The sequence below is a fragment of the Verrucomicrobiia bacterium genome (assembly GCA_019694135.1).
In the GTDB taxonomy this organism is placed as follows: domain Bacteria; phylum Verrucomicrobiota; class Verrucomicrobiia; order JADLBR01; family JAIBCM01; genus JAIBCM01.
This window is the reverse complement of the sequence record JAIBCM010000001.1, coordinates 285,842-401,184: the sequence shown is the minus strand read 5'-3', so window position 1 is coordinate 401,184 and position 115,343 is coordinate 285,842. Positions and strand designations below refer to the sequence as shown.

Genomic DNA, 115,343 nt, shown 5'->3' with positions numbered 1-115,343 from the left:
TGGATTTTTGTTTTGGGTAAGTTAAATGTGAATGGATCAAGGCAATCGGAATTGAAAACTTATTTGCCCCATGAGTTTGATATTGCGTTGAGGCGATTGTTTGGTGTGGAGGAAAAGGTGGAGTGGTCTTTACCTTGTCTCACGGGAAAATTAAAAGGTGTGGGAGGTCATGTCAGAGGTTATTTGGTGAAGACAAGCGCTAGAAATCGGATTTATTTTGTGGGGAAAAAGTCGTTTCGTGTGATTACGTCTTTGGTGACGTCGGATGTTTTCAAAGTGGAAAATCGGGAGGGATTTCTTTACGATGAACTGGTTTTTTACCAAGAAACAGCTGGGGTTTTTGGTAAGTTTCGTTTTTCGAAAAAGCATCAAGTTTCGGTAAAACAGGTTTGTCAGCAATTAGAACAGGATGTTGCTCCAACGCCTGTCGTTGCTTCTTCTTCATCGCTGCAACAGGTTTCTTAAAATTTTTTGCCCGCGAATGAAGCGAAAAATTTATGGATTTACTTTTTTTGTAAGATTTTTGCCATGTCTTTGGCAAAATAGGTGAAGATCATATCGGCGCCAGCACGTTTGATGGCAAGAAGAGATTCGTGACGCGTTTTTTCTAAATCGAGCCAGCCTTGTTGGGCGGCAGCGTGAAGTTGGGCATATTCGCCGGAAACTTGATAGGCGGCGATGGGTAAAAAAGTTTTTTCGCGCAATTTAGCGATGAGATCGAGGTAGGGGCCTGCGGGTTTGACCATGAGGATATCGGCACCTTCTTGTTCGTCGAGTTCTCCTTCAAGCAGAGCTTCGCGGGTGTTGGCAGGGTTGAGTTGATAGGTGCGTTTATCGAGTGAGGCGGTGCCAGCAGCCTGTTTGCTGCCGACGGCGTCGCGAAAGGGACCGTAGAAAGCGGAGGCGAATTTAATGGAGTAGGCGAGGATGCCGGTTTTGAAAAACCCTTTTTGATCGAGAGCTTGGCGAATGGCTTGGACGCGACCGTCCATCATGTCGGATGGCGCTACGAAATCGACACCGGCTTCGGCTTGTAAAACAGCCATTTTAGTAAGTTTTTCAACGGTTATGTCGTTATCGACGTCTTGGCCATCGGCCTCGAGAACGCCATCGTGACCGTGATTGGTGTAGGGATCAAGAGCGACGTCTGTAATGATGAGGAGTTGAGGTAATTCTTTTTTTATTTTTCGAACGGTTTTTAAAAGCAGTCCTTCGGGATCCAATGCTTTCGAGCCTTGTGGATCTTTTTGTGTGAGGGGTAGGCAGGGGAAAAGGGCGACGGCACGAATGCCGAGTTGGTGGAGAGAAGCGCATTCTTTGATCAGGTCATCGGGATTGAAACGGAAAACGTCTGGCATGGAAGTTACGGGTTCGGGTTTTTCGATTTCTTTAACAAAAAGTGGAGCGATGAAATCTTCAACGCGTAGGTGAGTTTCTTGAATAATGTCGCGAACTGAGGCGTGGTGGCGAAGGCGTCGCGGGCGACGGAATGAGTTGAAGATTGTGTTGGTCATAGCAATTAGGCTAAAGAGGTAGCAAAATGAGGACGATCGTTGAATTAAAAAAATCGGGCACGCATCGTTATTTGATGGGGCATCCGTGGATTTATGCGAGTGAGGTGGCGCGAGTTAAGGGGGAATTGTTGCCTCGTGAGAGTGTGGTGGTGAAGGACGGCTGGGGGCGTTTGGTGGGGAGTGGGCTGTTGAGTCCGCAATCAGAAATTCGGGTGCGACTGTTTTCGCGCAAAGAAATGGTTTTTGATGAGGCGTTGTTGCAAGCGCGCTTGGAGGTGGCGGTTAAGCGTCGAGGCGCTTGCGAGTGTTGTCGCGTGGTGTGGTCAGAGGCGGATGGGTTGCCGGGTTTGGTAGTGGATCGTTATGGGGAGGTAGTGGTTTTTCAAATTTTGCACGCTGCGATGGAAGCGTGGCGAGAGGAGATTGTGAAATGTTTGGCAAACGTTTTACAGCCGCAGGTTTTAATTGAGCGAAGTGATGCTTCGGTTAGGGAAAAAGAGGGTTTGAAACGGCGTGTGGAGGTGGTGAAGGGAAGTTATCGCGGAACCAGTTGTCATCAAGTCGGTGAGGTGAAGTTGGAGTTGGATTTGTTAAAAGGGCAGAAGACGGGAGCTTATTTGGATCAGGTGGAAAATTATAGGAAGGTGGCAAGGGTGGCGAATGGGCGTCGAGTTTTGGATTGTTTTTCGAATGTGGGCGGATTTGGGTTGCATTGCGCATGGGCGGGTGCGAAATCGGTAGAGGCGGTGGATTCTTCTGCAGAAGCGGTGCACGAAGGAAAAAAGAATAGTGAATTAAATAGGGTTGTTCTTGGGTGGCATGAGGCGAATGTTTTCGATTGGTTGCGGCAGGCGGTGGCCGGGAAGCGGCGTTATGATTTGATTATTTTGGATCCGCCGTCTTTTACACGAACGCGTGGGCGTATTGCTGAGGCGATGAAAGGTTATAAAGAAATTCATGTGCGCGCTTTTCAGCTTTTGGAGGTGGGAGGGTATTTGGCGACTTATTGTTGTTCGCATCATGTTTCTTTGGAGGGGTTTGAGGCGATGATTCGAGAAGCGGCTGGTGATGTGAAGCGCAGTGTGTTAATTAAGGAAAGACATTTTCAAGGATCGGATCATCCTGTATTGTTGGGAATGCCGGAAACGGAATATTTGAAAGGAGTTGTGCTTGAAACGATTTAGTTATTGGGTGTTGAGTTTATTTTTTGCTCTGTTTGCTGTTGTAGGGCAAGCGAAGGGTTTGATTAAAGCTGTGGATGCGGATGGAAGGACATGGGTGCTGAATCAACCGGGTCGAGTGATGGTGGTGATCGGAAATAATGCAAGGACGGCGGACGAAGCAAGAAAATGTGGTAAGACTTTAGACTGTTTTCAGGGAAGAAAAGATTTTCGTTGTTTGGTGCTAGTGGATTTGCGAGGAAGTATGGCGAATTGGTCGAAGGGGTATACCATTCGTCGGATGCAACGGGATTTGGATCAGGAGGCGGAACGGGTAAGGCCCTTTTATTTGAAGAATACGAATCAAGGAGATCCGCGCGATGAGATCGGGGCAGTGGCGGATTTTAGGGGAGAAGTTTGTGAGGAGTTGGGATGGCCTCCGAATCAGCGGGAGTTGCGGGTTATTATTTTTGGAAAGGACGGGAAGATTGCGAAACGTTTTGAGCCGGTGACGACTTATAAGGCGGTTCGCGAAGAGACGGAAGAGTTGTTGAAGGAAAAGTAGGGATTTAGGAGAGGTTGTTATGAAAGTGTTTGTGACGGGAGGTGCGGGTTATATTGGGAGTGTTTGTGTGGAGCATCTTTTGGATGAAGGGCATGAGGTATGCGTTTGGGATAATTTATCGGAGGGACATCGCGAAGCGGTAGATTCTCGAGCGAAATGGGTTGAGGGTGATTTGGGAGATCGTGAGGCGTTGAAGAAAACGGTTAAGGAGTTTGGTCCTCATGCGATTATGCATTTTGCGGCAAGCGCTTTGGTAGGGGAATCGATGGTGAATCCTTCGAAATATTTTCGTAATAATGTGGCGAATGGGTTAAATTTGTTGGATGCGGCAGTGGCTGGAGATGTTTCGCTTTTTATTTTTTCTTCGACTTGTGCGACGTATGGATTGCCAGAAAAAATTCCGATGGATGAGCGGACACCGCAACGACCGATTAATCCTTATGGGCAATCGAAGTTGATGTTTGAGCAAGTTTTGCAGTGGTATGAAAAAATTCATGGGTTGAAGCATGTGAATTTGCGTTATTTCAATGCGGCGGGTGCGAGTGAAAAGTTTGGGGAGGATCATCGGGTGGAGACGCATTTGATTCCGAATATTTTAAAGGTGGCTTTGGAGCAGAAGGAGTGTGTGGAGGTATTTGGAGATAAGCATCTCACGCCGGATGGAACGTGCATTCGGGATTATATTCATGTGCGAGATTTGGCGCGGGCTCATGGGTTAGCGTTGCAACGCAAGGAAAGTGCAAGTTATAATGTGGGCACGGGTGAAGGGTATTCGGTGTTGCAGTTGATTGATATTGCGCGGCGGGTGACGGGTCATGCGATTCCGACGGTAGTGAAGGAGGCGCGAGCTGGGGATCCGCCGCGATTGGTAGCTTCAGCGCAGCGTTTGATGAAGGAGTTGGGTTGGAAGCCGGAGTTTGTAAAACCGCAAGCGATTGTGGAATCGGCTTGGAAATGGCATCAGGCACATCCTAACGGCTATTGAATTTCAAAAATTTAATATTAGGTGCTATTGATTTTTCAAGGATGTTGATGAATATTGCTGATGGTTGGAAAAGATGGAATTGTCCCTGTCGGTAGGTAGTCAATATAAAATGGAAATGAAAAAAAATCTTTTTACTCATAAAGCTTTTATTGGAACAGGTTTATTAGGTTCAATTTCGTTATTAAATGCAGCTCAGGTTGTTAAGGAAAATTTTCCGAGGTCGTGGGAGTTGACGAATCCTACAAATCCGAGCGGATATTTGAGATATGTGCTTTTTCAAGGAATGGATGGTTTTAGTTTTACGGGTAGAGCAGTGTCGGGCGCCGGAGATTTTAATGGGGATGGCTTCGATGATATTATGATTAGCGCGCCAACTGCGATTGTGAATGGCAAGAGTCAGGCGGGTCGGGTGCATGTGGTGTTTGGTGGTGAAAATGTTACGAGTAAAAAATTATCTTCTACTTCAAATGGGGAGACGAGTTTTGTAGTGGATGGTCTGAATGGGTTGGATTTTTTAGGTACTCATCTTGCTTGCGCGGGCGATGTCAATGGAGACGGGCTAGATGATATTATTATTGGAGCGCCAGGTGCGGATCCTAATGGCAAGTCTTCAGCGGGACAATGTTATGTGATTTTTGGAAGTCGAGAGTCGATTGCGCAAAATTTTGATTTGAATTTATTGAACGGGAAAAATGGGTTTAAGATTAATGGTATTTTGAGTAACGATAGCGCTGCGCGCGTAGCGGGGGTCGGAGATTTTAATGGAGACGGGTTTGATGATATTATCATTGGGTCAAGAACGGCTAAGATGGCTGCAGGTCAGGCTTACGTTATTTTTGGGAAAGCAAGCTTTGGTTCCAGTATAGAGTTAAGCAGTTTAAATGGTGAAAATGGGTTTAAGATGGAGGGGCTTAATACGGGAGATAATTTTGGCTATTCAGTTAATAGCGCTGGGGATGTAAATGGGGACGGGCTGGATGATATTGTGGTAGGAGCAGCTTATGCTTTGGGTCAGCAAGGAGTAAGTTATGTGGTTTTTGGTCAGCCTGATTCGATAGGAGCCACTTTTTCTTTAAATGCTTTAAATGGGGGAAATGGTTTCAAAATTGATGGCGATATTGCTGGGGTGAGGTTGGGAGATTCAGTCAGTAGCGCTGGAGATATGAATGGGGATGGGTTGGATGATATGATTATTGGGGCGCCTCGTGCGAATGTGAATGATGGTTTTGCAACGGGCAAAAGCATTTTTATTTATGGAAGAGAAACTTTTCCGAGTGTTTTTAAAATAAGTAATTTAATGCAAACGGATGGTTTTAAACTTTATGGTTTTAAACCAGGAGGTTATTCGGGTACAACAGTGAGTCGAGCGGGTGATATTGATGGGGATGGTTTGAGTGATTTTGTCGTGGGTGCGCCAGGGGTGGATCTCAATGGAAAAACGAATGTAGGTCAGGTGTATGTAGTGTATGGAAGTAAAAAGGAATTTCCGAGTGTTCAGGAATTGGGCAGTTTAGATGGCAAGGACGGATTTACCATCAATGGCTATCAACAGGACGATGGTATTGGGGCCATGGTGAATATTGCGGGCGATTTTAATGGGGATGGAGTGGAAGATTTTATTTTTGGTGCGCCCAGTGCTGGGATAGATGGCAAATTAAATGTTGGCGAAGCGTATGTCATATATGGTCGGGATAGAAGCCCGGAAGGTGATTTTACAGAAAATTATACCCCGGATTTGGTGGTGCGTAAGGGCAAGAGGGCTTTAGGATTTATTCCTTTGATTTTGGTAGATAATGACGCTTCGGTAAAATCGGAGTTAGAATTGGGTGAGATCCCGGATCTTATTGCTTCTGATAAATTGACGAAAAAAGTAAAGGTGTTAAGCGTACTGGATTTTAATGATGGAGGGGTAAGCGATGTATTGGTCAAAACCTCTAAAGATCAGTTGAAGCTTTATCTTTTAGATAATGAGGGTTCACCTATAATGCCGACTATTGTTGGGGAGGTAAATTATAATATTCCCAAACATTATCGTTATGTTGCATCGGGACCGTTAGTTGGGAGGGATGATCGAAAGGATCTTTTGATTCGAAAAAAGAGAGATTATTTTATTGTGGCGAATGAGAAAAGAAACCTTTTTGCTGCCGGCCTTATTCCTATGAATGGCAAAATCGAGGGTAAAATTTTGTCGATACAGAAGGGTAAAATAATTGTCTCGAAAGGAAGAAAGATAGGCGAGCAAATTTTGGATGGCACAACGCTTAGGCCCAGAAAAGAGTTAGGAGTTTTAGCGAAGGGCCAAAAACCGGTCATGATGTTGGATATAAATCGTGATGGTGAAATGGATATTATTACCTTGGGTAAGAAGAGAAGTGTGGGTTTTGTTTCGGAGAATTTAAGCGCTCCACCAAAAAATATTGTTACTTTACCCAAGAAAACAAAACTCTTTGCTCCAAAATAAAATAATTTTTCTTTGGATTTACGAAAGAATTCAGGTAAATATTTTTTCTTAAATACTTAAATTCGTGAAAAACTTTATTTTTAAAAGATTTAAATTTTATTCGGTAGCTGGTTTTTTTTTATTCGGCATTTTGTCGTTTTGTCAGGCTCAAGTGGCTACGGGTTTGGATGTTTTAATTGCGCAAAATTTTGAGATGTTGCGTGGAAAGCGAGTTGGCTTGATCACTAATCAAACTGGCAAAAGCCGTGGTGGACGCACCACGGTGGAAGCGTTTTGGCATTGTCCTCATTTGAAGTTGAAAGCTTTGTTTGCGCCAGAGCATGGCATTGATGGCAAAGCGCCTGCGGGTAATTATGTGTCAACTCGACGTGATGCGCGAACAGGTTTGCCGATTTATTCGTTGTATGGTCCGACGCGTAAGCCGACTCCGTCGATGTTACAAGGGTTGGATGTTTTAGTGTTTGATATTCAAGATATCGGATGTCGGAGTTACACTTACATTAGCACGATGGGGTTGGCGATGCAGGCTGCGGCTGCAGCTGGAATTGAGTTTTTAGTTTTGGATCGGCCCAACCCTTTAGGTGGTAATCGTGTGGAGGGTCCAATGTTAAATCCCAGTGTGCGTTCGTTTGTGGGACAGTATGAAGTTCCTTATGTTTATGGAATGACGTGTGGAGAGTTGGCGCGATGGATTAATCGTTCTGCATGGATGGGAAAGCCGTGTCGATTGAAGGTGATGCCGATGCGCGGGTGGCGTCGTGATATGCGATGGCAGGAAACGGGGTTGCAATGGGTGCCGACTTCGCCGAATGTGCCTAAGGCGATTACGGCTTTGCATTATGTAGCGACTGGGTGGTTAGGCGAAGTGGGCACGATGGATAATGGCGTGGGAAGTGATGCACCGTTTGCGCGTGCGGGTGCGGGTTGGTTGAAAGCGGATCGCTATGCGGATGCGATGAATCGTTTGCATTTAAAAGGGGTTTATTTTAAGCCCGTTGTGTATCGCATCACGCAAGGAACATGGCGTGGTGAAAAGTTGGAAGGAATTGAATTGAATTATCGCGATTTAGATGAAGTAAATTTGACGGAGATCGCGCCTTATTTGATGGCGGTAGCGCAAAAGATGTCGGGTCGCAATTTATTCCAACGTGTTAAAACAGATAAATTGTTGATGTTTGATAAGGTGACGGGGGGGGCAGTAGTTCGACAATGGCTGTCTTCGGGACGGTATGTTTCTTCTTTAGTAACATCTTGGGAGCCAGCGGTCGAGCGCTTTCGGAATTCGCGGCGATCTTTGTTGCTTTATCCTTAATTTTATTTTTTGTTAAGGGGCGATTATGTTTCAAATTATTTTTAATGATATGAGCGCTGCCGAGATGGCGAAGTTGCCGAAGGAGCTGCAGTTGGAGGTGTTAAGTGAATTTCATGTTTTGCCGGAAGATTTTCAAAATCAGCAGGGAGAAAAATTTGGCGTTTTGGAAAGAGAAGGAAAAATTTATTACCGGTTTCGTGCTAAGGAATATCGAATTTATTTTCAAAAGGAAGGCAGTCAAATTATTGTTCAACGCGTGTTGCATCGTAACACGCTGAAGGATTTTTTGTTTCGTTCCAAGTTGCCGGTGGGTGAAGATGAGACGTTGCAGCAAGATCCTAATTTTTGGCGCTTGTTGGATGAGGTGAATAAAAAGGAATAATTTTTTTTCCAGAATTTGTTGGGAGTTGAGATGGAAAGCCATTTGACACAAGTGGAAAACTCTTTTAGTAATAAATTTATTCCGGGGTCGGTAGCTCAGTGGTAGAGCAGTAGACTTTTAATCTATTGGTCGAGGGTTCAATCCCCTCCCGACCCACGATTTCAAAAATGGTAAAGGTAAAAAACTTTTACATGATAAAGTTTCCGTAAAACGCATTGCTTCATGCATTTTTTTTGTTATTTTAAAGTAAATTTATGGTAGTAGCACGACCGAGTTTGCGATGGTGGGAAAAAATGTATTTGCCCTCGATTTTGGGAGGGTTAAAGATTACGTCGCGTTATTTTTTCTTAACGTTTTTGAGTTTGATAAGGAATAAGCCGGAAAAACGGGTGACGATGTTTTACCCGGAGGAAAAACCGGTGATTCCACCGGGATATCGGGGGGCGCCGACCTTGATCAAGGATGAAGAAGGACGCGAAAAGTGTGTGGCGTGTCAATTGTGCGAGTTTATTTGTCCGCCTCGAGCGATTCGTATTACGCCTAAGGAAATTCCTTTAGAAAATCCTTATGCTAAAATTGAAAAAGCGCCGCGCGAGTTTGAGATTGATATGATTCGTTGCATTTATTGCGGGATGTGTGAAGAGGTTTGCCCGGAGGAAGCGATCTTTTTGAGGAAGGATTACGCGATCACAGGGTTGTCTCGTGAGGAGATGGTGCATCGCAAGGAAAAACTTTATGAATTGGGAAGTGTGATGCCGCGACCGATTAAAAAGTGGAAGAATAAATAGTTGCAAGTTTTCACTTTTTTCACTTAGGTATTAGTTTTTCAGCAATTATGGAACTTGGCCTTTCGGAAATTTTATTTTGGGTTTTTAGTGCTTTGGCAGTTGCTGCGGCTTTCATGGTGATGATGAATCGCAATCCGGTAGCTTCAGCGCTTTGTTTGGTGTTAACGATGGTGTTTGTGGCGGCTTTGATGATTTTGTTAGGTGCTTTCTTTTTGGGCACAATTCAGATTTTGGTTTATGCCGGGGCGGTGATGGTTTTGTTTTTGTTTATTATTATGTTGCTGAATTTAAAGGCAGAAGCGGCGCGTCGTTTGTCTATTTTTTTTGTGTTGGGCGGGTTAGCGGTTTGTGGGGTGATTGGGATGGTGGTGTGGAAAGTGGTTCAGCAGGAAAATTTTTTGGTGTCTCAAACTCGGATTATTTCCGAAACGAAATTAAGTGATGTGAAAGTGTTGGGGAAATTGTTGTTTTCCGAGTATTTGCTTCCGTTTCAGTTAACGGGTGTTTTGTTGTTGGTTGCGATGGTGGGCGTTATTTTGTTGTGCGGTAAAGAACAACCCTCTGAAACTTCTAAAAATGAAGGAGTTTCATGATTACGTTATCGCATTATTTGTGGGTGAGTGGTTTGCTTTTTCTAATTGGTTTGGGCGGCGTTATTTTGCGGAGGAATATTATTGTTATCTATATGGGGTTGGAACTTATGTTGACGGCGGGAAATTTGGCGATGGTGGCTTTTTCTCAATTTCGTGGAGGGATTGAGGGGCAATTGTTGGTCTTTTTTGTGATTACTGTGGCGGCTGCGGAAGTGGCGGTGGGGCTGGCGATTATTGTGGCGATGTTTCGTTTGAAACAAACTGCGCGGGTTGAGGATTTGAGGGAGTTGAAATTTTAACGATTCATGAAAAAGGAAAAATGACATGGTGATGCCGTCACAGTTTTGGTGGTTGATTTTAGGTGTGCCTTTGTTTGCTGCGCTTTTAGTTGCCGCGGTGGTTTATCCTTTTCGTAAAGTGAGTGCGGCATTATCTTTAGGTTCTGCGTTGCTCTGTTTTGGAGTAAGTGTGTGGGGTATTGTGTCGAAATCAATGGCTCCCTCTTCTTTCAGTTGGCTGCAAGCGGGCAGTTTTGCGATTTCTTTCGGTTTTACGTTAGATGGATTAGCCCAAGTGATGCTGTTGGTGGTGACGGGAGTGGGATTTTTAATTCATCTTTTTTCTTTAAGTTACATGCGTGGGGAAAAGGGGTGGAGCCGCTATTTTGGGTGTTTGTCGCTTTTTATGTTTTCGATGACGGGCATTGTGGTGTCGAATAATTTGTTGATGATTTTTATTTTTTGGGAGTTGGTGGGAGTTTCTTCTTATGCGCTGATTGGTTTTTGGTTCGAGCGCGATAGCGCAGCGGCAGCGGCCAATAAGGCATTTATTGTGAATCGTATTGGCGATTTTGGTTTTCTTTTGGGGATTTTGGGTGTGTGGACTTTGCTAGGGTCTTTAAATTTTGGGGAGTTAAAAAATGGGGTGGCGCTTGGTCAGCTTAATGGAGTGAATCAAACGCTGTTTACTTTGTCGATTCTGGGTCTTTTTTGTGGTGTGATGGGAAAGTCGGCTCAAATTCCTTTGCACGTTTGGTTGCCGGATGCGATGGAGGGTCCGACACCGGTTTCGGCTTTGATTCATGCGGCGACGATGGTGGCGGCGGGTGTTTATTTTTTATGTCGCATTTTCTTTCTATTGGAGCTTGCTCCGATTGCTTTGCAAGTGGTGGCTGCGATTGGCGGTATAACTTCTTTGTTTGCGGCGATTATTGCGACGCAACAAAATGATATTAAACGCATTCTCGCTTATTCGACTCTTTCGCAATTGGGTTTGATGGTAATGGCAGTGGGAGTCGCGGCTCCAGGTGCGGCGATGTTTCATTTGACGACGCATGCGTTTTTTAAGGCATTACTTTTTTTGGGCGCTGGAAGCGTGATTCATGCATTACATCATGAACAAAGCATTTGGCAAATGGGCGGCTTGAATCGGCGAATGCCACTCACAGCGCTTTGTTTTACGATTGGTATGTTGGCGTTGGTGGGATGCCCCGGGTTGAGCGGATTTTTTAGTAAAGAAACAATTCTTGCTGCTGCTTGGGCAAAAAATCCTGTTTGGTTTTGGGTAGGGTTGTTGACGACGTTTTTGACGGCTTTTTATATGATGCGATTATTGGTGGTGGCTTTTTGGGGTGAGGAAAAATCGCGATCGGCAAAAGAAGCGCATGAATCGTCGTGGATTATGTTGGTGCCTTTATTTTTGTTGGCCATTTTATCAGTGGTGGCGGGTTGGGGCCATGTGTTGGCGGATCACATCGGTTTTCCACAAAATCATGAAGGAACGGGTGGTTCTTTTGTGATGGGAGCTTCGATTACGGTTTTTGTGTTAGGGCTGGGGTTGGCTGGGTTGAGTTATCGCAATCGTTCGAAAGAAATTTGGCATTGGCCGTTAGTGGAAAAGGCGTTTGGAGTGGATGGGATTTATCAGAAAGTTTTTGTGAGAGGTCACGATGTTTTGTCTTGCGTTTGGAGCGGGATTGACCGTTTTTTGATTCAAGGGATTGTTGTGCGCGGTGGCGCGTGGACGGTGGCGGGCATGGGTCATGTGTGTCGAGCGATGCAATCGGGAAGTTTGCAGGGTTATGTTTTCTTATTTGGTGTGGGATTAGCTATTATTTTGTGGTGGTTGTGGAAAGGATAATATGATTTCTCCCTTGTTTCTTTTGTTAGTGCTGCCGATTCTTGGTTTGGTTGCTATTATTTTTCGTGCTCCAGCGCGTTTGACGACTTTGTTGGTGTGTGTGGCAAATGTTTTAGTGGTGGCGGTCAGTGGATTGCAGGAATTTTTTAAAGCACATTCTTTTGAAGGTTTATCGAATCATTTTTTGTGGGAACAATCGATTCCCTGGGGAAATTTGCCGGGGTTAGGTGAAGTCAGTTTTAAAGTCGGGGTGGATGGCATTAGTTTTCCTTTGGTGATATTGACTGTGGTGGTGGCGCTGGCTGCGGTGTTGGTAACACCGCCTCGAGTGGAGCGGGAGCGTTTGTTTTATGGTAATTTATTGTTGGTGATTTTGGGTGCGTTGGGCGCTTTTGTTTCGTTGGATCTTTTCTTTTTATATGTTTTTCATGAAGTGGCGTTGATTCCAACTTTTTTGCTGATTGGAATGTGGGGACATGGGCCGCGGCGAGTGTTTGTGAGTTATCAAACCACGATTTATCTTTTGGCGGGTAGTTTGGCGATTTTAATTGGTTTTTTGATTTTGTTAAATGCAATGCCGGCAGCACATCGCACTACGGATTTAGTGGTTTTGCGTGAGTGGTTTTTGAATCAACCCTTGAGCCGTAGCACGCAGGTTCAATTGTATGCGTGGTTGTTAATTGGTTTTGGTATTTTGGTGGGTCTGTTTCCTTTTCATGGTTGGGCGCCACCGGCCTATGCTGCATCACCGACGGGGCTTGCGATGTTGCATGCGGGTGTGTTGAAAAAATTTGGAATTTATGCTTTATTACGAATTGTCTTGCCGCTTTTTCCTTTAGCGCCTCGCGATTTTGTTTTTGGAGAAAATTTAGTTTCTCTTTTGATTGTCGGAAATTTATTGGTAATCGGCTGGGTGACGATCGCGCAACGTCGTTTGGATCAAATGTTGGGTTTTTCAAGTGTGATGCATATGGGTTATTTATTTTTAGGACTTTTTGCGGCGAGTCAGTTGAGTTTATCAGGCGTTGTTTTGTTGATGGTAGGGCATGGGTTAAGTGTGAGTGGTTTGTTTGCTATTAATGGTGTGTTGCGAGAAAAGGTGAATGAAAGTGATATGAATCGATTAGGCGGCTTGGCTAAGTATTTCCCTTTTTTCAGTTTTGCTTTTGTGATTTTTGCTTTGGCGTCGATTGGGTTACCAGGTCTTGCCAATTTTCCTGGAGAAATTTTAATCTTTTTCGGGAGTTGGAAGCGTTATCCTTTAGTGACGATTGCGGCATTATTTGGAGTGGTCATTTCTTCCATTTATTTGTTGCGAGCGGTCAAACAAGTTTTCTTTGGATCGGCTGCGCATGAAGGAGTCAGGAAGGAAGTTTTTATTTCTACAAAGGTTGGAGTTTTGATTCTTTTAGTGAGTGTTTTGGGTTGGGGATTACTGCCGGGATTGTCGAGTCAAAAAGCGAATGCCAGCTTGTCTCATTGGCTCGGAATCGATGCGCTTAAGGTTGCTATGAAAAAGGAGAGGGAATTTTAATGGAAACGAGCGCTCTGATGTGGTGGCAAGTGCCAGAGGTGAGTTGGTTGGCATTCGGCTGTTTTTTGTTGTTAATACAAGTTTTTTCCCATGAAGCGACTGCCTTTAAAAGAATCGGGCTTTTGACGATCCTGGGTTATGCTTTATTTTTAGCGGTTAGTTTTTTTTGGCCAGCGAGTTGGTTGGGAGTGGCTTTGAAGGGCCGTTATGTTTGGGATGGAGTGGCTATTTTCTTTAAGCGCTTATTTTTAGGTTGTGGTTTTTTTGTAGCCTTGATGGCAAGGAGGGGTGAGAGTAAGTCGATTGCGCAGCGGAGTGAATTTTTTATTTTGACTTGGTTTGCGATTGGAGGAATGGGTTTTTTGGCTTCGGTGCAGGATTTAGCGACACTTTTTGTAGCCTTGGAATTGGTGACGGTGACTTTTTATATTTTAGTCAGTTTTTATCGCGTGAATCGTTTTTCTGTTGAAGCCGGTGTAAAATATTTAGTTTTAGGCGCGCTTGCTAGTGGATGTTTAGTTTATGGCATTGTTTATTTATTTGGGAACACGGGAGGGCTGCGCTTTTCTCAAATTGCTTCGGTTATCAATACACAACCTTTGAATTTGGGTTTAGGTTTGGGTGTGTTGTTGTTATTGGTGGGCGTTGCGTTTAAAGTGGGCTTGGTTCCTTTTCATTGGTGGATTCCGGATGTTTATCAAGGAGCTCCTACGCCTGTGACGGCTTTTTTATCGGTGGGTTCCAAGTCTGCGGGCATTGTGGTGTTGTGGCGACTTTTAATAGGGCCTTTGGAAAGTTTAGTTTTTGTTTTAACGCCAGTTTTGGTTTGGGTGGCGGCACTTTCGATTTTGTTTGGCGCTTTGGGAGCGTTGGCTCAACACGATGTGAAGCGGTTGATGGGTTATTCGAGTATTAGTCATGCGGGATTTTTGTTGATGGGCTTTATCGCTTATGGGTTTCAACCTTCTGCGGCAGTTTTATTTTATTTGGGAGTTTATGCTGTTGCAACTTTGGGAATTTTTATGGTGATCAGTTTGTTAAGCGAGTCGTTAGGAGGAACGCATTTGTCTTGTTTTTATGGTTTGGGGCAACGCCATTTTGGGTTTGCCTTGGCGTTGGTGGTGGGAATGGTTTCGTTGGCAGGAATTCCGCCTTTGGCCGGTTTCTGGGGGAAGTGGATGGTGTTTTGGTCGGCGTGGCAAACGGGTTATCATTTTTTAGTTTTCGTGGGCGCTTTCGGAGCGGTGGTGTCGATTTATTATTATTTGGCTTTGGTAAAAAGTTTGTTTTTCGAAAAAGCGACGCAAGATATGCCGATTGTGCGTTTGGGATTTTGTAGTCATGTGGCGATTTATGTTTTGATGTTGGCGAGTTTGGCGTTGGGCATTTTTCCGGGCATGCTTTCGCATGCGGTGCAGTTAGCTTTGGCTCATTAATTTTTTTTCGAGAACCGCAAAATACTTGCTATGAAGGGTATTGCTGGTTATGAGTTAGATCACTAATTCATGAGTGAAGATTTGGTTCAAAAACGACAAAATGTTACTTTGGTGGATCATCCTTTAATTCGCGTGAAGCTGACGCAGTTGCGCGATAAGGAAACTTCCCCCATGGAGTTTCGCGCGATTTTGCAACAATTGGCGGGGTTAATGTTGTTTGAAGTAACGCGAAGTTTGGAAACAAAATCTGTGATGGTGGAAACACCGTTGATGATGGAGGCGCAAGGGCATACGATTGGTAAGCCGATTGTGATTGTGCCTATTTTGCGAGCGGGTTTGGGTTTGGTGGATGGGATGTTGTGGATGTTGCCAGAGGCCAAAATAGGTCACATAGGCATGTATCGCAATGAGGCGACGCTTCAGCCACAGCATTATTATGCAAAATTGCCGGAGTTGAAAGGGGCAACGGTTTTGTTGTTGGATCCGATGTTGGCGACGGGCAGTAGTTCGGTGGCTGCGGTAAGTGAGTTGAAACAACATGGCGCGGAGGCGATTATTTTTGTTTGTTTGTTGAGTTGCAAGCCGGGCATTAATCGATTGCAAATGGCGCATCCTGAAATTCCGATTTATACCACCGCGATTGATGATGGATTGAATGATAAGGGTTATATTTATCCTGGGCTAGGAGATGCCGGAGATCGTTATTTTGGAACGATTTAATGAGTGGACTCTTTATTGGCCTCAAAAGAAGTGCCGCATCCGCAGCTTTGTTTTGCATTGGGATTTTGAATTTTGAATCCTGCGCCAGTCAGCCCATCAATATAATCTACTGTTGCGCCGCGCAGATATTTTAAACTAAAAGGATCGAGATAAATCTGGCTTCCTTCTTTTTCAATGACTTGATCTTCTGGTTTTTTTTCATCGAGCGCCATACCATATTGTAAACCGGAACAGCCGCCCGCCTCTACATAAATGCGAAGGCCTTTTCCGGGATGTTCGCTGGTTAAAGAACGAATCTGATCCGCTGCAGCAGTGGTGAGAAGAAGAGGCGCTTCAGTCATAGAATAAAGATAACTTTCTATAGAGGTGGTGTCAATGAAGGGATATTTATCAGAATGGCGATTATCGCGTCAAAGTCACCGCGACCCAGCGACAGTTGGGCAGGATAAATTTTTTTAAAGTTAGGGTTATCGATAGAATAGGAAAACGTTTTTGCAACTCGTTAGCTAATTGGTTCGCAAAGGTTTCGATAAGTAGAAATGTGTTTTTATCGGCAAATTGTTGAATGGTCTGAGCGACTAATGCATAGTCCACAGTTTCGGCAATTTGATCGTTTTGCGGAGTGGGAATAGAAAAGTTGAGGGTGATAAGCAATTTTTGGTGTGTTGCCCGTTCTTCTTCTGGGACTCCGATATGGGTCCAAATTTCCAGGTCTTCCAGGGTGATAGTGAGGGTTGAAGCCATATTTTTTAAGAAAAATGAAGATAAATGAAAAAAATGTTTGTCAAATCAATAAGTTTCTCTTATCTTTTTAATATGGTTAAGTGGCTCGCATCAACTCTTTTTCTTTTAACCTTAACTCTCGGTTATGCGGACATTCAAGCACCGCCTCGTCCAGGGCCGACTTATAAATTTGGATTAGGTGTTGCCAAAGTGGCTTTTAGCAGTGTTTATATCATTGATTCCATTTATGACCGCGTTCAATACGATAGTCTGACTTCGGCTCACACAGTGGGTGTTGCTGAAGGTGTAAGCAAAACGATTTTTTCTACGGGTTATGGCTTAGCAGAAATGGCGACTTTTTATAAAAAACCTTACGGGCCGATTAATCCTCGCTACGGTATACCACCTGCAGATTTGAAAAATAATTTTTATTAATTTTTTCATGGTAGTCTCCTTTAACCCTGTCCGGAAACCCACCGGATAGGGTTTTTTTATTTATTTTTTTTAAATGGACACCTCTTTGCCTATAGCCGTTCTTATACCGGCATATTTAGCGGAAAATTCCATTGCTGAAATCGTGAAACAAAGCCTTATTTGGACTTCGGAAGTGTGGGTGGGTGATGATGGTTCTAGCGATCAAACTTTTTTTTGTGCCAAAGAAGCAGGAGCTCGAGTCATTCGATTTGAAAAAAATCGGGGTAAAGGAGCGATGTTGCGCGCTTTGTTTGATGAGGTGAAAACGAATGGGAAAAATATCGATGCTGTAATAACCCTTGATGCCGACGGACAGCATGATCCGCGCTGGATTCCTAATTTTTGGGAACAACACTTGAAATGGCCTGGAACGCTTTTAATTGGTAATCGCAAAGGTTCCATGCCCTGGATGCGCTATGGAGCGAATCGTTTATCCAGCTTAACCCTTAGCGCTCTTTGTGGCCAATGGGTTCCAGACAGTCAGTGTGGCATGCGGTTGATTCCTATGGAAATATTGGAGAAAGTAGAAAAAACGGTGACGCCCCGTTTTGTGATGGAAACGGAATTTTTGTGGAAAGCTATCAAGCAAGGTTTTAGCGTGCGTTCGGTTCCCATAACGACGCATTATCATGAAAATTGGAGCAGCCATTTTCAAAGTTTGCGTGATAGTTGGGAGATTGCGAATTATCTGGTTCGACAGCTATCCATGCGGCTTATTAACCATTAGATTTCCTAATCATTAGATGTTCTCAAAAGAAACTTTTCTTATTCAATCAGACAAGTCGTTGACGGAGAGCCAAAAACGCGATATCTATAATAATAAGCCAATGCAAAAGTTAAAGGCCAAGGATGAGCCGCCGCTATCGCCCAATGGGCGAAAGCAATCCGCTTCTCTTGATTCTCTTCCCTCTTTGCACGGTTCCGTAGCGCGTCGGGATCATGGACCTTGGTTAGAAGAACTTTATGAGCGATGGAAATATGATCCCCACTCGCTAGACGATTCGTGGCGCTCTTTTTTTGAAGGTTTTGAATTAGGCACGCAAACCAAACCTGCTAAGGGACAAACTGTTTCCCGCACAAGCCGCTCGACTCCTTCGGCTACGGGAGATCAGTTGCAAAAGCAGATTCGCATTTTTTATTTAATTTTCGCTTATCGCACACTTGGCCATTACATTGCGAATTTGGATCCACTCGGATTTAACAAAACCGACATGCCGGAATTGGCCTTGGAAGAGTTCGATTTTACCGAGGCCGATTTAGATGAAGAGTTTGATGTGGGAACCTTGGCTGATGGTGGCAGAAAAACGTTGCGAGAAATTATCACCATTCTTCGGGAAACTTATTGCGGCAATATTGGCGTGGAATACATGCACATTCAAAATTTCGAAATTCGCCGCTGGTTGCGAGACCGTTTTGAATCCACAAAACTCAATGCGCACTATGCTTCGGAAAAAAAGAAAAGAACGTTGCGTTTGTTACTTTCTGCGGAACGATTTGAAAAATATTTGCACACGAAATTTGTTGGGCAAAAACGGTTTTCTCTTGAGGGCGGTGAGACTTTGATCCCCATGTTGGACGCGATTGTGGAAGCGTGTCCGGAACGAGGCGTGACTCAAATTGTAATGGGGATGGCGCATCGCGGGCGTCTCAATGTTTTAGCGAATGTTTTGGGTAAAGATTATCAATTTCTCTTTAACGAATTTGCAGAAAATTATATTCCGCAAAGCATCGCCGGTTCGGGCGACGTGAAATATCATTTGGGCTACGAAGGCAGTCAAACTACAACGACGGGACAACGCATCGGAATCAGTCTTGCGCCCAACCCTAGCCATTTGGAACTGGTGAATCCCATTGTGGAAGGAAAAGCGCGCGCCTGGCAGCGTTTGCTTAACGATATCGAAGAACGTCGCAAAGTGTTGCCCATTTTAATTCATGGTGATGCGGCTTTTATTGGGCAAGGTATTGTTTCAGAAACGTTGAACATGTCACAACTTCCTGGTTACAAAACCGGGGGCACGATTCATATTGTTGTGAATAACCAAATCGGATTTACCACAACACCGCAAGATGCTCGCTCCAGCACTTATTGCACTTCGCACGCGAAAGGATTAGGCATTCCGGTTTTCCATGTTAATGGTGATGATCCGCTTGCTGCCGTTTTTGTGACCGAGTTGGCATTTGAATTTCGCCAAAAATTCCAGCGAGATGTTGTTATTGACCTATTTTGCTATCGCCGCTTGGGGCATAATGAAGGTGATGAACCAAGTTTTACCCAACCCACCGTATATCGCGCTTTGGGTAAACATCCTTTGATTGGAGAAACGTTTCAAAAACAGTTAATCGAATCAGGCGACATTACAGAATCGGAGATCGAAGATTTTAGGAAAAAATTTGAAGAGCATTTAGACTTTTCTTTAAATCAATCTCGCGCAACCGCACAAACCTTTACGCCCGCGATTCGTCCGCCATTGAGCTGTCCTCAAATTTTAGAACCAGTCGAAACGAAAGTCGCGCCAGATATTGTGCAGCGCGTTGGAAAAGCCATCACTCAAGGACCCTCAAATTTAAAGCTTAACACAAAAATTCAACATTTTCTTCGGCATCGACGCGAGATGGTCGAAGGAAAAATTCCTTTGGATTGGAGCATGGCGGAAGCGCTGGCGTTTGGCACTTTGCTCGATCAACAAATTCCCATTCGACTTTCCGGTCAGGATAGTCGTCGCGGCACCTTTAGCCAGCGCCATAGCGTTTTGTATGATATCGAAACTCGCGAGCGCTACATTCCTTTGAGAAATATTACTTCTCACCAAGCCACCATGTGCGTCTATAACAGTCCACTTTCCGAAGCGGCAGTTTTGGGTTTTGACTTTGGCTACTCATTGGATTATCCCAACCTTTTAGTTTTGTGGGAGGCGCAATTTGGCGATTTTGTCAATGGCGCACAATCGGTGATTGATCAATATATTGTTAGTTCCGAAACCAAATGGGGGGTGACTTCCAACATCGTGCTTTTACTGCCGCACGGTTATCATGGCCAGGGCCCCGAACATTCTAGCGCGCGTTTGGAACGCTTCTTGCAAGCCTGCGCGGAAGATAACATCATCGTAGCTTACTGTTCCACGCCGGCTAATTACTATCATGTTTTGCGCAGGCAAGCTTTAAGAAAAATTCGCAAACCGCTCGTTTTGATGACGCCAAAAGGATTATTGCGCGATAAACGTTGCGTTTCGCCTTTAGCAGAACTTTCCAGCAGCCAATTTCAAGAAATCTATCCCGATCATCCTGCCACCAACACCATTCAGAAAGTGATTTTATGCACTGGAAAAGTTTATTTTGACCTGGCCGATTTTCGACAGAAACATCAGATTCAAAACACCGCGCTCATCCGTTTGGAGCAACTTTATCCCCTGCACGAACAAAAACTCCTCGATGCGCTATCAGCCTATCAAAATATCGAAAAAATCGTATGGTGTCAGGAAGAGCCGGAAAATATGGGGGCATGGAGTTTTATCGAACCGCGCTTAAGAAAACTTCTCAAACGCGAAATTGACTATGCAGGTCGCGCTCCCGCGGCTAGCCCTTCAACCGGATCCCACGCGATTCATGATTTGGAACAGGAAGCCTTGATTCATCGGGCATTTCATGGCTAACTTGGGGTTATGGCCATTGATGTCAAAGTTCCTTCGGTTGGCGAATCCATTACCACAGGTGTGCTTGGGGAATGGCATAAAAAAGCTGGCGACTACGTCAAAAGCGGCGAGCTTTTAGTCGAAATCGAAACCGACAAAGTTACCTTTGAATTAAATGCCGATGTTGCAGGTGTTTTAAAACCTTTAGCAGAAACCGGTGCGACCGTGGAAGTGGGGCAAGTAATTGCCACAATCGATGAAAAAGCGGAAGAAAAAGTTGAGAAAAAAACTTCGCCTGAAAAGAAACCTGTTGCGCAAGAAAGAAAACTCGAAGAAAAAGAGAAAAAAACAGAAGAAAAACCGGTGTCCACTCCTTCAACACTTGGTCGTGAAGAAACCAAAATTTTAGCCCCATCCGCTCGTTATTTGGCTGCGGAAGTTGGTTTGAAACCGGAAACACTGCAGGGCACAGGAAAAGGTGGGCGCATTTTAAAAGAAGATGTTTTGCGCGCAATCGACGAGCAAAAAACGGGTAAAAAAGTCGCTGCGCCCATTGGGTCATCTCAGGCTGCCAACGGCGCCATAAAAACTTCTAGAACCACACGCAAGCCAATGAGTCCCTTGCGACAAAAAATTGCCGAACGACTCGTTTCCGCACAACAAGAAGCTGCCATTTTAACGACTTTTAATGAAGCCGACATGTCGAACATCATGAACTTGCGACAGCGCTATCAAGACCGGTTCGTGGCAAAACATGGCGTGAAACTCGGATTCATGTCATTTTTTGTGAAAGCAGTCGTCCACGCTTTACAAGAAGTTCCGCAAATCAACGCACAAATCGATGACAACGAAATTGTGCAAAACCATTTTTACGATATTGGCGTTGCGATTTCTACCGAGCGCGGACTCTTTGTGCCAGTCATTCGAGACGCCGATCAATTATCATTTGCTCAAATTGAACAAGCTATAATCGACTACTCCCAAAAAGCAAAATCAGGAAAAATAACATTGCCCGACTTGGAGGGAGGCGTTTTTACCATCACTAATGGCGGCGTGTTTGGTTCCCTACTTTCCACACCAATTTTAAATCCTCCGCAAAGCGGCATCTTAGGCATGCACACCATTCAAGAGCGGCCCGTCGCAGTCAATGGCCATGTGGAAATTCGGCCCATGATGTATTTAGCGCTTTCTTACGATCATCGCTTAGTTGATGGCAAAGAAGCCGTCACATTCCTCGTCAAAATAAAAGAGTTCGTAGAAAATCCTGTTGTTGCCCTCATGCAACTTTAATCCGCTCAAGTTTCAGCAAGCAATTATCAGAGGTCAACGTTTAGCAACTAGCTAATTTTAGCATTCAGACTTACCCATCCGTGAACTTCCAGCTTGTCTGAAACTACCAAGAATCAGTTGCCTTAGTAATTCTATGCGTTGTATGTTGAGAGTCGACCTCGTAACTATAATTAAATATTTTTTAGCCATCTAAAATTTATTGTTATTTAGAGCTAGGTATTGGCGCAGCATTTGTTCTGGACTCTTTCGCCATTTCTTCTTCAAATGCTTGCTGATAGGTTCGTGGGTCAATTCTTATGCCGTATCTTTTAGCTAATTCTTCGGCACTTATAATTGTTGCAGCTCCTACAAAATCTGAAGGATAAGGTTCAATTCTACGTTCTTTTCTAAAACGATTAATAGATTCACGAACACTGTCAGATAAAGTTTTCATATATTTAGCACTAAGCTCTAATCCCTTTGCATCCCATTGTTTTGCTTTATAATCGTACTCCAATCTTCCTAGCAAAAATTCATGCAATTCTTTTCCATTAAAAACGTAAGCTTGGTAAGTGCCTTCACCAGCCCCACCTGGACCAAATTTAACAATGCCATATTGTCCAATTTCATCAATTTTTCCCAGATAAAAGCCATTGGGATTTAATGTGAGTAATGTGGTAAATACCGAACTTCCTTCTTTACGTTCGAGCGGACGAACAAATTCATAACCTCTATTAATTGTCTTATAAAGATAAAATACATTTCCTTGTTTACCATCTCGGTCTAGTGTTGAGGAAATAAGAACTTCTTTTTTTCCATCTTTATTTAAATCCACATCGTAACGATATAACACATCACTGGAATAATAGTGTCGATCTGCTCTTCCCCAAACATTATTTTCAGCTTGATTTAAATAATCTACTATTGGATCAACTACAAGAGCTTGACATAGATGATTTATCATCATGCATAATGTAAAAATATAAAATTTTTTCATAAATTACTCCACTGTTGGTTGTTCGTGCTCCCATTCATCTTTGATAACTTTTTCAGTATACTTATTGATGTTGTCATAAAACTTCCATCTTTGGCCGGAAGGCTTTGAAGGGTCAAATTGCCAAGGAGAACGAATATTTTTAATTACTCCATAATCATCTTTACTTGGGCATGGAGGTATTCCTTGGGCACCATTATAAAGAACAATCGTTCCAAGTTCTATAAGAGTAAAATCACTCAAGCTAATTTTCCACTTTTCGGGTGGTTCCTCCCATTTAGGATCGTCTTTCCACAAATTACGAATCCATTTAATGAATCTTTCAGCATTATCTTTTTTTTTCATCTAATTTTTCAATGGCGGCATAAGTATTTTCTTTCCAGTTATATGTTTCTTTTGTTGTTGTGAATCCATCTTCACTTGAGCGATCAATTTGAAAGATTCCCCAACCATCTGGTGGGCCAAGATTTGGTTGCTCTTTAGGTGGATCATTAGCGTTAAACTGATTATAAACATGATCGCTAGTCGTCCCATGGCTCTCGTGTTGCGCTATAGCCCAAGCGTATTTATGAATTCCTTGTTTTGACACAATATGCCCCTTCGCCTCTGCATCCTTGGGATTCTTGCCGCGGATTTTAAATTGGAAATTGCAATTAAGAATTGTTTTCAAATCATCTTTCCCAAGATGGTGAAAAACCCATTCTTTTTAAATCATTTTGTGAGTAAGTTTTGATTTTTAAATCAGCTCTATTCACATTTGTAGCATTGCCAAAATATTTTTCATAAAGAGCTCTATCTCTTTCCAAATTAGCGTTAATAGCAGCAATCTCTTTGCTAATAATTTTATCCTTCTTAAGTTGATAACACTGCAAAACGCCTTCACGATTTCCTGCTCGGAAATAAGTCACAAGTCCATGTTCTTTTAACTGATCCACATAGCCCACATAGAAGGCCTTTGAATGAAAAGTGATGTAATTATTTTCATCATCCCCTTTGATTCGCTTATAGCCGCCAGCTACGGGAATATAAATTGTCCAATAATTTCCGTAGGCTTTTCCACCATGACCATTTGCAGTAAAAAGCAGCTCATCTTTTCCGTCACCATTGATATCTGTTGCTAACTCTTTTATTCCAAATCTGATAGGTTGATTGAGTTGTCTATTTTCATCTGCTTCAATTACAATTTTAATCATATCATCACGTTCTGAATCTTTCGTTTCTACATAATTTTTTAAAGCGTTTTTAACGATTTCAGCTTTTACAAAAACTAAGTTGAAAAGAAAAAAATTTATCAAAACAATAAATTTTAAATAATTATTTTTATTCATATTAATTTCCCTTGTATTCTTTCATAACTTTATTGATATAGGGTTCGTTCGAATTCGGAGCATTTGGCGGTGAAAACCCCCAACGTTGTCCAGGTAGATTATTAGGATAAAATGGTAAGATTTGTGCTCGTGACTTGCCACCACCGCCATTGTAAAGAGTAATCGCTAAAGCATGTCGTCCTGAAACCCCGATCCCTTCAACAGAGAAAATTTGAGGCTCTTCCCAAGCTGGGTTATTTTTTAATCCATCAATATAGCTATCCCCATAATCTTTTTTCTGATCTAGCTCTTCTATTGCTACGGTATTGTTTTCCTTCCAACTATAAACTTGTTTTGTGTCTACGTATATTCCTCCATCAGTGTCATCACGTTGAAAAATTCCCCATCCATTAGGAGGTCCAAAATTTGGTTGTTCTTTCGGAGGGTCACTAGCATTATTAAACTGATTATAAATTTGGTTTCCCTGGCGGCTTTCATGTTTTGCTATTGCCCACGCATACCAAAATTGTCCTTGGTGATTTTCTATATAATTTTTCGCCTCATCATCCTTGGGATTCTTGCCTCTGATTTTGAATTCAAATTTTTGTTCTGGGCCGAGATATTTATTTTGAGCGTCTTTGATGTGATAATAAAGCGTGCACTTACCGCCGACGAATTCAGTCTTACCCGTAAAAGAATCATAAATCTTCCAAGGCTCGCTCATAGGAATTTCGATGGTTCCGTCTTCAGGAATATTCATATCATCTTTGGTATTGCGTTCGGGGCGTTCCGTCTTAATTTCCATGCGCCATTCCACCATCATACCCGGAAAAGAACCTTTGCCAATGCGCGCTTCTAACTTTGGCATTTGCGGTTTGCCAGTGATGTAAGCCACGTTATCCGGCCCTTGGGCTTTAATGATTTTTTCTTCACTTTCTCCCATATCTGTTGTGTCTTGGGAAGTGGGGCGATTGAGTTGTTTTAATTCCACCGGCAGCATCACGACGGCTTTTGGTGCGCCATCCATGATAGCTTGACCCGCAATAGCGCCGTCATTATTGATATCGTTGGCCAAGGCAATCTGCCAACCACTATCTTCGGGAAGAGTTTGAGTCACGGGAAACTTTTCATAAACTTGCGATTCAGGATTTTTGCGAAACATAAAGGCATTGCCTTGAGAATCATTAATGAGCGTTTCCTCTTTATCATTAACACTGGTGGCGTAGCCCGCACCCAAAGCAAAATTCACGCCTCCATTGATCAACCGAGCATAACCGGATTTTTCTCCGGCTACCTGACCTTGAGCGTTTAAAGCAAAGCCCGCATCCAAATTAATTACTTGAGCCGAAGCGCCCAAGCCCGCCCAAAAATGACAATTCTCCACTGTCTGATTGCCCTGCACCGTATCATACCAACCGGCCACAAAAGCGCCTTGAGCATTGACACTAAAAGCCTCATCACCATCAGTCCAATAACCATAACTGGGGTCGAAATTAACCCTTTGCCCCACACTCGGTGACCAAAGCATGGGCACAGCATCATAATAATAAGTTGTGGCCTCCTGATATTCATTATACACATCATAATACCAATAAGTATACTGCCACTGAGCTATCGCAAAACCTAGCGTCTGACGCGAATCATTCAAAGCATAAGCCCGTTTGTAAACCAAACTCTCATAAGAATAATCCAACAGATTTTTCATCTTCAAAAGCCCATCAGGAGCTTTGGGCGAACCCCATTCCCCAAGCTCAATCTGCTCACCACTCTCCAAATTCACAATCGTAGAATCGCCCTCACCATTATCCATTGGCGAAAGCAAAATATCGCCTCCTCCATTCAAATCATAAACCCTATTACCTGGCCAATAATCGACTTGCCCTTTATGAAGAGTAAAATAACTAGCCCCTTGCCTCCCCACCAAATCACCCACCTCATTAACCTTCAATCCCATTCCTTCCAACCCAAAATCAACCACCGCATAACTCGGGACATCATCGGGATTAGGCGGCGGATTGGGATCCAAAGGATCCGTCCCATCCTGAGCCTCCTGACCATTAGACACCCCATCCCCATCGGCATCATCATCCGCCCCTTGCTGCTCCAAATCACCCCACAACACCACCTCCACACCATCATCCAACCCATCATTATCCTCATCCACCCAATTCGGAGGCTTAGGCTTCCACTTATCCAGGTCAAAACTGAAAACAAACTTCAACTGACCCTGATTCACCAAAGCAAAATTCGCATCATCATCCTTATTAGTCGTCCAAGGATAACTATTGGTATACCCTTCCTGGATCAACCGATCATAAAAAAACTGAGCAACATATTTTAACTGACCCTGATTCACCGGCGCATAATTGCCATTGGTCAAAGAAAAACTCTCCACCAAATCCAAACAATCCCCCGCGCCATTAGGGAGCTTCTCCTCCAACTCCAAAGCCGCTTGAAAAGCCACATGCTTGAGCTGTCCCACATTCACCGGTCCATAATTGTCAGCAGCCAAATTGGTATCAATCACCCCGCGCGTAATCCACCATTGGGGAACCGCAGCGGCACTAACCAAACTGACAAACAAAAAAACCAAACACCATTGCACCGCGGAGGTCGCAGAGAGCGCGGAGAAAATCTTTAAAACTTGAGACTTCATTTACTTAAAAACCTTAAACTTTTTCCTTCTTTGTTTTCTCCCCGCCTGCAACGCTTGAGCGTAGCGATTGCAGGAAGGTCTGCCAAACTCTGCGTTCTCTGCGGTTAATAATAGCTGTTCCCTTTCCATCCAAATTGCCGTTAATTGTCATATCAGCAGCATGAAAATTTCTCATTGAAAAAATAAAACCACAAAAAAGAATGATTTGTTTTTTCATGTTTTTCCTGAGTTGAAAGTGAAGCGCACAAAGAAAATTGGCAAGAAGAAAAAGTATAAAAATTAACTATAAGTAATTCTTATACAATGTATTAGATTTTCTAATAGTTGCTCTTTGAAACGTATGACACAGAGAGTTAAGGAGTTAAGGAAAAGCTTAAAAACAATTATCAAGCCTTTCATTCCCCTCGATTCGGTCTCCTGTCATCCTCGGGCTTGACCTGGGGATCCAGGGGAATAAAGAATGGATTCCCGATCGAGTCGGGAATGGCAAGAGGTTTTTTCTTAGCTATATAAAAGATAATTAAAGAACTTCGGACAGTTGTAGAGCTAGCCAGAGGATAACAGGAAATGGAGGCTAACCGCTTGATTGCTTTCTGGCTAAAGGTTAATTTTTTTGTCAGGATGAAGGGGATGGTTTCCATTCAAATGGTTAATGTGAGTAAGCGTTACACTACGAGTTGGCGTGGGGCAAAGGTGGAGGCGTTACGCGATTTGAATTTGGAGGTGAAGGCGGGTGAGGTGTTTGGGTTGTTAGGGCCAAATGGTTCGGGAAAAAGCACGACGTTAAAAATTATTTTGGGGTTGGTTGAGGCGACTTCAGGTCAGGTTCAAGTGTTGGGAAGTTCGATTCGGCGTCTTGCTACGCGTCAACGCATTGGATTTTTGCCGGAAAGTCCTTATTTTTATCGTTTTTTAACAGGTGAAGAGTTGCTTTATTTTTGTGGACGATTGTGTGGGGTTCCCAAAACGAAATTGTCGCGAAGGGTGGATGAGTTGCTTGTTTTAGTGGGGTTGGAGAAGGGGGCCAGGCGTGCGCTGAATACTTATTCTAAAGGCATGTTGCAGCGCATTGGTTTAGCTCAAGCTTTGGTGCATGATCCGGAGTTGGTGTTGTTGGATGAGCCGACGGCTGGAGTGGATCCATTGGGGTCGCGTGATATCAAGGATTTGATTTTAAGATTAAAACAAGCGGGCAAAACGGTTGTGTTATCGTCACATTGGTTGGATCAAGTGGAGGAGGTTTGTGATCGAGTGGCGATTTTGCATGAGGGTCAAAAGGTTTTGGAAGGTGATTTAAAAGATTTGTTGGCGATCAAGGATGAGACGCAATTGGTTGTTAAACATTTTCAAAAGGAACGAGAGTCAGAAGTGCGTCGCGCGCTGGAACAGTTGCATGTAGAATGGGTTGAAGCCAAAAGTGTGAAGCGCGATTTGGAAAGTTTATTTGTGGAGAGGGTGTCAAAGTGATCACACGTGTTTGGTTGCTGGCAAAAGTGACGCTTTGGGAGGCGCTTCGACATCGTGTGCTAAATGTTTTGTTGTTGTTTGCGTTGGCCATTATTGGGACGGCTAATTTTTTTAGTCAGTTAAGTTTCGATGAGCAGCTTAAGTTTGTGAAAGATTTTTCTTTTGGCGCGATGACGCTCATTGGCGTGTTGATGGCTGTGGTGTCAATGGCGCAATTGTTGCCGCAGGAGGTTGAAAATCGCACGTTGTTTACCATTCTTTCTAAACCGGTTCGGCGATGGGAATTTTTGGCGGGGAAATTTTTGGGCATGGCGTTGACGTTGTTGTTGGCGTTGGTGGTGATGGCTTTGGTGTTTGGCGCGGTTTTGAAATTGCAGGAAAAGAATTTGGAACAGCAAATTTTGCAACAAATGCAAGAGACGGTTTCGTTGGAGGAAAAAGCGGAGGCGCGCGAGACTTTGCAGAAAATTCAAGCAGAAGTGCGCGATCCTTATTTGTTCGTGGCGTTTGGGATGATTTATGGGCGTTGGTTGTTGGTTGCAGCGGTAGCGTTGTTGATTTCGACGTTTTCCACTTCGATGTTGTTTACGGTGGTGATGACGATGATGGTTTATGTGATTGGTCATTTGCAGTCGACGGCTCGAGAGATGTGGTGGCATGGGTCAGTTGGGCTAAGCGCAATCACAAAAGGAATTCTTGTTGTTGTGAGTGTGTTTTTTCCTGATTTTCAGATGTTGAGTGGTGTAGATAATATTGTGGTGGGCACGGTGCCGAGTGGTTTGGATTTGTTTTATATTTTGAGTTATGTTGTTCTTTATGTTGGTGTGGCTGTGGGAGCGGCTTGTTTGATTTTTTCTCAACGGGAATGGTGAGATGAAGGAGATCTCGCACAATATTTTTTATAAAAAAAGCTATTGGTTGGTTGCTATTTTGCTGTGGATTTCATGGGGTGTCGGAAAATTGTTTTTAGAAAAAAAAGTGGCGCATGAGTTGACGCCTTCGCTGAATCTGCGAGTGAGTGAACAGATGGGGCAGGATGCGGTTTTGGCATTGTTTAGCGGGTTTCGAAGTGTGTTAGCGGATGGACTTTGGTTGCGAGCCAATTATCAATTTGAGCAGCAACAATGGTTGCCTATGCGAGAAAACATGGAGTTGGTTTGTTTGTTGCAACCGCGGTCCATCTTTTTTTGGGAGATGGCGGCTTGGCATTTAGCATGGAATATGAGTCATGCAGCGCGTTATGATTTGAAGGAGCCTAGCTTGGCAAAGCGATTGAAGGCGGAGCAATCTTATATTCTTGCCGGACGAAAATTATTGGATCGGGGGTTGAAAAATATTCCAGATCGTTACGAGTTGTGGGCAGCGCGAGGTTTTTTACGAGCTGAAAAGCAAAAGGATTACGAGGGCGCTGCGGAGGACTTTTTAAAAGCCGCAACTTTTCCTGACGCGCCCGCTTACGTTTTTCGGCAAGTGGCGTATAATTTGGAGCGAGCGAAGAAGTGGCAGGAAGCTTATGCTTTTTGGCTAAAAGTTTGGCGTTCGTTTCCTGATAAAAGCGCTACACCTGAAATGCGTTGGGATCGCGTGCAAGCGCATATCGAGCGTTTGGAGGAAAAATTGCATATCCCTCAGCAGCAAAAATTATTCCCTGAAAATTAAAAAATCTTTTCAAGGTCGCAAAATGAGAAGATAATGGCATTTGAGCTATGAGATATGGCATCTTTGGGGATATCCACGGAAATTTAGAGGCTTTAGAGGCCGTTTTGTTTGATATGCAAGATCAAGGCGTAACGCATCCGCTTTGCTTGGGAGATATCGTGGGTTATGGCGCGGATCCTGTGGCGTGCATGGAGTGGGTGCAACAGTTGAATTGTCCGATTGTTAAGGGAAATCATGATGAAGAAGCCGCGAACGATGGATCTCTGGAGCATTTTAGCGAGCGGGCTGCTATCGCGATGCAATGGACACGGGATCAGTTATCATCGGAACAAAGAAAATTTTTGAAAGAGTTGCGTTATCGTCGCCAGATGGGAGATTTTATTTTGGTGCACGCGTCTTTAGATTCGCCAGGGCAATGGAGTTATATTAATAACGCGTTGGAAGCAGCGGCTAGTTTTAATTATCAAATCGATCCGCTTTGTTTTATTGGTCATACGCATGTGCCACAAGTTTTTGTAAAAAATGCTGAAATTGACGCGATAGAATTTTCTACGTTTACAGTAGAACCCAAACGCAAATATTTGGTGAACGCGGGTAGTGTTGGACAGCCGCGCGATGGCGATTGGCGAGCATCTTATGTGATTTATGACGAGGAAGCGCGCACAGTTGAACTACGTCGAGTGGCCTACGATTTGGCTAAATCCCAAGCAAAAATTGTTGCTGTGGGATTGCCAGAAAGTTTAGCAGATCGTTTGGCTGAAGGGAGATAGATGCGAGTTTTGCTCATTAAACCGAGCAGTTTCGGTGATGTGATTCATGCGCTTCCGATTGCAACGGCTTTGGCGCGTCATCCTGGAGTTGAAGCTGTGGATTGGGTGATTAACCGAGAATATGCGAGTTTGTTGAAAAATAATCCTTATGTGCGAAAGGTTATTGTTTTTCCTCGTAAGGAATGGGGGATCGGAACGTTGCGAAATTTTTTATCGCAACTGCGAGAGGATTTTTATGAGTGGGTTATCGATTTGCAGGGGCTTTTGCGTTCCGGTTTGATTGCCGCCGCCGCTCGGGGGTATCGCAAAATCGGGATGAGCGATTGTCGTGAAGGAGCCGGTTTTTTTTATCAAGAAAAGGCGCCCATTACTTCTGGGCATGCGATTGCGCGTTATCGGCAAGTGCTCAATTTTTTAGGTGTGGCTTGTGACACGTTGGAATTTCCTTTGCCTAAAGGCACTGAGACAATGAAAAATGTTCCAGAATCTTTTGTTTTGGTGCATCCGTTTTCGCGTTGGCCAACAAAAGTATTGCCGAAGGATTTGGTTTCGTCTTTAGCTAGACGATTGGCACCGCAGAAATTAGTCGTGGTAGGCCAAGGCGAACCTTTCCATATTGCTGAAACTTTGGATTTAACGAATCAAACGAACTTTGAGCAGTTACTTGATTTGATGCGACGAGCGCAGGCGGTGATTTCTTCCGATTCTGGTCCGATGCATGTTGCCGCGGCGTTGGGAAAACCTTTAATTGCTTTGTTTGGACCCACGAGCCCGGAAAAGACAGGGCCTTGGACGACGAATTCGCGAGTATTACAACTGGATTTGTCGTGTATTCCTTGCTTTTCGCGGAATTGTCAGATTGCAGAAACGCAAGCTTGTTTGCGCCGAATAACTGTGGAAAATGTGTTGCAAGCCTTGGGCGATGTGGTGTCTGGTTAGGTCGAATTAACCAATTCCGCAAGAGGAATGTGTGATTGGGGCGTTTAGCTTTCACGAACTTCGCTCTTGTTGCCGAATAGAACCTGGGATAAAAGAGAAAGATGAAGTGTTGGGTCTGGATTATTTGTTTTTTGGGTTTTGCAACGGTTGCACAAAGTCAGGTGCAGTTGCAGATCGTGCGACCACGGGTGAATTATCTTTTATATGAACCCATTGTTTTGGAGATCGTGGTTAAAAACGAAAGTGGAAAAACTTTAAAGTTTCAGGAGCAGGGCGGACAAAGTTGGTTGCGATTTTTGGTGAAACGTTCCAATGGACTGTTAGCGCGAAAAGCGCGCGATTTTTCGTTGCCCCCTTTGACTCTTGAGCCTGGTGATGAGGCAAAATTTAAATTCGATTTGGTGCCTTATTATCAAATTCGTGAAATTGATTCTTATGAAGTTTCTGCTGTTTTGCAATCGCCCGATGGTGAGGGCGATTTGATTTCGCCGAAGGTTGTTTTTAGTGTGATTAAAGGAAGGGCGATTTGGTCAGAACAACGAGGTATGCCGGGCTCTAATGAGCGTCGCACATTTAGTTTGATTGCTAATTTGATCGAAGATCGAGTGACGCTGTATGCGCAAATAGAGAGTGAAGATAATAATGCTGTGTTGATGTGTAAACCGTTAGGTTTTTTGATGTCGGGTCAAGATCCGGAAACTGAGATAGAAGGGGGTGAAAAATGGCATATTTTATTTCGAACCGGTGCGGAACAGTTTCGCTATTTTGAATTTGGGGTGGATGGAGAAATGTTACACCAAGAAGATTATGCGAGTGTTGAAACGCGACCACGTTTAGTCAATATTGGCGGTGCATTTCGTGTGATTGGAGGCGTGAATGCGGAGCAAATGCGAGGGGAAACTTTGTCTGAAGCTCAACCCGCTGCTGTGACTCGTCCTGGTGGATAAGCTTCGTGAAATGCCACGCCGCCGAAACAATAAGATCGAACAGAAATGCGTTCGAAACCAGCCTCTGACAGTTCTTGGTTCAATTCTAATTTATTAGGAAATTGAGAGATGGATTCGCTTAAATAGCGATAGGCTTCGGTGTCCGCTCCCAATAAATTGGCAAATCGAGGAAGGATTTGGTTCAGATAAAAGAAGTAAAATGGAGCGAGAAGTCGAACGGGTTGAGAAAATTCTAGAATCAATAATTTTCCAGTATCTTTCAATACACGTAGAGCCTCTAAGAAAAATTTTTTTCTATCATCCAAATTTCTTAATCCAAATGCAATAGTAATGACGTCTACAGAATGATCGCGGCATGGTAATTCCATAACATTGGCTAAGCAAAGGTTTGAAAGGCCTTTCTTTTTGGCTTGTTCCAGCATGGGTTGGCTAAAATCCACACCCCAAGCCATGCCTCCATAAGGGATTGAAGCGTAATGGAGGGCTTGAAGGACATCGCCTGTTCCAGTGGCTAAATCTAAAATAATCGCAGGGTTTTCGCAAATTGCGGCTTGGACTAAATGTTTTCGCCATCGAATGTCTTGTCCTAAACTGAGGAAACGATTGAAAAAATCGTAGCGCGAAGCAATTCTTCCAAACATCGTTTGAATTTGATTCGGAGTTTGGAGGCAGTCCGAAGAATCTTCGGATGGGGGAGAGGTTGGAATAGGGCTCAAGAAGATTTTTGATAGAAATTTTCTACTCGTTGCGCGACGTCGCGATAACCATAATCCACTTCGTAGATTTGTTTGAAAGCGTTGATTGATTTTTCTGGTTGCTTCATTTCTTCGTAGATTAAACCGAGATGATAAAGAATGTTTTTCTTCATATCATCCATACTCAAAACTTCTGAAGACGCTTCCTCCAAACGCTTTGCTGCGATATCGAGCTGTCCTTTGGTTTTAAAACAAAGGCTTAATAAAAACATGGCGTTTAAACGTGCATTAGGTTGGCGCAATGCCGCTTGAAGTTCAGGAATGGCGCCGCCCACATCGCCGGCCTGATAAAGCGCTTCGCCCAATTCAAATCGGAATTGAAGATCGTTAGGATATTTGATGACTCGATTGCGGGCTTCTTGTAGCACTAAGTCCGCTCGTTGCTTTTCACAAGTTTCCAAGGTAGCTTGATGCGTTTTGATTTCTGGATCGTTCGGATTCGTTGCAATAAACGTTTTCCATTGTTGGATGAGATCGTCGTATTGTTTTAAACGCACTTCATACATGATCTTTTCCAAACCCGGATCAGTTTTTCCCGAAAGATCGTAAGCATACTGATAGTAAGCGAGGGCGTTGGTGTGATCATTTTTTTGTCGATAAAGATCGGCGATGCGACGAGCGTGAAGAATGTTTTTGGGTTCAGCTTGGTGTTTAGCGTAATGTTCTGCGATCAGTTGGTCGATAGCTTCTTCTGATTTCGTGATTTTACTTTCCTGTTCTAATTTTAATGCTGTGTCTTTGTCGGCCAAAACGTCTCGATAAGAACCCGCGCTGGCCCAACCTTTTTGCAACGTGCCAATAGCTTCTGCATTTTTTAAATTGCTCAAAGCCTCTCCGTCATTAGGTTTGATATTCAAAATGGCAGCATAAACGTCTCGCGCTTTTGGATTTTTGGCTTCCAAATAAAGTCGACCTAAAGCGTGAAGATTTTTAATATCCTGAGGATTGGCGCGTTGTAAGGTTTCATGAGCTAAACAGGCTACTTCAGACATGTCCATAGTTTTAGCGATTTGGCTGAGAAGTTCATTGGCCTGTTTATTAAAAGGGTCGGTAGATAAAACCTGTTCCACAACGGCTAAGGCTTCTTCAGGATTTTTTTTGGCAGCAGATTGTGCTTTTAATAACTGGGGCGCTGACGCAACCGAACCTAAACCCATAAAACCGCCCTTGGCGGAACCATGTTTTTTAATGCTAATATCTCGGAGCAATTGACGTCCGGCTAAATAGCGCGGCGCTTCTTTGACGAGTTGTAGCAACAGCGTGATTGCATATTCTAAATTGTTGCGTTCGTAAGCAACTCGAGCGCGTTTTAAAGTTTCTAACTGACCAGCATTAAGTTCGGTTTCTTGGACAACTGCCATAATAATATATTTTGTTTTGATTTTTTCCGGGGTCAATATCTTTTCGACATGAGGATTGACTTGTTCTTTGAAATGTTTACAGCGAAATAGATGGCCAAGCAAATCATTGTTTCAGAGAAAGTCATGCCTGCAGTAGGGCCTTACTCTCAAGGCGTGGCATGGGATAAGCTCATTTTTTTAGCTGGACAAATTCCCGTGAGCAAAGAGACGGGGAAATTGGTCGAGGGCGATATTCGGGCGCAAACACGTCAAGTGCTGGAAAATATTACAGCTTTGCTTGAAAGTGCCGGCTCTTCGATGGAGCGTGTTTTAAAAGCCACAGTTTTCCTGGTTGATTTGACTCAATTTGCTGCCATGAACGAAGTGTATCGCGATTATTTTTCTAAAGAGCCGCCTGCTCGTTCCACTATTCAAGTGGTTGCTTTACCTTTGGGCGCTCAAGTGGAAATTGAAGTTATCGCTTATCGAGATTGAAGTTTTTCCCATAAAAATTCAGCAATATCAAGCGATGCTCGAGGTCGGCTTAAGCGACTAATGTTTTGACGAAGCTCTTGCCAACGTTGAGCACGATTAGCGAATATTTCATTTACACACTGGCTAATAGTTTCGGGTTGAGCGGCAAAATAGCCCGCGTCATAACGTCGCAATAATTCAAAATTTCCTTCTTCCTGTCCCGGCACCACTTGGTTTACGATCATGGGACATTGTGCCGCGATGGCTTCTTGAGTTGTTGCGCCGCCTGCTTTACTAAGAACGACATGGTGCGTTCGCAGCAAACGCGGAATTTCTGGTGTCCAACCCAAAATTTGACAACGATTATCATGTCTTTCACAGAGTTTTTGAAATGATTTCCTTAGAGATGAATGTTTGCCACAGGTAATTGTCATTTCTAGATGGTCATGTTGTAGTAATTTTTGAACAACCTGCAGAGCTTGGCGGTGACGGGAGTTAATCATAAAAAGCAGCCGTTTTTTTTCCGAAGGAGGCTCAAGATTTTGTAATTGTGAAAAAACTAGTGAGACTGGAAAACCTAATGCTTGCAATGATTCGATTTTCACACCGCGTCGTTGCAATAAATCAGCTGTAAGAGAATTTGGCACAAAAAAGTAGTCGCAAGGTGTTCGATGCCAAATAGAATTGACGGTGATGGAATCCGTTACAATCGCAACATTCAAAAAAGGGAGTGGCTTGGAATTTAAACAATCTCGTAATAAGATAGGATAAGTGGGATAAACTGAAATGATAAGATCGGGCTGGAACGCATTTAAAATTTTTTTAAAAGCGCTCCGCATAATTCCTGGAGATGCAGTAAAATTTTGCAGGGTAGCGGATCTATCGAGCCAGTAATATAAAACATCCCAAACTTGGGGCAAATAATTTACGATGGATAAATAGGCGTTTCTTGTTGCGTCATTTAAAAATCCGTAGCAGTTTGCAAATAAGTCATGCACGATAACTTGAACTTGATTCGGATAGAGATGTTCAAAAGCAGCTTGTAAATTGCGCGCCGCCGCATTGTGTCCTTCACCAAACGCAGCTGTTAAAATTAAAATGCGTTTCACAATGTTATTGCTTTAAGCTTTTAGCAAGGCTTCCGCCAAAGCGCGAGATGAAGCATGGCTACCGCCTAACATACGAGCGAGTTCTTCGATTCGCTCTTTGTCGTTTAGGACTTGTAGTTCGGTGACGGTTCGTTGTTGGCGAGTTTGCTTGGAAATCGCAATATGTTGATTGCCTAGTGCTGCGACTTGAGGAAGGTGGGTGATGCAAAAAATTTGGTGATGCGCGCTCAGTGCTTTTAGTTTTTGCCCCACGCGTGTGCCAATTTCTCCACCTACATTGGCGTCCACTTCATCGAAAATTAACAAAGGCACTTGATCTTGTTCCGCTAATGAGGTTTTAATCGCCAGCATTACCCGTGCCATTTCTCCACTCGAGGCGATTGCGCGCAAAGGTTTTTCGCCTTCTCCCATGTTGGGAGCAAATAAAAATTCTATAGCATCCAAACCGTGTGAAGCAGGGTGATCGGTTGGGGTAGAGGTCACAGTAAAGAGCGCTTTTTTGAAGCCCAACTCTTGCAATTGTTTGGTAATGGCTTGACTCAATTTCTCTGATGCTTTTTTGCGGGCTTGACTTAGTTTTTTAGCTGAAGCGCGATAAGTAACCTCCGTTTCCTTCATTTCTTTTTGAGATTTTTCCAAAATTTCATCCCGTTTTGTGATACGATTCAAACGTTCGCGCCCTTCTCGAGCGCGAGTCAACACTTCGATTAAGCTTCCGCCATATTTTCGTTTTAAAGATTGAATTAAATTGTAGCGTGATTCCATTTCTGCTGCTTGTTGAGGATCTAAATCTAATCGATCTTGATAAGAACTCAACTCGCGCGCCCATTCTTGCAAGGCGCTTTGAGCTGTGTGCGCATAATCTTGAAGGTTCTGAGTTTCGCCATCCAACGTTATCAGTTGTGAAAGCAACCGTTCAGCCTGACCGAGTTGATTAATCGCGCTATTTTCGTTTTCATCTAAAATAATTTGCAGTTGTTGCGTGAGTTGTAATAGTTTTTGAAAATTGTGAATGCGATCCATTTGTGGCGCCAAAATTTCTTCCTCATTTTCTTGCAAGTGCGCTTTTTCGATTTCTTCTACTTGAAAGGTTAAAAGAGAGATTTCTTGATCTGAGGTTTGTATTTCTTGTTTTAACTGTTCATAGGTTTTTACAGCATTGTTCCAGCACTGCCAAGTTTGCTGGGTGCTAGAGGTAAATGAATCCAAATGCCCGTAGGCATCCAGCAATTCGCGTTGTGTATCGTTGGAAAGTAAAGATTGATGATCGTGGGGGCCATGCATGTCAGCGAGATGATCGCCGATTTGTTTTAATAATTGTAATGAAACAGCGGAATGATTGATGAATTGGCGATTTTGGCCATTAGCTAGAAGCGAGCGTTTCATGGTTAAAACTCCTTCTTCGCAAGGTTCCACTCCTGATTTTTCCAGTAAATGGTTGATGGTTTTTAACAAATCGGGATTGGTAGCGAGATCCCAAACCGCTTCTACCGTAGCCGATTCTGTGCCGGAGCGAATTAAGGTCTTATCCGCGCGTTCGCCAAGCACGAGCGAGATGGCATCAATCACAATCGATTTGCCAGCGCCTGTTTCGCCTGTCAAAGCGGTAAAGCCTATGGGCACTTCCCATAGAATCGATTCGATCAAAGCCAGATTTTTAATGTGCAAGGTTTGCAGCATGACGGTTAGCTTGGTTTTAACAGAAGCGGGGAAATTTTTCCACTTTTCACTTTTCTAGAATAAGGCAACAATGAAATCGAACTTTTAATGAATTCATGAAGCTAACGTTTCTGGGCACTGGCACTTCTCAAGGCATTCCGATGATTGGATGCGATTGTTCGGTTTGCACTTCCAATGATCCCTGTGATAAGCGCACGCGTTCTTCCATTTATTTGGAAACGGAACAAGGCTGCGTGCTGGTTGATACGACGCCCGATTTGCGTCAACAGCTTTTGCGGGAAAAAATTAATCGAGTCGATGCGGTAGTTTATACGCACGCGCATGCCGACCATATTTTGGGTATGGACGATCTTCGCCGTTTTTGTGAAATGGAAAATCGCGCGATGCCATTGTATGGTAGCCGCGAAGCCTTAGAAACGTTAAGTCGGGTTTTCTTTTACGCGTTCAATGGTGAAAATCGCTTTAAGGGTTACGTGCATCCCGAACCGCATGCGGTTCAAGGCCCGTTTGAATTATGCGGCTTAACATGGAATCCGTTGGAGGTGCCGCATGGCAAGGTTCGCACTTGGGGATATCGTGTGGATTATCAAGGTGTGCCAAAATTAGCTTATTTTAGTGATTGCAAATCTCTTCCAGAATCGGTGATTTCTCAAATTCAACAAATTCCTTATTTGATTTTAGATGGGTTGCGTTTTAAATCGCATCCGACTCATTTAAGTTTGCCGGAAGCGATTGAGACGGCACGGCAAGTTGGCGCCCATGCGACTTATTTTACTCATTTGGCTCACGCTATTTCTCATGCGGAAGTGGGAGAAACTTTGCCGTCGAAAATGTTTTTAGCTCATGACGGGTTGAAACTGGAAATTTTGTAATATGGCTCATTTGATCGGACTCACGGGCGGGTTGGGATGTGGTAAAAGCACGGCAGCTAAGTTGTTGAGTGAAATGGGTTGGCATGTGATTGATACCGATGAAATTGCGCGTGAAATTGTCATACCCGGAAAACCGGCCTGGGAAAAAATTAAAACTCTTTTTGGAGAAAATTATTTTCATGCAGATGGGACATTGAATCGCGCTAAACTTGCTGAAACGATATTTCATGATGCGAAGCGGTTGTCGGAGCTTAATGCTATTTTGCATCCCATTATTCGCGAAGAATGGAAAAGACAATCAGAGAAATTGTTAGCGCAAGACCAGGATGTGCTGGTGGTGATTCCCTTGCTTTATGAGACGGAGGCGGAAACAGAATTTGAAAAAGTTATTGCGATTGGCTGTTCCGAAAGTGTGGTGCGATCTCGTATTAGTGCGCGCGGTTGGAGTGAAGATCAGATCACAGCTCGGTTGCGTGCTCAATGGCCACTTGATAGAAAAATGCAAAAGGCTGATATTGCTATTTGGAATGATGGGGATACTGAATTATTGAAAAAACAGCTTTCCGCAGTAATAAAGAAATTTTGGTAAAAAGCTTTTAAGAGTCTATTTGTAAGTAGACTCTGTTTGAATATGGCCATCCGCTTTTTTAACGATCAATTGACTGTGTCCCAAATCCCGCGCGATTTGTCGAGCAGCAGATATGACTCGGGCTTTATTATTATTGATGATAATACGTTCTCCATTCCCTCGCATTTTTGCCTCCCAACCTCCTCCCCGGCTGGGCTTCACTTCAATAATGGTTCTTTTCATATCTATAAAATAAGTAGCATGACCCCTTAGTCAATGAAGGGCTCCAAAAGAAGTTTGCTTAAGTGAACGTCCTTCTTTATTTTAACAATTCATGACGGGCTGTAGCGTAGCTTGGCTAGCGCGCGTGGTTCGGGTCCACGAGGTCGTGAGTTCAAATCTCACCAGCCCGAGGTTTCTTATTTTGGATTTACATTTTGCAAAGTAAAAAAACAGGTCGGCGTTACGTAGGTAGTTGCGAGAATTTGCAGCGACGATTTCTTCAGCACAATACAGGTCAATCTGTATCCACTCGTCATGGGATTTCGTGGAGGCTAATATATATATCGAGAGTCTTTCAACACTCGAGCTGAGGCAAATGGCTGGAGACTAATTTATTTGATTTGAACCTCAGAAAAAACATTAGTCTGTAAATAACTGCCAGCATTAGTTCCTTGTGTCCCAACTAATTTAAGCACTAAGTTAATTGGGCCTTGGGTTAAATTTTGACCTGTTCTATTTTTCTTTGTGTTCAATTTATATTTAACACCTTGTGTCTTGAGCAATTTCCCCTTTTTCAACTCTTTTAAGGTTGCCGCAACAAAAGTTAAATTGGTCGGAATATTAGTGCCACTAAAAGCTGCAACAGACGCTTCAGTTACAGTGTTAGTGGTGACAACGTTTGCTTTGACTTTGAATCCTTTAGAGCCTTTATATTTAAGAACTTTACCCGATTTAGGCTTTTTCACATCAATCTTAAATTCGGTTAAGTTGAATTGATTGGTTTGTCCCGAAAAATTTAAAATCACATCATCAATGGCTATTCCATGCTCAAAGTTTGCATTGGGATCAAAAGAGTTCATCCAGCGAATCCAAAAAGTTTGTCCTGGTGGAATGGATACACCATCAAGGTTAAAAGAAAGTGACGCACTATTATTCGGATTATTCCCGTCAAGAGCCATAAAGCTCATTGAATTTTGAGGACTCGTAAAATTAAGATTGGTCAATGCAATCCAACCAATATTATTAGTGTTGTTGGGAAAGTCATTACCACCAATTCGATAAAAAAACTCTAAGGTTTGCTGAACAGTATCGGAATCTCTCCATTGCTCTCCTTTATAGGCAATTTGGATATTTGTAACAGTGCTAGAGGAGTTATTGGTAAAACCTGCACCTATGAAGATAGCGAGTATATTGCCGTCAGGACGGGCACCCAAGGCTCGATCTACGCTTAAAAATGAACCATAATTATAGAATAACCCTAGGTTTGAATTATTTCCATCATCAGCCACTAAATTGGTCACAATACCATTTTCTTGAGCCGCGAACCATCCGGGCAAAATAGAATCATTACTCCAGGGCACATCATTGGTTCCAAAAGAATCAAAAGTTTGGTTATAACTAAATGGAACAGAGTTAATAGATTCTAGTCCATAAACTATGCCTTTGAATTCTGTTAACAGGCTTACAAAAAGTAAAACACTAAGAATTATATTTTTCACTATTTACCTCGCAATTTAATCGATTAAAGACAATTTAATTACAAGGAAAATTATTTTTGGCAAGCCAAACTCTCATGGCAAGTGCGCTCTCTAACTTTCTATTGCTTTATCTTTGGGCACTACAAGATGGTTGTAGTAATAAATTTTTTAAAAAAATATTGCGTAGTTAAATGACTACGTATATATTTTGTAGTCAAATAGCTACATAATGAATTTAAGACGAGATGTATTTCAAGCCATTGCAGACCCAACCAGAAGGGCGATACTTTTGCTGGTTGCTTCGCAATCCATGACCGCCGGATCCATTGCGGCAAACTTTGACACAGCTAGGCCGACTGTTTCAAAGCATTTGCAAATACTCACCGAGTGCCAATTACTTAAACAAAAACAAAACGGTCGAGAAATTTACTATTATTTTAATGCTAAAAAGATGAAAGAGGTGGCCAACTTTATTGAGCCATTTCGCAGGTTGTGGGAAGATCGTTTCAATAAATTAGAAATGGTTATGAAAAAATATAAAAACAAATAGTATGGAACAAAAAACAAAAATTCATGCGGAAGAGGGTAAACAGGATTTAGTGATAACAAGGGAATTTGATTTGCCATTGGAATTGCTTTTTAAAGCCTATGTAGAACCTGAAATGGTTGAGCAATGGATGGGGACGAAAGTGCTGAAACTTGAAAATAAAAAGCACGGCAGCTATCAATTTGAAACTACTGATCCTCATGGAAACAAGCATAAGTTCAATGGGACGATCCATGAGTTTAATCCGAATCGGAAAATCACTCGGACATTTGAAATGGAAAATACGCCCTTTGAAGTTCAACTTGAGTTCTTGGAATTTGAAAAGCTCACCGACAGTACCAGTAAGCTAACTATGCATATTGTATATCGATCTATTGCGCTCAGGGATCAAATGTTGCAATTGCCTTTTGCTCAGGGAATCAATATGGCACATGACCGTCTGCAAGACATGGCAAGCAAATTAAAGTAAAACATACTATGACAAATGCGATTCGACGTTCGATTTTACGATGGGTTCATCTTATTCTGAGCATTCCGATATTGGGTTATATTTATGAACCAGCTTCGGAAGTTCAACAGTATGCTGCTGGTGTTCGGTTTATTTTTGTTCCTGTCATGCTCTTTTCTGGATATTGCATGTACGCTGGCATAATTTTTGCTATTATTGGTGTGGCGGCATGGCTCGGTGCTTATTGCTTTTTTGGATTTGGACCGGCTCTCTTGAGTCAGGTTGTATTATTTATTGCGAGGAAGATTGGGCTGATAATTCTTGCGCGACGTTCCAAGCGCACGAGTTGAACTATTTAAAACTATAAAAATATGAAGAATAATAAAAAGGAATTGCCATCAAAACAACGTGAAGAACTTCTCAAAATATTAAAAACTCGTTTTGAGAAAAACATGAGCCGCCATAAGGGTTTGGAATGGGCTAAGGTGCAAGTGAGATTAGAGGCCCATTCTAAAAAATTGTGGTCGCTTAATGAAATGGAGCAGACGGGTGGTGAGCCGGATGTGGTTGGTCACGATAAAAAGACGGGTGAATATATCTTTTTTGATTGTTCGCCGGAAAGTCCGAAAGGTCGCACTAGTATTTGTTACGATCGTGAAGCGTTGGAATCGAGGAAGGAGCATAAACCAGAAAATAGTGTTATGGATATGGCAGAGGCAATGGGTGTTGAGCTTTTAACCGAAGAACAATATCTGGATCTACAAAAGCTCGGCAATTTTGATACGAAAACCTCGAGTTGGGTGAAAACACCTGATGATATTAGAAAACTTGGTGGTGCGCTTTATTGTGATCGTCGCTACGGCCGGGTTTTCGTGGGTCATAACGGTGCGCAATCTTACTATAGTGCCAGGGGATTTCGTGGGGCGCTACGGGTTTAAACTTTAAGTTGTTTTACCTTGCTTTGCATTCATTTATTTTCTTCAAGTAATTGTTCTGCCCAATAAAAAATCTCTTTGAAGCGTTTTTTTAAATTTTTTTCAGTCAATCGCGGAAACTTGGAATCGATTAAAATGTAGTCGCCACCTTTTTTGATTCGAACTTGATCTTCTACAATTTCTAAACTGCTAGCAACATGTTCACTGCAGAGAATTTTAAGGCGTGTGTATTGCAACAAATTTTCTACCGCTTCAGGCAATCTTCCAAAGCGATCTTCCCATGTTTTTCGGGTGGTTTTCCATTCTTGAAAGTTCGAAATTTCAGCCAATTCTCGGTAGGCTTCGATGCGGAGGCCGGGTTCGGGTAAAAAAGAAATGGGTAAATAGGCGGGTAGTTGATCCGTCGATTTTTCGGATTCGTTGAGATTGAGGAAATCAATGGTAATCGACACATCGCGTCGAAAAATGGGCTTGCCGGTTTTGAGTTGTTCGATGGCCATTTTTAAAAGTTGGCAATACAATTCAAATCCAATGGCGGCAATGTGACCGCTTTGTTGCGTGCCCAAAAGATTGCCCGCGCCTCGAATTTCCAAATCGCGCATGGCGATTTTGAATCCTGCGCCAAGATGAGAATACTGTTTGATCGCGCTGGTTCTGCGACGTGCTTCACCCGTTATCAACAGTTCGCGTGGCAACAAAAGATAGGCGTATGCTTTGTGTTGACCGCGTCCCACACGCCCGCGAAGTTGGTAAAGATCAGCTAAACCGAATCGATCAGCTCGATCAATAATAATGGTGTTGGCATTAGGAATATCTAATCCACTTTCGATAATAGTGGTGGAAACGAGCACGTCAGCTTTGCCTTCAACAAAAGCGAGCATGACTTGTTCCAGCTCATTTTCTTTCATCTGACCGTGTCCCACGATGACTTTAATGCCTGGAATGAGTCGTTGGATTTTTAATGCCATGCGTTCGATGCTTTCCACGCGGTTGTGAAGAAAGAAAACTTGCCCGTCGCGAGCCAGTTCGCGTTGAATAGCGTCGCGAATAAGTCGTTCATCATAAGGTGCGATGGCGGTTTCTACGGGCACGCGACCGGGCGGTGGTGTTTCAATCGTGCTCATATCACGCGCTCCCATGAGAGCGAGGTAAAGTGTCCGAGGAATGGGGGTGGCAGAAAGTGTCAAAATATCGATTTGGCGAAATCGTTCTTTCAAAGTCTCTTTATGTTTGACGCCAAACCGTTGTTCTTCATCGACCACGAGCAAGCCTATATCTTTGAATTTCACATCGAGGGATAGCAAGCGATGTGTGCCTACTACGATGTCAACTTCGCCTTTTGCTAAATCGTTTACTATTTTTTTCTGAGCAGTTAGTGAGGCAAAGCGGCTTAAGATTTCGATTTTGACCGGATAATCTGCCATGCGTTCACGCAAAGTATTACCATGTTGTTGAGCTAAAACGGTAGTGGGACAAAGAAACGCCACTTGTTTTCCTGACATGACCGCCTTGAAAGCGGCTCGAATCGCCACTTCCGTTTTTCCAAAACCTACGTCACCACAAATCAAACGATCCATAGCTGTGGGATTTTCCATGTCCTGTTTACTCGCTTCAATCGCGAGTAATTGATCGGAGGTTTCTTGATAAATAAAACTGGCTTCGAATTCGCGTTGCCATTCGGTGTCGGGAGGAAAACTGTAGCTGGGATGGATCTGTCTTTCCGCTTGGATTTGCAAGAGTTTGGCGGCGTAATCGAAAATAGCGCGATTCGCAGCGATTTTGGCTCGCTCCCAGCGATTGCCACCTAGGCTGTCCAGAGTGGGTTTTTTTCGGCTTACTCCCACATAGCGACTAATCAAGTAAGCTTGATTCAAAGGCACATAAAGTTTGGCGCCTTCAGCGTATTCTAAAATAATGACTTCTTGTTCTTGGTTTTCATGCAAAGCAAAATGTTTTAGTCCGCAAAAGCGACCGATGCCATGTTGAGCATGGACCACATAATCGCCGATTTCCCATTCTTCAGGAGTCGTGTGACGCGATTGCGCTAATAAACTCGTGCGCTCTCGCAAACGGAAAGAACGAACCTGACGATAACGGCCGAAGATTTCGGCATCGGTCAAAATTGCGAGTTTTGCTTCGGGCACCGTAAAGCCTTGATTCAGATGGCCGATCGAAAAAATAATAGCGCGCGTGATTGATTTTTTTTGTTCCTCTAAAATTTCTTTAAGTCGCTGGGTTTCACCTTCGTTATGGCAAAAGATAATCATTCGCCAATCTTCATTTGTCCATTGTTGCAGATGTTCCAAAAGATTGGCGCGACGCTGTTCCTGAAGAAGAAGATCGGCACTGCTTTTTTTTAGGAAATCATGAGAAAAGCCGGTGGGTGGCGGAGAGGAAGGTAGGGTTTCTTGTGTGCTATCGAGGATAAAACTTTTTTTATTTTCCTGAAATAAATAGTCATAAAGTGTGGCTTCTGCTGGAGCTTCTTGAAGGTTGGCCAAGAAAAAATTGAGCGAACTGATGTCGCGCAGCTTGAGTTGATCATGAATTGAAAATTCGCGCATGGAATCGATTTCATCGCCAAAAAATTCAATGCGCACAGGATCTTCCGAGTGATAAGGGTAAATGTCTAAAATACCGCCGCGTTGCGCAAATTGGCCTTGTTGATCGATGCGAGTTACTCGCAAAAACCCGGTTTGCGTTAATTGTTCTTGTAAACGGGTTAAAGAAAGTGATTGGCCCACTTTCAAGATTTGTTGGCGCTCCTTTAACCAGGCAGGCGAAGGAAGTTTTTGTTCCAATGCTTCGGTTAATGTTAAAATAATTAAAGGCTCGGATGAAGAGTTGGAGCGCATCAGCAACCTTTGCAAGGTGCGATAACGTTGCGCGATAAAGTCGGGGTCAGGTGTGACCGATTCTCCGATCTCCAACCAGGGAAAAAGTTGCACGACTCGTTTATTCAACCAAACTTCTAAATGGGCGGCTAACTCTTCCATTTCTTTAAACCGACGACAAATCACCAAGCAAACTTGGGGTCGATAAGTTACCAAAGAAGCAATCAAATAAGCTTGATAGGGCAGCGGTTCATAGCCCAAAGGGTAGACCTCTCCCGCCAACACCGAGTGACTCCATTCTTTTACTCTCGGGTTGTGATGCAAAATCGAATCTTGATCAGCTAGCACGTCAATCGGAAAGGTAGCAAATTTTTATGAAAATAAAAATCGGATAAATCAGGGATGGCTGTATCAAAGGCTAGAGAAATATCAGATTTACACTCCTGAGTTAAATTCAGGAGCATTTTCATTGCAAGATGCGGTTGATTATGCAAATTTTTTCGGTCGAAATCATTATTTTATGGCAAATTCTTATCAAGTTGTGGTCATCGGGGGAGGCCCTGGAGGGTATGTTGCAGCGATTCGCGCGGCACAACTCGGTTTTAAAACGGCGCTCATTGAAAAATCGAAAACTTTAGGCGGCACTTGCTTAAATATTGGATGCATTCCTAGTAAGGCGTTGTTGGCTTCAACGGAGCATTTTCATTTTGCACAACATCGTTTTGCTGCGCATGGCATTCAGAGTTCGGGTTTTAAAATGGAAATCCCTACTTTGATGAAGCGCAAAGAGGAGGTGGTGAAGGGGCTAACGAAGGGGATCGATTTTTTGATGAAGAAAAATAAGATCGATCGAATCACGGGTTTTGGTCGATTGGTGAATGGCACGACGATTGAGGTGGATGAGGATGGAAAAAAATCGCAAATCACTTCGGATAAAATTATTTTGGCTACGGGTAGTGAGCCGATTGAGTTGCCGTTTTTAAAATTTGATGGGGATCGAGTGTTGAATAGCACGCATGCTTTAGCTTTAAAAGAGGCACCCAAGTCTCTATTGGTGATTGGCGGGGGAGCGATTGGTTTGGAGTTGGGTTTAGTGTGGAGTCGCTTGGGTGCGAAAGTCACGGTGGTTGAGTTTTTACCTCGAATTGCAACGGGTTTTGACGTTGAGGCTGCGACTTTATTGCAGCGCATTTTTACTAAGCAAGGATTTACGTTTCATTTGGAAACGAAAGTAACCCAGGCCAAAGTTACTAAAGATAAAGTAGTTTTGGATGCCGAACAAAAGGGCAAAGCGCTGACGCTGGAAGCGGAAAAAGTTTTGGTTGCGGTTGGGCGTCGGCCTTATTTAGAAGGGTTAGGTTTGGAAAAAGCAGGCGTTGCGTTGACGGAAAGAGGGCGGGTGAAAGTGAATGAACATTGGCAAACATCGGTGCCAAGTGTTTATGCAATTGGAGATATTATTGATGGGCCGATGTTGGCGCACAAAGCTGAGGATGAAGGTGTAGCTGTCGCGGAACATTTGGCAGGTAAGCCGGGTCACGTGAATTATGATTTGATTCCAGGCGTGATTTATACATCTCCCGAAGTTGCAAGCGTGGGGTTGACTGAGGAACAGGCGAAAGAGAAAAAAATTGAGTATCGCGTCGGAAAATTTCCTTTTATGGCCAATGGTCGGGCATTGGCAAGCGACACGACGGATGGATTTGCAAAGATTATTGCGGATGCAAAAACGGATCGTGTTTTAGGGGTTCACATTGTGGCTTCTAATGCTTCCGAGCTAATTGCTTCGGCTGTGTTGTTGATGGAGTTTGGTGGTAGTTCAGAAGATTTAGCGCGCACAATTCATGCTCATCCCAGCATGTCTGAAGCAGTTAAAGAAGCGGCTTTGGGGGTGGCGGGTCGAGCGATTCATTCTTAGCTGTAATTAATTTACAGCAAGCAATTAACAATCTTTTATCAATAAAATAGCATTTTTTATTGATAAAACTAGGTTTTACCTCTACAAGGCTTGATATAAATATGAAACCTTTTGTTACTCAAAAGCTTCCGATTCAAAAGTTGGATTGGGAAAAATTATTGCCTTGGATCACCCAAGCGACAGGGTCTCTTGCTGAATATAAGGGCGCCCTTTATCGCTTGCCGCATGTCGAAGTTTTATTGGCCCCTTTGATGAGTCAGGAAGCGGTGCTTTCTTCTCAAATTGAAGGCACTCATGCGACTTTGAGTGAAGTGTTTAAGTTTGAAGCTGGGGATGAGGCAGTTAGTGAAACCAAACGAAATGATATTCAGGAAATTTTAAATTATCGATCGGCTTTGCAAGCGGCTAAAGAAAAAATGAAAACGCATCCTTTTTCTTTGAATTTATTATTACACTTGCATGGAATTCTTTTGGACAGTGTAAGAGGATATAACAAAAATCGGGGAAATTTTCGTAAAACACAAAATTGGATTGGTCGACCGGGAAGCACTTTAGAAAATGCGCATTTTGTTCCACCCGAAGCTCATTTATTGCCCGAGTATTTAGATAATTGGGAAAAATATTATCATGCTGACGAGCGCGATGTGCTAGTGCAATTGGCTACACTTCATGCGCAGTTTGAGTTGCTGCATCCTTTTTTGGATGGTAATGGACGGTTAGGGCGCATTCTCATTCCTTTGTTTTTGTATGAAAAGAAAATTTTGCCCCAACCACTTTTTTATCTTTCTGATTATTTAGAAATTCATCGTGAAACTTATATGGATCGGCTTCATCAACTAGGTCAAACGAATCAATGGGAGGATTGGGTTGTTTTTTTTATGAAAGCGATAGCTCATCAATCCAAAAAGAATTTAAAAACAATTTATCAAATCGTAGATCTTTATGAGAGTTTGAAGGAAAGAGTGTTAAATCTAACACGATCGCGATGGGCGATTCCGATGTTAGACCAAATATTTAAACAACCTATTTTTCAAAGCCGTATTTTTCGTAGAGGAAGTCATGCGCCTAGCGCTCAATCTATTTCAGTTTTGTTAAATCTTCTCATCCAAGAAAATATCTTAAAGATCCTTAAAAAGGGAAAAGGAGGGAGAAGTGGTAATGTTTTTGTTTTGTCTCCGTTAATTGATTTATACGAAAGTAGAAGCGAGTAATAAATTGAAACAGTGGGATAAAATTTTTTTATTGATCGAGGAAGGCATTACTAATCAATGGCATTCTGGCGCTCAGGTTTATATTTCTTACCGCGGAGAAACGGTTGTGGATTTTGCGGTGGGCGAGCGAAGTGAAGGGATGGCTTTGCAATCGCAAGACAAGATGTTGTGGTTGTCATCGGGCAAGCCGATTCTGGCGGTTGCGATAGCGCAGTTGTGGGAAAAAGGAAAAATGGATTGGGATGAGCCGATTGCGAAAAGTTGGCCAGAGTTTGGACAAGGGGGCAAAGAATCTTTAACAGTGCGCCATTTGTTGATGCATACTGGAGGAATGCGTGGGACGGATTTAATCGCATTTGAAAATTTATCGTGGGCGCAGGTGTTGGAAAAAATTTGTCACACTCCGCGTGAGCCTAATTGGATTGCTGGCGAGAAGGCGGGCTATCATCGTTCGGGAAGTTGGATAATTTTAGCTGAGTTATTGCAACGCGTGGTGAATCAAAACTGGCAAGATTATATTCGAGAAAATATTTTTTTGCCGGCAGGAATGTTTCATAGTCATATGGGTTTATCTCGACAAGAATTGGAGAGGGAAAAAGTGGGTGAGATGTTTGATACCAGTTTGCAACCGCCTCAGATTCATGCCAATCATTCTGTTGAGAAAATGGCGTTGAGCTATAAGCCGGGCAGCAACGCATTGGGACCGATTCGAGAACTGGGATTTTTCTACCAAGCTTTGATACAAAATAAAATTTTGAAAAAGGAAACTTTGGATTATTTGATCGCTCGACATCGGAAGGGAATGTGGGATCATACGTTTCGACAAAATATGGATTGGGGATTAGGTTTTATGCTGAACGCGATTGAAGCCGATTTTGTGGACAAACCTTATCATTTTGGTCGTTACGCTTCAGAAAAAGCGTTTGGTCATGCTGGTGCGCAATCTTCTTTTGGATTTGTGGATCCGGCTTATGATTTAATCGTAAGTTGGGTTTTTAACGGAATGCCTGGCGAAAAAGTGCATCATGAACGAACCACAAAAATGAATGAAGCAATTTATCAGGATTTAAGTTTAGATAAAAAATGAGTGCATCATCTCCTCGTCCGACCGATTCTTCTCCGGAAGAAATTGAGAAAGTGCTTGCGACCAAACAAGGTGTGGTGAGCGCGCACGTGGATGTGCCAGGCGAAAAAGTGGAATTGGATTATGATCCTAAAGTGATTTCGGATGCGGAAGTAGAAGCGCTCATTAATCATGTGGCTCCTGCTGTCCAAAAACATTTTAAAAAATATATCATGCGCTTGACTGGTAGGGCCGCTGAAGCCACAGCGATGCGTTTGGAAGATAAAGCCAAAAAAATTCCTGGCATCAAACGCGCTACAGCGACTTTCTTGGGAGGTGTCATGAATGTGACTTATGACACTTCGATTTTGCAACCTTCGGAAGTGATTGAAAAGGTTAAAAAAATTGGCGCGCCGGTTAAGCCATATGAATTTTTAATTACGGAAGAAAAAGTTTGGTGGAAAAAAATTTTCCATCGCGAAAATGTAGAAATTTTTTTCACCTTTGGCACTTTGATTTCATTAGGTTTGGGATGGCTTGCTCTGCGAATCGGCTGGTCTTCCTTGGCGCAAAGCGTGTGTTATGTGTTGGCCTATGTGTTTGGCGGTTATTTTGGAATTCAAGCGAGTTGGCAGTCGTTAAAAGAAAAAACGGTTAACGTCGATTTGCTCATGCTTTTGGCGGCGTTGGGCGCGGCTTATGTTGGAGCGCCTCTGGAAGGTGCTGTTCTACTTTTTTTATTTTCTTTTTCCAATGTGTTGCAGGGTTACGCCATGGATCGCACGCGCAAAGCGATTCAATCGTTGATGCAACTTCGGCCTGAAACAGCTTTGGTTCGTCGCAATGGGAAAACGGAAGTGTTGCCTATTGAATCTTTACAGATAGGAGATCGCGTGATTGTTCGGCCCGGAGAAAGTGTTCCTTTGGACGGCGAGATTGTTGAAGGGTCAAGCGACTTTGATGAATCTTCGCTCACGGGCGAGTCGATGCCAGTTTATAAGGAAATGGGGCAGCACGTTTTTGCAGGTTCGATTAATCAAACCGGAGCGATTGAGTTTCGTGTTACACGTTTAGCTAAAGATTCGACTCTGGCCCGTTTAATTCAACTGGTTGAAGAAGCGCAAAGTGAACGAGCTAAAACGCAACGGTTTTTAGATAAGGCGGAACAATTTTATGCGTTAGGCGTGATTGCCTTTACCATCGCTTTGATTGTGATTCCAACATTGGTATTGAAAGAGAATTTTTCTTCCACTTTTTATCGCGCGATGACGGTGATGGTAGTGGCTTCACCTTGTGCTTTGATTATTAGCACACCAGCGTCGATTTTGTCAGCGATCGGGTGCGCAGCAAGAAAAGGAGTTTTATTCAAAGGTGGCGCACATTTGGAACGCTGTGCGGAAATTAAAATTGTGGCTTTGGATAAGACGGGCACGTTAACGGAAGGCAAACCGCGTGTTACCGATGTGGCGACAATCGGAAAAACCTTGAATTTTCCCGGTGCAAAAAGTTGCGATGAAGTGCGATTGTTGTCTCTGGCGGCTTCTGTGGAAGCGAAATCGGAACATCCTTTGGGCCAAGCCATTCTCAAGGAAGCACAAAGTCGATCTTTGCAATTATTTGAAGCAACCCATTTTCAATCCATTTCTGGAAAGGGCGCGAATGCCACAGTGAATGGGGAACGTATTGCTGTGGGAAGTCCACGATTTTTTGAGCAGTTTCATTGTCCGGAACGTGAGGTAGCTTTAAAAGAAGTAGCGCGTTTTCAAGATGAAGGAAAAACGGCAGTGTTGGTGGGGAAAATTTCTGAAGATGGCGCAGTGGCTTCTTTGTTGGGTGCGATAGCGATTGCAGATGTTTTGCGCGAAGACGCGCCCAAAGTGGTGCAACAATTAAAAGCCTTGGGCATTAAACAAGTAGTGATGGTAACGGGGGATAATCCACGCGTTGCGGCAGCGATTGCGCGTCAGGCGGGAGTGGATGAATTTTACGCAGATCTTTTGCCGCAAGATAAAGTTTTGGTTTTGCGTGATCTCAGAAAGTTGGGTGAGGTGGCGATGGTTGGTGATGGAGTTAATGACGCACCAGCTCTAGCATCGGCTTCGATTGGTGTCGCAATGGGCGCTGCGGGAACGGATGTGGCGATGGAAACTGCGGATGTGGTTTTGATGAGCGACAATTTAAAAAATATACCTTTTGCTATTCAATTGAGTCGTCAGGCTAAAAAAATTGTATATCAAAACCTCACTTTTGCGTTGGGTGTTATTGTTGTTCTCGTTATTTCTGCACTAGGTTTTCAACTGCCTTTGCCTTTGGGAGTGGTTGGGCATGAAGGAAGCACGGTTTTAGTTTGTTTAAATGGCCTGCGTTTGCTTGCGTTTCGGGTGAAAGATTAAATTTTTCGAAAAAATTTAAAAAATCAACAAATTTGTTTGACAGGAGTGCAGAGAGAGAGTAAATTACCTGCGTCATGAGCCAAAACTGTGTTATAACACGCAAAAAGTTCATAAGTTTAACGGGATTGGCATTGTTGGGAGCGAGCGCCGGTGGCATTCAATTTTTAAATCGTGGTAAAGTGCGCATTCGACCTTTATTAGGTAGAAAATATAGCGAGTCCTTTTTGAAACTGTGTGAGCGAGGACGTTTTCGCACAGCGCATGAAGCGATAAAAAGCGTCAGAGATCAAGTTACGGAATTTGAGATAGTTTTAGAGGAAAAAAATAGCCCCAGAGCTCACCGAGACAAAATAAGTTAAGATGAAAACAGAATTTCTTAATTACATTTTTTTTAAATTTCTCTGTGTGTTCCGTGGCAAAAGAATTTCGAGTGAACTCAAAACAAATAATAATTACGAACAAACCCGAAAGGGTTTACTCGTAGTTTTGCTCACTCTGCAACGTGGGCTGGTGTCTGATAAGCAAGACGCCAGTCCTTTTTTATTTTTAAATTGTAGGGCAAGCTGCCTCGCTTGCCAAATTGGCTACAGAAAACTGAAAGCAGAATACTGAGAGCTAAGCGATGAGCAACCGAAAAAGACAACGCATTCATCAAGAAGTCAAAGTGGGGTTAAGCGGAGTTGCGAAAGGTATCAATCAAAGAATCAAACAAAGAAATTATCCCGAAGCGTTGAGTTTGTTGGATAAAACGATAAGCCAAAACCAAAGCGCGGGCTGGCAAGCTAAATTATTGGCCTTGGCAGGCGATGGCGAATTTCAGCAAGGAAAATTTTCTAACGCTTTGGAGGTTTATCAGAAATCGGAGGTTTTAGCTTTAGAAGAAAACGATCCACAGAGCTGGTTTCGTGCCATCGTTGGACAAGTTCGTAGTTTGCTCAAACAGGTTCAAGTGCCGGAAGCTTATCAAGTAGCGGAAGCAAGTTGGCAAAAAGCGTTAGATTGGTATGAAAAACATCAACAGGAAATCAAAGAAGCGCAACAACAACTTTTACAAAATGGAAAATTAACCATTACCAAACGACCGCATCGACCGAGCGTCGTGGGTGCGCGGTTGGGAAAACTTTTTTTTGCAGGAAGGCGAAACTCAAAGTGCTAAGGAATTTTTTACCAAATGTTTGCAGGTTAATCCCAATGGCGGCTGTCGCGCTCGCTTGGGTTTATCGGAAATTGCATTGCGAGAAAACAATCTCTCCGAAGCCTACTTGCGAGCTACCCAAGCGCTACTTTTGGGAAAATTCAGCGCCAAAACTTTATCAGCATGGGAATTGATTATTTCCATTCGCCATCGACAACAGCAGAATGGAATTGCAGAAATACAAGAATTTCTCGATGGACTATGGGTGATTAAAAATAAAACTGTTCGAGCACGGGCGATCCTGGCCATCGTCAAAACACTCAGAAATCATCAAAATGAAAGCTGGCAAGCCATCGCCGACAGTTGGTTAAATAAAGAAGGAAACGATCATCCTATTATTGCAACAGAACTTGAAAAACTCAAACTTGTCGACGCCCAAAATAGGGGTGATTTAGAACTCGCAAGCAATTTTGCCCAAGACCTATTACGAACCTCAAGACTCAGCGCCAGCGAATACTTGAGCGCAGTTAAAACCTTAATTTCATCGCAACTCCAAACCGGCAAAAACCCAGAAATCAAAGCCTATATAGAAAAAGGAATCAATCTATATAACGACCGTTTTGGTGGCAAACTCTGTCATGGTCTCGCTGCCGTCTATCGCAACCAAAACCAACCCGACCAAGCTCGTTGGCTTTTGGAGCATAACATCAATGTTCTCAACGCAAAAAGTTCGCAATATCATAAGAGTGTTTGGGCGCTAGCAGAATTGGAAGAAGCTGAGAAAAACCACGAAAAAGCCGCAGAACTTTTTCGACAAATCGACCAAAATGAAACTGTTCCCACCCGCTTTCGCCTGCAAGCGAAAATGAATTGGATCACCAACCTCATCGCCGCAGGCCAGACCGAAGCTATCGCCAAAGCTAAAAACGAAATTCTTATCGCCGTTAACCAAATTGAAGATTGGGAGACGCTTCTAAATTTAGCTAGACAGCTCTATAAAAATGATTCTTTAAAAGAACTTGCTAACCAAATTTTTTCTAAAGGTGAAAAGTTGGCTTTGATTGAATTTGAAGACTCCATTCATCCCTCAAGAGCTATAAATATTTTATGGAGGTTGACAGCGCGTCAAGGTGATTTAGGAGCTAATGCTTCTATTGTTAATATTTGGCAATCGCTAAGCGCTGAAAAGAAAAACTGGTTGTGGTGCGACAAGGTCGAATTTTGGGAATATCTTGGTTTTGTTTCTTGGGCATATTTTGATATAGGCAACGCGAATCAAGGCAAGGCACTAGCATTATCTTATCTTCAAATTAATAATACAACGCTACTTGGACAAGTCGTTTTATTTAGCATGTTAGGTGAACGATTAACAAGAGTTAAAAATTTTGCTGAGGCTTTTCAATATTTTAAAAAAGCAGTGGCATTACAAATCAGCCACACTTACTTAATCCACGCTTATTATTGGTTGATTCTAAAATCTTATAAAAATAACGACCTTAATCAATATTTCAATTACATTCAAAAATTTAATGCATTAGCAGCATGCGCGGATCAAAAATGGCAAAAGAATTTAAGATTTAAAGTAAACCTTTTGCAGGTTGGATCTAAAAATGATGCCGAGACGGAAATCCAAGAATCACTTGCCGAATCGCTAAAAGATCATTTGGCGGTTCAGCTTTCACAAATTTGATTTATGGAAAATAAATTATTCTCAAAACTTTTGTTCTGTTTTCTTCTCGGTGGATTTTTAATCTTTGCTGGTTTTCCAGATGCAAAGGCTTGTTCGAAGATGATTAAATATTTTTATCCTGACGTGAAAGTCGAAATGACTGGAACGTGTGAAATCGATCCCTTATGGGGAACGTTCAAGGTTGTTGGGACTCAATACACACTTACTTTTGGCAATGTGTTTGTTTTTATGGCTAATAAAGACGAAGAAGCTTGTCCTGATGAATTTGATCAAACTGGCCAAATTAAACTTTGTATCCCTTAACTCTGTTAAAACTGATGAAATATATGAAAAGAAAGATCATTATACTTGGATTACTTTTATTTTGTAAGGATGGTTTAGCTGAACCAGATATTTTGCAAGAAAAGATTCAACAAACACCGGTTGCTTTCATAACACTTAATGAGTTTAATTTGCAAAATGGTAAAACTGAGATATTTCAGCTTTATGCGAATTTATTGACGAAAGATTATCGATTATTGGGGGATGCGAAATTTCAGAAACTAATCCCCAATATCCAAACATTAGAAGTGGGGAAAGCACCTTCGGAAGCGGTTTTATTAAAAGGAAAGAATTATATGAAATTACCTGGATATGGATGGAAAAGCTTATCCTCTTCTGTTTTTAGTTTTGATACAAATAAAGTAGAGGAGTTGCTTGCCTCTTTACATATTTCAACAGATAAACGGTATCAGGCTTTTAAAGATGGGGTTGTTACTAACCAGAATCCCAACGTAATACAATTTCAAGCCCAGGAGAATAGCGTTAAAAGAGAATATACTTACGAAATTAATGCAAGTGGGTTTATTCAAGCTATTTCTGCGCAGGAAGCCGGGCAATTAGTTTATTTGCAAAAAAATCAATTTCTTAAAAGTTTCGATTTTAGTGCAAATGTAGACGATCTTTCAGAAGAATCTTCGAAAGCAATACAAACTGAAGCTGAGATAAATCTTTGCAAGAAAGATGTCAAAACGTTGGGCTTTTTTGTTAAAGAGCAGGAGGGAAAATTTGTTGTTTTTCAAGTCCTGACAAGTTCTTCGGCTTATACAGCTGGCATGAGAGCAGGACAAATCTTGGAGCAAATTAATGGGACTAATGTAACCACAACAAATCTAGATCTATTATCTATAAATAGCGGAGTTATCTCTGATTCCTCTAAAAAGATATTGGTCAATGACGAAAAAGAAGGAGAAAAGCTTTTTGATCTAGAGCCCGTAATTTTAGAAAATTTTAAAAAAGGAAATGGGAAGTTTGACGTTGAAATTATTATACCATAATTTGATTTATCTCTTGTTCGGGCAGGTTAGTATGAATAGAAGAAAAATAAGTGTTGTTTTGATGTTGGCTGTATTAACCTTTAAAGGTTTTGCATCTAACATTATTGAAGTTCTAGAATCAAAAGGAAAATTAAATTCGAAAATTAGTGTTCTAGAAAACGAATTAAAAGAGAATCAAGGTATTGATTTGAAAAATCTTATTTTGGATGTTCCTGGTAAAGTCTCCAAAACTCTACGAGGCAATGTGAAAGATGAAAATATCGTTCAATTGCCTAACGAATTGATTGAGTTTAGTCCCTCCAATTTGATATCGGGCTATCTTATATTTCCTGATAAATTCTATATCTATAATCTTAATTCAGGATGGAAAAAATTGCCTCCTACTGTGACGACGATAGATTATAATAAATTAAATTTCCTTCATGTTTCTACCGATGAACGCCTTAATAATAAGGAAAATAAAATTTGGAAAAATCCAAAGAACGAAAAGGAAATTTTTGTGGAAATTAAAGAAAATGGAGAGACTAGTAAGTATATTTATTTAATGGACGACGATGGTTTTGTTCAATCAATTGTAAAGAAAATAGGTGAAAAGGTTGTTTTGAGGCAAGAAAATCAATTTTTAGATGATTACAATTTTTGCGCCGATATTGATCAAAATAGTGAAAAACTTTCCAAGACCTTTCAAGGTGAAGCAAGTGTTGAATCCTACGAAACCGATGCTAAAACAACTGGTTTTTTTATTGAAGAAAAAAATAATCAAATTCTTATTAGGCAAGTGGCTTTACAATCGCCCGCCTACCAAGCCGGCGTGCGAGCGGGTCAAGTGATTAAAAAAATTGAAGGTAGTGATGTCAAGCCTGGTGATAAAAAGTTACTTTCTCTTTTCGGAAAATCTGGGGAAACTAATAAGGTTAATATCTCAATTACTGTTCAAGACGAAGAGCAAGGCATAAAAGATATTTCGTTTGATTTAATTTTCATGGAAAAACTTATCAAAGATAATGGCAAAATGGATGTGGAAATGATTATGCCTTAGGATGGTTTGTCAGGAGAAAATTAATTTTGACAGCTTCTATTTTAAAATAGGATAAGCCTTCAAAATTTTATTGGCTACCATTTTCCCGCTAAGTAAAGCAAGGGGCATGCCGCCGCCGGGATGGACGGTGCCGCCGACGAAGAAGAGATTTTTTTGTTTGGGATGGCGAAGATAAGGTCGAAACAGTGCAGTGCGAATGGAGTGGCTAGCCCAGCCATAAAGAGAACCTTGCCAGGCGTTATCGCGTTGGATGAAATCGTGAACGGTAAAACTTTCTTGATGGAGGATATCTTCGGTTTTCAATTCGAGACCAAATTTTTTGAGGCGCTGTAGAATCACGGTTTCGTAGCCGCTAGTGGGCAAGCGATCGTAAGCCGGTGAGTTAACGAGTAAAAACCAATTTTCGCATCCTGGAGGGGCGTCTTGCGAATCGGTTTTGGAGGTGATGGAAAGGTAAATAGTAGGTTCTTGAGGAAGTTGTTTTTCTTGGGTGATGGCATGGAATTCATTGCGGTAATCATCACTAAAAAAAATATTGTGATGTGCTAATTGAGGAAAAGTTTTTTTAACTGCGAGCCAAACGATGAAGCCGGAACAAGCAAGAGGTTTGCTTTGTAAGGGTTGTTTTTGAGAATGAGAAAAAAATGGATCGTGAGAGTGAGTGTGAATGATGTCGCCGTTATGAACGATGATATCGCTTTTTATTTTTGAAATGGATTTGATTTCTTGATTGAAGTGAAAGGTGACGCCTAATTGACGAGCTAATTGATAAAGCGCTTCAGCGATGCGCGCCATGCCGCCTTTGGGATGCCAACCGCCAAAGGTAGCTTCGACGTAGGGAATAATGGCAAACGTAGCGGGAGTATGATAAGGCGAAGAACCATTATAAGTAGCAAAGCGATTGAAGAGTTGTTGCAGATGATGATCGGAAAAGAACTTTTCGTGTAATTGCGCTAAATTTTTAAATGTGGCGATTTTAGGAAAATGTCTCAGAGCGTGCCAGCGTTTTGGATGTAGAGCGCGCCACCATTCGTTGGGAGCATGATTCAGATAGGTTTCGCCAGATAGTTCATAAATGCCTTGAGCATAATTTAAGTAAGCAGCGACTTCAGGTTGTTTCCAAAAAGTTTCATCTTCATCAATCCGTGTGCCATCGCTCCAAAAATAGCGGCAAATGGGTTGTGTGGGGATTAAATTAAGATGATCTTCCAAGGCTCGATCGCAGTATTGGAAAAGTTCTTTGAAAACGTGTGGCAAGGTGAGAAGGGAAGGACCGCCATCCCATCGAAAATTGCCTTGAGAGGTGGTAATTATTTTTTCGCAAACTTTGCCACCGTAATGCCCGTTTTTTTCAACAACTTCGACACTGTAGCCGCGATGAGCTAGACGGATGGCGGTTGCTAAGCCTCCTAATCCAGCGCCTATCACAGTAACGTGCATAAAGAAGTTTTCTTTTTGCCAGAAAGTTGACAACCTAACAACTTTTTATGAGCTGGCGTCGCAAATGGAATCGTGGGGTGTCTTATGTTGTGGATGAGGTGACGATTTATTTGGTGAATCGCTTTCAGCATCGTCATTATGAGCAAGCGAGTTCTGCAGAAGAAGTAAAAGCTTATTTGGAAAATTGGATCGGGAAAAGTCATGACGCTTTTTATTGTCCTGTAGAAGTTGATTTGTTTTTGAATCTTAAAAAAGGTGTCGAACAACGTTTTTCATTTTTAACGCCGTTACCTTGTGAGTTTGAAGCGAATCATCGGGTTGTGGCTGATTTTTTTTGTGGAGGCGAGGATTGGCATAGGCCGGTGATGTTTCTTTGGCATGGGTTGATGTCGGCGAGTGATCGCGGTTATCGCAAGTGGGCACGACGTATGGCACAGCATGGATGGCATGTGATTTTTTTTCATTTACCTTATCATTATCAGCGCAAGCCGCGGGGTTATTTTAATGGCGAGTTGGCTGTAGGGCCTAATGGCATTCGCACGGTGCAGACCATTCGGCAGGCGGTGACGGAGGCGCGCTCTTTAGCGCTTTGGCTTAGGAAACAGGGTGTCACAAAAATTGGATGTTGGGGTATGAGTTATGGTGGATGGGTGGCGGGATTGATGGCGGCGGTGGAGCCGATGGTTCATTGTGCTTTATTATTGGAGCCGATTACGGATTTTGAGCATGCGATTTGGGAATCGCCTGTTTCTGCAGCGTTGCGACATCATATGGGGCAACGTGGTGTGACCCGGGAAATGGCAAGGGTGTTGGATTATTTGGTTTCGCCGCGATTTATGAAGCCATTATGTTCTCCAGAAAATTTGATTTTGTTGGCTGCGGAATGGGATCGTATTACGCCAGCGGCGCATATTGAGGCTTTGGCTAAAGTTTGGGATTGTCCGAATTATATTTGTTGTCCGCAAGGGCATGTGGGATATCAATTGATGCCGGAGGCGTTTCGTCAGTGGCAAATGCGTTTTGCTTAAAAAAGCAATTTCTCGCTTGAATTCTTTGCTCAGAACGAAAAGCATACAGAAAAGGTAAATTATGGAAAAAGAAAAGCTTTGGTTACGTTTTCAAAAATATTTTCTTGCTTATGAGGAGATCGGATTTTCGTTGGATATTAGTCGGATGAATTTTGAAGATTCGTTTTTTGAACGAATGGAACCGAAGATTGCCCGAGCTTATGAGCAGATGAAAGAGCTGGAGGTAGGCGCGGTAGCAAATCCTGATGAAAATCGTGAGGTGGGACATTATTGGTTAAGGAATTCTAGTTTAGCGCCCGATGTAACGATTAAAAAGAATATTGAAGAAACAAAAAAGGCGATTGAAGATTTTGCGAATAGAGTTCATCGAGGTGAAATTAAAAGTTCTGCGGGGCTAGCATTTAAAAACATTTTGCTCGTTGGCATTGGCGGTTCCGCTTTGGGGCCTCAGTTGATGGCGGACGCTTTGGGATCGCATCGGGACGCGCTTGAGATTTATTTTATGGATAACACCGATCCCGATGGATTTGATCGTATTTTTCATCGCTTGGAAAATCGTTTGAAAGAAACGTTGGTGATTGTGATTTCTAAATCGGGTGGCACGAAGGAGACGCGTAACGGAATGTTGGAAACACAGGCTTTTTTTGAGAAAAAAGGTGTGGCGTTTGCTCCTCAAGCGGTTGTGGTGACGGGTGAGGGAAGTGAATTGGATGAGGTGGCAAAAAAGGAAAAATGGTTGGCGCGTTTTCCGATGTGGGATTGGGTGGGGGGGCGAACCTCGGTGATGAGTGCGGTCGGGTTGTTGCCTGCTGCGTTACAGGGTTTTTCGATTCAGGAATTTTTGGCTGGCGCTGCTAAGATGGATGCTTACACGCGAGTTTCTGAGACGAGAAAAAATGCGGCGATGCTGTTGGCGCTGATGTGGTATGATGCGGGCAAAGGTTGTGGCGAAAAGGATATGGTGATTTTGCCTTATTTTGATCGGTTGATGCTTTTTAGTAAATATCTACAACAGTTGGTTATGGAATCTTTGGGTAAGGAAAAGGATTTAGAGGGTAAAATTGTACATCAAGGAATTGCTGTTTATGGCAATAAGGGCTCTACGGATCAACATGCTTACGTGCAGCAGTTGCGAGATGGATTGAATAATTTTTTTGTAACGTTTATTGAAGTCAGAAAAAAGCGTTCTGCGTCATCTCCAGAAATGGAGCCTGGGGTAGTTAGTGGCGATTATCTAAACGGGTTTTTGCGTGGCACGCGGCAAGCGCTTTATGAGAGGGGTCGCGAATCAATAACGATTAGTATTCCTGAACTTAATGCTTTTTATTTGGGCGCTTTGATTGCGTTATTTGAAAGGGCAGTTGGGTTTTATGCCTTGTTGGTGAATATTAATGCTTATCATCAACCCGGGGTCGAAGCTGGAAAAAAGGCGGCTTCTGATTTATTAAAGTTGCAGCAAAGAGTTTTTGCAGAATTGAAAGGTGGACAGAAATTAAGTGCCGCTGCTCTTTCGGACAAGTTGCAGGTGGAGCCTGAGGCTGTTTATCATCTTCTGGTGCACTTGGTTGCAAATTATTCAATAATACAGGCCACTCATTTGTTAGAGCCGGATAAAGCCAGTTTTTATTTTGTTGAGAAAGCGCTTTGAAAAGAACTTGTGAAGTGATAAACTTAAAAAAATTTTTTTATTGGAGGATTCTGAAATGAAAAAAGGATGGTTAGTTTTTTCTTTGTTATGGATAGGGTGTCAATGGTTGTCAGCTATTACGAAATTAAATCAACCTTTGGCAATGAATGGAACCGTGCAATCTGCTTTGTTTGGAAAAGATATTAATAGTGATAGGATTGTTTATGTGGCAGATGTGAATGGAACTGGGCAATTTGATATTTATAGCGTTAATGCTTTAACTAAAGTTGTTACTAATCTCAATGACGGTCTTGTTGCGGGGGGAGATGTTGTGGATTATCAAGTGTCTCCTGATGGATTAAGAGTTGTTTTTTTAGCTGATAAAAATGTTGATGATAGCATGGAGCTTTTTAGTGTTTTAACCTCAGGAGGAGTTCCATTGAAACTGAATCCCAGTTTCCCAGCGCCAGATCGTGATGTGCTTAATTTCCAAATTTCGCCAGATAGTCAAAGAGTGATTTATTGGGCGAATGTGGATAACGTAGATGTGTATGATATTTATGTAAATTCCATTACAAGCACTAACACGCTTAATTTAACAGGGGGGCTTTATAACGTGGATGGAATGAAGATTACGGATAACGCGTTGACTCTTGTGTTTACGGCAAAAGTGATTCCTCAATTTTTTTCAGAAATTTTTTCTGTTCAACTAAGTGGGGGGCTCATCACTAAATTGTGTCCAGACTATATGCCAGGACAACAGGTGTTTGATTTTAAATTTTTATCCGATAATCAAGTGATTTACCGTGCGTTTCAAGATACAACAGAAACTGAACTTTATCAGGTTAATTTAAGTGGTGGCAATTTACAAAAAATTAGTCTGCCTTTGCCCAATGGAGGAGCTATTTTTTCTAATTACGAATTGTCACCGGATAAATCGAACTTAGTTTATATTGCGAGCCAGGTTCAACCTGGAGATTTTAATATTATTTCTTATGCAATTGATGCTCAGGTTTCCACTGTTTTGAATGGACCTCTTCCTCCACAGGGAGATGTTTATGACCTTGTGATTAGTCCCAATTCGCAAACTGTCGTATATCGAGCCGATCAAAACATGAATGATAAGCTTGAAATTTTTGGTGTTCCTATTTCTGGTGGAATGAACACGGTTTTGAATGGCATTATGCAAAATCAGGGAAATATTTTTAAATATGAAGTTACAGATGAGAATGCGCGTATTGTTTATATGGGCGATGCTCTTTCTCCTAATGTTACCGAGATTTTTAGTACTCCGTTAGACGCCAATCAGCCTCCTGTTCGACTTAATCCTAATCTAGCGATTGGTGGAGACGTGGATCGATTTCTTTTAGATGGCGTTCATAAGAGAGTTTTTTATCTCGCGGATCAAGTCATGAATAATCAAGACGAACTTTTTTCTGTTCCACAGGATGGTTCGAGTCCAGCTGTAAGAGTAAATGCAAATTTGGTATCGGGTGGCAATGTGGTAGATTTTAATATTAATAATAAAAGTACACGCCTTTATTATTTGGCTGATCAAGAAACAGACGGAAAAGTTGAGCTCTATTCAGTTGTGGCAGCTCTGCCTTTGATTACGAGTGCGACTAATATAACAACTCCATTAGGTAAGCCTTTTAATTATACGATTACTGCTCAAAATGGTCCCTTCACAGGTTTTGATGTGGCAGGGTTACCGGATTGGGCAACTTTAAATACGAACCAGATTTCTGGTGTGCCTAATCTGCCTCTTGAGTATACGATGACTTTATTGGTAACTAATGAAGCGGGTTTTGCCTCTACCAATCTTACCATAAAAGTTGAAGCACCGATTATTCCTCCTGTAACTAACTCGACTTATTTCGCAGGTGATTTTGATGGAGACGGTTCTCCGGATCTTTTAGCTCAGAAAAAGCAAGTGGTTACATTAATTCGTTATCTTACTAATGGCACATTTAGTCCTGAAAAAACTTTGGAACTTCCTTCTAAAAAACATCGTGTGGTTGCTGCTAATTTAATTAAAGGAACTAATGCTATTATTATGCGTCAGGGTACGGCTCTTTCTGCATTACAAGTGGATTCTAATTTTACAGCGTTGGCGACAATTGGTATTGGATCGTTGCCTGACAAAAAGACCAAAGTGCGTGCTTCGGGTGATATTAATAATGATGGGTTGGCCGACATTATTACACAAAAAGGTAAAACGTTGGGGGCATTGCTTTCGCCGGGTTACAGTTTTTTTGCTTTGGGTGATTTGCAAAAGGCCTTTCCTCCAATCGTGGCTTTGTTTGATGGGATAAGCTCAAATACAAATTCTTCCAAAACTTTTTTGATGGCGAAAAAGAAAAAACTTTTCACTTACGATTTGCCTTCTTCATTGCCATGGACGAATTTATCTAGTGCTCAACCTGGCACGGGCCCTGTGTTAGACAAAAAATATAAAATTGTTGGTGCCTTGCCAAATCCTGACGCGTTGAGCACTAATGGGCCTCGTATCATTCTTCAAAAAGGCAAAAAAGCAGGAGTGATCACTTATGGTGGAACCACATTGGCTGAACCAATCCTCGATACTAAACCTCTTGGAAAAATTGTGGGACCGAAATAAATTGAAGTTAGTTTAATTTTCCAGATAACCAAACCCAGACAATGCTGGCGTAGCCGGAAATATTTAATCCATACCCTAAAAGATTGAATTCTTTTCGAGTATAATTTCTGTCTTGATACAAAACTAAAACGTCAAGCAGCAACCAAACGACGCCTAGTAATAAAAATAAACTTAACACCGTTTCTTTAAAAAAATGCCAGAGCCAAAAACTTTCAAGAGCAACCAAGATAATGATAGTAAATTTAGTTGTTTTGATCCCCAAAAAAACAGCCGATGTTTTTCGTCCGGCGCATTTGTCAGAAGCAACATCCATGATTTCGCCCATTAAATGGGCATGGGTACAAAAAAGCACGAGATATAAAATGGTTGGCCATGGCAAAAGAGCAGTTTGATTGAGTAGTATAGAAAAAGGCAACACTAATAAATAACCCAACTGATTAAAGAGTTCAAAAGGAGGACGAGCTCGCAAACCCCATTTTGGTAAATTGTAAAGAACGTTTACGATTAAAATAGCAATTAATACATGCCATAAATTTTCTTGTCTTAATAACAGTAAAATCCAAAAAAAAATTTGAGTAAGCGCCATTGCCCAAATTAAAAATTTAAAGTCAGGAGGCTGAATTTTCGCTCCAAATAAATAACTATTTTTTCGTGGATTGTATTGATCGATTTTCCAATCTGCCAAATCGTTTAGTCCATAAACTAAGAAATTTAAAGGAAAGAGAACGTAAACTAACCCCAACCAAAAGTTATAATTTTCAAAATAAGAAGGATTTTGAGCGGTTGGCAAAAGATAAAGCCATAGCGTTTGAAACCAAAGTCCCGGCCTGGACACTTTCAAACTTAACAACAGCTTTTTTAACATGATTCATTTTTATAGAGTTTGAAAAACAAATAACCATTGTTAATATTTAAATGAAATCTCAATACGCATGTCAACCCGCTATCAATCTTTTGATTATCTTATTTTAGGAAGCGGTATTGCCGGATTGTCTTTAGCGCTAGATTTGGCGCAATCGGGGTCAGTAGCGATTGTTACAAAAAAAGATCGTGCAGAATCTAATACTAACTACGCCCAAGGCGGCATTGCTTGTGTAACGTCTTCCGAAGATTCCTTTGTTCTTCATGTGAAAGACACATTAGAAGCAGGCGCGGGGCTGTGCAAAGAGGCAGTGGTGCATGCCATTGTGCAAGAGGGACCGGCTTGCATAAAAAAACTGATTGAATTAGGAATGGCTTTTGCTGAGAGAAATTCGCTCGAAGCTTCAGGTAAACGGGAATTTGATCTTGGTAAAGAGGGTGGACATTCTAAAAGGCGCGTCCTTCATGCTAAGGATATCACGGGTCGTGAAATTGAAAAAGCACTTCTTCACGCGATTGAAAATCATACCAACATTAAAATTTTTGAAAATCATCTCGCCATTAATCTGATTACTACGAAAGATTTAAAACTAACTGGCGATAACCAGTGTTTAGGCGCTTACGTCTTTGATCGTCATACTCAAGAGGTTATCACCTTTCAAGCCACTGCCACGATTTTAGCCACAGGAGGTTGCGGAAAAGTTTATCTTTATACCACCAATCCCGATATTGCTACTGGCGATGGCGTCGCGATGGCTTATCGCTGCGGGGCAAAAATTGCTAACATGGAATTCATCCAATTTCATCCCACTTGTCTTTACCATCCTAAAGCGAAATCTTTTCTCATTAGCGAAGCCGTGCGAGGGGAGGGAGGTCGCCTCATGTTACAAAACGGCGAATCTTTCATGGAACGTTACGATCCCCAAAAAGAGTTGGCGCCTCGCGACATTGTAGCGCGAGCTATTGATGCTGAAATGAAACGCACGGGCGATGATTGCGTTTACTTGGATATCAGTCACAAAGGAAAAGATTTTATTCTCGATCGGTTTCCTAATATTTATCACACCTGTTTAAAATATGGCATCGATATCACTCGGCAACCTATTCCCGTGGTGCCTGCGGCTCATTACCAATGCGGTGGTGTCATGACCGAATTGGATGGTTCCACAAATATTTCCCATCTTTTTGCTATTGGTGAAGTGGCTTGCACCGGTTTGCATGGCGCCAACCGTTTAGCGAGTAACTCACTTCTCGAAGCTTTGGTCGTAGCCCATAAAGCGGCTCAGACTTTATCCAAATTGATCCCTTTTTCAGAAAAAATTGATATTCCAGCTTGGGAATCAGGAAACGTTTCTGATCCTGATGAACGGGTTGTGGTGAGCCATAACTGGGATGAAATTCGTCGACTTATGTGGGATTACGTTGGCATTGTTCGCACCAACAAACGTTTGCAACGCGCAGCTTCGCGACTCAAAAATTTAGATCGCGAAATCCAAGAATTTTATTGGAACTTTAAATTGACCAGCGATCTTTTGGAATTGCGAAATTTGGCGCTAGTTGCTCAACTTATTGTTCAATGCGCTTTAAAACGCAAAGAAAGTCGAGGATTGCATTACACGCTGGATTATCCCCAAACAAAAACCGCGGCAAAAGACACCATTGTTATTTCAGAAACGAGTTAAAATAAAAACTCTCTAGCGCTTTATTTTTAGCATTTTAGCCAATGCGAAATTTTGGGAACACCTAATTCCGTAAGAGGATTTTTCTTTTGGTTTTCCAAAAGCTGCTGATAAGGCAGACATAATTCCAATAGTTCACCGACTTCAAAATTTAAATAACGTGGACGAAAAGGCAAAAGATAACGGCGACTCGATCGGAACAGAGAGGCTGCTGGGTTTAAACGATCCTTTTGCAAGTGCACGAAAGCGCCCGCCACTTGAATAAGGCCTTTAAAATAAAAATAATCGCCACCGAGCGAACCGAGCCACAACTCTTCCAAAACATCGTGCGCTTCATAATAAAGGCTAACATCGAAACATTTAAAATAACCCAAATAATGGGCTGGCATCGATTGACCTTGGCAGTCTGCGATTAATTTTTCAATGCGTGGGCTTTTATGTGTCACTTTCATAACTCCGCTATTTTTTTCTTCAATGTGGAAGCATCCATAATGGGAAGTTCACATTGAAAATCATGACATAAATAAGCGGTTACTTGATTTTTATCCAATTTAAATTCTTTAGGAGCCGATTCTGCATGGAGTAAAAAAAGATTGGGCAAGAATTGTTTTCTTACTTCTCGCAGCATTTTTTCTCCTATTTCGCTTTTTAAATCTCCAGAAAAAATGAGTTGGTGGGGTGGGTTTAACCAAGCTTCCAATGCCGAAGCAAAATGGGGAACCGCTTCCGGTATTTTTAACAAGCGCGACCAAAAAAAGCGCAATATTTTTTCTGCGGATTGTAAAAAATCATCGCGTTGCAACATTCTTCCGAGTTTAATTAAAACCAATGCTGCAACAGAATTGCCCGAGGGTTCTGCCCCATCGTAATCTTCTTTGATACGAATCAATAAGGAATCGTCTTGGCCATCGGTCATAAAAAAACCGCCTAATTTTTTGTCCTCAAATCGTTGAAGAATCGTTTCAGTGAGTTCGTTTGCCCAGTCTAACCATTTTCTTTCAAAAGTAGCTTCATACAAATCGATCAATCCTTGCGCGAGAAAAACATAATCGTCGAGCATGCCTTTTTTATCGGAAACGCCATCGCGATAGCTGTGGTAGAGATGACGCGATTGTGTTTCATATTGCTGCGATTGCAGAAAATTGGCTGTTTGAATAGCGGCATGAATATATTTCGTTTCTTGTAAAATCGCGCCTGCGCGAGCCAAGGCACTAATTAACAAACCATTCCAGGAAGTTAAAATTTTATCATCGCGATGAGGTCGAGGGCGTTTTTCGCGGTGCAGCAAAAGTTTTTTTCGAATGATTGGCCAGAGTTGAGCTTCCTCTTTGTTGAGAGAGATCACTTGGCTTAACACATTTTGCGAAGGGATATTTTTATTTGGAGCGCTATGATCTTCAAAATTTCCCATTTGGGTTATGCCTAAAAAACGAATCGCTAGTTCTGCCTCTTTTTCATCCAATACTTCACGAATTTGTGTGGGTGACCACACATAAAAAGCGCCTTCACGCCCCTCGCTATCGGCGTCTTCGGCAGAATAAAAAGCTCCTGCAGGTGAAGACATATCGCGAGATAAATAATTAATCGTGTCGTGCACGACAAAAGCAAAAAATTCTTTTAATTGAGGATCTTCCGTTAACTGATAAGCATCTAGATAACTGTTAATTAATTGAGCGTTGTCATAAAGCATTTTTTCAAAATGGGGCACAAGCCATTTTTCATCGACCGAATAACGCGAAAAACCACCACCCATTTGATCGTAAATACCGCCTTTGGCCATCATGGTCAGAGTGTGAAACACCATCGTTTTGGCTTCTTCATTTTGGTAGTGTTTGGCATAACGGGCTAAAAAATGAAGTGTAACGGGTCGCGGAAATTTGGGAGCGCTTCCGAAACCCCCATAGCACGCATCGTAAGAAAATCGAAAATGTTCCGAAGTAAGTTTGAGAGGTTGATTATTGATGGGATCGACTGAAGTTTCGCCCGAAGCGGCATAACGTTGCAGATGATTGGAAATTTCTTGCGCTGACTGAAAAACGTTATCGTGTTCTTGTTGCCAAACAGTATTGAGTTTGTTGAGAAGTTCAATGAAGCCAATGCGACCATGGCGGTTGGTGGGAGGAAAATAAGTGCCGCCAAAAAAAGGTTTCAAATCAGGCGTTAACCAAACGGAAAGCGGCCAACCCCCGCCTTGACCGAGCAGTTGCACCGCGGTCATATAAATTTTGTCGATATCGGGACGCTCTTCACGATCGACTTTGATGGAAACGAAATGTTCATTAAGCACATTTGCTACATCATGATTTTCAAACGATTCTCGCTCCATGACATGACACCAATGGCAAGTGGAGTAACCGATGCTCAAAAAAATCGGTTTATTTTCTTTCTTTGCCTTTTGAAAAGCTTCTTTTCCCCAAGGAAACCAATCCACTGGATTGTAAGCGTGTTGCAAAAGATAAGGGCTTTTTTCTTTGGCTAAATGATTGGGATGAGAGTGTGCCATCAACTACTAAAATGCCGGAATCTGGATGAAAAACAAGCGAGACGCTCGTGGATAGGCGAGTTCGTTTCGTGTGCAAATTTGTTTTATGAGCAACCCAAACTCGCCCCGCAATTTAAACAGGTGGCGCATGTGCCAGTATGCTTGATTTTGCTGCTGCCACATTCAGGACAGACCATGCCGTCGCGGAAGCGAATGGTGAGTTCGTGATGTTCACTCGAAGTTTCGTCAGCGGTTCGTTCCAGAGTGGAAACGGTTTTGTTAACCACTTTTTTTTCGATTTCCTGAATGCCAGGAAGTGGAAGTTCAGGTTGGCTGCGGTTAGGTGAATTGGCTTCGCGATAGCCGGAAACGAATTGATTGCCAAGCCAACGAAAGATGTAATCGGGAATGGATTTGGCAACGGGGATGTCGGGATTTTTGGTAAAGCCGCTTGGTTCAAATCGAGAGTGAGCAAATTTTTTCACCATGGCTTCGATGGGGACGCCATATTGAAGCGCTAAGGAGGCGAGTGTTCCGATAGTGTCCATTAAGCCGCCGATGGTGGAACCTTCCTTGGCCATCGTGATAAAAAGTTCACCAGGCTGTTTGTCATCGAACAGGCCAACGGTTAGATAACCTTCGTGACCGGCAATATCGAATTTGTGAGTAATTGACCAACGCGTGTCGCTCATGCGACGGCGGGCATTTAATTTTTCTTCTGCCGCTTGCGCTGCTCCCATATCTTTGGTTTTTGCAGTGTTTAAGGGGGCAGAACGTTTTGAGCCGTCACGATAAATGGCAATAGCTTTTAGTCCCAGTCGCCATCCTTCGATGTAGGTGTTCATAATATCTTCAACTGTGGCGTGGTTGGGTAGATTGACTGTTTTGGAGATCGCGCCGGAAAGAAAAGGTTGGCAAGCAGCCATCATTTGGATGTGGGCGCGATAATGGAGCGAGCGTTTTCCATTGGCCGGTTTGAAGGCGCAGTCAAAAACAGAAAGATGTTCAGGTTTTAAGCCGCTGGGAATTTTTGTTCCTTTTTCTTCAATGTCTTCAATGGTGTCGTAATGGTCAATGTGTTGAACGATGCTAGAAATTTGAGTTTCCGTGTAACCCAAAGCGCGCAGTGCCAGTGGAACAGTTTGGTTCACAATCTTGAGCATGCCACCGCCAGCGAGAAGTTTGTATTTAACTAAAGCGATATCCGGTTCAATGCCCGTAGTGTCGCAATCCATTAAAAAGCCAATGGTGCCAGTAGGAGCGAGGACAGTGACTTGAGCATTGCGATAGCCGTGACGTTGGCCAATTTGCAACGCATGATCCCAACAATAGCGCGCTTCTTCCACGAGCTCTTTAGGGCAAGAAGAGTCAATTTTTTCAACATAAGAACGATGCAAGCGAATGACTTCAAGCATGGATTCGACATTGTTTGGTTGAAGTGTTTTGCTGACGCCGTTGCACCGTGCATCGTGATAACCAGGAAAGGGACCAACTGCTTCGGCAATTTCTGCGCTTACTTCATAGGCGTGTCCAGTTAAGATGGAGGTGAGGGCGCCCGCGAGTCCGCGTGCTTGATTGGAGTCGTAACCATAACCGTAGCTCATGGTTAAAGCGCCAAGATTAGCATAGCCTAATCCCAGGGTTCGAAAGATATGAGAATTTTCTGCAATGGAAGCGGTGGGATAGCTCGCGTTATCGACGAGAATTTCTTGAGCGGTAATGAATAGACGAATGGCAGCTTTGAATTTTTTAATGTCAAAGGAGCCGTTTGGTTTTTTAAATTTTAGCAAGTTGAGAGAGGCGAGATTGCAAGCAGTGTCGTTCAGGAAAAGATATTCTGAACAAGGATTAGTGCTATGTTGACGATCGGTGCCTTTGCAAGTGTGCCAGCGATGAATGGTGTCATCAAATTGCAGGCCCGGATCACCACAGAGCCAGGTGCCTTCCGCGATTTTATGAAGCAAGGCGTTGGCATCCTTTTTTTCGCACGGTTTCCCATCTTTTGCATGGCGTGTCCAAAACTCTTTTTTATCTACGGCCGCTTGCATGAAAGTATCGCTCGCACGCACGGAAAGATTTTCATTTTGAAACATGACGGAGCCGTAAGCTTCGCCGTTGTAACTGCCATCATAACCTTGTTCGATTAGTGCCCAGGCCTTTTTTTCTTCCTTGGGTTTGGCTTCGATAAATTCTTCGATGTCAGGATGCCAATCTTTTAATGTGTTCATTTTGGCAGCGCGTCGAGTTTTCCCTCCCGATTTTACGACGTTGGCAATTTGATCGTAGACTTTGAGAAATGAAAGAGGACCGCTGGGTTTGCCGCCACCGCTAAGTTTTTCACGAGTCGATCGTAAGGGGCTAAGATCGGTGCCAGTGCCGGAACCAAATTTGAAAAGCATCGCTTCACTGCGAGCCAATTCCATGATGGATTCCATATTATCTTGCACGGTTTGAATGAAGCAGGCGCTGCATTGCGGGTATTCATATTGCGTGTTGGCACGCTCGGCTTTACCCGTAGTGCGATTGTAGAAGTAGTTGCCCAGATCGCCGTCGGTCCCGATGTGGTATTGATGCCATAACCCAACGTTGAACCAGACAGGGCTGTTAAAAGCGCCGTATTGATTGACGCAGAGCCAAGTGAGATCGTGATAAAAATTTTCAGCATCGTTAGGAGTTTGAAAATAGCCGTCTTGAATGCCCCAATCGGCGATCGTGCGAGTCACGCGATGGACGAGTTGTCGAATGGAAGTTTCGCGACCGTTTTGTGTGGGATCGGTACCAGCTTGAATGTCGCCATAAAAATATTTTGAAACGGCGATTTTAGTTGCGAGTGCGCTCCAGAATTTTGGCACTTCTACATTTTCTTGTTTGAAAATAATTTTACCACTGTCATCGGTGATTTCTGCGGTGCGTTTTTCCCATTCGATTTCATCAAAAGGATGTTTCGATGATGCGGCAAATGTTGGAGAAAAAGTAAGCTTGGGATTAAGATTTTTTTTAGTTTTTTTTAAAGTTTTGGAAGAAGGAGGGTTGAATTTAATATTTTCGTTATAAGTGTTTGATTTTAAATTGTTTTTGACTGCAATCATGGGAGTTTAGAGTAAAGGTTTTTTAACAAAAAAATTCGTTTCATATAAAATTCTAACGTTGTTGTGAGCAGCGTCAAAATAAATTTAAAAAAAATATTTTTTTAAATGGCTTGACTCTTTGAATTTGTTAACAACTTTTAGTGATTATGAATTTTCCAAACCCAAGGTAGTTGAGTGGTTAAAGCAGAAGCTTTTGTGACAGTATTAGTTTTCACGAAATCGATGGATCGTGTGTTAGGCAGAAAATTGAGTTGGAATACTAAGTCGTCGTGTCCGTCTTGATTGAAGTCACCCGAGCCGGCTACTGCCCAAACAGGGTTGAGGGAAACATTTTTTAACAGTGCAGGATTGTTAGGAATATTTTTGAGTTTATAATTTTCTAAAAAATGGATGTAAACATCGCCAGTGTCTTGATTTTGAACAACAAGATCGAGATAACCATCGCGATCAAAATCACCACAAGCTTTAACAAATTGATTTGCTGGTAAGGAATCAAGAAGCTGTTGAGTTAATGATATGTTAAGATTGTTCATGTAATTGATTTGGTATTGGTGCGTGTCGCGATTGTGCCAAAGAATATCGGATTGAGTATCGCCATCAAAATCGCCGATACAAGCTAGCTCCCAAACAGGTGAGACTTCTTTAATGACATGGCTACTAGGTTGAAATCCATTCATCAAAGAAACTGCCCAAAAATTTTTCTTATCAGTGCGACGACTGGTCCACCAAACGATGTCGGGTCGGGCATCGCTATTAAAATCGCCGCTGCCGAAGAGAATCCAATTATTGGTGGTGTCAGGAGGAGTTAATTTAACTCCCAGAATATATTGTGGCACGTTTTGGTTGGCGTCATAAGTCATGATATCCATTTGAGCCGCGTAATTGGTTTGGTTTTGCCAAAGGATTTCAGAATTGTGGTCGCCACTGATGTCATGGGCTGGCCGCATGAGATAACCATTTTTATTAAGTTCCATGGCGAAGGAGCAGAAGACGGGAATTTCATTATATCCGAGCAGCAAGCTGCCACCACTAGGTGAAGGATCGAAATCGGTTTTGCCTTTAAAGGTTCCACCGAAAGCGATGAAGTTTTCGGAATTAACAGAAATGTTAGGTGGACTAAACACACCGCCTGTATCAAAGACTTCAATGCCTCTTCCCCAAAGATAGGTGCCATTATTAGAAAATTTGGAGGTAAAAAGATAAGGGGATTTAATGGTGAAAAAGCTTGTTTTAATCGAATCGGGATCTAGATCAATTTTGGCAGAGTTGGCGAAAATGGGGGCTGACAAACTAACGCCGAGAATATTATTTTGTTGGTCAATGGCCAAATCATAGAGCGTGGTTGTGCTTTGTGGTCCGCCAAAAGTTTTGGTCCAGTTATAAGCGCCATTGAGACTGAACTGACTAAGAAAAGCATCTTTAAAGCCAGAAGTTGTGTGTAAATCTATTCCGAGAGCTGGATTAAAATCTACACTTCCGCTAAATTCACCGCCGATGAGAAGTTTGTAATTTTTATCAATCGTGACAGATTTAATCGCGTCATCACCACTTCCGCCAATTCGTTTCAGCCAGACAAAGTCGCCATTAGCACTTAGTCGACAAAGAAAACCATCATATCCTGAACTTTTCAGTTCAAATTTGCCATTGCCCGGATCAAAATCAGCGGTGCTTCTAAACTCGCCACCTAAATAAATATTATTGTTACTATCGGTGACGAGCGCCTCCGCTACAACCACTCTTTTAATGGTGTTATCAATGGAAGTGTTGGCAAAAATAGTTTTTGTCCAAAGCGCGTTGCCTTGACTGTTGAATTTTTTAACAAAAGTGTGATTGATAAGGGTAGGATCTTTAATATCGCCTTGTAGTCCAGTAATAATGATATTGTTTTGTTTATCCAAGGTGATGTCGTTGGGAATTAAATTTACAAAATCTTTGCCTGCACTGGCTGTTTTGACCCAAAGAAAGTTACCGTCTTTATTTAATTTTAGTAAAAATAAATCGTTATCGTCATAAGCATTCTCCTTAATCGTGCTAAGTGAATAAACACCAGCTCCTGGATCAAAATCTACAATGCGACTAAAGTTGCCTGCGATAAAAATTTCGTCATTCGCATTTAATGTGATAGCTTGTGCCCGAACGGTTGGTGTGGCGCCCAGATCTCCAACATGTGTCCAGGTTTTGACCCAGAGTAATTTTCCTGCGCGATTGTATTTTGCGACAAATGCTTGCATGGGATTTTGGAAGCTTAACTTTTTCTTGTCGGAACCTGTTTCAAATTGAAACGTTGCTGCACCGAGTGCAGTTCCCGCCACCAGCATGTTGCCTTGCGAATCATGGGTAATTCCACCAATTTCGGTGCGAGTTGTGGTGGGAGCCTGATTGAAGGGAAAAATCGTGTTTACATAAGTGCGAGCTGACGACGAAAAAGTAAGCAAGCCAAGGTAAAGACCGAGTCCGATACAGTGAAATTTTTTTTTGGAAGGAAAATTGGAGAATGAAATTTTCATAAACAAACAATATTTGATTTGATCAAAACATTGCAACTTTTATTTGAGATATTTTTCTAGGATAGATTGAAGACGAACAAGAGACGCTTCTGGCCAGTGAGCGCGCGGTGTGACAATAGCGTTTTTTAGGGTGCGCTGGCATTTGCAGCTGCTTTCGTGGGGCATTTTTTCGATTGTGTGAAGCAGGATTTGTTGGGCACGTGAAATATTTTTTTTCAAAAGTTCCATGACCATGGCCGCAGTGACGGCAGCGTGGCTTTCGTGCCAACAATCGTAATCGGTTACCATGGCCAAGGTTGCGTAACATATCTCGGCTTCACGTGCGCATTTAGCTTCGCCTAAATTCGTCATTCCGATAACATCAAAGCCGGCACGGTGATAGGTTTGAGATTCTGCTTGTGTCGAAAACGAGGGGCCTTCGATATTGACGTAGGTGCCGCCTAGGAAAGCGGGACCAGTAACGGAGGCGGTTTCATAAAGCAAAGTCTGAAGTTGCGGACAAATGGGTTGAGCAAAAGTGATGTGAGCTACGATGCCGTCGCCGAAAAAAGTGTGTTCTGGGGAACGTTTGGTGCGATCAAAAAATTGACTAGGAGTGACAAACGTGCCAGGTGTTAGCTCGTCTTTTAAAGAGCCCACGGCACTCACACTGAGAATTCGTGTTACGCCAAGAGTTTTCATTGCGTAAATGTTAGCGCGATGATTGATTTCGCTTGGTAGCAAATGATGATGTCGCCCATGTCGCGGCAAAAAAGCAACCTGACGACCTGTGATTTCACCTACTAGAAATTCGTCGGAAGGTTTGCCCCAAGGCGTTTTGAGGGTGATCCATTTCGAATTTTTTAAAGCGTCAATTTCATAAAGTCCGGTGCCGCCAATGACGCCGATTTCTGCTAAGGGCTGAGTTGCCATGAAATTTATTCAACCGTCACGCTTTTTGCTAAGTTTCGTGGTTTGTCGACATCGCGTCCTAAATAGACCGCGGTGTAGTAAGCGAGAAGTTGTAGTGGAATGACATTGAGAATGGGTTGAAGCAAGGCGTGCGTTTGAGGAAGTTCAATCACGTCATCAGCTAGTTTTTTTAACTCTTTATCACCTTGTGTGCCGATAGCGATGACAGGGCCCTTGCGAGCTTTGATTTCTTGGATGTTGCTCAAATTTTTTTCATAAACGCCGTCTTGTGGACAAATCACCAAGCTTGGCAATTTTTCTGTGATGAGAGCAATCACGCCATGTTTCAATTCGGCAGAGGGATAACCTTCAGCATGAATGTAAGAAACCTCTTTCATTTTCAAGGCGCCTTCGAGTGCTACGGGATAGTTGGCTTGACGTCCAAAGAAGAGCATGCTTTGTGAAGAAGCATATTTTTTTGCTAAGGTTTGAATGCGATAATGCTGTTCCAAAATTTCTGCCGTTTGTTCCGGCAATTTTTTTAATGCGTTTAAAAATTCGCGACCTTGGACAGAAGAAAGGTGGCGAAGTCGACCAAAAAAGAGAGCGAGCAAAGCCATCACAAGAGTTTGGGAAGTGAACGATTTGGTCGCGGCGACGCCAATTTCGGGTCCGGCGTGAAGAAAGATTCCGCCATCACTTTCTCGCGCAATGGTGCTTCCTACGACATTACAAATGCCTAACGCGCGAAATCCTTTACGTTGCACCTCACGCATAGCAGCGAGGGTGTCAGCAGTTTCGCCGGATTGGCTGATGGCAAAAGCCAGGGTGTGATTATCTAGGGGTGAATTGCGATAACGAAATTCGCTAGCAATTTCAATTTCTACGGGAATGCGCGCTAATTCTTCAATGATATATTCTCCAACCATGCCGGCATGCAAGGCAGTGCCGCAGCCGGTGATGATCAAGCGATCAATGGTGCGGAGGGCGTGCACCTCCAAGTTCAAACCACCAAATTTAGCTGTCGCTTGTTCCAAATCCAGACGCCCGCGCATGGCATTCTCCAAAGATGCCGGTTGCTCAAAAATTTCTTTGAGCATGAAATGGTCATGTTCGCCTTTGTCGGTGGATTCTGGATCCCAGTCGATACTGCAAATTTCACGATCAATCGAACTTTGGTTAAGCGATTCCAGTGTGTAATTTTTGCCCAGAATTTGAACGATATCAAAATCATTGAGATAAATAACGCGCTGTGTGTAGGCGCCGAGTGCCGTGACGTCGCTTGCTAAAAATAATTCTTTTTCGCCAATGCCTAAAATCAAAGGGCTGCCTCGTCGCGCGCCAATAATTTCGCCAGGGCGATCGGTGTGTAGTACAGCAATGCCGTAAGTGCCGGTGACTTCAAGAAGCGCTTTTTTGACGGCATTGAGCAAACGTTCGGGCGATTCGGGCATGGAATCGTAATGATAGCCGATTAAGTGAGCTAAAACTTCCGTGTCCGTTTGCGAGTGAAAGGTGTGCCCTTTTGCGAGCAGTTTATCTTTTAAAGTTTGATAGTTTTCGATGACGCCATTGTGCACTAATGCCAATTTTCCAGATTGATCTAAGTGAGGATGCGCGTTGTCATTAGTGGGTTCGCCATGCGTGGCCCATCGAGTGTGACTGATGCCGCACATGCCTTGAGGCGGTTTTTTTTTCACCAGTTGAGCTAGGGCGTCGATACGACCTGCTTTTTTTTGGATATCGAAATGACTTCCGTTAAGCGTGCAAATGCCCGCTGAGTCGTAACCGCGATATTCCAGGCGATATAATCCTTGGAGTAGGATGTCATACGCCTTTTTATCGCCTGAATATGCTACAATGCCACACATAATCGATGATTGATCATTAGCGAATTTTATTTAATAAAGCAAAAGCGAAAATTTTGAGAAGATGTAGGAAAAAATAGCAAGTTCATTTGACACACGACCATTTTGGGGTTTAATTCTTGGCAGTAACCAATTGTTGGACGAATTCTTGAGGTTATAACTATGAGTGTTAGTACTATTTTTCTGCGAGTGGCTAGGCTTATTGGTGACATTCGTGAAATTGGGCGAGTGTCTGAACAGGCAGCCGCTAATGTTAGTCGCGTTGCAAATCGGGCTTCTAAAATGCCACGTTATGCAGGGAAAAGCATCCAAAATACGCTTGCTCTAGCAGAAAGGGATATTAGGTTGGCTAGAGGCGCTGTGGTTGAAGCTAAAAAAATTAAAACAGAGGCTTATCAAGCCCTTGCTGATGCGCAATTGTCGGGCGAGCCCGCTGCTATAGAAGCCGCGTCAAACCTAACAGCATTAGCCAATCAGTTAGTTAATCAGACAACTCGTAGATTGGGGCAAGTTGAAATTGGTATACAAGCAGCTAAGGATATTCATCGTGGTGGTGGTGCTGCAGCCTTAATTGGCGGGCCACTTGTTTTGGAAAATCAAGAAGAGCCTGTCGATGCGTGGGATGTGATGGAAGCGCTATCTCCTGCTTCTCCTCAGGAAGTGTTGACGGGTATAGTGACGGGGCAACCCACACCTCTTATTAATACAGCAAATGCTGGTCTTCATTTTTTGGAAAATCCTCTCAGTCCCGTAATGGATACAGTAATTGAGATGGGGAGTGAGATTATAAAAGAGCATCAACCAACGGTAGCCGGAAATGCTGCTGTCAGGGGCAAACTTGTTCAAGAGGTGACAAATCAAGCTGCTGAAGCTGAATCCGCAAAGGCTTCAGTGTGGAATTTAGCGGAAGGCAATGGTTCAATTACCCCACAGAATGCCATGCCACAGAGGCCGTAAAGTGTTTACAGTGGTTGGCTTTCAGTTTTTTAGACCCTTTTTTAGAATTAAATGGGGCCAACGTTTTCGCCAAGCTTCAGGGGAGGCACAGGGACGGCCGGTTTTTAATTGGATGGTGGCTAGGGTTTGTTGACAACGGGTCATAAGCGTTTGCTCAGGGAGACGGGTTAGGGTGAAAGCAATTTGGAAGCTGGCACGTTTGAGTTGAATGAGTTGGCTATGGATTTGGAGAGTGTCGCCCAAACGGGCAGGGCGGAGATAATCGATTTCGGTTCGTGCGACAACGGGAACTTCTTCGCCTTGGGCCATTGTTTCTAAAGACCAACCCAAATGTTCTGCAAGGCGAGTGCGGGCTTCTTCAATCCACCTCAAATAGGCAATGTTGTGAACGACTCCTCCCGCGTCGGTATCATAATAATAGGCTCGTACGGAAATGGTGAGCTCGGGAGTTTCGGGTAGTGAATTAAGATCCATTAGCGAAAATTTAATCAAAGATTTTCAGTAAGCCAATGGAAATAGTGTAGCTTTTTGTGAGCTGGTCCTTTGTTATTTTTTAAGATATGTTCTTGACGAATGAAAAATTAAAAGCTAATAGCTAATAAAAAGGCGACTCCTCCGAAGAGAAGCCGCCCTGATGGTTAGGTAGGATTAGGAAATTATCGTAAGATGCAAATAGTCAGATCTTTAGGAGTCACATTAAGAATATTTAAGAGGTTGAGGTTCTTAATACCGATTTGAAGATCACCTTGTGCGTTGACTTCAACCAGCGGCAAGAGATTGTCAGTTAATCCAAATCCGTTGACCGATAAGATAATGTCACCGGGTTGAGTTATGTTTGGGATAACTGTTGACCAAAGTATTCCGCCTAAGATTGGGGGTGGTTCAATGTGAACATTAACTTTAAGAAGTTTATTAATGGTCAGGTCTCCAATTTTGACTGAACCATTTAAGTTAATATTGGAGTTAATATTAACTGTGGCATTGATGTCTAGGATGCCGGTGTCAGGTGTGATATTAGTGATATTATTATTTACAATGGTTGTGCCATTATTATAGGTAGAGCCACCGCTATTGCCGCAGAATTCTAATTGTGCGCCTAAACCCGACTCACGGGCCATGACTTGTAAAGCGCCGCGATCTAATGATAAAGCTAAGTTAATACTGGATTTGCCGGCAGCAGCTTGAGATTTGACTAAATCGGTGACATCTAACTTAAGCACGCCGCGCTTAGGCATAGGAATCGCTATACTTCTAACAGGCCCAACCCCATGAGGCGCAACTAAACTGCGTTCATTCCATGTTCCCGTGACTTCTAAGGCTGTTAGATTTTTGGCTCTACGGATTCCTTTAGTCTGCAATACAAGATTAATCTTGGGTGATGAAGCGATGGCATTATTTAAAGGAAATTCTAAATAAGCTTGGCTTTTGTGAGCAATGATTTTTACCGAAGACGATGCGCCTCGGACAAAAATACTATTATTGCGAATGGAGGTGTCTTTACTGCAGGGCACCAGTTCATAAGCTCGGCTTGAAGCCCCTACCATAACCATGGAGAGGGTTAATGCTATGAGGTGGAGGTTTTTATGTTTCATAGTTTTCCGTTTCTTTCTGTTGGAGGTTTTATTTTTTAGTTTGATATTACGAGGTAATGAATTATCCCAATAACTTCCTACCCATTTAGAATCTGTTTCATTTTTGTTCATTTATAATAAAAATATATTTAAATGTTAATTTTTAAGAAAATTATCTTAATTAAACAATTTTGTCAAATAAAATTACAAAATTTTTTAATTATTTTTATAAGTTATTTATTAATAAATAATTAAGATTTAATTTTTATTTTAAAATCATTCCCATTTTGCATGGAAAAAGCCGGATTTATCCACTCTTTCGAAAGTGTGTGCTCCAAAAAAGTCACGTTGTGCTTGGATTAAATTCGCAGGTAAACGCTCCCGTGTATAGCTTTCAAAATAATTGAGAGAGGCTGATATGGCAGGAACGGCAATTCTCTGGTCAATAGCCATTTTTACCACGTTTCGCCAGCTTGAGAGCCCTTTTTTCAATTCATCTTGAAAGGTTTTTGCGACTAAAAGGTTGCTGAGACTTATTTCTTCTTGAAAGGTTTGGCGTAGTCGATCGAGAAAAATCGCTCGAATAATGCAGCCACCCTTCCAAATTCTGGCAATTTCAGATAGATCTAATTGATACTGAAATTGTTCCGAAGCTAATTTTAACATGCTGAAGCCTTGCGCATAGGAACAAATTTTTGACAAATAAAGCGCTGCTTCGATTTGAGGAATCCACTCTTTACTATTTTCTCTGCTCTCGATTTGTCGAGGATAACATTGAGCCGCTTTTTGTCTTTCTTCTTTTTTCGCAGAAATGAGGCGGGCATCGACCGCCGCGGTAATAGTAGGAATTGATATGCCTAAATCCAAGGCGCTCATGGTGGTCCATTTACCCGTCCCCTTTTGTCCTGCAGAATCTACGATCAAATCTATAAGTGGCTTTCCCGAGCCTAAATCATCCTTGGCATTGACGACGCGGGCGGTGATTTCGATCAAATAAGAAGAGAGACGATCTTGATTCCATTTTTCAAAAAGCTGCTGAATTTCATCTAATGATAATCCCAAAGCGTGACGCAAAAGATCGTAACACTCAGCAATAAGCTGCATATCGCCATATTCAATGCCGTTATGAACCATCTTTACGAAATGGCCGGCGCTTTTGGCTCCCACATAAGTTACGCATGGACCAGAATCAGTTTTAGCGGCAATTTTTTCTAAAATCGGTTGTAGCGATTCATACGCGGCGCGATCGCCTCCGGGCATTAGGCTAGGGCCATTGAGTGCTCCTTCTTCGCCTCCACTCACTCCCATACCAAAAAAGTGAATGCCATGACCTTTCCAAGTTTCATAACGCCGATCTGTATCGGTATAAAGCGAATTACCACCGTCAATCACCACATCGCCTGGTGAAAGTAAAGGTACTAACTCTTCTAAAACCGCGTCCACTGCGCGTCCCGCTTTTACCATAAGCAAAATACGACGGGGTGCACTAAGAGATTTCACTAATTCTTGTAGCGTGGACATGCCAGAAATGGCTTTGCCCTTAGCGCGGTCCTGTAAAAAATCCTCCACTTTCGAATAAGACCGATTGTAAACCGCAACCGAAATTCCGTTACGCTCCAAATTTAAAATCAGGTTTTCACCCATTACTCCTAAACCAACTACAGCAAAATCTTTCATGTTTTTTATTCTTCCTATTTTTTTCTATGGCAGGATAAGAAAAATTGTTTATCAAGCAAGGCCGTGTTTACAGAAATTAAAAATTTGTTATCAACATACTAATGAAAAAAACCATTGCCCTGGTTGGTCGCCCGAATGTGGGCAAGTCGTTGCTCTTTAATCGGCTCGCTCGAAGAAACCTTTCCCTCGTGCACGATCGACCGGGTGTCACGCGCGATCGACTCGTAGCGGATTGTCTTTGGCAAGGTCGCACCTTGACTTTGGTTGATACGGGGGGGATAGGGCTTGAAGACGCTTCCGGTTTTTCCGAAGCTATTCAGCAAGAGGCGGAGTTGGCCATTACCATGGCCGACCTGATTTTTTGGGTAGTGGATGGTCGAGCGGGGTTAACGCCGTTGGATCAGGAAATTGCTGAAATTTTGCGAAGAGAAGAAAAAAACGTTTTTCTAGTGGTTAATAAAATGGACGATCCCAAGCAAAATTTTTATGAGAACGATTTTTTAAAATTAGGCTTTTCCCCAACGATTGCCATTTCTGCTGCTCATGGTCGGGGCGTTACTGAATTAATGACACAAGCCCTGCACGCTTTGCCAGAAAATGAAGATAATGAGAAAAAAAATTCTTCTTCTTTTAGTAATGCGATCAAAATTGCTTTCGTAGGACGCCCCAACGTTGGCAAATCCTCGTTAATTAATGCCACGCTGAAAGATAGTCGAACACTCGTGAGTGAAATTCCGGGCACGACACGAGACGCGATTGAAGTGCCTTATTTTAGAAAAAATCGACCTCAACAACCTTACCTCCTGATTGATACCGCTGGCATGCGACAGAAACGTCATCTTTCCGATGAACTGGAGCGGCAAATGACCGCGCGCACCGCTCACACCATTCAACGAACCGATGTATGTTTGCTGGTTATCGATGCCGACCGAGGAATCACTGAACAGGATAAAAAAATTGCCGGCCTCATTCAAAAAGCCAAAAAGCCGTGTCTCATTATTGTTAACAAATGGGATTTAACACGCGGCATAAAATGGGAAGATCCTTCTTTGGTTTCGCAAGGTCGCGCTCCTAAAAAAACGTTAACTTTCCAAGAAGCCTTTCAGCAAGCCATTCATCAACAGCTTTTCTTTCTTTACGACGCTCCGATTATTTTTGTGAGCGCCTTAGAGAAAAAAGGATTGAACCAATTATTTGCGGCGATTGATGATTTAATCAAACGCTCGCAAGCGCCCATCGCCACCGGCCCTTTAAATCGAACTCTTCAAAAACTGATCCAGCGCCACCCCCCGCCACTGCGCCAGGGCAAACGATTTAAAATTTTGTATGTAACCGCTGTTAATCCAACCGCAACCATGAAGCCACCCACGTTTTTAGGGTTTTGCAATGACCCTCAGTTGCTTCTGCCGAGTTGGCTAACATTTTTGGAAACTCATCTTCGAAAAACATTTCATCTTGATGGTTTGCCTTTGATTTGGCAGTGGAAAAGTCGCAAGAGCCATGCTAGCGTCGCCACACAAACTAAAAAGATGAGAAAAAACAATGAACGCCTGTGAACTGTTCCAGTGGATGCCCGGGAGCAAAGCATCAGAAATTTTAGATTATTTGCATCAAAATAATAAATTGCTTTATCGTGAATTGCTTCATTTGTTAAGCAAAGCTCATGGTACCCGCCTTCCTGTGATTCAACAAATGCCGCGCACGGAACGTAATCCCAAGATCATGACTGTGTTGCAATTGCCCACCTCGTTGCCGCTTTCCTTTCGTTGTTTATCCGAGTGGTTGCTTGGAGAAAAAAATGGGTTACTCACCGATTTTTTGAATGAACTTCATATTGAACATCAAGCTGGATGCGTCGAAAATTTTCCTGCCGAACCGGAAAAAGCGATTTTAGAAAAAGCGATGAACAACCTTTTTGCTGGCCATCCTAAAATTGATGTTTTGATTTATCTTCACGCTTTTAATTCCATGCCAGAAACGCAATGGAAAAGGTTGGATGAACTTTTGGCGGGACAGACGGTTTCAGAATCAGCCGCCTAAAGCGCCGCCAAACCAACGATTGATATTTTTCAAAGCCCAAAATCCCAAGCCCACCAGCAAAGTGGCGCCGAGAATCATCCAGATTTTATAAGAAACCGGTTGGAGCACAGAAGCCGGAGTCGCAATGAAAAAGGGGTTACCTTTACCAAGCACGTGGCCAGTCTCGTCCACTTGCCAAATGGAAAAGGCATAGCTCCATTTCGGGCGTAAACGATCCACGAAAAATCCTAGCGAATCGGAATCTAAACGTTCGCAAGGCACATCTTCCAACCATTGCCATTGTTCGATCACACGACTCTTATCCGCGTTCCATTGCCATTTATTTTGATAAAGACGAAACAGAGCGGGATCTTCGCGGGATTTCCATTTGATTAAAGCTTTTTCCGGTTCCACCATTTTCTGATAAAGACCCGTTAACGCTAATAGGGGTTCTGAAGAAATGATGTTTTTTTGAAAAGGGAGCGCTGCGACTGAGGAAAAAGAATCGCCAAAAAGGGGTGAAACCTGATTCGTGCTATGAGAAAGAAAACTTTCCGCAAGTAAGGGAAAAGATTGAGCGCGTCCCGTTTTTTCTTCAGTAAAAATTATTTTTTCCTGAAATTTTTTTTGATTCAGGGGACGAAAAATGACTTCTACAACTTGTGTTTTGCCTGCCCCAACTTCAAAACGTTTCGTGGGCAAATAAAAAGGGTCGAGAGTTTCGACTTTTCCCAGCCAAGTCACCTCCCCGCGATTGGCAATCAACAGATTGTTAGTGAAAATTTTTTGATCGAGATTTCTTTTCCCAAAATCAGACGATGAGATCATTTCCAATTTTGTTTCACGCAAACTTTTCAACTGAGTTTGCGCTATGGCATGATGAGGAGCGGATTGGGCGATGATTTTGCCTTGAAAAAAACCGGGAGCTAGCGGGATGGCTTGAATAGTGAGTTCCTTAGCGCTTTCACCCGCTATCGTTTCAAACTCTTTTTCCGTGTGAAAAGGAGGATCCAATACTAAAGAAACGCGCTTTATTTTTTTTCCGCGATTGAAAAGTTTTATTTTCCCCGTGAATGGCTCATTCTGCGCGTGAGTTCCTAAGTCCAATATTTCAGGGAAAAAAGCCAAAGGCGAAAGGGCAGTCGCTTCCAAGCGATAATGAAGTTGCGGAGAAAAGCTGAATTGAAGTTGAGCTTGATAAACGCCTGCTTTTGGGGGTTGACATTGGATGATGATTTTTTTGCGTTCGTTGGGACTCAATGAATAAAGGGAGTCTGATAATGAAAAAGGAGGCGCAATTGTTAACACGCCTTTTACGGGTACTTCACCGGAGTTAAAAAGAAAAATTTCTTGGGAAGAAGATTGCTCAGCTATAATAGAACCAAAATTCAATTCGGTTTTGGGTTCGATGGTCAATTGAGGCTGTAAAATTTGAATTTTAGCCACGCCTGAAACGACAGCGTCATCACTCCGCGCTTCGAACGCAAAGGTGTCGACTGAGGTATTGTTATCGCCCGAGTGAGTGTAAACTACCGTTGCGCGATCGAACTGGGCTTGTCTGGGAAATTGCTGCAGTTGGGTTAGCACGCCATGTTGGGGAGGGGCAGCGATGACAAAACTGAATTCTTTTTTGGAAAAAGAAAAAGGACGATTTTTTCGTTGATCTTGAAGGGTTAAAGTGATGGCGACCGAACCATTTGCCGGCACTTTAGCAGGAGAAGCTGAAGCCAATAAAATCTCGGGCTGTTTCAACTCTGCAACTGCCTGAGATGCAATCAAAAGATAAAAAACAAAAACTAACCGCATCGATTGCACTGTAGGGTAAACGCCATACTTGCCAAGTTTTTGAGAAAAATAGGCAATTTAAGATTAGGAAAAATTTGACAAAGTTTGTTAATGGGGTTTCATTACTTGAAAATACACAAAAAAGGAAAATTATGGCAAATGCGATGAGTGGAAGAGATATTGCTCGAGGGGCCAGGATTTTCCAAGCTGTGATAGCAGCTCGTGATGCGAGAAAAGCCGCTCGGTTAATGAGCGAGGCAGTGGGTGTGGTTAACGTAGCTCGTCGAGCAAGAGGGCTAGTCGCTTTTTTCAGTCGCAGTACAAGAACCAAGCAAGCTTGTCAAAAGGCTTCTCAAGCTTTTGACGATTTGACGAGAAAATTGGAAGATGCTGGAAATAAAGCAAGAGCTGCTTTTACTGAAGCAGCAGAAGAAGCTAAAACTGTTGTGCATCCGAGTAAAGTTTCTGATGAGCAAATGATCGGGTTTCGAGCAGGCGTGGAGGCACGTGACGGAGCGCGAGCGGACATGCTGGATTCTAACGAAAAGAGTCGTGGAGCCATAGCACAAATTGAGCGAGCGAGAACTTTTGCTTTAGATGCCGCTGCTAAATTTGAAAAAGCGGCTAAAAGTGGACTTGCAGAGGATTTTGCTGAGGCTGAAGCAGCAGCAGCCGCTGCTTTGAAAGAAGCGGAATGGGCTAATACTGCTGTTGAGACTGCTGCTAACACTCTTAGAGTGAGTCGTGGCGGTGAAGAGATTAGTGGTCTTGTAGGAGGAGTTGGTGTTGCAGAGGTTGCGGAACATGAAAAGCAGGAAGCGGCTGAAGTTTTCAATCCGTTTGGCGCTGTGGTTCCTCCTGAAAAGCAAGATCAATGGATCGATGGACTAGTTGTGCCTGCTGTGATTCAAGGCGTAGTAGCTTATGAAACTTCTATCGAAGAAGCCAGAGTTGGCGATGATGGAAGGGGAAGTGCAAAATTAAAAGCGCCGCCACAACATGAACCGCTTCCTGAAGTGTGTTGTCCCTTGCCTTCTTTAACTTCAGAAAATCCAGAAAAACCTTTTGTTCCTAGCGTGCAAGGCGCCAGTGATGAAGTTTGGTCCGTGGCTGCGGGGAAACAGCAGTCGGTGGAGGCTTTTACTGAGGATTCTTCAATTGCGGAAGAACTTTCGATGCCTATTTCTAGGTAAAAGAAGTAAATTTTTTGGTGATACCCATTCCGTGGTTTATCCCAATCAAAAAGGCAATTCCAAGTTGTTTCGGAGTTGCCTTTATGGTTTTAATAATTTGAAAAATTAAAACTAACCTCTCCTTGTTACTAACGGTGTAGCAAGATTGATCATAAATTTTGTGAAGGAAATAGGTGTTTTGGGATGGTTAAGGGTTCGGGCTAAACTTAATTTGACAAAAGCTTCAACTCAGGTTTTATTACTTTAATCTTTATGAAAATTAAAAATCAAGGGAACGATTATGGGCGGGAAAAATAGAGTTCTAAAAGCGATAGGCGATTGGTTGGAGGCTCGGCGTCAAGCTCAGCGTCAGGTTCGTGCGGAACGATTAGCAACTACGAATGAACAGCGCCGATTGTTAGCTTTAGAAAGTCTTCCTTACGCGTCTGAGGCAGCTGCTGAAGCTGCAAATTTTGCTTCTACTTTGACTCAGAGTTTTGAATCTTTATTAGGCAGGCTAAAGCCATTAGTTGAAAATCGTCATTATAGATTGGCAGATAACATTAAAGGCAATAAACCCCTTCAAATAGAAATCGATCGATCCCTCGATTCTTTAAAAGAAGTGGCTCAAAGTTCCGTGGATGCTTCTAAAAATTTATTAGAGCTCGCTAAAAGAACAACTGAAATTCCTGAAGTGATTGAGGCGGCTACTCAAGCGAAAAAAGCAGCAGATAAGGCTTGGCAGGCAGTGGCTAACGCCAAAGCTAAATTTGAAGATATGTTGAGTGCGGAGAGGGAGCTAAACCCTGAAGATTTTATACGATCTGCAGAACGGGCTGTGGCTGAACTTAAAGAGGCTGAAAGAGTGGTGAGGGAAGCCAATCAGAAAATTATGACAGACCCTAGATTGCTGGCTGGTTTTACTGCACCTGTTTTGACTGGAGATGATAGTGAAAAAAAAGCAACTTCTGGAGAGGCTACTTGGAATACCATCGCGGATACGACTTCTTTAGCGGTTGAAACGGTTGTTATGCCGGTTTTAGACACAGCTGCGCCTGTTCTTGATGCGGTCGATGCCGTTAAAATTGGAGCATTGAATAGAACTGGTTTTGTGGCGACTGGCGGTCAGATTAAGAATGCGGGTGAAATTGTGGATAAAGCGGAAGGGGATGCTATTGGAAAAGGGGTGATTAAGCCTTTAGGCGTTGTAGTTGATAAAGGGATTAAACCTGCGGTAGTGGGAACTGTCGATAATGCCATAGCTCCTGTTACTGATTCTCTAGTTAAGATTCCGGGTCAGGTGGTTAATCCTATCATTAATTTAGTAAACCCAACTCCAGGGAAAATTGTCATTGAAGATAAGCCTGCTCGAGAATTAAAGTTTCCTTCTTATTCTCATGTTCCAGATCAGAAGCCTTCTGTTCCACGCGAAGGTACCAGTGATGAAGTGTGGGCAGCGGCTGCGGGGAAACAGCAGTCGGTGGAGGCTTTTACTGAGGATTCTTCTATGGGGCCAGCATCTTCCATGTCTATTGGAAGATAAAAAATAATAAGTTTTTGGTGATATCCATTTCCGTGGTTTATCCCAATCAAAAAGGCAACTCCAAGTTGTTTCGGAGTTGCCTTTACACTTTTAACCGAATGTGGTGACTTATTAAAATTGAAGGTTAAAACTGATAAGCCACATTGAAAGATAGGGTGTGTTGTGTGCTTTGATCGTTATTGAAAGCGTTGTTAGCGTCATCGGCGCTTGCAACATCCAAACGATATTCGATTCGGGTTAAGAGATTTTCCCAAATGTCGAATCCAGCGGTGAGGGTCCAACTATAAAGATCAGTTTGCGAAGTGTAGATAGGAGAATCACGGAAATCGAAACCGTCTTCAAACGAATCAACCACTTTGGCTGTGCCGTCGCTATCATGAAGATATTCCGCGCGTCCAGCCAAGCTGAAAACTTTGGTAAATTGGTATTTGGCATAAAGTCCGATGCCCCAGAATGATGCGTTGTTTTCAGAGCTATCGGCGGCAAGATAATTGTCTTGGGTGAAACCGATGACGGAATCAAAAGCGAGTTTCAATTTGTCGTTAAACATCTTGGGTTTCCAACTTCCAAACATGTTGAAGATAAGCGCTTGATCATTTTCCACAAACGTTTCTTCACCATCGACTCGAATCGGAATACCGTAATTAGCTGTGCCTTCTGGAGCGTAGTAAAAACCTAATGCTAAATCGGCATTTTCTCCAGGGGAAGTCATGCAAATTTGACCTGAAATCGATTTTGAAACGTCGGAGTTATCGTAAAATCCGCTATCGTCCCCATCGGTGTTGGCAAAGCGTAAAGTGGCGCATAGCCAATCGGTGAAAGAGTAGGAAATATCGATGCCCGTATCAGGTCCCGTGTAGGCATAAGTGTAAAGGAGGCCGTAAGAAAAGTTATCATTAGCGGGACGTTCGTCCAATTCGTAGCCAAGTAGAGCAACCATTTTCCCGAAACGAAAGTCGAGGCCGTTGCCAATGGGAGCGCGAAATTGCACGTAAGCCTGTTGCACGTTAACACCACTGACCTCCGTGCCATCTTGCCAGTCTTCACCCATCAAAAGATCGACGCGAAAACCTGCAGCAAGCTCGTTTTCATCGGGAAGCGCTTTTTCTAAAGCAAGTTTGACTGCATTAACGCTGAAATCTTGGCTGTCGCTGCCGACTCCAGAAACGTCAGTAACAGGTCGACCTGTTCCGGAAGAGGTCCCGCCTCCATTAAAATTGTAGGTGTAGCTGGTATCGACGTAACCACTTAAGACAATACCTTTTTGAGAAGTTTCGACATATATTCCCTGATCTTCAATCGCAGCTTCAAGTTCTTTAATTCGTTTATCAGTAGGATCTTCTGCAGCATGAGTAAAATTGATAGTAAGGGTTAAAACAACTAAATTGAGAATGAGTCTTAATTTCATATTATTAACGTGCTATTGAATTTTGTATTTTCTGTCAACACTTTAATTATCAACAAGTGCCTAGTCTTAAGTAACGACTAAAAACGATAACAGATAAAGAAAATAAAGAAGTAGAAATAAAAAATTGGATGTTAGCTAACTAACATCCAATTTTTTTATGATTAGATGAATTTCTCCGTTAAGTTGTATAGGTGATCTATAGAAAAGCCTAACTGCTGAATGCTTAATTTGGTTAAGCTAACAGCGAATTTATTAAAATTGGTAAGCCATGTTGAAGGACAGCGTATGCTGTGTGCTTTGATCGTTGTTAAAAGCATTGTTGGCATCATCGGAGCTTGCAACATCCAAACGATATTCGATTCGGGTTAAGAGATTTTCCCAGATATCGAATCCCGCAGTGAGGGTCCAACTATAAAGATCGGTTTGTGATGTATAGATAGGGGAATCACGAAAATCGAATCCGTCTTCGAAAGAGTCTGCCGCTTTGGCTGTACCATCGCTGTCATGAAGATATTCCGCACGTCCAGCCAAGCTGAAAACTTTGGTGAATTGGTATTTGGCATAAAGTCCGATGCCCCAGAACGAGGCGTTATTCTCAGAGCTATCTGCGGCGAGATAATTATCTTGGGTAAAGCCGATTGCGGCATCAAAAGCTAATTTTAACTTATCATTAAACATTTTTGGCAGCCAACTTCCATACATGTTAAAGATAACAGCTTGATCATTTTCAATGAAAGTTTCTTCACCATCAACTCGAACGGGCACGTTGTAATTGGCGGTGCCTTCTGGAGCATAATAGAAAAGCAAAGCAAGATCAGCATTTTCGCCGGGAGCTGTAAAATTGATGGAGCCTGAAATTGATTTGGACACGTCGGAGTTATCATAAAAACCACTATCATCACCATCGGTGTTGGCGAAGCGCAGGGTTGCACTCAACCAATCGGTAAAGGAATATGTCATATCAATCCCAGTATCGAAACCAGTGTAAGCATAGGTAAAAAGCAAGCCGTAAGAAAAGTTGTCATTGGCGGGTCTTTCATACGCTTCATAACCCAAGAGAGGGATCATTTTTCCGAAGCGAAAATCTAAGCCATTACCAACAGGAACACGAAATTGCACATAAGCTTGTTCGACGAAAACGCCTGTTTCTGTGCTGTCCTGCCAATCTTCACCCATCATCAGATCAATGCGAAATCCGGCTGCCAGTTCATTTTCTTCGGGCAAGGCTTTTTCCAGTGCAAGTTTTACAGCATTGAGACTGAAATCTTGGCTGTCGTTACCAACTCCAGAAACGTCAGTGATCTCTTTTCCTCCAGCAGAAGTGCCCCCACCATTGAAATTGTAGGTGTAGCTAGTGTCGACATAACCGCTCAACACGATGCCTTTTTGCGAAGTTTCAACGTAGATGCCTTGATCTTCAATCGCAGCTTCGAGTTCTTTGATTTTTTTTTCGGTAGCTTCTTCACCGGCATTGACAGAAGAATGACACAATGCGAAGGCCAAAGCTCCGCTTAGGAGATTTTTTAATTTCATGTGATTTTTCCTTATTTTTCCTTAATCCTTAATTGGGCGATTTACCCTAGCAAAGGGTTAAAATAACATTTTTGTTTTGTCAATTAATTTTTATTAAGATTTATAAATGGTGCATTTTCATGTGTTTGTTCATAAGCGCGATTTTTTATTATCTGCCGTTTATCGCTTGTCACTAATTTATTATTTAAGCTTGAACAATTAGCAAAACTCCCCATTCTCCTGCCCAATTTAGTGAATGAAATAAAATGAAGGTAAGATTCCCATGAAAGAGATTTTGATTCAATATCCGATGACAGTTGCTTTGGCCCTTGGAGGAGTAAGTCTTTTAGCAGCACTTGTTCTAATTCGTATGATTTTGCGGGCGGATAGTGGCAATGCACGTATGCAAGAGATTGCCACGGCAATTCAGGAGGGAGCTTCCGCTTATTTGCATCGTCAGGTGATGACCATTAGCGTGATTGCGATTTTGATTTTTGTTTTAGTGTGGAATTTTCGCAACATGCAAACGGCTATCGGGTTTTTAATTGGCGCAGTTTGTTCTTTGATGGCGGGTTACATTGGGATGACGATTGCGGTGCGCGCGAATGTGCGAACGACGCAAGCGGCTTCGAAATCGATTCATTCTGCGTTGAAAGTTTCTTTTAATGGTGGCGCGATTACGGGTTTGCTTGTTGTGGGTTTGGCTCTTTTGTCTGTGGGAATTTTTTATCATTTCATGTTGAAACAAACGGGTGATGTGAAATTGGCTTTGGACGCTTTAGTCGGTTTGGCGCTGGGTAGTAGTTTGATTTCGGTTTTTGCCAGGTTAGGTGGAGGAATTTATACAAAAGCTGCGGATGTGGGTGCGGATCTAGTGGGGAAAATTGAAAGCAAATTGGAAGAAGATGATCCTCGTAATCCTGCCACGATTGCTGATAACGTGGGCGATAATGTGGGAGATTGCGCGGGGATGGCCGCGGACGTTTTTGAAACTTATGCAGTAAGTTTGATTGGTGCAGTTCTCATCGGATTTCTGACTGTGGATAATCCGGCAGCCTTGATGTTTCCGTTTTTATTAAGCGGTCTTTCCATCATTGGTTCAATTTTAGGCATAGCTTTTATTAATTTATTTAAAGGAAAACCCGCCTCTCTTTTAACCGGCGGGGTTTTAATTAGCGGGCTGTTTTCTGCGATTCTTTTTTGGCCGATTACGCACTATCTTTTTCCGAATGGCTTAGCGATTAATGGAACGGTAAAAAGTGCGACTTCCCTTTATTATGCTTCATTGGTCGGTATTGTGATGACATATGTTGTGGTTTTAATAACGAACTATTATACTTCCACGCAATATGATCCCGTGCGTCGTATTGCGCGTTCTTCGGAAACGGGTCACGCTACGAATATCATTACGGGTTTGAGTGTGGGTCAGCATGCTACAGCGTTGCCGGTTGGATTTATCGGTATTGCGATTCTGTTTTCCTATCATTTTGCGGGTCTCTATGGCATTGCGATTGCTGTGGTAGCGATGTTAAGTTTGGCGGGTATTATTATTTCGTTAGATGCGTTTGGTCCGATTACGGATAATGCGGGTGGTATTGCGGTGATGGCTGCCTTACCGAGCGAAGTAAGAACTGTGACGGATGAATTGGATGCGATCGGTAATACGATGAAAGCCGTGACAAAAGGTTATGCAATTGCTTCAGCGGGTTTGGCGGCGTTGGTTTTGTTTGGTTCTTATGTGGAAGAGTTAAAAGCTGTTCTTTCTGGGAATGCTCATTTTATGGATACGTTGCAATTTTCATTAAAAGAGCCGCAAGTCATTATTGGCTTATTTATCGGTGGATTACTTCCTTTTATGTTTACTGCTTATAGTATGGACGCTGTCAGTAACGCAGCGGGTGCAGTCGTTCGCGAAGTGCGTCGTCAAATTGGAGCGAAACCCGGCATTTTAACAGGTGAAGAAAAACCTGAATATGGTCAATGCGTTGACATTGTAACCAAAGCCGCTTTGCGTCAGATGATTTTACCCGCTTTATTGCCGCTTATTTTTGTTATTGGAGTAGCAGCGATTCCAGCTTTGGGGCCAGTAGTTCTCGGTGGTGTTTTAGTTGGCACGATTGTTACGGGCCTGTTTATTGGCATTGCCATGACTTCTAGCGGTGGCGCATGGGATAATGCTAAAAAATATATCGAACTTGGTAATTACGGCGGCAAACATTCTCCCGCTCACGCGGCTAGTGTGACAGGTGACACGGTTGGCGATCCTTATAAAGACACCGCGGGGCCTGCTGTGAATCCGATGATTAAAGTCGTTAATATTGTCGCGATTTTAATTATTCCGATTTTCTTTAAGTAAAAAACGAATACCTGATTTAGAACAATTGAAAGTGGTTTAGGTCTCTAAAATAGAGAATTAAATCAGTTGGATTAAATTCCTAAATGAACTGTTGGCTTTTCTTGCCAAGAAGTATCAACAGGGTTTTGAGTTTTCTGCAAGACCTCATCAATTCTTCTTCTTGCATTGTTAATAGTGGAAGGAGCCTCATTGTTGTTGTCTAACGCTTTGCCTAAACTTTCAACTCCTTTAACGCCTATATCAATAGTAGCATCGATAGAGCGAGTTGCTTCACCCAAAGCTTCTACTACTTCCATCCCATCTCTCGTTTTCAAAACGGGTGCCACAGCATTTTCCATTACGAATTTAGCAGCTTGCTCTTCGTTAGCTAGGGCTTGATGACCGGTGTTTGGGAGCAAGCCGCCAGTTAATAAAGCGTTTTTGGTTGAGACTACTGTAGCAAGACCTTTATCTATAGTGTCCATAGCATCCCCAACCGCTTCCAATCCTGTAGCCACATATGGAGGAGGTTCTTCAGGCTTTTCTGATGCGGAACCGCTAGCTTGAGTTCCAATGCCTGCTGCAATACCCGCACCCTGATATATTCGATCTTCCCCTTCGATAACAACCTGTGTCATAATTCGAGTGTTATAAACAACAAGTTCTTTTGTTGACTCCTGAGCAGCTAATCCAAGTTCGTTAGCTTGATCCATTTTGGTGAGCAAACTATTTATGATAGCCTCGGCCTGTTCAATATTTGCAGGAGAGTTTAAATCCATTTTCGCAACAGCATCAAATGCACAATGAGCTTCTGCTTGGACTGCTAAAACTGCGTTATCATAGGAGGAATATATACTGAATGAATCATCAATTTCTTTTAAGGCTTTACCTTTTATAAAGGGGTCTGTTAAGGGGACGTCTAAATTTTCTTCCCAAAATTGTTTAAGAGCTGTATGAGCATCATTAGAATTCGCACTGATATTTCCACGGTGATAGGGATTTCCTTTTTCTATTTCTTGTATGGTTTTTAGCAGCTCATCTTTTAAAGACCCTATATCAACTTCGCGAAAGGAAGTGCTTTTTTCCCTGGATTTTGCGGCCTTAAAAAAACCTTCTGATGCACTCCACAAGGAGTCATGGGCGGCTCGGGCGGCTTTAACTGCTTTTGCGTGGATTATCTCAAGGCGATCCCCATAGTAGGCACTTCGAACGATTGGGTTGATCTTTCCTAAAGAGCGCTCTGTTTCGGCAGAAATCCTAGATGCAGCTTTTAAATCCCATCTTACTGTACTAAACTTTGCCCTGTGCCCCTCTAATACTTGATCAATAGCGGCATAGCCTTCTGTCCGAAAAGTTGTTACGCGAGCTGTAAGTGCCGTCGGGGAGAGTCTCATGATACGACCCCGTTTGAAAACTGTTTTAATTAAATCCTTGAAAAGACCCATATAGCTTAAAGTTAATTAATAATAACTCTTAATTAAATCTATTAAACAGGCTTTGTCAAATGATGATTAGGCTGTTATTTAGTCTTAAAACACTTCCGGCAAGCCTTCGTTTAACATTCGAATTTGAGAAAGAGCGCCTTGTTTCACGGCCGCTCGCAATAAACGCTCGGGCGGCTCATGAAAGGGTTCATAACTCATGCGATAAGTCCCAAAATGCATGGGAATTAAGAGTTTTGCTTTTAAATCATCCAAGGCCTCGATTGCTTGCTCAGGAGAAATATGGACGTCACGACCGGAGGGTGGATCGTAAGCGCCAATGGGCATGAGAACAATCTCCGGTTTTAATCGTTCTCCGATTTCTTTGAAGCCTTCGAAATAGGCGGAATCGCCCACGTGATAAATGGATCGGTCATGATAACGAATAACATAGCCTCCGAAACCCCGATGGGTGTCTGCTAAAAACCGCGCACCCCAATGTTTTGCAGGAGTAAAGGTAATTTCCAGACCATCATGTTGCCAGGTATCCCACCATTTCATTTGGTGAATGAAATGGAAACCCATATTTTCCACTAAACCGCTCACGCCGGCGGGAACGACGATAGGTTGCTGGTCAGCAATCTGTCGCAAACTTCGACGATTCAGATGATCAAAATGAGCGTGGGTAATTAAAACTAAATCAATATTGGGCAAATCATCGATATGAAATCCGGCATGACGCAACCGACGAATGACTGCCAGCCAATTGGCCCAATTGGGATCAATGAGCAAATTGTGGTGAGGAGTTTGAATGAGAAAAGAAGCGTGCCCAATCCAAGTAATCCCAATTTGTCCTGTTTTAAGTTTAGGAAAAATGGGTTTTTGTCTTTGGCCTAATCGACGAGTGAATAAAGAAGGCAACAAAACTTCGGTAATAAAACTGCGTTGTTTCTTTTTTCTAACAGTCATGGTTATAATGCTAGCATGAGAATTCGCGGCTTGCGTAAAGTTTTTTTTCGCGACAACTTTATAATAGTCTATGATTAATGCCAAACCAGAATTGCGCCAGCACCTGCGCCAAACTCTTCAAGGTGTCACCATCGAGCAACGTCAACAATGGTCGCAGCAAGTTGCCAGACGACTCTTTGACTTGCCCGAAGTTCGAAAAGCTGACAAATTTCTTCTTTTTGCGCCTTTACCAGAGGAAATTGATACACAGCCCATTTTCCTTCAACTACGCGAAATGAACAAACAGGTCGCTTTCCCTTTTGTTGGTCCGCAACAAGTTGATATGCATTGCATGTGGGTGGAAGCATGGGAAGAGTTAATGCCTAATTCGCTCGGTTTTCCTGAACCACCTTTTGATCAAGAAAAAGAAGCGGCTCCGGAAACTCTGGAAATTATTCTAACGCCTGGCTTGGCATTTGATCGTCGAGGACATCGTTTGGGACGGGGTAAGGGTCATTTTGACCGTTTTTTTGCTAGTCGGGCTCCCCAAGCATTTCGCATTGGCCTTTTTTATTCGGTTCAAGAGGTTGATCTTTTGCCCGTAGACATCTGGGATTTTCCTTTGGATATGATTCTAACTGACCAAGAAATCATTAGAATTATTCACGTTCATGAGACTGCTGCTGGTTGATGGTCATTACTATGCCTATCGCGCTTTTTATGCGATTGCGCATTTGCATAATTCAAAAGGAGAAGCGACTAACGCTGTTTTTGGTTTTATCAAGGCGATTCGACGCATGACCCAGGAGTTGAAGCCTGATCTAGGAGCGATTGTGTTTGATTGTGGTGTGCCAGAATGGCGTTTGAAAATTCAGCCGGAATATAAAGCCAATCGTAAAGAAACGCCGGAAAGTTTGGAGGCACAATTACCGACTATTTATCAACTCACTGAGCTTCTGGGCTACCATCTACTTTGTATCCCGAACCAAGAAGCCGACGACGCGATTGCGACTTTAACGCGTCAAGTTGCGACCGAAGCCGAGGTAATTTTAGCAACCAATGATAAAGATCTCATGCAACTCGTTGATGGCTCGGTTTCGATTTATAGTCCTGCAAAATCAACGTCAGGCGAAGCTTATCAAATTCTTAAATCCCCCGAAGTTATCGCGAAATGGGGAGTGCCGCCAGAAAGGATAGGGGATTTGCTAGCATTGACTGGTGACGTGTCTGACAACATTCCCGGAGTGCCTGGGGTGGGTCCGAAAACGGCTGCGGGTTTGATTTTGCAATTCGGGAGTCTAGAAAATTTGTTGCAAAACCTTACACAGATCAAATCAGAAAAAGTTCGCAATTTAATTGACCAATATCGCGCTCAAATTCTTGCCAATCGCGAAATGGTGCGACTCGATCACGCCGTTCAAATTCCAACGGATTGGCGCACCTGGAAAATTCAACCGCGTTGGGAACAACTCATTGAAAAATTAAGAGAATTGGAATTTCGCACGCTGCTTAAAGAATACGAACAGGAATTTGCTCAACAAAAAGTTTTAGTTCAAAAAGAATTATTCTAATCTTTTTCCGTTTTCCATCGTTTCACAAGATCATGCGAAACATTCAAATGATCCAGAACTCTTGCCACCACCGTGTCTGCGACCTCCAAAATCGTTTTTGGTTTTCCGTAAAATGATGGAATGGCCGGTAACATAATCGCCCCAGCTTCCATGACTTGCACAACATTTTTTGCGTGAATTAAATTCCACGGCGTTTCGCGTGGAACCAAAATAAGTTTTCGTTTTTCCTTTAAAAAAACATCAGCCGTCCGCGCAATGGTACTATCGGAATAACCAAACGCAATGCGACCCAACGTGCCCATCGAGCAAGGGATAATCACCATGGCCTCATAAGGAGCTGAGCCACTGACGAAAGGCACTTGCATGGTGCGATCGTTGTGAGTCGAAAATTTTTTAGGAATTTCTAGTTGTCCAACTTCGGCCAATGCCACTTCTTCAGCGTGCGAGCTTAAAACTACATCCACGTGGCAGTCGGTTTCAGCTAAGCAAGCGAGTAAGCGTTGCGCATAAAGCGAACCGCTTGCTCCAGTGATGGCAATAACGATTTTCATGTGAGTAGGGCCAAGTTAGGAATACGTTGGAAATCGGAATCGCGCGTGTAAAGAACCATTCGATGTTGAATCGTTAATGCGGCGATCCACACATCATTAATCGGAATCATTTGTTTCGTGGCTTGTAAATGCGCGGCAATCCGACCGTAGTGATGAGTTGTATCTTCATTGGGTGAGGCGACCTCCACACGTCGTTGATTAAGAAATAAAGCTAAATTGCGTTCATTTTGTGCGCTTCGTGAAGTACGATAAAATCCAGCGCGTAATTCGGCCAATACAATCAAAGGGACGACAATGACCTCAGCGCTTTCCAATCGTTCGACCGCTTCGCTTACACCGCGTGCAAAGTCGATGTAACGATTTGTGTCTAGTGCCAGAATCATTGCCAATCCCGTGGATCTACTACTCGTTGTGCGGCTAATGCCTCATCAAACTCGGGATCCTCTTGCCACTTGCCAGCAAGTGGTCGCAGATCACGATATTTGACAGATTGAGTGCCAGCTTTGAGCGTGGCTTCGGACAGTGCTGCTAATGCAGTTTCATTTAAGCTCATACCTGTTATTTCTGCTGTTTCCCGCAATACATGATCCACTTCGGGCGGGACGCCGCGAATGGTGTATTGCTGTGAGGGTTTATGCAGCTTATGTTTTTTACCTTTCTTCATGCCTACACTATAATGTATTCATGTAGGCATGTCAATAGGCATTATTTGTTTTTAAGTTTTTTTAATAATTGGGCTGCTTTTTCTTCGATTTCTTGGGGTAGACGACATTTTTCTGGCCAGCCTCGTTGATAACCTTCAGCCGGTAGTTTCGTAGTGGCATCGAAGCCCATATGCGATCCGATATTTGCTACAGCGGGTGCATGATCTAAACTATCCGAAGGATTTTTTGTGATTAAACTGTCGCGTTGGGGATCAACATTGGCCATCCAATGAAAAAGCACATCCGAAGTGTCATGCACATTGACGTCGTGATCCACGACAACAATAAATTTACTAAACATCATTTGACCCATACCCCAAAGTCCGTGCATGATTTTGTAGGCTTGATGCGGATATTGTTTTTTTATGCTGACAAAAACTAGATTATGAAAAACGCCCTCGGCAGGCAGAGCAATATCGACAATTTCAGGGAAATTCATTTTTAAAATCGGCAACAAAATGCGCACGCTTGTCGTGCCCAAATAAAAATCTTCCATCGGCGGCTTGCCAACAATGGTCGCAGGATAAACGGCGTCGTTGCGATGCGTAATCGCTGTAACATGAAAAACTGAGTAGCGATCAATCGGCGTATAAAATCCGGTATGATCGCCAAAGGGTCCTTCATCGCGCATTGGCTCTTTAGGATCCACATAACCTTCAATCACAAAATCTGAATCGGCGGGCACTTCTAAATGATTAGTCTCGCATTTAATCATCGGGACTGATTTTTGTCGTAAAAAACCGGCTAACAAAATTTCATCCAAACCATCGGGTAGGGGCATCGTTGCAGCAAACGTATAAATCGGATCGCCTCCTAAACAAACCGTTACAGGCATGCGCTCACTACGCTCAAAATAACGTTTTCCATGACGCGCAGCCACTTTATGCAGTTGCCAATGCATGCCCGTGGTTACTCCATCAAAAACCTGCATGCGATACATTCCAATATTCCGATCACCCGTGTCAGGATCTTGCGTATAGACCGTTGGCAACGTAATAAATGGCCCGCCATCTTCCGGCCAACATTTTAAAATAGGCAAATGGGTTAAATTAAATCGCTTTAAATATTCACCGCGATAAATTACATCTTTGCAAGCACCCTTCGAAACGTGGTTTGGTTTTGCATGTAAAACGCGAATGCCGCGCTTAATTAATTCCCACGTTTCCTGCCAACTTTTGGGCGGTTTTGCTTTTAATAAAAATGCGATTTCGTCTGCGATCATATCGGGCTGCTTTCCGCCCAAAGCTGAAACCATCCGTGCGTGTGAGCCAAAACTGTTAATGGCAACAGGAAACTGCGATTTTTCGCCACTACTTAATTTTACATTTTCTAAAAACAACGCTTTGCCGCCTGAAGGCTGTTTCATTTCATGATCCGCTAATGCCGTAATTTCTAGTTCGCAAGAAACGGAATCGGTAATACGCAACAATTCCTTTTTTTGTTCGAGCGTTTCTAAAAAACTCCGCATGCCATCAAAAGCCATAATTTTGAGTATGAAAGGAAAATCGTAAGAATTCCAGCTAACTCGTTAATTTCTGGTTTGCTTCTCTCGAAGATAAATTTATCTTAATCCATCTTAGGAAGGGTGGCAGAGTGGTCGAATGCGCACGCCTGGAAAGTGTGTTTACCCAAAAGGTAACAAGGGTTCGAATCCCTTCCCTTCCGCCATAGATTAACTATCTCAATATGTCAGCATCTCTTAAATCTTTTAAAACGGTAGATGAATATATCAAAGCCACTCCTAAAAAAGTTCAAAAGCTTCTTAAGGAAATAAGACGAACTATAAAAAGAACGGTACCTCAAACAATTGAGGCGATAAGCTATCAAATGCCTACATTTAAGTTGAATAATAAAAACTTAGTTCATTTTGCAGCTTTTAAAAATCATATTGGTTTTTATCCTTCTCCCTCGGGAATTCGAGCTTTTGAAAAAGATTTGCAGCCATATAAAAGCGGAAAAGGCTCCATTCAATTTCCTTTAGATGAAGTCATTCCTTATGATTTAATTCAAAAAATAGTTGAATATCGAATAAAAGAAGTGGAAAGAAATTTGAAGGTCAATAACTAAGCACCCATTTTAGAAGAAATCAATTTCTCAAAATCAGCTACGGTTCCTTTATCCAAGCAACATTGAATGATGGTTTTTCCTAAAGGATTAAGATCCGGTTCCAAAAAATCTTTAAGATGTTGCTCAAAGAAATCTCGTAATTGATTGGCGCCAATATCATAAGCGGTTTCGCCGACTTCGGGTTGAGTGTCGACTTGTAAAAACCAGCGAGGAATCATAATGCCTTCGACATGGAGTTCATGAAGCGCATAGCCTAAGAGAGAGCATCGCGCAGCTCGAACTTTGTCAGATCGAAATGGGGCATGGCCGCGCCGGGCTAAATATTCGCGAGCGATCCATTGTGGAACAAAGCCGACTCGCCAAGCGCCAACATGTTGATTAGGACAAAGAATGTGCAGCATGTTGGTGTGCGTGCAAAATTGATCTAGTAACAAGTTGGCATGATTGACTTTTCGACCTGTAGCAAAAGACCAATAAGAGCCTACGCCCTCACTGCTCATGCCTTCTGTCTGAACAATGCTGGGGTTTGCATAGCCGCGTGGCGCTACCAATCGCCACAACCAACTGAGAGCTGGTGGCAAAATATGAAAAAAACCAAGGATGCCATAACTGGGTTTTTCGCGAGTGCAGGGCGGAGTACGCACTCCGAAACTTCGGATGTCCACGCTAACAGGTTGACTAACGACTCCGGGATAAATTTCACGTGGAATAATAACTCGCGGATTGGGGCAAGGTTGACCAGGCGCATCGAGGGTGGGTTCCCACAACATGGCGCGAGAATCGGGCACGGCATCGATATTTAAAAACAAAAGAGGAACGGGTGGTTGAGTTGTTAACCGTTCGAGTGGTAAATCGGTTCCATATTGATCGATATGATTCACTCGGACAAACCAAGCATTTTCTGCATCTTGAACCACGAGCTTACCTTTGTCCGATTGCAATGAAGGATGGCACAGTGCCATGTCATCGGTTACAGGCATAAGATCGCAGGATCGTGCTATGGTTAAATATCGACGTTCTGAAGTCATGATATTTTTTCCAAGAAGCAGTCGACCGTCCGCTTCACGATGAGCTTGTTCTAACATTTCACTTTTACCACCGCCACTCGCACCTTCATGCATGAAAGTAACCACATTATCGTAAGGAGTAACGACTTGAACGGTTGAGCAATGGGCGGTGATCCATTGTTCGCGTTCACCCAAACCTAATAAAGCGCCATAAACACCTTTCTTAGCACTGGGACCAGGATAAAGATTATAAGAAAAAAGTTCATGCAAGTCGGTGGTGCGGTTATGAACCACGACTTGTTGCCCTTCAAAATGAGTGTGACGAAAAGGAGGAGCCACATAAATCACGCATTGAGGCGAAAAATTCGATGAAATTTTTTCGTAAGGCACAATGCCTTGTAACAAAGCCAACCCAAACGCAAAAAAACCAGCATTCTCAGGCATGATTACCAGAGCATTCATTCCAATGCCCTCACCGCCAGCAACAAATCCGAATAAGATGAGGGGTTGTGTTTTGAGCCAAGCAAAAGTTTGTTCGCGTATGGGCGCAAAATCTTTTTCCCATTTTTCACGAAAAGTTGGTTTATCTGTGGGTTGATTATCACCAATGACGAGACAATCTGGTTCACGTCGGCGCATGTAAGGTTCGTTATAATTAGCGCTTAATCCGTTGCGGACGCGCGCTACCGTTGCTTCCACGATTCGCCCTTTTCCTTCTACTTCATACGCAACTTCAAACTGATTGTTAGTCGGGTTGCCACATGCTAAATCGAGAAGTTCCGAGGGTGAGCTGGCGATGGTTAAACGTGGACAGCTTTTTAGAATGACTGCTGCATCGGATGGAGGATGATAACGACCCCAATCAGGTTTGGTTTTAGAGTCCGTCATGATAAATAGTTTATGAGTTTTCCAAACCCGGTAACAATTCTTCAACCGATTTGGTAGGGCGAGGTTTAATTTTTTTCTCCGGTTTTTTAAGATGATTAGGCAGCAAATTAGGTTCTGTAATCTGATTTTCTTCGAGTTCTTGTAATAAAATTTTGGCTCTTTCCAAGACGGGTTTAGGCAAACCGGCTAAGCGTGCGACTTGGATTCCATAACTTTTATCAGCGCTGCCTTCGACAATTTTTCGCAGGAAAATCACTTGGTCGTTCCACTCGCGCACGGCCACGTTCATGAGTTTAGCGGCGGTTAAATTTTGTGAAAGGCTGCTGGTTTCGTGATAGTGCGTGGCAAAAAGAGTGAGAGCTTTAATTTCGTTATGCAAAAATTCTGCGACTGACCAAGCGATTGAAAGCCCATCAAAGGTGCTAGTGCCGCGGCCAATTTCGTCGAGCACCACCAAGCTGCGCGAGGTCGCATGATGCAAAATATTTGCGGTTTCATTCATTTCAACCATGAAAGTGCTTTGACCGCGTGATAAATCGTCGGATGCTCCTACTCGCGTGAAAATGCGATCGACTAAACCGACGCGAGCGCTTTTGGCTGGCACGTAAGATCCGAGATGAGCCATTAAGGTTAACAGCGCAACTTGACGCAAATAAGTGCTTTTTCCCGCCATGTTAGGTCCGGTGAGAATGATGAGTCGTTGTGTTTGTGAGTTGAGAAAGGTGTCATTGGGAACAAATCTTTCCTCGAATGTTAATTGTTCCAGAACCGGATGGCGACCTTCGGAAATTTCCAAGCAAGATTCTTCGAGAATTTCTGGTCTGTGATAGGCTTGGAGTCGTGCGACTTGGGTTAAACTGGTCATTGCATCCAAAACGCCGAGTTGTTCTGCGGTCTGTTGCAAGGGTTGAATAAATTGCAGAATGAATTGTCTGACTTCCTGAAAAATTTCTTGCTCCAGAGCTTTGGCCTTTTCTTCAGCGCCCAAAATTTTGGATTCCATTTCTTTGAGTTCAGGTGTGATAAAACGTTCGGCATTTACGGTAGTCTGTTTGCGATGATAATCCGTTGGCACGCTATTTAAATTGGCTTTGGTGACTTCGATGTAATAACCAAACACTGAATTGTAACGAACTTTCAACGACTTAATTCCTGTGCGATCTTGTTCTTTTTGTTGCAACTGAAGAATCCATTGTTTGCCCTCCGTAGATGCAGAGCGAAGTTCGTCCAAGTGGGAGTTAAAGCCTGAAGCGATAACGCCACCGTCACGCAAAATAGGCGGGCATTCCTCATGAATCGCTTTTTTAATTTTTTCCACCACTTCGGGCAAGGGGTGAAGGGATTGTTTGAGGTTTTGTAGCAAGGAAGGCAAAGGGTCTTGAAAAAAATCTTGGATAAGTGGAATTTTTTCGAGTGAAAATCGGAGCGCGAGCAAATCTCGACCGGATCCTGAACCTTGAGTCAAACGACCAATGCAACGTTCTATGTCACGAATTTCAGATAAAAGATCGCGCAAAGATTTGAGTGGAAAAGAATCTTTTAATAAAAAAGTAATCGCATCTTGTCGCGCGAGAATCGCTTGCTTTTCCCTTAAAGGATGCAAAACCCAATCTCGCAAACGTCGTCCGCCAAGCGGCGAACAGGTATGATCCAAAACGCCCAGCAATGTTGTTTCATAAGGTGCGTTAGCACGGGCGGGCTCCACCAATTCCAAAGTCCGACGCGTGGTTTCATCTAAAACCATAAAGGCTTCGCTTTGATAAACGCGCAATGTTTGAACATGAGCTAAAGAGCGACGCAAAATAGTTGTAGCATAATGTAAAAGAGCTCCGGCAGCTGAGATGCCTGCGGATAAATTTTGACAACCGAAGCCGTCGAGCGACTGGGTTTTAAAATGATCGCGCAACGTTTGATAAGCCGTCTCATATTGAAAAGACCAGGGTTCATGTTTGGAAAAAACAGTGGGCAACTCTTTGAGAAAAGTGAAATGGTCCGATTCGTCAGGGATAATAATTTCCGAAGGTAAAATTTTTGCAATTTCGCTTTGGAGCTTAGATTGATCGAAACATTCGGTGACGCGAAAATCGCCAGTAGTTGTATCTAAAAAAGCAAAGCCATAATTTTTTTCTCGCTCAAAAATAGCAGCTAAATAATTTGGCTTTTTGCCATCCAAAGTTTCCGATTCCACGACGCTTCCGGGCGAAAGCACTTGGGTAATTTCACGTTTGACCACTTGACCAGGTCGAGGCGCTTCCATTTGATCGCAAATCGCGACGCGTTTTCCTGCGGCAATGAGTTTGGTGATATAAGCATTGGCAGCATGATAAGGCATGCCACACATGGGAGTGCCATTGCGTTGAGTAAGAGCTAAATTTAAAATTTTAGCACCCTGCTGAGCATCCTCAAAAAAAAGCTCATAAAAATCGCCCAAGCGAAAAAGCAGCAATGTGTTAGAGGGCAACTGTTTTTTCATTTGCCAATACTGCTTCATCATGGGTGTAAGAGTTTCCCCGGACATAGTTTTACGTTAAGGAAAAAAAACTATGAAGTCAAAAGAAGAGAAAATTTGTTAATGGTAAGGCAAGCGCCCCGTTTGCTATTAGCTTGACAAATACATATTTTTTATATTAATATGTATTAATGAAGCAGCACGTGAATCTAACCTTGGATCCTAAAGTAACCCAACGCGCTAAGTATTTGGCTCGAGAAAGAAATACCAGTGTTTCAGCGTTGGTTGAGGATTTATTGAGCCAAGCATCAACAGGGACAAGGCGGAAGAGAAAAAATTCTCAAACTTTCACGACTCAGTGGAAGGGGCGATTGGCTTTGGCTGGTAAAAGGGAAAAGCGTTATCGAGCCTTGGCGAAACATTATGATCTGGAATGAGCGATGCGCATTTTAATTGATTGCGATGTTTTATTGGATGTGGCGTTAGAGCGAGCGGAGCATTGGCAGGCGAGTGCAGCGATTTTGGATTGGGCGGAAAAAAGGCCGGGTTTAGCAGCAGTAGCCTGGCATTCTTTAGCTAATTTATTTTATCTTTGTCGAGGGGATGTGAGAGGATTTGTTCGAGATTTATTAGAGTTTGTAGAGGTGGCGCCAGTTTCTACTCTTGCCATGCGCCATGCTTTGAATTATGCGATGTCAGATTTGGAAGATGCCATGCAGGCGGCAGCAGCAGTGAGTTTTGGCGCCCTTTTTATTGTGTCTCGAAATTATTCTGATTATCGTCGTTCCCCAATTAAAGCCATGTCGCCAATCGACTTTTGTCGTCAACACAATAAGTAAAGATTTTAGAATGAAAAAAATTGGTTAATATTTACCAATGAAAATCGGCATTGTTCAATTTCCTGGCTCCACGTGCGATCGCGATGTTTTTGAGGTGCTCACGCGAGAGTTGGGTGCACATGCGGATTATCTTTGGTATGATATTTCCGAATGTAGGAATTATGATTTGATTGTTTTGCCCGGAGGATTTTCTTATGGGGATTCTTTGAGGCCGGGGGCGATTGCTGCAACCACTCCCATTATGTCTGGAATTAAAAAATTTGCTGAGAGCGGTGGTTTAATTTTGGGAATTTGTAATGGATTCCAGATTTTGTGTGAGTGTCAATTATTGCCAGGAATTTTGCGTAAAAATCAGCAAGGGAAATTTATTTGTCACGAGGCCAAGATAAAAGTAGAAAAAAATCGATCTTATTTTATGAATTTTTTGTCTGTGGGAGATGTTTTAGATTTATCGATTGCGCATGCGGCAGGATGTTATTGGGTGGAGGAAAAAACTTTGCGGAGTTTAAAAGAAAAAGAACAAATCGTTTTTCGTTATTGCGATGCATTAGGGAATGGTTCGGTGAATCAAATTGCAGGTGTTTGCAATGAAAAGGGTAATGTGGTTGGAATGATGCCGCACCCTGAAAGAACTTTGGGGTTTCCTGATGGTCTTCGTTTTTGGAAAAATTTGGTGACTCAAGTTTTGGAAAGTAAATTGTGAAGCCAGAAAATGTTTCTCTTTCTCAGGCAGAGTGCGAAAAAATTTATCATACACTCGCTCGTGAGCCGAACGAAGTGGAGTGGCAATTGTTTTCTGCGTTATGGAGTGAGCATTGTTCTTACAAAAGTTCGAAAAAAATTTTAGAACAGTTGCCGCGTGAAGAAAAGTCGGTGCTCGTAAAAGCGGGCGAGGGAAATGCGGGGGTGATCGATGTTGGGAAAGGTTGGGCAGTGGCTTTTAAAATGGAGTCTCACAATCATCCCAGTGCTGTGGAACCTTTTCAGGGAGCCGCGACCGGCGTTGGTGGTATTTTACGGGATATTTTGGCGATGGGTGCGAGACCTGTTTTTTTGATGGATTCGTTGCGCGTGGGTAATTTGACTTCACATCGAGCGCGACATCATTTGAGCGAAATGGTTAAAGGCATTTCGCATTATGGAAATTGTGTGGGTGTGCCGACGATGGGTGGAGAACTTTTTGCGGATGATTGTTATGAACATAATCCTTTAGTGAATGTTTTGTGCTTGGGAATTGTGAAAAAAAACTCGATTCAAAAAAGTTCTGTAGAACAAGTGGGAGATGTGATTGTTTACGTGGGTGCGAAGACAGGGCGGGAAGGATTGGCTGGCGCCAGTTTTGCCTCGCAGGTTTTGGGGGAAGATAAAAAAAATTCATCTTCGATTCAAAGAGGTGATCCTTTTAAGGGAAAATGTTTGATTGAAGCGTGTTTGGAAATTTTTGAGCAATGCGATGTCGTGGCGGTTCAAGACATGGGCGCTGCGGGGTTGGCGAATGCCGTGGCAGAATTGGTGGCACGAGGAAATCGAGGGGCGAAGTTGAATTTAGATCGGGTTCCTATTTCTAATGAAAAACTTTTGCCTCACGAGATTTTGTTGAGCGAATCTCAAGAGCGTATGGTTTTTGTGTTGAAACCAGATGAAGTGAGAAAAATTAAAACGATTAGTAAGCGTTGGGGATTGGAGACGGCGATATTGGGTGAAGTGATTGTAGAAGAGGAATTTCAGGCATGCTTTGAAAATGATTTAGTAGCAAAATTGCCCATAAAGTTTTTGGTAAAAGGATTTCCATTAAAAGAAAAAGTGTCTTTGAATTTTTCTTCGAAGAAGCAAGTTTTTCAACAAAAGCGTCCATCTTTGGATTGTCGTGCAACACTTTTGGAGATGTTAGCCTTGCCTTCGATTGCTTCGAAGCGTTGGATTTTTGAGCAGTTTGATTATCATGTGGGGAATGCGACCCAGATAATTCCGGGAAGTGATGCTGCAGTAGTGAGATTGCGATTGGATCAGGATGAAATTTTTTTGGCGGCAACCATGGATGGAAATGGTTGGTATTGTCATTTGGATCCTTTTGAAGGAACGCAGTTATTGGTGGCAGAAAGCGCGAGAAATTTGTGTTGTGTTGGTGCTAGGCCGCTAGCTGTGACGAATAATTTAAATTTTGGAAATCCGCAAAATCTTGATCGATTCCTCGAGTTTCAAGAATCGGTAAAAGGTTTGGCTGAGGCGTGCTGCGCGTTGGATATTCCGGTGATCAGTGGAAATGTTAGTTTTTATAATGAATCTTCTCAAGGTGGAGTTTTCCCAACACCCGTTATCGGTATGGTTGGGAAGATTGAGAGGGAAAAAGATGTGACGACAGTCGGCTTTAAAAAGCCGGGAGATAGCATTGCGCTAATAGGGGGTTGGGGTGAGGCGCTAGAGAGTTCTTATTGTGATTTTAAATTGCAAAGTTTGGCCGAAGGAAAATGTCCAAAAGTTTCCTGGGAAAAAGAAAAAGTAGTGCAAAGCGCAGTTCTTGAGGCAATTCAAAATGGTTTAATAAAAAGTGCGCATGATTGCTCAGAGGGCGGTTTAGCCGTGGCCCTGGCGGAGTGTTGTTTGATAGGAGATAAATTAGGGGCGTCGATTGAAATCAATGAGGAAAATATCGAGGCTGTTTTGTTTAACGAAAGTCCTTCACGTGTGGTGATTAGTTTCGATCCGACTTATGAAAAAGTGATTACAAAATTATGTAAGGAGCAAAATGTGCCAATCGTTTTATTGGGTGAGGTAGGTGGTGAGTCTTTGATGGTTCGTTCATCAAAGCATTTTTTTGAATGGTCTATAGTGGAATTATCAAAAAGTTGGGAACAGGCTTTGTCTCGCAGTTTTTCTTAAGGCGAGGAGGTGTTGAGTTGAACATTTTGCATCTGTGATTGTGTGCAGGCATTGAGCGCATCGATGATGCGTTGGTAGGGCACATTGGCTTCGGGAAGGATGAGAATGGGGTGTTGAGTGCCATAAAGTTTTGCAATGGTACTCAATCGTTTTTTAAGTGCCGGTAGTTCGTGACTGGAAATTGAGTCAATTGGATTTTCATTGAAATAAATTTGCAAGTTTGAATGAATTTTTAGAAAAATAGGGACTGTGGGTTTATCTTGATTGTAAGCGGTGCCGGTTGAAGTGAGTTGCAGTTTGAGTCCTTGCTCGATTTTTTGCGAGGCGGCCATGACCATGAAAAAGAGTAATAGAACAAAAAGGATATCGAGCAGTGGCGCAATTTGGAGCCCGTGTTCTTCCGATTCAACTCCTAAACCGCCCAGTGCCATAATTTAGTTTGTTGTAGGTTGAGGGATTGCAGCAAAGGTAATTTGGCGGAATCCACTTTTTTGGCAAAGTTGTAGAATGTTTTGAAGAAAATGGTAGGGTAGTTTTTCTTCAGCGCGAATTACAATTTCGTAAGATTTTTCGGGATGAACTTTTTGAAAGGCGCGATAATTTTGGTTAAGAATTGCATTGAGCTCTGGCAAGGTGCGTGCGGGAATTTGGTCGATAGAAAAAGTGAGTTCCTCTTCCTTTTCTCGCCAGGCAATATTAATCACGCATTGACCCATTTGCTCATTTTCTACTTGGGATTGTTTTGTCGTAATATGAGGTAATTGTAGCGAGGTGTCGTTTCTTAAAATTTTTGTGGTGGTAATCGCCATAAAAAAAATAAGGAGAACGAGCAGCAAATCGATCATGGGTGTGATTTGAAATTCCAAATCCGTTTCTTCTTCGATGAATGTGAGAAAGGGAGAGTGACGAAATTTCATGCAGAAAAAGTGAATTCAGTTTTGGCATGGTTCATGATTTCCAAAGGAATGAGATCGATGAGATCATTGATGGTGGCATCTGCGAGAGTTAAAACTGTAATAAGCCGATTTTTCAAAAGATAAAAAAAGATGAAAGCGGGAATAGCGATTACCAAACCTCCGGCGGTTGCGGTTAACACTTCAGCGATTCTTGCCGAGAGTGCGCCAGGATCGGCGATGCCTGCGGAGCCTAAAACGGCGAAGGCTTTGATCATTCCGATAACTGTTCCAGTCAGTCCGATCATGGGAGTGACGACGCCGATGGCGGAAAGATAAGAAATGCGGGATTTCAAAAGTGTGGCTTGTCGTAAAGCGGCCATTTGTGTGGCGTGTTCCACCACGTCATGTCCGCGTCCCAATCGGCTTAAAGCCGCTTTTAATAATGCACTAAGATAACTGGGGTGTTCCTGGCATTGATTCCATAATTCTTGAAATCGATTTTGGAGAATTAACGTTTTACTGTTTTGAATTTGTTCTGGAGGACAGAGTTTTTTGAAACGCAAAAGAAAAAAACCTTCCACAACGAGCGCGATGGTAAAAATAGAGGCCAGCGCTAGCAAATACATAACAGGTCCTCCTTGTTGCCAAACTTCACGGAATGTTTTTTGTGAGACGTGAGAAAGTTCCGCAGGTTGCGCTAAAAGCTGAAATAGCGAGCTAAAAAAGATTAAAAAACTAATGATGGGATAAATCCTTTTGGGAATGCGCTTGATTTTGTGCCAACTCCCAGCATCATCGCAGGGTAAGTGATGCTCTTTTGTCTTAACCATACAGCTTATCGCTATAACGAAGTCTGGGCAAAGGGTCAACGCTGTTAATAGGAGAGTATAAGTTATGATTCGTTTGATGCGTGAACGTTCCAAGTTTTTATTATGGGCTTTGGTGATTATTGTTGTGGTCTCTTTTTCGCTATGGGGCACTTACAGTTTTCGAGATAATTATTCTCACGGAACAGATTCCAAAATAGGTCGAATTGGCGGGCGAGAAATTTCTTTGCAGGAATATCAAAAAGTGATGCAAAGAATGTATTACTATCTTCTTTTAACGAGTGGTCATGATATTCCCATTAGTGAGCAGCTCAACCAGCATTTGCAAACTATGGCTTGGCAACAATTGTTGTTAATTGAAAAAGCCACGCAGCTTGGAATCAATGTTTCGGATCAGCAAATTGCTGATTCCATTCGACGAATGCCCATTTTTTGGGACGAAAAAACTGGCACTTACCAACCTGAAAAATATTTGGAATTTGTGCAAAAACGGTTGCCTGCGATGGGACTCAATGAGGTGCAGTTTCATGAGATGGTGCGCGATCATGTTTTAAACGAACGAATGACAGCTTTGATTGTTTCTTCGGCGCGAGTAGCTCCTGCTGAAGTGAAGCATTACGCCGGAAAATTATACGGAAAAACTGAGTTGGTTTCTGTTGAGTTTGATCGAGCCGATTATACGGCTGGCATTGTGCCTCGCGATGAAGAATTAAAAAAAGCTTACTCGGAAAATTTGCAAATTTATAGCACGCCTGAAGAGCGAAAAGTGAAATACATTCAATTTCGTTTACCGGATATTGCGAGCAAATTGCCAAAAGAAAAAAAACAGGAAGCTTTGAATAAGTTGGGTGAAGCGGCAGTTAATTTTACGGTTGCCTTATTAGGAGATGAAGAAAAAAAGGCGCCTTCTTTCGAGGCGCTGGCTAAGGAAAATGGCTACGAGATTAAAGAAACAGAATTTTTCACTTATCAAAACCCACCAAAAGATTTTATTGAGGATTCGGAATTTGTGGTTGCAGCTTTTGGGTTAAATAATGAACAACCGGATAGCGAAGTGGTGCAAGTGGATGACAGTTTTTATGTTCTACATCTAAGTGGATTACGTCCGTCTCAACCTCAATCCTTTGAAAAAGTTAGAGGCAAAGTGGTCAATGATTGGATTAAACAACGCTCTTTAGAAGCCGCTTTGAAAGCCACTAATGAGATGCGCCAAAAAATAGCTAACTTGATGCAAGCCGGAAAAAATTTTGATCAAGCTGTGGCTGAACTGAAATTGAAAACTCATAAAATTCCAGCCTTTGTTCCTTTAGAAGAAGAAAGAGAAGAAAAGGAGAAAAAGAATAAAACAAAAGAGGATAGGGAATTGGAACGTTTTAAAAATGTTGCGGTTCAACTAGAACCAGGCGAAATCAGCGCGCCTCAGCGCAAGGAAGATGGCGCCTTTTTTGTTTATCTCGTATCACGTCAAGAGCCTAAAGTGGATGCGGAAAAACAAGAGGAAATTAAACAACAGCTTCTGGATCAGAAAAGGCAATTACAATTTCAAGAATGGGTAGTTACTGCAATGCGCCAAAAGGGTAACGAAATTTATTCACAGTCGCAATCGGGTTAAGAGGGAAGGAATTTGAAGACCTTACCGCTTGCGCTTAGTCTGGTAAAAGGGATAAACTAAGATTATGAAAGTTGCCTTTCTTGGTGCCGGGCGTATGGCCACGGCTTTAGCGCATGGCCTAATTGAAAAAAAAGTTCTTACCTCAGAGCATGTTTTTGCTTCGGATCCTGCCGATGAAGCACGGGCCAGTTTTGAAAAACGAACGGGGGCCAAGACCTTTTCCGATAACCGTCGAATGCTTGAGCATGCGGAAATTATTATTTTAGCGGTGAAACCGCAGCAGGTTAAAACGCTTTTGGAAAAAATCGGATCGTCTTTGGAAAATAAATTATTTATTTCAATTGCCGCAGGTGTTGTTTTAGCGCGTTTAGAAAGTTTGGTTCATGCTACGACGCGATTAATACGAGTTATGCCTAATACTCCCGCTTTAGTTGGTGCAGGAGCTTCGGTTTTTTCTTTGGGGGCTCGTGCCACAGAAAAAGATGCAATGGTTGTGAAAGGACTCTTTAGCGCGGTGGGACTTGTGGAACAAGTACCGGAAGCATGGTTAAATGAAGTCACGGCTTTAAGTGGCAGTGGGCCGGCTTATTTTTTTGCTATCTTAGAAGCTTTACTGGATCGCGCTGCAATTCAACATTTGCCTGATGATTTAGCATTGAAATTAGCGACACAAACTATGTTGGGTGCTGCAAAAATGGTTTTAGAAACAGGTAAGTCTTTGAGTGAGTTGCGTGAAGCGGTAACGAGTCCAGGTGGCACAACGTTTGAAGCGCTACAAGTTTTGAAAAATCGTAATATGCATGAAGCTTTTGTCGAAGCAGTGCAAGCCGCGACACGTCGCTCCAAAGAACTTTCTGCTTTGGCTTGATAAAAAGCTATGTCACAACTTTGGAAGCAATGGCTCAAGACGGTCAATCGTTATCCCCAAAAGAAAATTTTCATCGATACATCGTTGAATCAAATAATTACAGCTCAAGAGTTAACTCAAAGGGTTGAACAATTAACTGAAACATCATTATTCCAAAAAATTAAAGAGGCTGAAGTCGCTTTTTGCCTCCCAAACGGGATGGATTGGTTAACGCTTTTTTTAGCGATTCAAAAAGCTGGTGCAATCGCTTTACCTTTAGACAATACTTTATCTCAATCTGCCCAGTGGAATGTAGCGAAACAGTTGGGAGCTCATTTTTTGTGGCAAGATCACGGCTTATATGATTTTAAACAAATAAAATTTCCTAAGAAAAATAGTTGTCTGATCAAGTTAACCTCTGGCACTTCGGGTAAAGTTAAAAAAGTTTATTGTTCTACGCAAAACATGGTTGCCGATGGGCAACAAATTATTTCCACGATGAAAATTAAAAGTAGCGATATCAATTTAGGTTTGATTCCTTTTGGTCATTCGTATGGATTGGGCAATTTAATTATGCCATTGATTTTGCAAGGCACACCCATCGTAAGCGCGCCAACATTTTTGCCCGCTCAGATTCCTCAATGGATTAAACAATTCCAAGTTACAATTTTTCCTTCCGTGCCCACCATTTTTCAATTGCTAAATGAATTGCCATCTGTGCGATCGTTGAAGCCGCTGCGCTTGGTTGTTTCAGCTGGGGCGCGTCTTTCTTGCGATGTGGCTCAACATTTTTTTAAGAAGTTTGAATTAAAACTTCATAATTTCTATGGTTCTTCCGAAACTGGCGGCATTTGTTATGATAAAACCGGTTTGGCTACTTTATCTGGTCGTTCCGTTGGCAAACCGTTGGATCGAGTGAAAGTGAAAATCATGCCTCTGGAGCGAATCCAAGTTAAAAGTCGCGCTGTTTTTAATAGGGTCTTTTTGCTTCATGATTTAGGGAGGTGGAATCGCTGGGGGGAGCTTGAGTTATTGGGACGTCAACAACCTTTGGTTAATGTGGGTGGAAAAAAAATTAATCCTCAAGAAATTGAACTTTTATTGCGTGCCGAAAAAAACATTTCTGAGATCTTGACCATGCCTTATCAGGATAAAGCGAGGGAATTTTTTGTTGTAATCGTGGAAGGTTCATGCAACGAAAAGGAAATTTGGCGTTTCCTATATCAAAAACTGCCGCTTTGGAAAATGCCGAAGAAAATAATCGTAACTCCCAAAATGCCTCGAACAGTCCGCGGGAAATTAGACGTCAATCAATTGAAAAAACTTTTACGCTTAATGTAGTGAAGCGCTGAGTATGAGCCTGCCCTCAGCAACGACTTGGGTTTCGACTTTGAGCGTGATTTGAAATTGGGCTAAAGCGCCAAAATCTTTTTCTAATTTTACTTCAATCAATAGGATTTGGTTTGGAAAAACAGGTTGAATGAAGCGAAATGGTAACACTTGAGCTAGAGCATAAGGGGCAGGTTGATTTAATTTTTGTTGTGCGCTCCATAAAATTCCTGCTGCTTGCGCTGCACATTCTACCAATAAAACTCCAGGCATTAAAGGTTTTTCGGGAAAATGATCGGCAAAAAAAGAAAGTTTCGGATCAAGCCATTTTTTGGCAGTTAATTGTTTTTGAGAATCATCCAAAACAAAGGAGTCAACAAATGAAAAACCCGGACCATGAGGGGTGAGTGAGTTCATGAAGCATCTGGTGGAGCAAAAAGCTGTGAAGGCAAGGTTGCATTGCGCTGGGGTTGTGTGAATTCGTAAATGATTTCGTTTTCACCTTCAAAAACCAGGTGGATTTGTTGTGGAAGAAAGGTTTGTCGATTCACACGGGTTTGGATTACGAGTGGTAAGGTTTTTTCCTTTCTCTTTGGAGTTAGTGAAATGATTAAATTTTTTTCATCTTCGAACATGGCAATATCAAAATCTTTTTTCCAGGATTGCGCATCTTCTTGAAAAAAACGGCGCATCATGGCGAAACTATTTTCGCGATTAAGCGATTGAATTTTTAATGGTTTATCTTTTTTTTGCAGATAAAGTTTACCATCTCGCAATAGAATAAATTCTTCGGCTGGCTTACTATAGCGAATCAAAAGCCAGCCTTGTGGGTTTTGAAAATAAATTCTGCCCAAACTCACCACAGGTTTTTTCATGCCACTTAAATGAAGAATTTGGCGCACAGCAGCGGTAAAAGTTTTTGTGGAATGTTGATATTGCGTGAATTGTTTTTCGTGACGAGCTTGCTCTGCATCTGACACAGGATC

At 42.7% G+C, this 115,343-nt stretch carries 105 protein-coding genes and 3 tRNA genes (1 of these 108 cut by a window edge); 65 read left to right on the top strand and 43 right to left on the bottom strand.

All coding sequences use genetic code 11. From position 1 onward, the window contains the following. Positions 1-465, top strand: partial view of a DUF4126 domain-containing protein gene (locus tag K1X66_01940; GenBank protein MBX7157136.1) — the 3' portion only. It extends 570 nt beyond the left edge of the window; only the last 465 of its 1,035 coding nucleotides appear in the window; the start codon falls outside the window, past its left edge; it ends in the stop codon at positions 463-465. Between the two features lie 38 nt (positions 466-503). Here the strand turns inward: K1X66_01940 and hemB are convergent, their stop codons facing one another. After that, entirely contained in the window at positions 504-1,514 is a 1,011-nt protein-coding gene (hemB, locus tag K1X66_01935) for a porphobilinogen synthase (protein ID MBX7157135.1), read from the bottom strand. 26 nt (positions 1,515-1,540) lie between these two features. On the opposite strand from hemB, the gene K1X66_01930 reads away from it, so the two are divergent. The 14 genes from K1X66_01930 to upp all read left to right on the top strand — a co-directional run bounded on the left by K1X66_01930 (position 1,541) and on the right by upp (position 15,589). After that, positions 1,541-2,698, top strand: a complete 1,158-nt coding sequence (locus K1X66_01930; protein MBX7157134.1) for a class I SAM-dependent rRNA methyltransferase — start codon at positions 1,541-1,543, stop codon at positions 2,696-2,698. Then, the gene (locus K1X66_01925; protein MBX7157133.1) at positions 2,685-3,239 is read left to right on the top strand and encodes a hypothetical protein; all 555 of its coding nucleotides are present in this window, start codon (positions 2,685-2,687) and stop codon (positions 3,237-3,239) included. Before K1X66_01930 ends, K1X66_01925 begins: the two co-directional genes overlap by 14 nt. A 19-nt stretch (positions 3,240-3,258) precedes the next feature. Continuing rightward, positions 3,259-4,224 (top strand): UDP-glucose 4-epimerase GalE, encoded by a 966-nt coding sequence (gene galE, locus K1X66_01920; GenBank protein ID MBX7157132.1) that lies wholly within the window; start codon positions 3,259-3,261, stop codon positions 4,222-4,224. Between the two features lie 73 nt (positions 4,225-4,297). After that, positions 4,298-6,685: an integrin alpha gene (locus K1X66_01915; GenBank protein MBX7157131.1), complete on the top strand. Its 2,388-nt coding sequence runs from the start codon at positions 4,298-4,300 to the stop codon at positions 6,683-6,685. Positions 6,686-6,749: 64 nt separating this feature from the next. After that, complete coding sequence (locus K1X66_01910) at positions 6,750-7,997, top strand: DUF1343 domain-containing protein (protein MBX7157130.1); 1,248 nt, start codon at positions 6,750-6,752, stop codon at positions 7,995-7,997. A gap of 25 nt (positions 7,998-8,022) precedes the next feature. Then, positions 8,023-8,379 (top strand): type II toxin-antitoxin system RelE/ParE family toxin, encoded by a 357-nt coding sequence (locus tag K1X66_01905; GenBank protein MBX7157129.1) that lies wholly within the window; start codon positions 8,023-8,025, stop codon positions 8,377-8,379. Positions 8,380-8,463: 84 nt separating this feature from the next. Continuing rightward, positions 8,464-8,535: transfer RNA gene (locus tag K1X66_01900), tRNA-Lys, on the top strand. A gap of 98 nt (positions 8,536-8,633) precedes the next feature. Beyond that, a complete protein-coding gene (locus tag K1X66_01895) occupies positions 8,634-9,167 on the top strand; it encodes an NADH-quinone oxidoreductase subunit I (protein MBX7157128.1) in 534 nt (177 codons plus the stop codon). A 47-nt stretch (positions 9,168-9,214) separates the two neighbouring features. Next, positions 9,215-9,760: an NADH-quinone oxidoreductase subunit J gene (locus K1X66_01890; protein MBX7157127.1), complete on the top strand. Its 546-nt coding sequence runs from the start codon at positions 9,215-9,217 to the stop codon at positions 9,758-9,760. Then, positions 9,757-10,059: an NADH-quinone oxidoreductase subunit NuoK gene (gene nuoK / locus K1X66_01885; protein MBX7157126.1), complete on the top strand. Its 303-nt coding sequence runs from the start codon at positions 9,757-9,759 to the stop codon at positions 10,057-10,059. The genes K1X66_01890 and nuoK overlap by 4 nt, the downstream gene beginning before the upstream one ends. A gap of 31 nt (positions 10,060-10,090) precedes the next feature. Beyond that, positions 10,091-11,899, top strand: a complete 1,809-nt coding sequence (gene nuoL / locus K1X66_01880; GenBank protein ID MBX7157125.1) for an NADH-quinone oxidoreductase subunit L — start codon at positions 10,091-10,093, stop codon at positions 11,897-11,899. Positions 11,900-11,903: 4 nt separating this feature from the next. Then, complete coding sequence (locus tag K1X66_01875; GenBank protein ID MBX7157124.1) at positions 11,904-13,433, top strand: NADH-quinone oxidoreductase subunit M; 1,530 nt, start codon at positions 11,904-11,906, stop codon at positions 13,431-13,433. Beyond that, positions 13,433-14,869, top strand: a complete 1,437-nt coding sequence (locus K1X66_01870) for an NADH-quinone oxidoreductase subunit N (GenBank protein ID MBX7157123.1) — start codon at positions 13,433-13,435, stop codon at positions 14,867-14,869. The genes K1X66_01875 and K1X66_01870 overlap by 1 nt, the downstream gene beginning before the upstream one ends. A gap of 69 nt (positions 14,870-14,938) precedes the next feature. Beyond that, on the top strand, positions 14,939-15,589 hold the full coding sequence (gene upp / locus K1X66_01865) for a uracil phosphoribosyltransferase (GenBank protein ID MBX7157122.1): 651 nt from the start codon (positions 14,939-14,941) through the stop codon (positions 15,587-15,589). On the opposite strand, the gene erpA is transcribed toward upp, so the two are convergent. Beyond that, positions 15,586-15,930: an iron-sulfur cluster insertion protein ErpA gene (erpA, locus tag K1X66_01860; GenBank protein MBX7157121.1), complete on the bottom strand. Its 345-nt coding sequence runs from the start codon at positions 15,928-15,930 to the stop codon at positions 15,586-15,588. The genes upp and erpA overlap by 4 nt on opposite strands. A 61-nt stretch (positions 15,931-15,991) precedes the next feature. Then, positions 15,992-16,333, bottom strand: coding sequence for a dihydroneopterin aldolase (locus K1X66_01855; GenBank protein ID MBX7157120.1), 342 nt, complete (start codon positions 16,331-16,333; stop codon positions 15,992-15,994). Positions 16,334-16,405: 72 nt separating this feature from the next. Here K1X66_01855 and K1X66_01850 point away from each other — a divergent pair, with 72 nt between their 5' ends. The 4 genes from K1X66_01850 (at position 16,406) to odhB (ending at position 21,705) form a co-directional block, all read left to right on the top strand. After that, the gene (locus K1X66_01850; protein ID MBX7157119.1) at positions 16,406-16,747 is read left to right on the top strand and encodes a hypothetical protein; all 342 of its coding nucleotides are present in this window, start codon (positions 16,406-16,408) and stop codon (positions 16,745-16,747) included. Positions 16,748-16,820: 73 nt separating this feature from the next. Beyond that, a complete protein-coding gene (locus K1X66_01845; protein MBX7157118.1) occupies positions 16,821-17,513 on the top strand; it encodes a glycosyltransferase family 2 protein in 693 nt (230 codons plus the stop codon). A gap of 100 nt (positions 17,514-17,613) precedes the next feature. Continuing rightward, the gene (locus tag K1X66_01840) at positions 17,614-20,436 is read left to right on the top strand and encodes a 2-oxoglutarate dehydrogenase E1 component (protein MBX7157117.1); all 2,823 of its coding nucleotides are present in this window, start codon (positions 17,614-17,616) and stop codon (positions 20,434-20,436) included. A 9-nt stretch (positions 20,437-20,445) separates the two neighbouring features. Further along, positions 20,446-21,705, top strand: coding sequence for a 2-oxoglutarate dehydrogenase complex dihydrolipoyllysine-residue succinyltransferase (odhB, locus tag K1X66_01835; protein ID MBX7157116.1), 1,260 nt, complete (start codon positions 20,446-20,448; stop codon positions 21,703-21,705). Positions 21,706-21,907: 202 nt separating this feature from the next. Here the strand turns inward: odhB and K1X66_01830 are convergent, their stop codons facing one another. From K1X66_01830 to K1X66_01805, 6 genes are read right to left on the bottom strand one after another with little or no spacing between them, the layout of a single operon-like run. Beyond that, a complete protein-coding gene (locus K1X66_01830) occupies positions 21,908-22,681 on the bottom strand; it encodes a hypothetical protein (GenBank protein ID MBX7157115.1) in 774 nt (257 codons plus the stop codon). A gap of 3 nt (positions 22,682-22,684) precedes the next feature. Continuing rightward, complete coding sequence (locus K1X66_01825; GenBank protein MBX7157114.1) at positions 22,685-23,023, bottom strand: hypothetical protein; 339 nt, start codon at positions 23,021-23,023, stop codon at positions 22,685-22,687. Then, on the bottom strand, positions 23,007-23,348 hold the full coding sequence (locus K1X66_01820) for a hypothetical protein (protein ID MBX7157113.1): 342 nt from the start codon (positions 23,346-23,348) through the stop codon (positions 23,007-23,009). Before K1X66_01820 ends, K1X66_01825 begins: the two co-directional genes overlap by 17 nt. Before the next feature lies 1 nt (position 23,349). Next, a complete protein-coding gene (locus K1X66_01815; GenBank protein MBX7157112.1) occupies positions 23,350-24,006 on the bottom strand; it encodes a hypothetical protein in 657 nt (218 codons plus the stop codon). Position 24,007: 1 nt separating this feature from the next. Continuing rightward, on the bottom strand, positions 24,008-26,641 hold the full coding sequence (locus K1X66_01810; protein MBX7157111.1) for a hypothetical protein: 2,634 nt from the start codon (positions 26,639-26,641) through the stop codon (positions 24,008-24,010). 13 nt (positions 26,642-26,654) lie between these two features. Then, entirely contained in the window at positions 26,655-26,858 is a 204-nt protein-coding gene (locus K1X66_01805) for a hypothetical protein (protein ID MBX7157110.1), read from the bottom strand. A gap of 404 nt (positions 26,859-27,262) precedes the next feature. Here K1X66_01805 and K1X66_01800 point away from each other — a divergent pair, with 404 nt between their 5' ends. The 6 genes from K1X66_01800 (at position 27,263) to K1X66_01775 (ending at position 32,423) form a co-directional block, all read left to right on the top strand. Next, positions 27,263-28,108, top strand: a complete 846-nt coding sequence (locus tag K1X66_01800) for an ABC transporter ATP-binding protein (protein MBX7157109.1) — start codon at positions 27,263-27,265, stop codon at positions 28,106-28,108. Then, positions 28,105-28,980, top strand: coding sequence for an ABC transporter permease (locus tag K1X66_01795; GenBank protein ID MBX7157108.1), 876 nt, complete (start codon positions 28,105-28,107; stop codon positions 28,978-28,980). Before K1X66_01800 ends, K1X66_01795 begins: the two co-directional genes overlap by 4 nt. Before the next feature lies 1 nt (position 28,981). After that, entirely contained in the window at positions 28,982-29,767 is a 786-nt protein-coding gene (locus K1X66_01790) for a hypothetical protein (protein MBX7157107.1), read from the top strand. 47 nt (positions 29,768-29,814) lie between these two features. Further along, positions 29,815-30,537 (top strand): metallophosphatase family protein, encoded by a 723-nt coding sequence (locus tag K1X66_01785; protein ID MBX7157106.1) that lies wholly within the window; start codon positions 29,815-29,817, stop codon positions 30,535-30,537. Continuing rightward, positions 30,538-31,476 (top strand): glycosyltransferase family 9 protein, encoded by a 939-nt coding sequence (locus K1X66_01780; GenBank protein ID MBX7157105.1) that lies wholly within the window; start codon positions 30,538-30,540, stop codon positions 31,474-31,476. A gap of 101 nt (positions 31,477-31,577) precedes the next feature. Next, positions 31,578-32,423, top strand: coding sequence for a hypothetical protein (locus K1X66_01775; protein ID MBX7157104.1), 846 nt, complete (start codon positions 31,578-31,580; stop codon positions 32,421-32,423). Here the strand turns inward: K1X66_01775 and K1X66_01770 are convergent. Further along, positions 32,390-33,139, bottom strand: coding sequence for a ubiquinone/menaquinone biosynthesis methyltransferase (locus tag K1X66_01770; protein ID MBX7157103.1), 750 nt, complete (start codon positions 33,137-33,139; stop codon positions 32,390-32,392). The genes K1X66_01775 and K1X66_01770 overlap by 34 nt on opposite strands. Beyond that, positions 33,136-34,539: a tetratricopeptide repeat protein gene (locus K1X66_01765; protein ID MBX7157102.1), complete on the bottom strand. Its 1,404-nt coding sequence runs from the start codon at positions 34,537-34,539 to the stop codon at positions 33,136-33,138. Before K1X66_01765 ends, K1X66_01770 begins: the two co-directional genes overlap by 4 nt. Positions 34,540-34,629: 90 nt before the next feature. On the opposite strand from K1X66_01765, the gene K1X66_01760 reads away from it, so the two are divergent. Further along, positions 34,630-35,013, top strand: a complete 384-nt coding sequence (locus tag K1X66_01760; GenBank protein ID MBX7157101.1) for a Rid family detoxifying hydrolase — start codon at positions 34,630-34,632, stop codon at positions 35,011-35,013. Here K1X66_01760 and K1X66_01755 read toward each other — a convergent pair. Further along, complete coding sequence (locus K1X66_01755) at positions 35,001-36,101, bottom strand: galactosyldiacylglycerol synthase (GenBank protein MBX7157100.1); 1,101 nt, start codon at positions 36,099-36,101, stop codon at positions 35,001-35,003. The genes K1X66_01760 and K1X66_01755 overlap by 13 nt on opposite strands. Before the next feature lie 12 nt (positions 36,102-36,113). Next, positions 36,114-37,781, bottom strand: a complete 1,668-nt coding sequence (gene recN / locus K1X66_01750) for a DNA repair protein RecN (protein ID MBX7157099.1) — start codon at positions 37,779-37,781, stop codon at positions 36,114-36,116. Positions 37,782-37,876: 95 nt separating this feature from the next. Between recN and K1X66_01745 the strand changes: the two genes are divergently transcribed. Both K1X66_01745 and coaE read left to right on the top strand, forming a co-directional pair. Then, positions 37,877-38,653, top strand: a complete 777-nt coding sequence (locus K1X66_01745) for an MBL fold metallo-hydrolase (protein ID MBX7157098.1) — start codon at positions 37,877-37,879, stop codon at positions 38,651-38,653. Position 38,654: 1 nt separating this feature from the next. Then, entirely contained in the window at positions 38,655-39,242 is a 588-nt protein-coding gene (coaE, locus tag K1X66_01740; protein MBX7157097.1) for a dephospho-CoA kinase, read from the top strand. Positions 39,243-39,257: 15 nt separating this feature from the next. On the opposite strand, the gene K1X66_01735 is transcribed toward coaE, so the two are convergent. Further along, a complete protein-coding gene (locus K1X66_01735; protein ID MBX7157096.1) occupies positions 39,258-39,464 on the bottom strand; it encodes a DUF2188 domain-containing protein in 207 nt (68 codons plus the stop codon). A 95-nt stretch (positions 39,465-39,559) separates the two neighbouring features. Between K1X66_01735 and K1X66_01730 the strand changes: the two genes are divergently transcribed. Both K1X66_01730 and K1X66_01725 read left to right on the top strand, forming a co-directional pair. Next, a tRNA-Pro gene (locus tag K1X66_01730) sits at positions 39,560-39,634 on the top strand. A 24-nt stretch (positions 39,635-39,658) separates the two neighbouring features. Then, a complete protein-coding gene (locus K1X66_01725; GenBank protein ID MBX7157095.1) occupies positions 39,659-39,814 on the top strand; it encodes a GIY-YIG nuclease family protein in 156 nt (51 codons plus the stop codon). A gap of 21 nt (positions 39,815-39,835) precedes the next feature. On the opposite strand, the gene K1X66_01720 is transcribed toward K1X66_01725, so the two are convergent. Then, positions 39,836-40,942, bottom strand: a complete 1,107-nt coding sequence (locus K1X66_01720; protein ID MBX7157094.1) for a hypothetical protein — start codon at positions 40,940-40,942, stop codon at positions 39,836-39,838. A 208-nt stretch (positions 40,943-41,150) separates the two neighbouring features. On the opposite strand from K1X66_01720, the gene K1X66_01715 reads away from it, so the two are divergent. The 4 genes from K1X66_01715 to K1X66_01700 are packed head-to-tail and all read left to right on the top strand — an operon-like array spanning position 41,151 to position 42,854. Further along, positions 41,151-41,471 carry a metalloregulator ArsR/SmtB family transcription factor gene (locus K1X66_01715; GenBank protein MBX7157093.1) on the top strand — a complete coding sequence of 107 codons (321 nt, stop codon included), beginning with the start codon at positions 41,151-41,153 and terminating at the stop codon, positions 41,469-41,471. Position 41,472: 1 nt separating this feature from the next. Beyond that, positions 41,473-41,937, top strand: a complete 465-nt coding sequence (locus tag K1X66_01710) for an SRPBCC domain-containing protein (protein MBX7157092.1) — start codon at positions 41,473-41,475, stop codon at positions 41,935-41,937. A gap of 8 nt (positions 41,938-41,945) precedes the next feature. Next, positions 41,946-42,266 (top strand): hypothetical protein, encoded by a 321-nt coding sequence (locus tag K1X66_01705; protein MBX7157091.1) that lies wholly within the window; start codon positions 41,946-41,948, stop codon positions 42,264-42,266. 21 nt (positions 42,267-42,287) lie between these two features. Further along, positions 42,288-42,854 (top strand): DUF4256 domain-containing protein, encoded by a 567-nt coding sequence (locus K1X66_01700; GenBank protein ID MBX7157090.1) that lies wholly within the window; start codon positions 42,288-42,290, stop codon positions 42,852-42,854. 29 nt (positions 42,855-42,883) lie between these two features. Here the strand turns inward: K1X66_01700 and mfd are convergent, their stop codons facing one another. After that, entirely contained in the window at positions 42,884-46,033 is a 3,150-nt protein-coding gene (mfd, locus tag K1X66_01695; protein ID MBX7157089.1) for a transcription-repair coupling factor, read from the bottom strand. Positions 46,034-46,205: 172 nt separating this feature from the next. Between mfd and lpdA the strand changes: the two genes are divergently transcribed. The 10 genes from lpdA (at position 46,206) to K1X66_01645 (ending at position 57,450) form a co-directional block, all read left to right on the top strand. Next, positions 46,206-47,603: a dihydrolipoyl dehydrogenase gene (gene lpdA, locus K1X66_01690; GenBank protein ID MBX7157088.1), complete on the top strand. Its 1,398-nt coding sequence runs from the start codon at positions 46,206-46,208 to the stop codon at positions 47,601-47,603. A 101-nt stretch (positions 47,604-47,704) separates the two neighbouring features. Further along, positions 47,705-48,814, top strand: coding sequence for a Fic family protein (locus tag K1X66_01685; GenBank protein MBX7157087.1), 1,110 nt, complete (start codon positions 47,705-47,707; stop codon positions 48,812-48,814). Positions 48,815-48,818: 4 nt separating this feature from the next. Further along, positions 48,819-49,901 (top strand): beta-lactamase family protein, encoded by a 1,083-nt coding sequence (locus tag K1X66_01680; protein MBX7157086.1) that lies wholly within the window; start codon positions 48,819-48,821, stop codon positions 49,899-49,901. Further along, entirely contained in the window at positions 49,898-52,270 is a 2,373-nt protein-coding gene (cadA, locus tag K1X66_01675) for a cadmium-translocating P-type ATPase (protein ID MBX7157085.1), read from the top strand. Before K1X66_01680 ends, cadA begins: the two co-directional genes overlap by 4 nt. Before the next feature lie 74 nt (positions 52,271-52,344). Beyond that, complete coding sequence (locus K1X66_01670; protein MBX7157084.1) at positions 52,345-52,629, top strand: hypothetical protein; 285 nt, start codon at positions 52,345-52,347, stop codon at positions 52,627-52,629. A 263-nt stretch (positions 52,630-52,892) separates the two neighbouring features. Continuing rightward, positions 52,893-53,426, top strand: coding sequence for a hypothetical protein (locus tag K1X66_01665; GenBank protein MBX7157083.1), 534 nt, complete (start codon positions 52,893-52,895; stop codon positions 53,424-53,426). Then, entirely contained in the window at positions 53,398-55,095 is a 1,698-nt protein-coding gene (locus K1X66_01660; GenBank protein MBX7157082.1) for a hypothetical protein, read from the top strand. Before K1X66_01665 ends, K1X66_01660 begins: the two co-directional genes overlap by 29 nt. Positions 55,096-55,098: 3 nt before the next feature. Then, positions 55,099-55,398: a hypothetical protein gene (locus K1X66_01655; protein MBX7157081.1), complete on the top strand. Its 300-nt coding sequence runs from the start codon at positions 55,099-55,101 to the stop codon at positions 55,396-55,398. Between the two features lie 23 nt (positions 55,399-55,421). Next, positions 55,422-56,411 (top strand): hypothetical protein, encoded by a 990-nt coding sequence (locus K1X66_01650; protein ID MBX7157080.1) that lies wholly within the window; start codon positions 55,422-55,424, stop codon positions 56,409-56,411. 31 nt (positions 56,412-56,442) lie between these two features. Next, on the top strand, positions 56,443-57,450 hold the full coding sequence (locus tag K1X66_01645) for a hypothetical protein (protein MBX7157079.1): 1,008 nt from the start codon (positions 56,443-56,445) through the stop codon (positions 57,448-57,450). Between the two features lie 36 nt (positions 57,451-57,486). Here the strand turns inward: K1X66_01645 and crtI are convergent, their stop codons facing one another. Continuing rightward, positions 57,487-58,890, bottom strand: a complete 1,404-nt coding sequence (gene crtI, locus K1X66_01640; protein ID MBX7157078.1) for a phytoene desaturase — start codon at positions 58,888-58,890, stop codon at positions 57,487-57,489. A gap of 47 nt (positions 58,891-58,937) precedes the next feature. Between crtI and K1X66_01635 the strand changes: the two genes are divergently transcribed. The 3 genes from K1X66_01635 to K1X66_01625 all read left to right on the top strand — a co-directional run bounded on the left by K1X66_01635 (position 58,938) and on the right by K1X66_01625 (position 64,165). Next, complete coding sequence (locus K1X66_01635) at positions 58,938-59,918, top strand: alpha/beta hydrolase family protein (protein ID MBX7157077.1); 981 nt, start codon at positions 58,938-58,940, stop codon at positions 59,916-59,918. Positions 59,919-59,979: 61 nt separating this feature from the next. Then, complete coding sequence (locus tag K1X66_01630) at positions 59,980-61,566, top strand: glucose-6-phosphate isomerase (GenBank protein ID MBX7157076.1); 1,587 nt, start codon at positions 59,980-59,982, stop codon at positions 61,564-61,566. Positions 61,567-61,621: 55 nt separating this feature from the next. After that, positions 61,622-64,165: a hypothetical protein gene (locus K1X66_01625; protein MBX7157075.1), complete on the top strand. Its 2,544-nt coding sequence runs from the start codon at positions 61,622-61,624 to the stop codon at positions 64,163-64,165. A 7-nt stretch (positions 64,166-64,172) separates the two neighbouring features. On the opposite strand, the gene K1X66_01620 is transcribed toward K1X66_01625, so the two are convergent. Then, a complete protein-coding gene (locus K1X66_01620; GenBank protein MBX7157074.1) occupies positions 64,173-65,030 on the bottom strand; it encodes a UbiA family prenyltransferase in 858 nt (285 codons plus the stop codon). Positions 65,031-65,097: 67 nt separating this feature from the next. Here K1X66_01620 and nadB point away from each other — a divergent pair, with 67 nt between their 5' ends. Then, positions 65,098-66,708, top strand: a complete 1,611-nt coding sequence (nadB, locus tag K1X66_01615; GenBank protein MBX7157073.1) for an L-aspartate oxidase — start codon at positions 65,098-65,100, stop codon at positions 66,706-66,708. 26 nt (positions 66,709-66,734) lie between these two features. Here the strand turns inward: nadB and K1X66_01610 are convergent, their stop codons facing one another. From K1X66_01610 to glmS, 6 genes are all read right to left on the bottom strand, one after another. Continuing rightward, positions 66,735-67,157: a DUF309 domain-containing protein gene (locus K1X66_01610; protein MBX7157072.1), complete on the bottom strand. Its 423-nt coding sequence runs from the start codon at positions 67,155-67,157 to the stop codon at positions 66,735-66,737. Then, positions 67,154-69,208: a thioredoxin domain-containing protein gene (locus K1X66_01605; GenBank protein ID MBX7157071.1), complete on the bottom strand. Its 2,055-nt coding sequence runs from the start codon at positions 69,206-69,208 to the stop codon at positions 67,154-67,156. Before K1X66_01605 ends, K1X66_01610 begins: the two co-directional genes overlap by 4 nt. 83 nt (positions 69,209-69,291) lie before the next feature. Then, a complete protein-coding gene (locus K1X66_01600) occupies positions 69,292-72,276 on the bottom strand; it encodes a vitamin B12-dependent ribonucleotide reductase (protein ID MBX7157070.1) in 2,985 nt (994 codons plus the stop codon). 137 nt (positions 72,277-72,413) lie between these two features. After that, complete coding sequence (locus tag K1X66_01595; GenBank protein ID MBX7157069.1) at positions 72,414-74,783, bottom strand: VCBS repeat-containing protein; 2,370 nt, start codon at positions 74,781-74,783, stop codon at positions 72,414-72,416. 39 nt (positions 74,784-74,822) lie between these two features. After that, positions 74,823-75,695 (bottom strand): S-methyl-5'-thioadenosine phosphorylase, encoded by an 873-nt coding sequence (gene mtnP / locus K1X66_01590; GenBank protein MBX7157068.1) that lies wholly within the window; start codon positions 75,693-75,695, stop codon positions 74,823-74,825. Positions 75,696-75,700: 5 nt separating this feature from the next. Continuing rightward, positions 75,701-77,545, bottom strand: a complete 1,845-nt coding sequence (gene glmS / locus K1X66_01585; GenBank protein ID MBX7157067.1) for a glutamine--fructose-6-phosphate transaminase (isomerizing) — start codon at positions 77,543-77,545, stop codon at positions 75,701-75,703. Between the two features lie 159 nt (positions 77,546-77,704). On the opposite strand from glmS, the gene K1X66_01580 reads away from it, so the two are divergent. Beyond that, entirely contained in the window at positions 77,705-78,499 is a 795-nt protein-coding gene (locus tag K1X66_01580) for a hypothetical protein (GenBank protein MBX7157066.1), read from the top strand. 21 nt (positions 78,500-78,520) lie between these two features. On the opposite strand, the gene K1X66_01575 is transcribed toward K1X66_01580, so the two are convergent. From K1X66_01575 to gndA, 3 genes are all read right to left on the bottom strand, one after another. Beyond that, complete coding sequence (locus tag K1X66_01575) at positions 78,521-78,973, bottom strand: acyl-CoA thioesterase (protein MBX7157065.1); 453 nt, start codon at positions 78,971-78,973, stop codon at positions 78,521-78,523. A gap of 182 nt (positions 78,974-79,155) precedes the next feature. Beyond that, the gene (locus tag K1X66_01570) at positions 79,156-80,091 is read right to left on the bottom strand and encodes a hypothetical protein (protein MBX7157064.1); all 936 of its coding nucleotides are present in this window, start codon (positions 80,089-80,091) and stop codon (positions 79,156-79,158) included. Between the two features lie 255 nt (positions 80,092-80,346). Beyond that, complete coding sequence (gndA, locus tag K1X66_01565; protein MBX7157063.1) at positions 80,347-81,747, bottom strand: NADP-dependent phosphogluconate dehydrogenase; 1,401 nt, start codon at positions 81,745-81,747, stop codon at positions 80,347-80,349. A gap of 101 nt (positions 81,748-81,848) precedes the next feature. Here gndA and der point away from each other — a divergent pair, with 101 nt between their 5' ends. Together der and K1X66_01555 are read left to right on the top strand one after the other, a co-directional pair. Further along, entirely contained in the window at positions 81,849-83,303 is a 1,455-nt protein-coding gene (gene der, locus K1X66_01560; GenBank protein MBX7157062.1) for a ribosome biogenesis GTPase Der, read from the top strand. Next, positions 83,290-83,787 carry a hypothetical protein gene (locus K1X66_01555; GenBank protein MBX7157061.1) on the top strand — a complete coding sequence of 166 codons (498 nt, stop codon included), beginning with the start codon at positions 83,290-83,292 and terminating at the stop codon, positions 83,785-83,787. Before der ends, K1X66_01555 begins: the two co-directional genes overlap by 14 nt. Here K1X66_01555 and K1X66_01550 read toward each other — a convergent pair. After that, on the bottom strand, positions 83,776-85,572 hold the full coding sequence (locus tag K1X66_01550; protein MBX7157060.1) for a hypothetical protein: 1,797 nt from the start codon (positions 85,570-85,572) through the stop codon (positions 83,776-83,778). The genes K1X66_01555 and K1X66_01550 overlap by 12 nt on opposite strands. A gap of 131 nt (positions 85,573-85,703) precedes the next feature. Here K1X66_01550 and K1X66_01545 point away from each other — a divergent pair, with 131 nt between their 5' ends. Both K1X66_01545 and K1X66_01540 read left to right on the top strand, forming a co-directional pair. Beyond that, positions 85,704-86,744, top strand: coding sequence for a hypothetical protein (locus K1X66_01545; protein MBX7157059.1), 1,041 nt, complete (start codon positions 85,704-85,706; stop codon positions 86,742-86,744). 280 nt (positions 86,745-87,024) lie between these two features. After that, on the top strand, positions 87,025-88,266 hold the full coding sequence (locus tag K1X66_01540; protein ID MBX7157058.1) for a hypothetical protein: 1,242 nt from the start codon (positions 87,025-87,027) through the stop codon (positions 88,264-88,266). A 124-nt stretch (positions 88,267-88,390) separates the two neighbouring features. Here the strand turns inward: K1X66_01540 and K1X66_01535 are convergent, their stop codons facing one another. Beyond that, a complete protein-coding gene (locus K1X66_01535) occupies positions 88,391-89,674 on the bottom strand; it encodes a porin (protein MBX7157057.1) in 1,284 nt (427 codons plus the stop codon). Positions 89,675-89,926: 252 nt separating this feature from the next. Continuing rightward, complete coding sequence (locus tag K1X66_01530; protein MBX7157056.1) at positions 89,927-91,207, bottom strand: porin; 1,281 nt, start codon at positions 91,205-91,207, stop codon at positions 89,927-89,929. Positions 91,208-91,469: 262 nt separating this feature from the next. Between K1X66_01530 and K1X66_01525 the strand changes: the two genes are divergently transcribed. Continuing rightward, positions 91,470-93,542: a sodium-translocating pyrophosphatase gene (locus K1X66_01525; GenBank protein MBX7157055.1), complete on the top strand. Its 2,073-nt coding sequence runs from the start codon at positions 91,470-91,472 to the stop codon at positions 93,540-93,542. A 71-nt stretch (positions 93,543-93,613) separates the two neighbouring features. Here the strand turns inward: K1X66_01525 and K1X66_01520 are convergent, their stop codons facing one another. Both K1X66_01520 and K1X66_01515 read right to left on the bottom strand, forming a co-directional pair. Then, the gene (locus tag K1X66_01520) at positions 93,614-94,966 is read right to left on the bottom strand and encodes a hypothetical protein (protein MBX7157054.1); all 1,353 of its coding nucleotides are present in this window, start codon (positions 94,964-94,966) and stop codon (positions 93,614-93,616) included. A gap of 84 nt (positions 94,967-95,050) precedes the next feature. After that, positions 95,051-95,911, bottom strand: coding sequence for an MBL fold metallo-hydrolase (locus K1X66_01515; protein MBX7157053.1), 861 nt, complete (start codon positions 95,909-95,911; stop codon positions 95,051-95,053). A 70-nt stretch (positions 95,912-95,981) separates the two neighbouring features. Between K1X66_01515 and K1X66_01510 the strand changes: the two genes are divergently transcribed. Together K1X66_01510 and K1X66_01505 are read left to right on the top strand one after the other, a co-directional pair. After that, positions 95,982-96,581, top strand: a complete 600-nt coding sequence (locus tag K1X66_01510) for a 5-formyltetrahydrofolate cyclo-ligase (GenBank protein ID MBX7157052.1) — start codon at positions 95,982-95,984, stop codon at positions 96,579-96,581. Further along, the gene (locus K1X66_01505; GenBank protein MBX7157051.1) at positions 96,562-97,461 is read left to right on the top strand and encodes a flap endonuclease; all 900 of its coding nucleotides are present in this window, start codon (positions 96,562-96,564) and stop codon (positions 97,459-97,461) included. Before K1X66_01510 ends, K1X66_01505 begins: the two co-directional genes overlap by 20 nt. Here the strand turns inward: K1X66_01505 and K1X66_01500 are convergent. The 4 genes from K1X66_01500 to K1X66_01485 are packed head-to-tail and all read right to left on the bottom strand — an operon-like array spanning position 97,458 to position 100,199. Next, positions 97,458-98,012, bottom strand: a complete 555-nt coding sequence (locus tag K1X66_01500) for a UbiX family flavin prenyltransferase (GenBank protein ID MBX7157050.1) — start codon at positions 98,010-98,012, stop codon at positions 97,458-97,460. The genes K1X66_01505 and K1X66_01500 overlap by 4 nt on opposite strands. Further along, the gene (locus tag K1X66_01495; protein MBX7157049.1) at positions 98,009-98,395 is read right to left on the bottom strand and encodes a type II toxin-antitoxin system VapC family toxin; all 387 of its coding nucleotides are present in this window, start codon (positions 98,393-98,395) and stop codon (positions 98,009-98,011) included. The genes K1X66_01500 and K1X66_01495 overlap by 4 nt, the downstream gene beginning before the upstream one ends. After that, positions 98,392-98,676: a hypothetical protein gene (locus tag K1X66_01490; protein MBX7157048.1), complete on the bottom strand. Its 285-nt coding sequence runs from the start codon at positions 98,674-98,676 to the stop codon at positions 98,392-98,394. Before K1X66_01490 ends, K1X66_01495 begins: the two co-directional genes overlap by 4 nt. Positions 98,677-98,717: 41 nt before the next feature. Further along, positions 98,718-100,199, bottom strand: coding sequence for a menaquinone biosynthesis decarboxylase (locus K1X66_01485; GenBank protein MBX7157047.1), 1,482 nt, complete (start codon positions 100,197-100,199; stop codon positions 98,718-98,720). Between the two features lie 96 nt (positions 100,200-100,295). Between K1X66_01485 and K1X66_01480 the strand changes: the two genes are divergently transcribed. Next, positions 100,296-100,384, top strand: a tRNA-Ser gene (locus K1X66_01480). Positions 100,385-100,402: 18 nt separating this feature from the next. Beyond that, complete coding sequence (locus K1X66_01475) at positions 100,403-100,783, top strand: DUF1801 domain-containing protein (protein ID MBX7157046.1); 381 nt, start codon at positions 100,403-100,405, stop codon at positions 100,781-100,783. Here K1X66_01475 and K1X66_01470 read toward each other — a convergent pair. Both K1X66_01470 and mutS read right to left on the bottom strand, forming a co-directional pair. Next, positions 100,780-102,678: a DUF4914 family protein gene (locus K1X66_01470; GenBank protein ID MBX7157045.1), complete on the bottom strand. Its 1,899-nt coding sequence runs from the start codon at positions 102,676-102,678 to the stop codon at positions 100,780-100,782. The two genes, K1X66_01475 and K1X66_01470, sit on opposite strands and share 4 nt — an antisense overlap. Before the next feature lie 10 nt (positions 102,679-102,688). Further along, entirely contained in the window at positions 102,689-105,196 is a 2,508-nt protein-coding gene (mutS, locus tag K1X66_01465; GenBank protein ID MBX7157044.1) for a DNA mismatch repair protein MutS, read from the bottom strand. A 122-nt stretch (positions 105,197-105,318) separates the two neighbouring features. Between mutS and K1X66_01460 the strand changes: the two genes are divergently transcribed. The 4 genes from K1X66_01460 to purL are packed head-to-tail and all read left to right on the top strand — an operon-like array spanning position 105,319 to position 108,846. After that, positions 105,319-105,564: a hypothetical protein gene (locus K1X66_01460; protein ID MBX7157043.1), complete on the top strand. Its 246-nt coding sequence runs from the start codon at positions 105,319-105,321 to the stop codon at positions 105,562-105,564. Positions 105,565-105,567: 3 nt separating this feature from the next. Next, positions 105,568-105,966 carry a PIN domain-containing protein gene (locus K1X66_01455; GenBank protein MBX7157042.1) on the top strand — a complete coding sequence of 133 codons (399 nt, stop codon included), beginning with the start codon at positions 105,568-105,570 and terminating at the stop codon, positions 105,964-105,966. 37 nt (positions 105,967-106,003) lie between these two features. Further along, positions 106,004-106,669: a phosphoribosylformylglycinamidine synthase subunit PurQ gene (purQ, locus tag K1X66_01450; protein MBX7157041.1), complete on the top strand. Its 666-nt coding sequence runs from the start codon at positions 106,004-106,006 to the stop codon at positions 106,667-106,669. After that, the gene (gene purL / locus K1X66_01445) at positions 106,666-108,846 is read left to right on the top strand and encodes a phosphoribosylformylglycinamidine synthase subunit PurL (GenBank protein MBX7157040.1); all 2,181 of its coding nucleotides are present in this window, start codon (positions 106,666-106,668) and stop codon (positions 108,844-108,846) included. Before purQ ends, purL begins: the two co-directional genes overlap by 4 nt. Here the strand turns inward: purL and K1X66_01440 are convergent. Genes K1X66_01440 through K1X66_01430 form a run of 3 tightly spaced genes read right to left on the bottom strand, consistent with a single transcriptional unit; the run spans position 108,843 to position 110,572 of the window. Further along, positions 108,843-109,277, bottom strand: a complete 435-nt coding sequence (locus K1X66_01440) for a biopolymer transporter ExbD (GenBank protein ID MBX7157039.1) — start codon at positions 109,275-109,277, stop codon at positions 108,843-108,845. The genes purL and K1X66_01440 overlap by 4 nt on opposite strands. 3 nt (positions 109,278-109,280) lie before the next feature. Next, entirely contained in the window at positions 109,281-109,763 is a 483-nt protein-coding gene (locus tag K1X66_01435; protein ID MBX7157038.1) for a biopolymer transporter ExbD, read from the bottom strand. Further along, complete coding sequence (locus tag K1X66_01430) at positions 109,760-110,572, bottom strand: MotA/TolQ/ExbB proton channel family protein (protein MBX7157037.1); 813 nt, start codon at positions 110,570-110,572, stop codon at positions 109,760-109,762. The genes K1X66_01435 and K1X66_01430 overlap by 4 nt, the downstream gene beginning before the upstream one ends. A 64-nt stretch (positions 110,573-110,636) precedes the next feature. On the opposite strand from K1X66_01430, the gene K1X66_01425 reads away from it, so the two are divergent. The 3 genes from K1X66_01425 (at position 110,637) to K1X66_01415 (ending at position 114,369) form a co-directional block, all read left to right on the top strand. After that, positions 110,637-112,181 carry a SurA N-terminal domain-containing protein gene (locus K1X66_01425; protein ID MBX7157036.1) on the top strand — a complete coding sequence of 515 codons (1,545 nt, stop codon included), beginning with the start codon at positions 110,637-110,639 and terminating at the stop codon, positions 112,179-112,181. A gap of 64 nt (positions 112,182-112,245) precedes the next feature. Beyond that, positions 112,246-113,049 carry a pyrroline-5-carboxylate reductase gene (proC, locus tag K1X66_01420; GenBank protein ID MBX7157035.1) on the top strand — a complete coding sequence of 268 codons (804 nt, stop codon included), beginning with the start codon at positions 112,246-112,248 and terminating at the stop codon, positions 113,047-113,049. 9 nt (positions 113,050-113,058) lie between these two features. After that, positions 113,059-114,369 (top strand): acyl--CoA ligase, encoded by a 1,311-nt coding sequence (locus tag K1X66_01415; GenBank protein ID MBX7157034.1) that lies wholly within the window; start codon positions 113,059-113,061, stop codon positions 114,367-114,369. Here K1X66_01415 and K1X66_01410 read toward each other — a convergent pair. Continuing rightward, entirely contained in the window at positions 114,361-114,774 is a 414-nt protein-coding gene (locus K1X66_01410) for a hypothetical protein (GenBank protein ID MBX7157033.1), read from the bottom strand. The two genes, K1X66_01415 and K1X66_01410, sit on opposite strands and share 9 nt — an antisense overlap. Beyond that, positions 114,771-115,337, bottom strand: a complete 567-nt coding sequence (locus K1X66_01405) for an outer membrane lipoprotein carrier protein LolA (protein MBX7157032.1) — start codon at positions 115,335-115,337, stop codon at positions 114,771-114,773. The genes K1X66_01410 and K1X66_01405 overlap by 4 nt, the downstream gene beginning before the upstream one ends. Positions 115,338-115,343 lie beyond the last annotated feature (6 nt).

Coding starts and splice junctions, on each gene's coding strand:
- hemB (MBX7157135.1), bottom strand. CDS start 1,514: ATGACCAACACAATCTTCAACTCATTCCGTCGCCCGCGACGCCTTCGC.
- K1X66_01930 (MBX7157134.1), top strand. CDS start 1,541: ATGAGGACGATCGTTGAATTAAAAAAATCGGGCACGCATCGTTATTTG.
- galE (MBX7157132.1), top strand. CDS start 3,259: ATGAAAGTGTTTGTGACGGGAGGTGCGGGTTATATTGGGAGTGTTTGT.
- K1X66_01915 (MBX7157131.1), top strand. CDS start 4,298: ATGGAATTGTCCCTGTCGGTAGGTAGTCAATATAAAATGGAAATGAAA.
- K1X66_01905 (MBX7157129.1), top strand. CDS start 8,023: ATGTTTCAAATTATTTTTAATGATATGAGCGCTGCCGAGATGGCGAAG.
- K1X66_01895 (MBX7157128.1), top strand. CDS start 8,634: ATGGTAGTAGCACGACCGAGTTTGCGATGGTGGGAAAAAATGTATTTG.
- K1X66_01890 (MBX7157127.1), top strand. CDS start 9,215: ATGGAACTTGGCCTTTCGGAAATTTTATTTTGGGTTTTTAGTGCTTTG.
- nuoK (MBX7157126.1), top strand. CDS start 9,757: ATGATTACGTTATCGCATTATTTGTGGGTGAGTGGTTTGCTTTTTCTA.
- nuoL (MBX7157125.1), top strand. CDS start 10,091: ATGCCGTCACAGTTTTGGTGGTTGATTTTAGGTGTGCCTTTGTTTGCT.
- K1X66_01870 (MBX7157123.1), top strand. CDS start 13,433: ATGGAAACGAGCGCTCTGATGTGGTGGCAAGTGCCAGAGGTGAGTTGG.
- upp (MBX7157122.1), top strand. CDS start 14,939: ATGAGTGAAGATTTGGTTCAAAAACGACAAAATGTTACTTTGGTGGAT.
- erpA (MBX7157121.1), bottom strand. CDS start 15,930: ATGACTGAAGCGCCTCTTCTTCTCACCACTGCTGCAGCGGATCAGATT.
- K1X66_01855 (MBX7157120.1), bottom strand. CDS start 16,333: ATGGCTTCAACCCTCACTATCACCCTGGAAGACCTGGAAATTTGGACC.
- K1X66_01850 (MBX7157119.1), top strand. CDS start 16,406: ATGGTTAAGTGGCTCGCATCAACTCTTTTTCTTTTAACCTTAACTCTC.
- K1X66_01845 (MBX7157118.1), top strand. CDS start 16,821: ATGGACACCTCTTTGCCTATAGCCGTTCTTATACCGGCATATTTAGCG.
- K1X66_01840 (MBX7157117.1), top strand. CDS start 17,614: ATGCAAAAGTTAAAGGCCAAGGATGAGCCGCCGCTATCGCCCAATGGG.
- odhB (MBX7157116.1), top strand. CDS start 20,446: ATGGCCATTGATGTCAAAGTTCCTTCGGTTGGCGAATCCATTACCACA.
- K1X66_01830 (MBX7157115.1), bottom strand. CDS start 22,681: ATGAAAAAATTTTATATTTTTACATTATGCATGATGATAAATCATCTA.
- K1X66_01825 (MBX7157114.1), bottom strand. CDS start 23,023: ATGAAAAAAAAAGATAATGCTGAAAGATTCATTAAATGGATTCGTAAT.
- K1X66_01815 (MBX7157112.1), bottom strand. CDS start 24,006: ATGAATAAAAATAATTATTTAAAATTTATTGTTTTGATAAATTTTTTT.
- K1X66_01810 (MBX7157111.1), bottom strand. CDS start 26,641: ATGAAGTCTCAAGTTTTAAAGATTTTCTCCGCGCTCTCTGCGACCTCC.
- K1X66_01805 (MBX7157110.1), bottom strand. CDS start 26,858: ATGAAAAAACAAATCATTCTTTTTTGTGGTTTTATTTTTTCAATGAGA.
- K1X66_01800 (MBX7157109.1), top strand. CDS start 27,263: ATGAAGGGGATGGTTTCCATTCAAATGGTTAATGTGAGTAAGCGTTAC.
- K1X66_01790 (MBX7157107.1), top strand. CDS start 28,982: ATGAAGGAGATCTCGCACAATATTTTTTATAAAAAAAGCTATTGGTTG.
- K1X66_01785 (MBX7157106.1), top strand. CDS start 29,815: ATGAGATATGGCATCTTTGGGGATATCCACGGAAATTTAGAGGCTTTA.
- K1X66_01780 (MBX7157105.1), top strand. CDS start 30,538: ATGCGAGTTTTGCTCATTAAACCGAGCAGTTTCGGTGATGTGATTCAT.
- K1X66_01775 (MBX7157104.1), top strand. CDS start 31,578: ATGAAGTGTTGGGTCTGGATTATTTGTTTTTTGGGTTTTGCAACGGTT.
- K1X66_01765 (MBX7157102.1), bottom strand. CDS start 34,539: ATGGCAGTTGTCCAAGAAACCGAACTTAATGCTGGTCAGTTAGAAACT.
- K1X66_01760 (MBX7157101.1), top strand. CDS start 34,630: ATGGCCAAGCAAATCATTGTTTCAGAGAAAGTCATGCCTGCAGTAGGG.
- recN (MBX7157099.1), bottom strand. CDS start 37,781: ATGCTGCAAACCTTGCACATTAAAAATCTGGCTTTGATCGAATCGATT.
- K1X66_01745 (MBX7157098.1), top strand. CDS start 37,877: ATGAAGCTAACGTTTCTGGGCACTGGCACTTCTCAAGGCATTCCGATG.
- coaE (MBX7157097.1), top strand. CDS start 38,655: ATGGCTCATTTGATCGGACTCACGGGCGGGTTGGGATGTGGTAAAAGC.
- K1X66_01735 (MBX7157096.1), bottom strand. CDS start 39,464: ATGAAAAGAACCATTATTGAAGTGAAGCCCAGCCGGGGAGGAGGTTGG.
- K1X66_01715 (MBX7157093.1), top strand. CDS start 41,151: ATGAATTTAAGACGAGATGTATTTCAAGCCATTGCAGACCCAACCAGA.
- K1X66_01710 (MBX7157092.1), top strand. CDS start 41,473: ATGGAACAAAAAACAAAAATTCATGCGGAAGAGGGTAAACAGGATTTA.
- K1X66_01705 (MBX7157091.1), top strand. CDS start 41,946: ATGACAAATGCGATTCGACGTTCGATTTTACGATGGGTTCATCTTATT.
- K1X66_01700 (MBX7157090.1), top strand. CDS start 42,288: ATGAAGAATAATAAAAAGGAATTGCCATCAAAACAACGTGAAGAACTT.
- lpdA (MBX7157088.1), top strand. CDS start 46,206: ATGGCAAATTCTTATCAAGTTGTGGTCATCGGGGGAGGCCCTGGAGGG.
- K1X66_01685 (MBX7157087.1), top strand. CDS start 47,705: ATGAAACCTTTTGTTACTCAAAAGCTTCCGATTCAAAAGTTGGATTGG.
- cadA (MBX7157085.1), top strand. CDS start 49,898: ATGAGTGCATCATCTCCTCGTCCGACCGATTCTTCTCCGGAAGAAATT.
- K1X66_01670 (MBX7157084.1), top strand. CDS start 52,345: ATGAGCCAAAACTGTGTTATAACACGCAAAAAGTTCATAAGTTTAACG.
- K1X66_01665 (MBX7157083.1), top strand. CDS start 52,893: ATGAGCAACCGAAAAAGACAACGCATTCATCAAGAAGTCAAAGTGGGG.
- K1X66_01655 (MBX7157081.1), top strand. CDS start 55,099: ATGGAAAATAAATTATTCTCAAAACTTTTGTTCTGTTTTCTTCTCGGT.
- K1X66_01650 (MBX7157080.1), top strand. CDS start 55,422: ATGAAAAGAAAGATCATTATACTTGGATTACTTTTATTTTGTAAGGAT.
- K1X66_01645 (MBX7157079.1), top strand. CDS start 56,443: ATGAATAGAAGAAAAATAAGTGTTGTTTTGATGTTGGCTGTATTAACC.
- crtI (MBX7157078.1), bottom strand. CDS start 58,890: ATGCACGTTACTGTGATAGGCGCTGGATTAGGAGGCTTAGCAACCGCC.
- K1X66_01635 (MBX7157077.1), top strand. CDS start 58,938: ATGAGCTGGCGTCGCAAATGGAATCGTGGGGTGTCTTATGTTGTGGAT.
- K1X66_01630 (MBX7157076.1), top strand. CDS start 59,980: ATGGAAAAAGAAAAGCTTTGGTTACGTTTTCAAAAATATTTTCTTGCT.
- K1X66_01625 (MBX7157075.1), top strand. CDS start 61,622: ATGAAAAAAGGATGGTTAGTTTTTTCTTTGTTATGGATAGGGTGTCAA.
- K1X66_01620 (MBX7157074.1), bottom strand. CDS start 65,030: ATGTTAAAAAAGCTGTTGTTAAGTTTGAAAGTGTCCAGGCCGGGACTT.
- nadB (MBX7157073.1), top strand. CDS start 65,098: ATGTCAACCCGCTATCAATCTTTTGATTATCTTATTTTAGGAAGCGGT.
- K1X66_01610 (MBX7157072.1), bottom strand. CDS start 67,157: ATGAAAGTGACACATAAAAGCCCACGCATTGAAAAATTAATCGCAGAC.
- K1X66_01605 (MBX7157071.1), bottom strand. CDS start 69,208: ATGGCACACTCTCATCCCAATCATTTAGCCAAAGAAAAAAGCCCTTAT.
- K1X66_01600 (MBX7157070.1), bottom strand. CDS start 72,276: ATGATTGCAGTCAAAAACAATTTAAAATCAAACACTTATAACGAAAAT.
- K1X66_01595 (MBX7157069.1), bottom strand. CDS start 74,783: ATGAAAATTTCATTCTCCAATTTTCCTTCCAAAAAAAAATTTCACTGT.
- mtnP (MBX7157068.1), bottom strand. CDS start 75,695: ATGGCAACTCAGCCCTTAGCAGAAATCGGCGTCATTGGCGGCACCGGA.
- glmS (MBX7157067.1), bottom strand. CDS start 77,545: ATGTGTGGCATTGTAGCATATTCAGGCGATAAAAAGGCGTATGACATC.
- K1X66_01580 (MBX7157066.1), top strand. CDS start 77,705: ATGAGTGTTAGTACTATTTTTCTGCGAGTGGCTAGGCTTATTGGTGAC.
- K1X66_01575 (MBX7157065.1), bottom strand. CDS start 78,973: ATGGATCTTAATTCACTACCCGAAACTCCCGAGCTCACCATTTCCGTA.
- K1X66_01570 (MBX7157064.1), bottom strand. CDS start 80,091: ATGAAACATAAAAACCTCCACCTCATAGCATTAACCCTCTCCATGGTT.
- gndA (MBX7157063.1), bottom strand. CDS start 81,747: ATGAAAGATTTTGCTGTAGTTGGTTTAGGAGTAATGGGTGAAAACCTG.
- der (MBX7157062.1), top strand. CDS start 81,849: ATGAAAAAAACCATTGCCCTGGTTGGTCGCCCGAATGTGGGCAAGTCG.
- K1X66_01555 (MBX7157061.1), top strand. CDS start 83,290: ATGAACGCCTGTGAACTGTTCCAGTGGATGCCCGGGAGCAAAGCATCA.
- K1X66_01550 (MBX7157060.1), bottom strand. CDS start 85,572: ATGCGGTTAGTTTTTGTTTTTTATCTTTTGATTGCATCTCAGGCAGTT.
- K1X66_01545 (MBX7157059.1), top strand. CDS start 85,704: ATGGCAAATGCGATGAGTGGAAGAGATATTGCTCGAGGGGCCAGGATT.
- K1X66_01540 (MBX7157058.1), top strand. CDS start 87,025: ATGGGCGGGAAAAATAGAGTTCTAAAAGCGATAGGCGATTGGTTGGAG.
- K1X66_01535 (MBX7157057.1), bottom strand. CDS start 89,674: ATGAAATTAAGACTCATTCTCAATTTAGTTGTTTTAACCCTTACTATC.
- K1X66_01530 (MBX7157056.1), bottom strand. CDS start 91,207: ATGAAATTAAAAAATCTCCTAAGCGGAGCTTTGGCCTTCGCATTGTGT.
- K1X66_01525 (MBX7157055.1), top strand. CDS start 91,470: ATGAAAGAGATTTTGATTCAATATCCGATGACAGTTGCTTTGGCCCTT.
- K1X66_01520 (MBX7157054.1), bottom strand. CDS start 94,966: ATGGGTCTTTTCAAGGATTTAATTAAAACAGTTTTCAAACGGGGTCGT.
- K1X66_01515 (MBX7157053.1), bottom strand. CDS start 95,911: ATGACTGTTAGAAAAAAGAAACAACGCAGTTTTATTACCGAAGTTTTG.
- K1X66_01510 (MBX7157052.1), top strand. CDS start 95,982: ATGATTAATGCCAAACCAGAATTGCGCCAGCACCTGCGCCAAACTCTT.
- K1X66_01505 (MBX7157051.1), top strand. CDS start 96,562: ATGAGACTGCTGCTGGTTGATGGTCATTACTATGCCTATCGCGCTTTT.
- K1X66_01500 (MBX7157050.1), bottom strand. CDS start 98,012: ATGAAAATCGTTATTGCCATCACTGGAGCAAGCGGTTCGCTTTATGCG.
- K1X66_01495 (MBX7157049.1), bottom strand. CDS start 98,395: ATGATTCTGGCACTAGACACAAATCGTTACATCGACTTTGCACGCGGT.
- K1X66_01490 (MBX7157048.1), bottom strand. CDS start 98,676: ATGAAGAAAGGTAAAAAACATAAGCTGCATAAACCCTCACAGCAATAC.
- K1X66_01485 (MBX7157047.1), bottom strand. CDS start 100,199: ATGGCTTTTGATGGCATGCGGAGTTTTTTAGAAACGCTCGAACAAAAA.
- K1X66_01475 (MBX7157046.1), top strand. CDS start 100,403: ATGTCAGCATCTCTTAAATCTTTTAAAACGGTAGATGAATATATCAAA.
- K1X66_01470 (MBX7157045.1), bottom strand. CDS start 102,678: ATGACGGACTCTAAAACCAAACCTGATTGGGGTCGTTATCATCCTCCA.
- mutS (MBX7157044.1), bottom strand. CDS start 105,196: ATGTCCGGGGAAACTCTTACACCCATGATGAAGCAGTATTGGCAAATG.
- K1X66_01460 (MBX7157043.1), top strand. CDS start 105,319: ATGAAGCAGCACGTGAATCTAACCTTGGATCCTAAAGTAACCCAACGC.
- K1X66_01455 (MBX7157042.1), top strand. CDS start 105,568: ATGCGCATTTTAATTGATTGCGATGTTTTATTGGATGTGGCGTTAGAG.
- purQ (MBX7157041.1), top strand. CDS start 106,004: ATGAAAATCGGCATTGTTCAATTTCCTGGCTCCACGTGCGATCGCGAT.
- K1X66_01440 (MBX7157039.1), bottom strand. CDS start 109,277: ATGGCACTGGGCGGTTTAGGAGTTGAATCGGAAGAACACGGGCTCCAA.
- K1X66_01435 (MBX7157038.1), bottom strand. CDS start 109,763: ATGAAATTTCGTCACTCTCCCTTTCTCACATTCATCGAAGAAGAAACG.
- K1X66_01430 (MBX7157037.1), bottom strand. CDS start 110,572: ATGGTTAAGACAAAAGAGCATCACTTACCCTGCGATGATGCTGGGAGT.
- K1X66_01425 (MBX7157036.1), top strand. CDS start 110,637: ATGATTCGTTTGATGCGTGAACGTTCCAAGTTTTTATTATGGGCTTTG.
- proC (MBX7157035.1), top strand. CDS start 112,246: ATGAAAGTTGCCTTTCTTGGTGCCGGGCGTATGGCCACGGCTTTAGCG.
- K1X66_01415 (MBX7157034.1), top strand. CDS start 113,059: ATGTCACAACTTTGGAAGCAATGGCTCAAGACGGTCAATCGTTATCCC.
- K1X66_01410 (MBX7157033.1), bottom strand. CDS start 114,774: ATGAACTCACTCACCCCTCATGGTCCGGGTTTTTCATTTGTTGACTCC.